General features: G+C 60.8%; 111 protein-coding genes (2 of these 111 only partly in view). 47 read left to right on the forward strand and 64 right to left on the reverse strand.

Annotated features, from left to right (window positions below):
- From lpxB to pyrH, 13 genes are all read right to left on the reverse strand, one after another.
- Positions 1-212: the beginning of a lipid-A-disaccharide synthase gene (lpxB, locus tag AKV04_RS00770; protein ID WP_054004573.1), read on the reverse strand. It extends 919 nt beyond the left edge of the window; only the first 212 of its 1,131 coding nucleotides appear in the window; it begins with the start codon at positions 210-212; its stop codon lies off the left edge, out of view.
- A complete protein-coding gene (locus tag AKV04_RS00775) occupies positions 200-994 on the reverse strand; it encodes an LpxI family protein (protein ID WP_054004574.1) in 795 nt (264 codons plus the stop codon). Before AKV04_RS00775 ends, lpxB begins: the two co-directional genes overlap by 13 nt.
- Positions 991-1,788: an acyl-ACP--UDP-N-acetylglucosamine O-acyltransferase gene (lpxA, locus tag AKV04_RS00780; protein ID WP_054004575.1), complete on the reverse strand. Its 798-nt coding sequence runs from the start codon at positions 1,786-1,788 to the stop codon at positions 991-993. Before lpxA ends, AKV04_RS00775 begins: the two co-directional genes overlap by 4 nt.
- 2 nt (positions 1,789-1,790) lie before the next feature.
- Positions 1,791-2,261: a 3-hydroxyacyl-ACP dehydratase FabZ gene (gene fabZ, locus AKV04_RS00785; RefSeq protein WP_054004576.1), complete on the reverse strand. Its 471-nt coding sequence runs from the start codon at positions 2,259-2,261 to the stop codon at positions 1,791-1,793.
- Positions 2,262-2,349: 88 nt separating this feature from the next.
- A complete protein-coding gene (locus tag AKV04_RS00790) occupies positions 2,350-2,937 on the reverse strand; it encodes an OmpH family outer membrane protein (RefSeq protein ID WP_054004577.1) in 588 nt (195 codons plus the stop codon).
- Positions 2,937-5,207, reverse strand: a complete 2,271-nt coding sequence (gene bamA / locus AKV04_RS00795) for an outer membrane protein assembly factor BamA (RefSeq protein WP_162232810.1) — start codon at positions 5,205-5,207, stop codon at positions 2,937-2,939. The genes AKV04_RS00790 and bamA overlap by 1 nt, the downstream gene beginning before the upstream one ends.
- 180 nt (positions 5,208-5,387) lie before the next feature.
- Positions 5,388-5,525 carry a hypothetical protein gene (locus AKV04_RS26600; RefSeq protein ID WP_202905541.1) on the reverse strand — a complete coding sequence of 46 codons (138 nt, stop codon included), beginning with the start codon at positions 5,523-5,525 and terminating at the stop codon, positions 5,388-5,390.
- A gap of 96 nt (positions 5,526-5,621) precedes the next feature.
- A complete protein-coding gene (rseP, locus tag AKV04_RS00800; RefSeq protein ID WP_054004579.1) occupies positions 5,622-6,971 on the reverse strand; it encodes an RIP metalloprotease RseP in 1,350 nt (449 codons plus the stop codon).
- 1 nt (position 6,972) lies between these two features.
- Entirely contained in the window at positions 6,973-8,154 is a 1,182-nt protein-coding gene (gene dxr / locus AKV04_RS25930) for a 1-deoxy-D-xylulose-5-phosphate reductoisomerase (RefSeq protein WP_054004580.1), read from the reverse strand.
- The gene (locus AKV04_RS25935; protein ID WP_054004581.1) at positions 8,155-8,952 is read right to left on the reverse strand and encodes a phosphatidate cytidylyltransferase; all 798 of its coding nucleotides are present in this window, start codon (positions 8,950-8,952) and stop codon (positions 8,155-8,157) included.
- Positions 8,949-9,626 (reverse strand): polyprenyl diphosphate synthase, encoded by a 678-nt coding sequence (uppS, locus tag AKV04_RS00815; protein ID WP_235815501.1) that lies wholly within the window; start codon positions 9,624-9,626, stop codon positions 8,949-8,951. The genes AKV04_RS25935 and uppS overlap by 4 nt, the downstream gene beginning before the upstream one ends.
- A 142-nt stretch (positions 9,627-9,768) precedes the next feature.
- Positions 9,769-10,332, reverse strand: coding sequence for a ribosome recycling factor (gene frr / locus AKV04_RS00820; protein WP_054004583.1), 564 nt, complete (start codon positions 10,330-10,332; stop codon positions 9,769-9,771).
- Positions 10,333-10,442: 110 nt separating this feature from the next.
- Positions 10,443-11,174 carry a UMP kinase gene (gene pyrH / locus AKV04_RS00825; protein ID WP_054004584.1) on the reverse strand — a complete coding sequence of 244 codons (732 nt, stop codon included), beginning with the start codon at positions 11,172-11,174 and terminating at the stop codon, positions 10,443-10,445.
- A gap of 197 nt (positions 11,175-11,371) precedes the next feature.
- On the opposite strand from pyrH, the gene miaA reads away from it, so the two are divergent.
- From miaA to AKV04_RS00855, 6 genes are all read left to right on the forward strand, one after another.
- Positions 11,372-12,232, forward strand: coding sequence for a tRNA (adenosine(37)-N6)-dimethylallyltransferase MiaA (gene miaA, locus AKV04_RS00830; protein ID WP_162232811.1), 861 nt, complete (start codon positions 11,372-11,374; stop codon positions 12,230-12,232).
- Between the two features lie 141 nt (positions 12,233-12,373).
- Entirely contained in the window at positions 12,374-13,222 is an 849-nt protein-coding gene (locus AKV04_RS00835) for an AraC family transcriptional regulator (protein WP_082351480.1), read from the forward strand.
- 371 nt (positions 13,223-13,593) lie between these two features.
- Positions 13,594-15,288, forward strand: coding sequence for an ABC transporter substrate-binding protein (locus AKV04_RS00840; protein WP_054004586.1), 1,695 nt, complete (start codon positions 13,594-13,596; stop codon positions 15,286-15,288).
- 136 nt (positions 15,289-15,424) lie between these two features.
- On the forward strand, positions 15,425-16,510 hold the full coding sequence (locus AKV04_RS00845) for an ABC transporter permease (protein WP_054004587.1): 1,086 nt from the start codon (positions 15,425-15,427) through the stop codon (positions 16,508-16,510).
- Between the two features lie 7 nt (positions 16,511-16,517).
- Positions 16,518-17,687, forward strand: coding sequence for an ABC transporter permease (locus tag AKV04_RS00850; protein WP_054004588.1), 1,170 nt, complete (start codon positions 16,518-16,520; stop codon positions 17,685-17,687).
- A gap of 87 nt (positions 17,688-17,774) precedes the next feature.
- The gene (locus AKV04_RS00855) at positions 17,775-19,862 is read left to right on the forward strand and encodes a dipeptide ABC transporter ATP-binding protein (protein WP_054004589.1); all 2,088 of its coding nucleotides are present in this window, start codon (positions 17,775-17,777) and stop codon (positions 19,860-19,862) included.
- 173 nt (positions 19,863-20,035) lie between these two features.
- On the opposite strand, the gene AKV04_RS00860 is transcribed toward AKV04_RS00855, so the two are convergent.
- Together AKV04_RS00860 and argE are read right to left on the reverse strand one after the other, a co-directional pair.
- Positions 20,036-21,379 (reverse strand): NAD(P)/FAD-dependent oxidoreductase, encoded by a 1,344-nt coding sequence (locus tag AKV04_RS00860; protein WP_054004590.1) that lies wholly within the window; start codon positions 21,377-21,379, stop codon positions 20,036-20,038.
- Positions 21,379-22,536: an acetylornithine deacetylase gene (argE, locus tag AKV04_RS00865; protein WP_054004716.1), complete on the reverse strand. Its 1,158-nt coding sequence runs from the start codon at positions 22,534-22,536 to the stop codon at positions 21,379-21,381. Before argE ends, AKV04_RS00860 begins: the two co-directional genes overlap by 1 nt.
- 228 nt (positions 22,537-22,764) lie before the next feature.
- On the opposite strand from argE, the gene AKV04_RS00870 reads away from it, so the two are divergent.
- From AKV04_RS00870 to AKV04_RS00895, 6 genes are all read left to right on the forward strand, one after another.
- The gene (locus AKV04_RS00870) at positions 22,765-23,790 is read left to right on the forward strand and encodes an ABC transporter ATP-binding protein (protein WP_054004591.1); all 1,026 of its coding nucleotides are present in this window, start codon (positions 22,765-22,767) and stop codon (positions 23,788-23,790) included.
- Positions 23,783-24,829: an ABC transporter ATP-binding protein gene (locus AKV04_RS00875; RefSeq protein WP_082351472.1), complete on the forward strand. Its 1,047-nt coding sequence runs from the start codon at positions 23,783-23,785 to the stop codon at positions 24,827-24,829. The genes AKV04_RS00870 and AKV04_RS00875 overlap by 8 nt, the downstream gene beginning before the upstream one ends.
- Positions 24,826-26,526, forward strand: a complete 1,701-nt coding sequence (locus AKV04_RS00880) for a peptide ABC transporter substrate-binding protein (protein ID WP_054004593.1) — start codon at positions 24,826-24,828, stop codon at positions 26,524-26,526. The genes AKV04_RS00875 and AKV04_RS00880 overlap by 4 nt, the downstream gene beginning before the upstream one ends.
- 232 nt (positions 26,527-26,758) lie before the next feature.
- Positions 26,759-27,766: an ABC transporter permease gene (locus tag AKV04_RS00885; RefSeq protein WP_054004594.1), complete on the forward strand. Its 1,008-nt coding sequence runs from the start codon at positions 26,759-26,761 to the stop codon at positions 27,764-27,766.
- Positions 27,759-28,670 (forward strand): ABC transporter permease, encoded by a 912-nt coding sequence (locus AKV04_RS00890; protein ID WP_054004595.1) that lies wholly within the window; start codon positions 27,759-27,761, stop codon positions 28,668-28,670. The genes AKV04_RS00885 and AKV04_RS00890 overlap by 8 nt, the downstream gene beginning before the upstream one ends.
- Positions 28,671-28,676: 6 nt before the next feature.
- A complete protein-coding gene (locus AKV04_RS00895; RefSeq protein ID WP_054004596.1) occupies positions 28,677-29,615 on the forward strand; it encodes an asparaginase in 939 nt (312 codons plus the stop codon).
- Here the strand turns inward: AKV04_RS00895 and AKV04_RS00900 are convergent.
- The 3 genes from AKV04_RS00900 to AKV04_RS00910 form a co-directional block, all read right to left on the reverse strand.
- On the reverse strand, positions 29,596-30,870 hold the full coding sequence (locus AKV04_RS00900; protein WP_054004597.1) for a DUF3422 family protein: 1,275 nt from the start codon (positions 30,868-30,870) through the stop codon (positions 29,596-29,598). The two genes, AKV04_RS00895 and AKV04_RS00900, sit on opposite strands and share 20 nt — an antisense overlap.
- A 168-nt stretch (positions 30,871-31,038) precedes the next feature.
- Positions 31,039-32,472 carry an NAD(P)(+) transhydrogenase (Re/Si-specific) subunit beta gene (locus AKV04_RS00905; protein ID WP_054004598.1) on the reverse strand — a complete coding sequence of 478 codons (1,434 nt, stop codon included), beginning with the start codon at positions 32,470-32,472 and terminating at the stop codon, positions 31,039-31,041.
- Between the two features lie 12 nt (positions 32,473-32,484).
- Positions 32,485-34,062, reverse strand: coding sequence for a Re/Si-specific NAD(P)(+) transhydrogenase subunit alpha (locus AKV04_RS00910; protein ID WP_054004599.1), 1,578 nt, complete (start codon positions 34,060-34,062; stop codon positions 32,485-32,487).
- A 393-nt stretch (positions 34,063-34,455) separates the two neighbouring features.
- On the opposite strand from AKV04_RS00910, the gene kynU reads away from it, so the two are divergent.
- The 4 genes from kynU (at position 34,456) to AKV04_RS00930 (ending at position 38,045) form a co-directional block, all read left to right on the forward strand.
- Positions 34,456-35,649, forward strand: a complete 1,194-nt coding sequence (kynU, locus tag AKV04_RS00915; RefSeq protein WP_054004600.1) for a kynureninase — start codon at positions 34,456-34,458, stop codon at positions 35,647-35,649.
- Between the two features lie 17 nt (positions 35,650-35,666).
- On the forward strand, positions 35,667-35,846 hold the full coding sequence (locus AKV04_RS00920; RefSeq protein WP_156317286.1) for a hypothetical protein: 180 nt from the start codon (positions 35,667-35,669) through the stop codon (positions 35,844-35,846).
- 144 nt (positions 35,847-35,990) lie between these two features.
- Complete coding sequence (kynA, locus tag AKV04_RS00925) at positions 35,991-36,788, forward strand: tryptophan 2,3-dioxygenase (protein ID WP_054004717.1); 798 nt, start codon at positions 35,991-35,993, stop codon at positions 36,786-36,788.
- Between the two features lie 177 nt (positions 36,789-36,965).
- The gene (locus AKV04_RS00930; protein ID WP_054004602.1) at positions 36,966-38,045 is read left to right on the forward strand and encodes a L,D-transpeptidase; all 1,080 of its coding nucleotides are present in this window, start codon (positions 36,966-36,968) and stop codon (positions 38,043-38,045) included.
- 75 nt (positions 38,046-38,120) lie between these two features.
- Here the strand turns inward: AKV04_RS00930 and AKV04_RS00935 are convergent, their stop codons facing one another.
- The 3 genes from AKV04_RS00935 to AKV04_RS00945 all read right to left on the reverse strand — a co-directional run bounded on the left by AKV04_RS00935 (position 38,121) and on the right by AKV04_RS00945 (position 39,954).
- On the reverse strand, positions 38,121-38,804 hold the full coding sequence (locus tag AKV04_RS00935; protein WP_054004603.1) for a D-lyxose/D-mannose family sugar isomerase: 684 nt from the start codon (positions 38,802-38,804) through the stop codon (positions 38,121-38,123).
- Between the two features lie 112 nt (positions 38,805-38,916).
- Positions 38,917-39,144 (reverse strand): hypothetical protein, encoded by a 228-nt coding sequence (locus AKV04_RS00940; RefSeq protein WP_054004604.1) that lies wholly within the window; start codon positions 39,142-39,144, stop codon positions 38,917-38,919.
- A 33-nt stretch (positions 39,145-39,177) separates the two neighbouring features.
- Entirely contained in the window at positions 39,178-39,954 is a 777-nt protein-coding gene (locus tag AKV04_RS00945) for a gamma-glutamyl-gamma-aminobutyrate hydrolase family protein (RefSeq protein ID WP_054004605.1), read from the reverse strand.
- A gap of 277 nt (positions 39,955-40,231) precedes the next feature.
- Here AKV04_RS00945 and AKV04_RS00950 point away from each other — a divergent pair, with 277 nt between their 5' ends.
- Both AKV04_RS00950 and AKV04_RS25940 read left to right on the forward strand, forming a co-directional pair.
- Complete coding sequence (locus tag AKV04_RS00950) at positions 40,232-40,909, forward strand: DMT family transporter (RefSeq protein ID WP_054004606.1); 678 nt, start codon at positions 40,232-40,234, stop codon at positions 40,907-40,909.
- A gap of 1 nt (position 40,910) precedes the next feature.
- Positions 40,911-41,063, forward strand: coding sequence for a hypothetical protein (locus AKV04_RS25940; protein ID WP_162232812.1), 153 nt, complete (start codon positions 40,911-40,913; stop codon positions 41,061-41,063).
- A gap of 172 nt (positions 41,064-41,235) precedes the next feature.
- Here AKV04_RS25940 and AKV04_RS00955 read toward each other — a convergent pair whose 3' ends face one another.
- From AKV04_RS00955 to AKV04_RS00965, 3 genes are all read right to left on the reverse strand, one after another.
- A complete protein-coding gene (locus AKV04_RS00955; RefSeq protein ID WP_235815493.1) occupies positions 41,236-41,991 on the reverse strand; it encodes a Stf0 family sulfotransferase in 756 nt (251 codons plus the stop codon).
- A 206-nt stretch (positions 41,992-42,197) separates the two neighbouring features.
- Positions 42,198-42,623, reverse strand: a complete 426-nt coding sequence (locus AKV04_RS00960; RefSeq protein WP_054004608.1) for a GFA family protein — start codon at positions 42,621-42,623, stop codon at positions 42,198-42,200.
- Between the two features lie 392 nt (positions 42,624-43,015).
- Positions 43,016-44,224, reverse strand: coding sequence for a pyridoxal-phosphate-dependent aminotransferase family protein (locus tag AKV04_RS00965; protein ID WP_054004718.1), 1,209 nt, complete (start codon positions 44,222-44,224; stop codon positions 43,016-43,018).
- Between the two features lie 155 nt (positions 44,225-44,379).
- Here AKV04_RS00965 and AKV04_RS00970 point away from each other — a divergent pair, with 155 nt between their 5' ends.
- Together AKV04_RS00970 and ygfZ are read left to right on the forward strand one after the other, a co-directional pair.
- Entirely contained in the window at positions 44,380-46,131 is a 1,752-nt protein-coding gene (locus AKV04_RS00970) for an ABC transporter ATP-binding protein (protein ID WP_054004609.1), read from the forward strand.
- Between the two features lie 3 nt (positions 46,132-46,134).
- Positions 46,135-46,884, forward strand: coding sequence for a CAF17-like 4Fe-4S cluster assembly/insertion protein YgfZ (gene ygfZ, locus AKV04_RS00975; RefSeq protein ID WP_054004610.1), 750 nt, complete (start codon positions 46,135-46,137; stop codon positions 46,882-46,884).
- A 77-nt stretch (positions 46,885-46,961) separates the two neighbouring features.
- On the opposite strand, the gene AKV04_RS00980 is transcribed toward ygfZ, so the two are convergent.
- Together AKV04_RS00980 and efp are read right to left on the reverse strand one after the other, a co-directional pair.
- A complete protein-coding gene (locus AKV04_RS00980; protein ID WP_054004719.1) occupies positions 46,962-47,777 on the reverse strand; it encodes an inositol monophosphatase family protein in 816 nt (271 codons plus the stop codon).
- 70 nt (positions 47,778-47,847) lie between these two features.
- The gene (gene efp / locus AKV04_RS00985; protein WP_054004611.1) at positions 47,848-48,411 is read right to left on the reverse strand and encodes an elongation factor P; all 564 of its coding nucleotides are present in this window, start codon (positions 48,409-48,411) and stop codon (positions 47,848-47,850) included.
- 216 nt (positions 48,412-48,627) lie between these two features.
- Between efp and AKV04_RS00990 the strand changes: the two genes are divergently transcribed.
- Positions 48,628-48,954: a DUF6280 family protein gene (locus AKV04_RS00990; RefSeq protein WP_054004612.1), complete on the forward strand. Its 327-nt coding sequence runs from the start codon at positions 48,628-48,630 to the stop codon at positions 48,952-48,954.
- Positions 48,955-49,066: 112 nt separating this feature from the next.
- On the opposite strand, the gene AKV04_RS00995 is transcribed toward AKV04_RS00990, so the two are convergent.
- The 5 genes from AKV04_RS00995 to AKV04_RS26830 form a co-directional block, all read right to left on the reverse strand.
- Positions 49,067-49,906, reverse strand: coding sequence for a hypothetical protein (locus AKV04_RS00995; protein ID WP_054004613.1), 840 nt, complete (start codon positions 49,904-49,906; stop codon positions 49,067-49,069).
- A gap of 189 nt (positions 49,907-50,095) precedes the next feature.
- Positions 50,096-51,487, reverse strand: a complete 1,392-nt coding sequence (locus tag AKV04_RS01000) for a TolC family outer membrane protein (protein ID WP_054004614.1) — start codon at positions 51,485-51,487, stop codon at positions 50,096-50,098.
- 76 nt (positions 51,488-51,563) lie between these two features.
- Entirely contained in the window at positions 51,564-52,202 is a 639-nt protein-coding gene (locus tag AKV04_RS01005; protein WP_054004615.1) for a protein-L-isoaspartate O-methyltransferase family protein, read from the reverse strand.
- 109 nt (positions 52,203-52,311) lie between these two features.
- Positions 52,312-52,659, reverse strand: a complete 348-nt coding sequence (locus AKV04_RS26825; protein WP_235815494.1) for a hypothetical protein — start codon at positions 52,657-52,659, stop codon at positions 52,312-52,314.
- A gap of 12 nt (positions 52,660-52,671) precedes the next feature.
- Positions 52,672-53,286, reverse strand: coding sequence for a hypothetical protein (locus AKV04_RS26830; RefSeq protein ID WP_235815495.1), 615 nt, complete (start codon positions 53,284-53,286; stop codon positions 52,672-52,674).
- A gap of 177 nt (positions 53,287-53,463) precedes the next feature.
- Here AKV04_RS26830 and AKV04_RS25945 point away from each other — a divergent pair, with 177 nt between their 5' ends.
- On the forward strand, positions 53,464-53,634 hold the full coding sequence (locus AKV04_RS25945; protein WP_156317288.1) for a hypothetical protein: 171 nt from the start codon (positions 53,464-53,466) through the stop codon (positions 53,632-53,634).
- Here AKV04_RS25945 and AKV04_RS01015 read toward each other — a convergent pair.
- From AKV04_RS01015 to AKV04_RS01050, 8 genes are all read right to left on the reverse strand, one after another.
- Positions 53,631-55,265: an AMP-binding protein gene (locus tag AKV04_RS01015; RefSeq protein WP_054004616.1), complete on the reverse strand. Its 1,635-nt coding sequence runs from the start codon at positions 55,263-55,265 to the stop codon at positions 53,631-53,633. The genes AKV04_RS25945 and AKV04_RS01015 overlap by 4 nt on opposite strands.
- Complete coding sequence (locus tag AKV04_RS01020; protein ID WP_054004617.1) at positions 55,265-55,669, reverse strand: RidA family protein; 405 nt, start codon at positions 55,667-55,669, stop codon at positions 55,265-55,267. Before AKV04_RS01020 ends, AKV04_RS01015 begins: the two co-directional genes overlap by 1 nt.
- Entirely contained in the window at positions 55,666-56,076 is a 411-nt protein-coding gene (locus AKV04_RS01025) for an acyl-CoA thioesterase (protein ID WP_054004618.1), read from the reverse strand. Before AKV04_RS01025 ends, AKV04_RS01020 begins: the two co-directional genes overlap by 4 nt.
- Positions 56,073-57,209 (reverse strand): acyl-CoA dehydrogenase family protein, encoded by a 1,137-nt coding sequence (locus AKV04_RS01030; RefSeq protein ID WP_054004619.1) that lies wholly within the window; start codon positions 57,207-57,209, stop codon positions 56,073-56,075. The genes AKV04_RS01025 and AKV04_RS01030 overlap by 4 nt, the downstream gene beginning before the upstream one ends.
- A 66-nt stretch (positions 57,210-57,275) precedes the next feature.
- On the reverse strand, positions 57,276-58,085 hold the full coding sequence (locus tag AKV04_RS01035) for an enoyl-CoA hydratase family protein (RefSeq protein ID WP_054004620.1): 810 nt from the start codon (positions 58,083-58,085) through the stop codon (positions 57,276-57,278).
- A complete protein-coding gene (locus AKV04_RS01040) occupies positions 58,082-58,513 on the reverse strand; it encodes a MarR family winged helix-turn-helix transcriptional regulator (RefSeq protein ID WP_328287131.1) in 432 nt (143 codons plus the stop codon). Before AKV04_RS01040 ends, AKV04_RS01035 begins: the two co-directional genes overlap by 4 nt.
- Positions 58,510-59,250 carry an SDR family NAD(P)-dependent oxidoreductase gene (locus AKV04_RS01045; RefSeq protein WP_054004621.1) on the reverse strand — a complete coding sequence of 247 codons (741 nt, stop codon included), beginning with the start codon at positions 59,248-59,250 and terminating at the stop codon, positions 58,510-58,512. The genes AKV04_RS01040 and AKV04_RS01045 overlap by 4 nt, the downstream gene beginning before the upstream one ends.
- Before the next feature lie 11 nt (positions 59,251-59,261).
- Positions 59,262-61,544, reverse strand: coding sequence for a bifunctional salicylyl-CoA 5-hydroxylase/oxidoreductase (locus tag AKV04_RS01050; RefSeq protein ID WP_054004622.1), 2,283 nt, complete (start codon positions 61,542-61,544; stop codon positions 59,262-59,264).
- A 105-nt stretch (positions 61,545-61,649) separates the two neighbouring features.
- On the opposite strand from AKV04_RS01050, the gene AKV04_RS01055 reads away from it, so the two are divergent.
- The 4 genes from AKV04_RS01055 to AKV04_RS01070 all read left to right on the forward strand — a co-directional run bounded on the left by AKV04_RS01055 (position 61,650) and on the right by AKV04_RS01070 (position 66,227).
- Positions 61,650-62,408, forward strand: coding sequence for an enoyl-CoA hydratase-related protein (locus AKV04_RS01055; RefSeq protein WP_054004623.1), 759 nt, complete (start codon positions 61,650-61,652; stop codon positions 62,406-62,408).
- Complete coding sequence (locus AKV04_RS01060) at positions 62,408-63,532, forward strand: 3-hydroxyacyl-CoA dehydrogenase (protein WP_054004721.1); 1,125 nt, start codon at positions 62,408-62,410, stop codon at positions 63,530-63,532. The genes AKV04_RS01055 and AKV04_RS01060 overlap by 1 nt, the downstream gene beginning before the upstream one ends.
- A gap of 5 nt (positions 63,533-63,537) precedes the next feature.
- A complete protein-coding gene (locus AKV04_RS01065; protein WP_054004624.1) occupies positions 63,538-64,662 on the forward strand; it encodes an aminotransferase class V-fold PLP-dependent enzyme in 1,125 nt (374 codons plus the stop codon).
- 278 nt (positions 64,663-64,940) lie between these two features.
- Complete coding sequence (locus AKV04_RS01070; protein ID WP_054004625.1) at positions 64,941-66,227, forward strand: O-acetylhomoserine aminocarboxypropyltransferase/cysteine synthase family protein; 1,287 nt, start codon at positions 64,941-64,943, stop codon at positions 66,225-66,227.
- Positions 66,228-66,353: 126 nt separating this feature from the next.
- Here the strand turns inward: AKV04_RS01070 and AKV04_RS01075 are convergent, their stop codons facing one another.
- Complete coding sequence (locus AKV04_RS01075; RefSeq protein ID WP_054004626.1) at positions 66,354-67,043, reverse strand: SIMPL domain-containing protein; 690 nt, start codon at positions 67,041-67,043, stop codon at positions 66,354-66,356.
- Between the two features lie 172 nt (positions 67,044-67,215).
- Here AKV04_RS01075 and AKV04_RS01080 point away from each other — a divergent pair, with 172 nt between their 5' ends.
- Positions 67,216-70,299 (forward strand): hypothetical protein, encoded by a 3,084-nt coding sequence (locus tag AKV04_RS01080; RefSeq protein WP_054004627.1) that lies wholly within the window; start codon positions 67,216-67,218, stop codon positions 70,297-70,299.
- Positions 70,300-70,390: 91 nt separating this feature from the next.
- On the opposite strand, the gene hppD is transcribed toward AKV04_RS01080, so the two are convergent.
- Complete coding sequence (gene hppD, locus AKV04_RS01085) at positions 70,391-71,476, reverse strand: 4-hydroxyphenylpyruvate dioxygenase (RefSeq protein WP_054004628.1); 1,086 nt, start codon at positions 71,474-71,476, stop codon at positions 70,391-70,393.
- A 132-nt stretch (positions 71,477-71,608) separates the two neighbouring features.
- On the opposite strand from hppD, the gene AKV04_RS01090 reads away from it, so the two are divergent.
- Positions 71,609-72,064 (forward strand): Lrp/AsnC family transcriptional regulator, encoded by a 456-nt coding sequence (locus AKV04_RS01090; RefSeq protein WP_054004722.1) that lies wholly within the window; start codon positions 71,609-71,611, stop codon positions 72,062-72,064.
- 60 nt (positions 72,065-72,124) lie between these two features.
- A complete protein-coding gene (locus AKV04_RS01095) occupies positions 72,125-74,086 on the forward strand; it encodes a cation:proton antiporter domain-containing protein (protein ID WP_054004629.1) in 1,962 nt (653 codons plus the stop codon).
- Positions 74,087-74,130: 44 nt separating this feature from the next.
- Here the strand turns inward: AKV04_RS01095 and AKV04_RS01100 are convergent, their stop codons facing one another.
- The 5 genes from AKV04_RS01100 to AKV04_RS01120 all read right to left on the reverse strand — a co-directional run bounded on the left by AKV04_RS01100 (position 74,131) and on the right by AKV04_RS01120 (position 79,102).
- Positions 74,131-74,640 (reverse strand): CarD family transcriptional regulator, encoded by a 510-nt coding sequence (locus AKV04_RS01100; RefSeq protein WP_054004630.1) that lies wholly within the window; start codon positions 74,638-74,640, stop codon positions 74,131-74,133.
- 290 nt (positions 74,641-74,930) lie between these two features.
- On the reverse strand, positions 74,931-75,269 hold the full coding sequence (fdxA, locus tag AKV04_RS01105) for a ferredoxin FdxA (protein WP_054004631.1): 339 nt from the start codon (positions 75,267-75,269) through the stop codon (positions 74,931-74,933).
- 48 nt (positions 75,270-75,317) lie between these two features.
- Positions 75,318-75,635 carry an RNA-binding S4 domain-containing protein gene (locus AKV04_RS01110; RefSeq protein WP_054004632.1) on the reverse strand — a complete coding sequence of 106 codons (318 nt, stop codon included), beginning with the start codon at positions 75,633-75,635 and terminating at the stop codon, positions 75,318-75,320.
- A gap of 14 nt (positions 75,636-75,649) precedes the next feature.
- The gene (locus AKV04_RS01115; RefSeq protein ID WP_054004633.1) at positions 75,650-78,571 is read right to left on the reverse strand and encodes a helicase-related protein; all 2,922 of its coding nucleotides are present in this window, start codon (positions 78,569-78,571) and stop codon (positions 75,650-75,652) included.
- 15 nt (positions 78,572-78,586) lie between these two features.
- The gene (locus AKV04_RS01120) at positions 78,587-79,102 is read right to left on the reverse strand and encodes a tetratricopeptide repeat protein (protein ID WP_235815496.1); all 516 of its coding nucleotides are present in this window, start codon (positions 79,100-79,102) and stop codon (positions 78,587-78,589) included.
- A gap of 108 nt (positions 79,103-79,210) precedes the next feature.
- On the opposite strand from AKV04_RS01120, the gene AKV04_RS01125 reads away from it, so the two are divergent.
- Together AKV04_RS01125 and AKV04_RS01130 are read left to right on the forward strand one after the other, a co-directional pair.
- Positions 79,211-79,498 carry an SCP2 sterol-binding domain-containing protein gene (locus tag AKV04_RS01125; protein ID WP_054004635.1) on the forward strand — a complete coding sequence of 96 codons (288 nt, stop codon included), beginning with the start codon at positions 79,211-79,213 and terminating at the stop codon, positions 79,496-79,498.
- Positions 79,495-80,427: an alpha/beta fold hydrolase gene (locus AKV04_RS01130; protein WP_054004636.1), complete on the forward strand. Its 933-nt coding sequence runs from the start codon at positions 79,495-79,497 to the stop codon at positions 80,425-80,427. The genes AKV04_RS01125 and AKV04_RS01130 overlap by 4 nt, the downstream gene beginning before the upstream one ends.
- A 41-nt stretch (positions 80,428-80,468) precedes the next feature.
- On the opposite strand, the gene AKV04_RS01135 is transcribed toward AKV04_RS01130, so the two are convergent.
- Genes AKV04_RS01135 through AKV04_RS01150 form a run of 4 tightly spaced genes read right to left on the reverse strand, consistent with a single transcriptional unit; the run spans position 80,469 to position 84,395 of the window.
- Positions 80,469-81,194 (reverse strand): proteasome-type protease, encoded by a 726-nt coding sequence (locus tag AKV04_RS01135; RefSeq protein WP_054004637.1) that lies wholly within the window; start codon positions 81,192-81,194, stop codon positions 80,469-80,471.
- 28 nt (positions 81,195-81,222) lie between these two features.
- Positions 81,223-82,032 carry a transglutaminase family protein gene (locus AKV04_RS01140; RefSeq protein WP_054004638.1) on the reverse strand — a complete coding sequence of 270 codons (810 nt, stop codon included), beginning with the start codon at positions 82,030-82,032 and terminating at the stop codon, positions 81,223-81,225.
- Complete coding sequence (locus AKV04_RS01145; RefSeq protein WP_054004639.1) at positions 82,032-82,979, reverse strand: alpha-E domain-containing protein; 948 nt, start codon at positions 82,977-82,979, stop codon at positions 82,032-82,034. The genes AKV04_RS01140 and AKV04_RS01145 overlap by 1 nt, the downstream gene beginning before the upstream one ends.
- Positions 82,980-82,982: 3 nt before the next feature.
- Entirely contained in the window at positions 82,983-84,395 is a 1,413-nt protein-coding gene (locus AKV04_RS01150) for a circularly permuted type 2 ATP-grasp protein (RefSeq protein ID WP_054004640.1), read from the reverse strand.
- Positions 84,396-84,617: 222 nt separating this feature from the next.
- Between AKV04_RS01150 and AKV04_RS01155 the strand changes: the two genes are divergently transcribed.
- A complete protein-coding gene (locus AKV04_RS01155) occupies positions 84,618-86,471 on the forward strand; it encodes a M3 family oligoendopeptidase (protein WP_054004641.1) in 1,854 nt (617 codons plus the stop codon).
- On the opposite strand, the gene AKV04_RS01160 is transcribed toward AKV04_RS01155, so the two are convergent.
- From AKV04_RS01160 to AKV04_RS01185, 6 genes are all read right to left on the reverse strand, one after another.
- Positions 86,468-87,424: a capsular polysaccharide export protein, LipB/KpsS family gene (locus AKV04_RS01160; RefSeq protein WP_156317290.1), complete on the reverse strand. Its 957-nt coding sequence runs from the start codon at positions 87,422-87,424 to the stop codon at positions 86,468-86,470. The genes AKV04_RS01155 and AKV04_RS01160 overlap by 4 nt on opposite strands.
- Complete coding sequence (locus AKV04_RS01165; protein ID WP_054004643.1) at positions 87,421-88,410, reverse strand: Gfo/Idh/MocA family protein; 990 nt, start codon at positions 88,408-88,410, stop codon at positions 87,421-87,423. The genes AKV04_RS01160 and AKV04_RS01165 overlap by 4 nt, the downstream gene beginning before the upstream one ends.
- 60 nt (positions 88,411-88,470) lie before the next feature.
- Positions 88,471-89,262: a CDP-diacylglycerol--serine O-phosphatidyltransferase gene (gene pssA, locus AKV04_RS01170; RefSeq protein WP_235815497.1), complete on the reverse strand. Its 792-nt coding sequence runs from the start codon at positions 89,260-89,262 to the stop codon at positions 88,471-88,473.
- Between the two features lie 2 nt (positions 89,263-89,264).
- Positions 89,265-89,957, reverse strand: a complete 693-nt coding sequence (locus AKV04_RS01175; RefSeq protein WP_054004644.1) for a phosphatidylserine decarboxylase — start codon at positions 89,955-89,957, stop codon at positions 89,265-89,267.
- 99 nt (positions 89,958-90,056) lie between these two features.
- The gene (rpoH, locus tag AKV04_RS01180) at positions 90,057-90,953 is read right to left on the reverse strand and encodes an RNA polymerase sigma factor RpoH (RefSeq protein ID WP_054004645.1); all 897 of its coding nucleotides are present in this window, start codon (positions 90,951-90,953) and stop codon (positions 90,057-90,059) included.
- 280 nt (positions 90,954-91,233) lie between these two features.
- On the reverse strand, positions 91,234-92,304 hold the full coding sequence (locus tag AKV04_RS01185) for an RluA family pseudouridine synthase (RefSeq protein ID WP_082351476.1): 1,071 nt from the start codon (positions 92,302-92,304) through the stop codon (positions 91,234-91,236).
- Between AKV04_RS01185 and AKV04_RS01190 the strand changes: the two genes are divergently transcribed.
- From AKV04_RS01190 to AKV04_RS01230, 9 genes are all read left to right on the forward strand, one after another.
- Positions 92,303-92,620, forward strand: a complete 318-nt coding sequence (locus tag AKV04_RS01190) for a DUF6476 family protein (RefSeq protein WP_054004646.1) — start codon at positions 92,303-92,305, stop codon at positions 92,618-92,620. The genes AKV04_RS01185 and AKV04_RS01190 overlap by 2 nt on opposite strands.
- 196 nt (positions 92,621-92,816) lie before the next feature.
- A complete protein-coding gene (locus AKV04_RS01195) occupies positions 92,817-94,442 on the forward strand; it encodes a response regulator (RefSeq protein ID WP_162232813.1) in 1,626 nt (541 codons plus the stop codon).
- Between the two features lie 114 nt (positions 94,443-94,556).
- Positions 94,557-95,990 (forward strand): amidase, encoded by a 1,434-nt coding sequence (locus tag AKV04_RS01200; RefSeq protein ID WP_054004648.1) that lies wholly within the window; start codon positions 94,557-94,559, stop codon positions 95,988-95,990.
- Between the two features lie 180 nt (positions 95,991-96,170).
- Positions 96,171-97,238, forward strand: a complete 1,068-nt coding sequence (locus AKV04_RS01205; protein WP_054004725.1) for an ABC transporter ATP-binding protein — start codon at positions 96,171-96,173, stop codon at positions 97,236-97,238.
- Positions 97,239-98,150 carry an ABC transporter permease gene (locus tag AKV04_RS01210; RefSeq protein WP_054004649.1) on the forward strand — a complete coding sequence of 304 codons (912 nt, stop codon included), beginning with the start codon at positions 97,239-97,241 and terminating at the stop codon, positions 98,148-98,150.
- Positions 98,140-98,943, forward strand: coding sequence for an ABC transporter permease (locus tag AKV04_RS01215; RefSeq protein ID WP_054004650.1), 804 nt, complete (start codon positions 98,140-98,142; stop codon positions 98,941-98,943). Before AKV04_RS01210 ends, AKV04_RS01215 begins: the two co-directional genes overlap by 11 nt.
- A gap of 25 nt (positions 98,944-98,968) precedes the next feature.
- Positions 98,969-99,994, forward strand: coding sequence for an extracellular solute-binding protein (locus AKV04_RS01220; RefSeq protein ID WP_054004651.1), 1,026 nt, complete (start codon positions 98,969-98,971; stop codon positions 99,992-99,994).
- 28 nt (positions 99,995-100,022) lie between these two features.
- Complete coding sequence (locus tag AKV04_RS01225; protein ID WP_054004652.1) at positions 100,023-101,066, forward strand: extracellular solute-binding protein; 1,044 nt, start codon at positions 100,023-100,025, stop codon at positions 101,064-101,066.
- Between the two features lie 148 nt (positions 101,067-101,214).
- The gene (locus AKV04_RS01230; RefSeq protein WP_054004726.1) at positions 101,215-102,624 is read left to right on the forward strand and encodes an amidase; all 1,410 of its coding nucleotides are present in this window, start codon (positions 101,215-101,217) and stop codon (positions 102,622-102,624) included.
- On the opposite strand, the gene AKV04_RS01235 is transcribed toward AKV04_RS01230, so the two are convergent.
- The 3 genes from AKV04_RS01235 to AKV04_RS01245 all read right to left on the reverse strand — a co-directional run bounded on the left by AKV04_RS01235 (position 102,619) and on the right by AKV04_RS01245 (position 105,659).
- Entirely contained in the window at positions 102,619-103,584 is a 966-nt protein-coding gene (locus tag AKV04_RS01235; protein WP_054004653.1) for a Stealth CR1 domain-containing protein, read from the reverse strand. The two genes, AKV04_RS01230 and AKV04_RS01235, sit on opposite strands and share 6 nt — an antisense overlap.
- A complete protein-coding gene (locus AKV04_RS01240; protein WP_054004654.1) occupies positions 103,581-104,474 on the reverse strand; it encodes a glycosyltransferase family 2 protein in 894 nt (297 codons plus the stop codon). Before AKV04_RS01240 ends, AKV04_RS01235 begins: the two co-directional genes overlap by 4 nt.
- 87 nt (positions 104,475-104,561) lie before the next feature.
- Positions 104,562-105,659, reverse strand: coding sequence for an acetoin utilization protein AcuC (locus AKV04_RS01245; protein WP_054004655.1), 1,098 nt, complete (start codon positions 105,657-105,659; stop codon positions 104,562-104,564).
- 167 nt (positions 105,660-105,826) lie between these two features.
- On the opposite strand from AKV04_RS01245, the gene AKV04_RS01250 reads away from it, so the two are divergent.
- The 3 genes from AKV04_RS01250 to AKV04_RS01260 are packed head-to-tail and all read left to right on the forward strand — an operon-like array spanning position 105,827 to position 107,451.
- Positions 105,827-106,327 carry an NUDIX hydrolase gene (locus tag AKV04_RS01250; RefSeq protein ID WP_235815498.1) on the forward strand — a complete coding sequence of 167 codons (501 nt, stop codon included), beginning with the start codon at positions 105,827-105,829 and terminating at the stop codon, positions 106,325-106,327.
- A 51-nt stretch (positions 106,328-106,378) separates the two neighbouring features.
- Positions 106,379-106,813 (forward strand): DUF1178 family protein, encoded by a 435-nt coding sequence (locus tag AKV04_RS01255; RefSeq protein WP_054004656.1) that lies wholly within the window; start codon positions 106,379-106,381, stop codon positions 106,811-106,813.
- Positions 106,813-107,451 carry an SDR family NAD(P)-dependent oxidoreductase gene (locus tag AKV04_RS01260; RefSeq protein WP_054004657.1) on the forward strand — a complete coding sequence of 213 codons (639 nt, stop codon included), beginning with the start codon at positions 106,813-106,815 and terminating at the stop codon, positions 107,449-107,451. The genes AKV04_RS01255 and AKV04_RS01260 overlap by 1 nt, the downstream gene beginning before the upstream one ends.
- 83 nt (positions 107,452-107,534) lie before the next feature.
- On the opposite strand, the gene AKV04_RS01265 is transcribed toward AKV04_RS01260, so the two are convergent.
- Positions 107,535-107,858, reverse strand: coding sequence for a 2Fe-2S iron-sulfur cluster-binding protein (locus AKV04_RS01265; protein WP_054004658.1), 324 nt, complete (start codon positions 107,856-107,858; stop codon positions 107,535-107,537).
- A 220-nt stretch (positions 107,859-108,078) separates the two neighbouring features.
- Between AKV04_RS01265 and AKV04_RS01270 the strand changes: the two genes are divergently transcribed.
- Genes AKV04_RS01270 through AKV04_RS01280 form a run of 3 tightly spaced genes read left to right on the forward strand, consistent with a single transcriptional unit; the run spans position 108,079 to position 109,700 of the window.
- Positions 108,079-108,612, forward strand: coding sequence for a peptidoglycan-binding domain-containing protein (locus tag AKV04_RS01270; RefSeq protein WP_054004659.1), 534 nt, complete (start codon positions 108,079-108,081; stop codon positions 108,610-108,612).
- Complete coding sequence (locus AKV04_RS01275; protein ID WP_054004660.1) at positions 108,609-109,250, forward strand: HD domain-containing protein; 642 nt, start codon at positions 108,609-108,611, stop codon at positions 109,248-109,250. The genes AKV04_RS01270 and AKV04_RS01275 overlap by 4 nt, the downstream gene beginning before the upstream one ends.
- A gap of 3 nt (positions 109,251-109,253) precedes the next feature.
- A complete protein-coding gene (locus AKV04_RS01280; protein WP_054004661.1) occupies positions 109,254-109,700 on the forward strand; it encodes a hypothetical protein in 447 nt (148 codons plus the stop codon).
- A gap of 47 nt (positions 109,701-109,747) precedes the next feature.
- Here the strand turns inward: AKV04_RS01280 and AKV04_RS01285 are convergent, their stop codons facing one another.
- The 4 genes from AKV04_RS01285 to gor all read right to left on the reverse strand — a co-directional run.
- Positions 109,748-111,172 carry a Do family serine endopeptidase gene (locus AKV04_RS01285; protein WP_235815504.1) on the reverse strand — a complete coding sequence of 475 codons (1,425 nt, stop codon included), beginning with the start codon at positions 111,170-111,172 and terminating at the stop codon, positions 109,748-109,750.
- A gap of 340 nt (positions 111,173-111,512) precedes the next feature.
- Positions 111,513-112,421, reverse strand: a complete 909-nt coding sequence (gene hflC, locus AKV04_RS01290; RefSeq protein ID WP_235815499.1) for a protease modulator HflC — start codon at positions 112,419-112,421, stop codon at positions 111,513-111,515.
- Positions 112,421-113,596 carry an FtsH protease activity modulator HflK gene (gene hflK / locus AKV04_RS01295; protein WP_054004663.1) on the reverse strand — a complete coding sequence of 392 codons (1,176 nt, stop codon included), beginning with the start codon at positions 113,594-113,596 and terminating at the stop codon, positions 112,421-112,423. The genes hflC and hflK overlap by 1 nt, the downstream gene beginning before the upstream one ends.
- Positions 113,597-113,682: 86 nt before the next feature.
- Positions 113,683-114,511, reverse strand: partial view of a glutathione-disulfide reductase gene (gene gor / locus AKV04_RS01300; protein ID WP_054004664.1) — the 3' portion only. It continues 527 nt past the right edge of the window; the window shows 829 of its 1,356 coding nt (coding positions 528-1,356); its start codon lies off the right edge, out of view; the stop codon is at positions 113,683-113,685.

Consider the following 114,511-nt stretch of genomic DNA (forward strand, 5'->3'; position numbering starts at 1 on the left):
TGGAAGTATTTCGGCAGCACTTCCGCGATGCCCATGATCGAGAGTTCTTCCATCGGGAACAGGCTGTTCAGCCCCTCGGCCTGCATCAACGGGCCGCCGACGCCTTGGAAGGACACCTCGGGATGCAGGGTTTTCAGACCCGCCATCAGCGCCGCCCCCAAGCGATCACCAGAGGGTTCGCCTGCGATCAGGAACAGATTTAGCGTGCCCATAGCAACAGGCCGTTTGCCTGCGCTGCCGTGATCATTTGCGGCAAATCAAGGCAGATCACCGAGCCTGCTTGGAAGGCTATGCCAGACAGGCCCGCCTCGGCTGCGAGACGGATGGTCTCGACGCCGATGGTGGGCAGATCAATGCGGCGGTCTTGGCCGGGTTTGGCGGCTTTATAGAACAGGCCGCCTTTCGGGCGCAGGCTGGCGGGGATTTGGCTGAGGCTGGTGAGCATGGCATCAGTGCCGGGCAGCGCCTCAACAGCGAGGCAGAGGCCAAGGGCCACGACGCAGCCTTGGCCTACATCGACGGCGCCGAGGGCTGCGGTGATGGTTTCGGCCCGGGCAGCGTCGGATTCGTGCTGCCGGGTGAGGGTTCCGGTGAGCACGCCTGCGGCGGGGAGGAGGGCGGGGGCGATGGCTTCGACGCCGACCACGTCAAAGCCCGCTTCCTCAAAGATCGCGATAACTGCGCGCAGGGTGGCGTCGTCGCCAGCCTGCATGGCGGCGAGCAGGCGCGGCACCATTTGCGCGGTTTGCGGATCGAACAGTGACGGGTCGAGGCGGGGACGTTGCACCGCGCCTGCAAAGATCACTTCGGTGATGCCTTGGTCTTCGAGCAGGCGCAGGAACAGAGCGAGGCGTTCGACGCGGAAGATTTGATCGACCTCTAGGCCCTCGGGCGCAAAACCGTCCAGCGCGCAGATCATCGGGCGATCCGGTAGGGCTGCGACCAAAGCCGCAGGCAGAGCGCCCTGCCCTGCGATGATCGCAAGTTTGCTCATTTTGGTGTCAGGAACGAGCGGTCAGTGGCGGACAGGATGAAATCGGTCATCTCACGCACGTAGTCGCTGTCGGTGTCTTCGGCCAGATGGCGGGCGCGGTCGAGGAAAGAGCCCTCGCCCTGCGCCAAAGCCTGATAGGCGACGCGCATGGCGGAGATGTCGCTGCGCTCGACACCCCGGCGTTTCAGGCCGACGAGGTTCAGGCCATCGAGCACGCCGCGCGGGCCTTGCACGAGGCCGTAGGGCAGCACATCATTCGTCACCATCGTGACAGCGCCGATGATGGCACCGCGCCCGATGCGGACCCATTGGTGGATGCCCGACAACCCACCGATGATCACATCATCGCCAATCTGGCAGTGCCCGGCGATGGCGACTTGGTTGGCGAGCACGATACGGTTTCCGAGTTGCGCGTCGTGGCCGATGTGGGAGCCCGTCATCAGCAGGCAATCATCGCCGATGCGGGTGATACCGCCGCCACCCGCCGTGCCGGTGTTCAGGGTAGCGCCTTCGCGGATTTTGCAGCGTGCGCCGACGATCAGCCGGGTGCGTTCACCGTTGAATTTCAGGTCTTGCGGCACCTCGCCGACGCAGGCGAAGGGGAAAATCGTGGTGTCTTCGCCGATCTCCGTCCAGCCGGTGACCACGGCATGGGATTTCACGGTGACGCCTTTGGCCAGAGTGACCTCGGCCCCGATCAGCGCGAAGGGGCCGATGAAGCAATCGGGGCCAATCGTGGCACCTTCCTCGACAAAGGCCGATGGGTGGACAAGGGCGGTTCCGTGGATGGCCATGATCAGGCTTTCTTCGGCACGTCAAACATCGCCATGAATTCGGCCTCGCAGGCGAGTTCACCATCGACCATAGCGCGACCGGCGAATTTCCACACCCGACCGCCGCCGCGCAGGGCGGTGACGTGGAGTTCCATCACATCGCCGGGCACGACTTTGCGGCGGAATTTCACCGCGTCGACGCCCATGAAGAACACGGTGGCGTTTTTATCGACCAGGTCCATCGACAGGCCGACGAGGATGCCGCTTGTTTGCGCCATCGCCTCGATGATCATCACGCCGGGGAAGATCGGCATGCCGGGGAAATGGCCTTGGAATTGCGGCTCATTAAAGGTGACGTTCTTGATGCCGACGCAGGATTTGTTGGGGTAAATGTCGCGCACCTTATCGACCAAGAGGAAGGGATAGCGGTGCGGAATGATGCGCTGGATCAGCGCGAGGTCGGCGGACAGCGGGGCTGCGGGTTGGTCGGTCATGGGATCTCCGAGGGTGCGGCCCTCTTGGCGGGGCATGTGATCTGACTAGCGAAAACCGCCGGGTAAAACAAGCCTGCGGCCGTAAGGCTTAGGGCGCGGGGGCCGGAGGATTGGGTGGCGGGGGATTGGGAGCCGCTGGTTTGCTGCCGTCACCCAGTCTTGTGTCGATGCGGGCGATCACCTCTTTGGTGATGTCGATCGAACCGAGGCTGACCACGATGGCGGATTTATCCAGGATGGCCACAGCGCCGCGTTCCACCATATAATCGCCCAAAATCGGGGCGACGGCCTGAAAGAACGCCTGCCTGTCCGCGTCACGTGACTTGGCAAGATCGGTGGATTTCAGGTCTTGAGCTTTGCGCAACTCATTGGCTTTATTGTCGAAAGCCTCTGCCAAGGGGCGGAAGTTTTGCGCGGTCATCGTGGCGCGTTTGGTGGTCAGGTCGCGTTCCTCAGCCTCAAGCGCCGCATCGATTTTGCGGTTTTCCGCGAGCAGAGCGGCGGATTCGGACTCGAATTTGGCCTGCAAAGCGCGGCCATATTGCGTGCCGAGATACAACTGATCCTGATCCAGCGTCACGATGGCGGTTTTTTGCACCACACTTTGCGCCGTTGAGGCCTGCGGGAACACGCCAAGCAGCAGCGCCAAAGCCAGCCCTGCCGCCTGCCGTTTCATCAGAATTTCGTCGCGATGGTCAGATCGAAGCTTTGCTCTTCGTCATAGCTTTCTTTCTTGATCGCATTCGAGAAGTTGAACCGCAGCGGGCCGATTGGCGTGGTCCACAGGATCGAAACACCTACGGCGGCGCGTAGATGGGCGCTGTCGTCTACTGCGTCGGGGTTGTTATCCAAGCCCCAGACCGAGCCCATGTCGTAGAACACGCCGCCGGTGATGCCATATTCTTCCGGCAGGCCCAGCGGGAACTCGGCCTCTAGCTTCATCGTGGCGTAGAAATTGCCGCCCAAGGCGTCGCCTGCCGCCGTGCGCGGGCCGATGCCGTTGGTGTCAAAACCACGCATTTTGCCGTTAGCGAAATAGCGGTCGGTGACGCGGGTGTCATAACCACCAAAGCTGTTGACCGCACCACCTTCAAACACCGCACGCAGCGTGACGTCTTCGTTGAAAACCTTGGTTTCAGCCACTGCCAGCGCCGTGGTCTCAACGTATTTCGCATCGCCGCCCAGACCGACAAAATCCTGCCCGAAGCGGAACAACAGGCTGCTTTTCGGGTTCAGACCGGTGACGCGGTTGTCGAACGTGTAGCTATAGCCCAGACCAGAGCCGAATTCAGCGCCACGCTCGCCCTCGGCGATCAGCAACGCTGAAGTCGAAGTCACATCCTTCACGGTATCCTGGAACGCCTTATACCGCAACTCCAGCCGCGATTGCTCGGACAACGGGAATTCAAGCCCGGTGGTGATCCCAACAGCGCGGGTATCATAGAGCGCGCTAGCGTTGTTGGTTTCATTATACGAAGCACCCAGTTTCAGCTTCAGATCGCGGCCCAGCAAAGCCGGTTCCACAAACGAGATGCCACTGTTTTTGGTATCCGAAGCGGTCGAGATATTGACCGCAAAAGCTTGCCCGCGCCCCAAGAAGTTGGTTTCCGAGAAGCCGAGGTTCAGACCAAGACCCGAGCTGGTGCCAAAGCTTGCGCCAAAGCTGATCGAGCCGGTGGGTTTTTCTTCGACATCGACGTTAACGACGATCTCATCCGGGTTGCTGCCGGGTTTGGCATCGACTTTGGCATCGGTGAAGAAACCAAGCGCGCGGATGCGCTCGGCGGCCTGACGGATTTCGCGCGGGTTGAAGGGGTCGCCTTCGACGGTGCGGAACTGACGGCGCACCACTTGGTCGAGGGTTGTGGTATTGCCTTCAATATCAATGCGTTCAACGAAGACCTTCTGACCGCGCTTGATGACGTATTCGACATCCAAAGTCTGGCCACGCTCATTGCGGATCAGACGCGGCTCGACGCTGACAAAGTTGAGGCCCTTGCGCAGAGCCAGATTTTCCATTCGGGCGATGTTGTTGTCGATGATCGAGGGCGAATAGGTGACGCCCGAGCGCATCTTTTGCACAGCGGCAAATTCGGCAGCATCGACGCCTTCAACCTCGGATACCGTGCTGACCTTGCCGATCTTCCAGCTTTGGCCTTCTTTGACGGTATAGGTCACAAAGGTCGCATCGCGTTCGCGTGATAACTGCCCGGTGGCATCCACCACTTGCACGTCGATATAACCACGCGACATATAGAAATCGCGCAGCATCTGCTTGTCGACTTCCAGCCGTTCCGGCACGAAAGTATCGGATTTGATCAACTGACGCAGGAAACCTGCTTGCTTGGTTTGCAGCACTTGCTTCAGGCGGCGATCGCTGAAAGAGCGGTTGCCGACAAAGGAAATACCTTCGTTTTCGACGACTTTGCCTTCGGTGATCTCGAACACCAGATCGACGCGGTTGTCCGAGCGGCGGATGATTTTTGGGTCAACCGTGGCGGCCAGACGGCCCTGCACCCGATAGGCTTCCGAGATTTGCGCCGCATCAGCCTCGGCCTGCGCCGGATTGTAGACCAGCCGCGATTTCGATTTGACCAGTTCGGTCAGCTTTTCGTCTTTGACCAGTTTATTGCCCTGAAAATCGACAACATTCAGCATCGGCAGCTCTTTGACCTTGATCAACAGGGTGCTGCCCTGTGGCACAAGATCAACAGTTTCAAACAATCCCGAGGCGAAAATCCGTTGGTAGGCGTCATTCAACTGCCCGGCTTGCAAAGTCTCACCGCGAGCGATTCCCGCATATTTCAGGATCGTGGCGGCATCGACGCGCGCGTTGCCTTCCACGGTGACGCTGCTGAAGCTGTAGCTTTCGGCATGGGCAAGCGTGAGGAACGGTTCAGAAACCATTGCGCTGGAAAGCAGAATTGCAACAAGGGTTGGGCGCATGAGGCCTCGGAGCATCCCCTTGCGCGTGATACCTGCGCTTGCTGTTTCCCGCATGAGCCGCTCCTGAATGCACTAAATCCTGTGCATCTGACTACCTGTAACCGCAAGCAATGTCAAAAGGATGGCCGGGAAAATCGTAAGCAATGCGAGGATAATCTGGGCCGCAGTTTTGCGCCAAGATCAGCGGTGAAACAGCGCCGTGCCCAGGAAGGCACCTGCCAGCAGACCGACAACCACGGTGCCGACGGTGAACAGGCGGTCCCAGTTCAGCCAGACCAGCAGCGACAGGCCTTTGTAGCTTTTCATGACTGCTTGCATGGTCTTGCCCTTTCCGCATCAGATGATGGGGAAAATCTACGCCGGGAATGTGGCAGTACTGTGGCTGGTGGGGGGGGCGGCGCTCTTTGCCCGGTCTTATTTGCAGGTGAAATCATTGCCCAAAGCGAAGAACATGAAGCTGAGCACCGCGACAAGGCCGATCAGCATCAGGATGTTCATCACGGCAGGTGCCGGCGGGCGGCGGAACACAGCTTCATAGGCGAAGAACACCAGATGGCCGCCGTCCAGCACCGGGATCGGGAACAGATTGAGCAGGCCAATGCCCAGCGACATCATGCCGAGATAGCCGACGAACTGCTCTAGCCCTTGGCGGGCGGCGTCGCCCATCACCTCGGCCATACCGACCGGACCAGAGAGGTTGCAGGTGCTGATCTGGCCGGTGACGATGTGCCACAGCCCGGAAAGCGAGGATTTCGCAGTGAAATAAGCCTGATCGACGGCAAGGGTGACAGTTTCCCAAGGCCCCGGCTGGCGGGTTTGCGGCTGGAACAACATCCCACCCGACAGGCCGATCATCCAACGGGTTTCAAAGCCGCCGCCGTCTTTCGGCAGATCGCGGCGGTTGGGGGACAGGGTAATGTCGATGATCTGGCCCCCCGCCTCACCATTGCGCCAGATTTTCAGCGCGATGGGTTGGCCTGCACTGGCTTCAACCAAAGCGGGAAGCTGGCTGAAGGCGGTCACATCTTGGCCAGCGGCTTGGATGATCACATCGCCAACTTGAATACCAGCATCGCCGCCCGCGTTGCGCGGCATCACCGCACCGACCATTGGCAGGAATGGATGCGCGCCTTGCACGTCGAGCGTTTTGCCGTCGCGTTCAATGCTGTAGGTGACGGCAGCTGCGGGGGGCAGCGCGTTGGCGGTATTGGCGAAGGTTTCGATATCGGGGGTGGCGGTACCGTTCAGCGCCAGAATTTTATCGCCGGGTTGGATGGTCTCCCCGACAAAGGGCGAGGCATTGACGTGGCCCACCACGGGGACTTCGGTGGCAACCCCAGTGTAGGTGATCAGGCCGATGAACACGATCAGGGCGAGGATGAAGTTGAAGACCGGGCCTGCGGCGACGGTCGCGGCGCGGGCCCAAAGCGGTGCGCCGAACATGGTGTGGCGTTTTTCTTCCGGCGTGAGACCCCCCAAAGCCGCCTGATCGGGGGCAGAGGCTGCGTCTTTGTCGCCGAGGAATTTCACATAGCCGCCAATCGGCAGCGCCGCGATCTGCCATCTGGTGCCGCGTTTATCGACCCGAGAATACACCACCGGGCCGAAGCCTAACGAGAACACCTCGGCATGGATGCCAGACCAGCGCCCGACGATGTAATGGCCGTATTCATGCACCGCGACGATCACCGCCACCGCGACGATGAAGAACAGGCCCGACCAAACCGCACCGCCAAATGACGCCGCAAAGCTGCTGAAATCCACGCTAGCTGCCCTTTACCATTTTCACCGCCTCGGCGGCCCTGATCCGTGCCAGATGATCCATTTGCAGCACATCCTCAAGGGTGAGGGCGGCGATTCCAAGGCTGCAATCTGACGAAACACGGTTAAGTGTAGCCTCAACTACGGCAGCCATCTGCATGAAGCCAAGCCCGCCTGCGATGAAATGATCCAAGGCGATCTCTTTGGCGGCGTTGAAGGCAGCGCCAGCAAGGCCACGGATCGTCATCACGTCGCGCGCCAAACGCAGCGCGGGAAAGCGGGTCTCATCGGGGGCGCGGAAGGTCAGACCGCCCAAAGCGGCAAGGTCAAGACGCGCCACGGGCAGGGTTTGGCGGTGGGGCCAGTGCAAGGCATAGCCGATGGGATGGCGCATATCGGGCGCACCTAGGTGGGCCATCACCGCGCCATCGCGGAAACCGACGAGGGAATGAATGATGGATTCGGGGTGAATGATCACCTCGATCTGCGCGGGATCAACCCCGAAAAACTCACGAGTTTCAATAACTTCCAGGGCTTTGTTAAACATCGAAGCCGAATCGATGGTGATGCGTGCGCCCATGCTCCAGTTCGGATGCGCCAAAGCTTCGGTCACGGTGGCATCGCAGAGGCGCTCCAGCGGCCAATCGCGCAACGCGCCACCCGAGGCGGTCAGGATGATGCGTTCTACCGCCGCCAGATCTTCGCCGACCAGCGCCTGAAAGATCGCGGAGTGCTCAGAATCCACCGGCAGCACCGTGGCTTCATTGGCCGCCGCCGTCGCCATCAGCAACTGACCAGCCGTCACCAAGCTTTCCTTATTCGCCAGCGCCAGCTTGCCGCCGTGACGCAAGGCGCGCATCCCCGGCACCAGACCAGCAGCACCCACAATCGCGCTCATCACCCAATCGGCGGGGCGGTCGGCGGCGTCATGCACGGCTTGGGTGCCAGCAGCGACGGCAATGCCAGTGCCTGCCAGAGCCTCACGCAGCGGGGCCAAGCAATCGTCAAAGGCCGTCACCGCGACTTCGGCGCGCAGGGCAATCGCCATCTGCGCCAGTCGCGCCACATTGCGCCCCCCTGTCAAAGCGACCGTGCGGTAGGCTTCCGCCCCGCCTTCGCGCATCAGCAGATCAAATGTGCTTTCCCCCACCGATCCGGTGGCACCAAAGACCGAAATCGAGCGCATCTAGCCCCCAATCGGCAGATCAAAGAAACGATTGCTGGTGAGGATCATCACCAGCACCATTGCCCCGGTCAACGCGTCAAAACGATCCAGCACGCCACCATGGCCGGGGATCAGGGCAGAGCTGTCCTTCGCGCCGACCCGGCGTTTCAGCCAGCTTTCCACAATATCCCCCATCTGGCCTGCGAAGGAAACAAAGGGAGACAACACAATCAGCCAGACGCTGCCGTGCCCGGCCAGAACGAAGCAAGCGCCCAAAACCGCAGCCCCGATCCAGCCCGCAATGGTGCCAGACCATGTTTTCTTCGGGCTGATCGCGGGCCAGAATTTCGGCCCGCCCAAGATGCGCCCAGCAAAATAGCCCATCACGTCGGACACGATCACCACGCCCAGCAGCCACAGAAAGGCGATAGTGCCCTGCTCGTCGCGCAGCACGAACAAGCCGTGGCCCGAGACCAGAACCGCCACCGAAATCGCCGCGACTGCTTTTTGTTGGCGGCGCGGTGTGGCCATGAAAGCCAAGGGCACGAGGGGAAATACGATCCACGCCGAAACCGAGGGCCAGCCCTCATCCGCGATCATGCAGAGGGCGGCAAGCGCGGCGATGGCCAGCGCGAGGCGGGGTTCAGCGGGCTGCGACAGCCGGGCGAGTTCCCAGATCATCACCGCCGTCAGCAGCGTGATCAGGATCAGGAACCACCAGCCACCCAGCCAAATCTCCACCGCACCCACCGCCAGCATCACCGCCGCCGACAGCACGCGTGGCTTCAGATCGCCCCATTGCGCGGATTGCAGGCTCATGCCGTTGCCACGCCGCCGAAACGGCGGTCCCGATGGCCAAAGCGGGCAAGGATGGCGACCAACTCATCAATGGTGAAATCCGGCCACAGGGTTTCGGTGAATTCGTATTCGGCATAGGCGGCCTGCCATGGCAGGAAATTCGAGGTGCGGGTTTCTCCGCTGGTGCGGATCACCAGATCAGGGTCGGGGATATTGGCGGTATCAAGGTGCTGGCTGATCGTCGCGTCGGTGATCTGGGCCGGGTCAATGCGGCCAGCAGCCGCCTCGGCAGCAAGCGCGCGGATGGTGCGGGTGATCTCATCGCGGCCCCCGTAATTGATCGCCACGGTGAGGTTCAGCCGGGTGAGGCCAGCGGTGCGCGCCTCAATCCCGGTCATCAGGCGTTGCAATTTGGCGTCAAGCTTGCTGCGGTCGCCAATGAAGCGCATCCGCACGCCGTCAGCCGCCAGACGATCGGCCTCACGTTCGATGTAACGGGCGAAGATCGACATCAGACCGAGGACTTCTTCGGTCGAGCGTTTCCAGTTCTCGGTGGAAAACGCGTAGATCGTCAGCCATTGGATGCCGATTTCGGGGGCGGCGCGGACGATTTGTTTGACCCGTTCGGCACCTTTGCGGTGACCGACCAGCCGGGGCCAGCCGCGATTGGTGGCCCAGCGGCCGTTGCCATCCATGATGATGGCGACATGCGCTGCCTCGCGGGTCTTTGTGTCGGATTTATCGCCCAAGGACCGCGCCCTACCTTGTGAAGTCGCCCGAATATGGGCCGGAAATTTGTACAGAATGTGGCGCGCAGTTGGCCTGCGCGCCAAGGCGTTAAACCTGCATGATCTCGGCTTGTTTGTGTTCCAGCGCACGATCCACGGCAAGGATGGCTTTGTCGGTGAGGTCTTGCACCTCATCCGACCACATCTTTTGGTCATCCTCGCCCATGCCAGCGGCTTTGGCCTTCTTGATCTGGTCCATGCCATCGCGGCGCACGTTGCGAATGGCGACTTTGGTGTTCTCGGCGTAGCCTGCGGCAACCTTGGTCAACTGCTTGCGGCGTTCTTCGTTCAGCTCCGGGATCGGCAGCCGGATCAGCGGGCCATCGGTCACCGGGTTGATGCCGATACCACTTTCGCGGATGGCTTTTTCGACCTTGGAAATCATCGCCTTATCCCAGACGTTGATCACCACCATGCGCGGTTCCGGCACGTTGACGGTGCCCAGCTGGTTGATCGGGGTCATTTGGCCATAAGCATCGACCATGATCGGCTCGACGATCGAGGCCGAAGCGCGGCCGGTGCGCAGCGAGGCAAATTCCACCTTCAGCGCGTTCATCGCACCGTCCATCCGGCGCTGGATGGCGTCGAGGTCAATTTCAAGATCGTCCGACATAGGGTCTTCCTTCGTGTCTTCGGCCCAAAGTGGTTGGGCTTTTGCCGTTCTATAACAGCAAGTGGTTTGGCAGGTATAGGGGTTTAGGCAGTGGCGGGGTGAACCCCGCCCTACCCGTGCACCCTTGTGTAGGTGCCCTGCCCCGCGAGGATGGTTTTGAAGCCACCGGGTTCGTCCAAGCTGAACACGATGATCGGCAGGTCGTTGTCGCGCGCCAAGGCGATGGCAGAAGCATCCATCACGCCGAGGTGTTTTTGCAGCACTTCGTCATAGGTCACGGTGTCGTAGCGCTTGGCGTCGGCGTGTTTTTTTGGGTCTTTGTCATAAACGCCATCGACCTTGGTGCCCTTGAAGATCGCCTGACAGGCCATTTCGTTGGCGCGCAGGGTGGCCGCGGTGTCGGTGGTGAAATACGGATTGCCGGTGCCTGCGGCAAAGATGCAGACGCGCTTTTTCTCAAGGTGGCGCACGGCGCGGCGGCGGATGTAGGGCTCGCAGACCTGATCCATCGGGATGGCCGAGATGACGCGGGTAAAGACGCCGATGGATTCGAGCGCCGATTGCATGGCGAGGGCGTTCATCACGGTGGCGAGCATGCCCATATAATCGGCGGTCGTCCGCTCCATGCCCTGAGCGCTGCCTGCCAGACCGCGGAAGATATTGCCGCCGCCGATCACCATGCAGATCTCAACACCCAGATCGCGCACGGATTTGACCTCTTCGGCGATGCGCTGCACGGTGGGCGGATGCAGGCCATAGCCCTGGTCGCCCATCAGCGCCTCACCGGAGATTTTCAGCATGACCCGGTTGTAGGTCACTTTTGGCTCGCCGGGGTGAGACATGGGGTATCCTTAGGTTTAAGAGCAGGAATGGATGGGCCGGATTGACTGGCGGCTAAAATGTCGCAAAACGGGGGCGGGTTCAACGGGGGAAGCGACATGGGGCGTCGCTTTGCTGCGCTAGCCGCTTGGGGGTTTCACACCCCCAAACCCCCGTGGGATATTTATGCCAATGTGAAAGGGCTGATGTGAGTTGTGATGTGAGCCGGATTTCGCGCGAGGCTCCGGTGTTGATTGCCGGACCTACGGCGAGTGGCAAATCCGCTTTGGCGCTGGAATTGGCGGCACGGGATGGCCGCATCATCGTCAATGCCGATGCGTTGCAGGTTTATGACTGCTGGCGGGTGTTGTCGGCGCGGCCATCGCGCGCGGATGAGGCGGTGGCGGAACACGCGCTTTATGGTCATGTCGGCCGCGATCAGGCTTATTCGGTGGGGCATTGGTTGCGGGAAGTGCAGGCGGTGCTGGATCGTCCGGTGGTGATTGTGGGCGGCACGGGCCTGTATTTCGGCGCTTTGACCGAAGGGTTGAGCGAGATACCCGCGACTCCGGTTGAAGTGCGCGCGCTGGCGGATCGGCGGTTGGCGGAGGAGGGGATTGCGGCGCTGCTGGCCGAGTTGGACCCAGGTACTTCGGCGCGGATTGATCCGTTGAACCCCGCGCGGGTGCAGCGGGCTTGGGAGGTGCAGGCGAGCACCGGGCGGGGTTTGGCCTCGTGGCAAGATGCAACCGGGCCTGCGGTGTTGCCGCTAGCCGGGGTGGAAGCGCTGGTGATCCGGCCTGATGTCGCTTGGCTCGATGCGCGAATCGCGCAGAGGTTCGCGGTGATGCTGGCCGAGGGCGCGCTGGACGAGGTGCGCGCAGCCCTGCCCCATTGGCAGCCCGCACAGGCTTGGGCGAAGGCGATTGGTGCGCCGGAGTTGGTGGCACATTTGCGCGGCCAGATCAGCTTGCGCGATGCCGCAGAGGCCGCGACTTTGGCCAGCCGTCAATACGCCAAGCGGCAGCGCACTTGGTTCCGGTCGCGGATGAAACACTGGCGCGAGATCGCCCTGCCCTGAGCACTTGATTTCCGCCCACAGAGTTCTCCACAGCTTTCCGCGCCCGCTGTGGATAACTTCCGCTGCCTGCCATCTTTTTGCTTGGGTTGTGTTGCAACCCTCGGTTACATGTTGGAAAAATACAAAAGCAGGCAGCGCATCATGAAGACCCCTCAACCCAAAACTGGCCCGAAAACTGATCTAAAAACCGGGCCGAAGTCTGGCCCCGATACCGATCAAATGCGGTTGATCGCGATTCCGCGTCTGGCGGCAGGTGGGCGTTGGCGGGTGGAAGCGATGCGGTCTTTGTCAGAGGGCTGTTTTCTGTGGTTCACCAAGGGTCAGGGCCGCATCACCATTGCAGGCCAGACCCGGGGCTATACCGCCAACAACGCGATCTACATTCCCCCCGGCGTGATGCATGGCTTTGAGGTTGGTCCGCAAGTGTTTGGCACAGCGGTATTTTTCGGCAAAAACTCCACCGTTACTTTGCCAGCGGAGCCGCAGCATCTGCGCATCCGTGAAGTGCATGCGCAGCAAGAGGTCAATGTCACGCTCGACATGATCCAGCGTGAGATGGACAGCGACACCCCTGCGCATGATCGCGCGACGCGGCATTATCTCGGGCTGCTCGGTGTCTGGATTGAGCGCCAAGCCAGCAAAGCCAGCGCTGAAACCCCGCGCCCGGATGCGGCCAAGCGCTTGGTCGGGCGCTTCACCGCGCTGCTGGAGAAAGAATTTCGTCGCGGCAAGGGCGTGGGCGAATTGGCCTGCGATCTGGGTGTCACGGCCACTCATCTGACGCGCTGCTGCCGCGAGACCTGCGGGCGCTCGGCAATTGATCTGTTGCAGGATCGCCGGATCTTTGAGGCCCGCCGTCTGCTGGCGGAAACCGACATGGCGGTGGGGCAGATCGGAGCCAGCCTTGGCTTTACTTCGCCCGCCTATTTCACCCGCGCGTTTCAGCATCTGACCGGGTCTTCCCCCAGCGCTTTTCGCCGCGCGATTTGACCCAATCGACGCCTTTGGCGCGAAAGCTGTCGTGACTGCAACGATTCGTCCGCGATGGCGGACAATGTTCCGCGTGGGGCGGAAGTCATGGCACACTATGGTATGCCGGGGCGATGCCGGTTTTTGCAGCGGTTTGGGCACCGATTCCGGCAGGGTAATGTCGCTAACGTTACATGCAAGGGCGAATCCAGCCGTTGACGGATTGGCGGAAAAGGTGCCGAATAGGGGCGTGAGACGCATCAATGCCGTTGCGGAAGTTTCGGGTGCCCGTCGTGGGGAAGGGCCACCGAAAGCCGCATCGGTTCAAGCGCATCGCCAGATTAGAAACGGCCAAAAAAACGTAAAGGCTTTAGCCTTACAGGGAGATACCGATGACCGATACCCGCACCACCGAGCGCGCCTTGCACCCGGCTGCTTACATGCACGCGCAGGAAGTTCAGGACGGCAAGCTGAGCCGTCGTGAGTTTCTGTCGCGCACCACCGCTTTGGGCGTTTCCGCCGCTGCGGCCTATGGCCTGCTGGGGCTGTCGGCTCCGGCCCGCGCACAAGACGCCAAGGTTGGCGGCATTCTGCGCTGCGCCATGGAAGTCAAAGCCCAGAAAGACCCGCGCACCGCGGATTGGCCGCAGATCGCCAACATCTATCGCGGCTGGCTGGAATATCTGATCCAGTATAACGCTGACGGCACCTTCGAGGGTCGCCTGCTGGACAGCTGGGAAGCCAATGCGGATGCGACCGAATACACGCTGAAAGTCCGTCAGGGCGTCAAATGGAACAACGGCGACGCATTCACGGCTGATGACGTGGTGCGGATGTTCACCCGCTGGACCGATGGTTCGGTGGATGGCAACGCGATGGCTTCGCGCTTTGCCGGTCTGGTCGAGTCGGTGGCTGCGAAGAATGCCGATGGCACCGATAAGAAAGACGAAGCCGGCGCTGCCGTGATGATCAACAAGCTGCGCGATGGCGCTTTGGTCAAAGTGGATGACGCCACAGTCAAGCTGGTGATGTCGCAGTCTGACATTGCCGTTGTGGCGAACCTTGCCGACTATCCGGCGGCTGTGGTGCATAGCTCCTATGTCGATGGATCGGACCCGTCCACCAATGCGATCGGCACCGGGCCTTACATCCCGCAAGAAGTCTCGGTTGGCCAAAAGGTCGTGTTGGTGCGCGCGCCGAACCACACTTGGTGGGGTGGCACTGCTCCGCTTGACGAAGTGCATTACATCGACTTCGGCACCGACCCGTCTGCCATGGTGCAGCTTGCCGGTTCGGATGAGATCGACACCAACTACGAGACCACCGGCGACTTCATCGAGCAGATGGATGGTCTGGGTTGGAAGAAAATCGAAGCCGTTACCGCTTCGACCATCGTGGTGCGGATGAACTCGGCCAACGGCGATCTCTACAAGGACAAAGCCGTTCGTCAGGCGATCCAGAAAGCGGTTGATCCGAAAGTTGTGCTGGAGCTTGGCTATAACGGCCTGGGCACCACCGCAGAAAACCACCACGCCTGCCCGATCCACCCGGAATACGCCAAGATCCCGGCGCAAGTCATTGATCCGGCTGGTCTGATGCCTGCACTGACCGCTGCTGGCCTTGACAAGACCGAGTTCGAAATCATCTCGCTGGACGACGGCTTTGAAGCCGCCACCACCGATGCGGTTGCAGCCCAGCTGCGCGACGCTGGTGCTACGGTGAAGCGCACCGTGATGCCGGGCTCGACCTTCTGGAACGACTGGCAGAAGTACCCGTTCTCCTCGACCACTTGGAACCACCGTCCGCTGGCCGTGCAGAACATGTCGCTGGCCTATACCTCGACCGGTTCGTGGAACGAATCCGGCATGGCGAACCCGGATTTCGACGCGGCAATGACCAAGGCTTTGGCGTTGGACAACGCTGACGCCCGCCGTGAAGTCATGGTGACACTGGAAACCATCCTGCAAGACGAAGGCTATATCATCCAGCCTTACTGGCGCTCGCTGTTCCGCCACGCCAAGGAAGGCGTCAACGTCGATATGCATCCGTCGTTCGAGCATCACCACTACAAGTGGTCGCTGTCCTAAGCTGATACTGGTCCGGGCGCCTCAGGTGCCCGGACCTTTTCGTCCCGACTACACTCGACCCGGACTTATAAAAGACTGAACGCAGGCAACAACGCACAGTCAGCGGCCCATCGTTTGGCGCATAGGGGAACCATTGATGTTGAAATTCGTGGCAAGGCGCTTAGGCGTCATGGTCTTGACTGCGCTGGCGCTGACCTTTGTCGTGTTCTACCTGACCAACCTGCCGCCGAATCTTGAGAAGCTGGCCCGCACCGAAGGCTCGGTTCGGATGACCGATCAGGCGGTGGCCTCTTGGATCGAAAACAACGGCCATGGTGGGTCGGTGTTTGGCCGCTATGCGCAGTGGCTTGGCGTCGCCCCCGGCTGGAAGCTAACCGATGGCAAGGGTGTCACGCGCGGCCGCTGCATCCAGAACAACGCGGACCCCGCCACCGCCGCCACATACTGTGGCGTGTTGCAGGGCGAATGGGGCTTTTCTACCGTGTTCAAGAAACCCGTGCTGGAATCTGTGCTGCAAAAGCTGGGCTCCACCGGTTGGCTGATGATGTGGGTGATGATCGTCATGGTCCCCGTCTCGCTGATCATGGGGGTGTTGTCGGGGATGCGCGAAGGCTCACGGCTTGACCGCAGCCTGTCGATTGTCGCCATCGCCACCACAGCCACACCGGAATATGTCTCGGGTGTGATCCTGGTGGCGATCTTCGCAAGCGCCACCGCAGGGATATCGCCGCTTCTGCATGAATGGGGCTGGATCAGCGGCAAAACGCTGTTCCTTGGCACCGCGACAAGCGCCATGGACAAGATCACCTTTTGGAACTTCGCTTTGCCGGTGCTGACCATCGCGCTTTATGGCATCGGCTATATCGCCCGGATGACCCGCGCCAGCATGACCGAGGTGATGACCCAGCAATACATCCGCACCGCGCGGCTGAAAGGTGTGCGGTTCCGCGATGTGGTGCTGAAGCACGCGTTGCGCAACGCTTTGATCGCGCCGTTCACTGTGATCATGCTGCAATTCCCGTGGCTGCTGAACGGCGTGGTGATCACCGAGGCTTTGTTCAACTACAAAGGCTTCGGCTGGACGCTTGTGCAAGCCGCTGGCAACAATGACATCGACCTGCTTCTCGGCTGTTCGGTGGTCGCGGTCCTCGTCGTTCTGGTCACACAGCTGATCTCCGACATTGGCTATGTATTCCTGAACCCCCGTATCCGGCTGGCATGAGGCAAGAATGAACACCGAACTGCTATCCTGGGGCCAGATCATTGCCCGCATCCTTCAGCAATTCCTGCCCGTCTGGATTGCGCTGATCATCACCTTCACCGTCTCGATCCGCTACAAACGCAAGCTGGGGCTTTACGGCAAATTGTTTGACAGCCCGGTGGGCATGGTTGGCTTTATGCTGGTGATGTTCTGGGTCTATACCGCGATCTTCGCCGATGTCATCGTCACGATGGACCCGATTGCGCAATTTGGCCGGGTGAAAAACCCGTTGCCCGGCACGCCGCTGATTGATCCCAAAGACGGCCAATACGCCTACTTCCTGCTGGGCGGCGATCATCTTGCCCGCGATGTGTTCTCTCGCGTGGTGATGGGCGCGCGCCGGGTGCTGACGATTGCGCCAGCCGCCACCACCTTCGCCTTCATCATGGGGGTGACGTTGGGCCTGCCTGCGGGCTATTTCGGCGGCAAGCTCGACATCGCTTTGTCGTTCCTCGCCAACCTCGTGCTGGCCTTCCCGGTGATCTTGCTGTTCTACCTGCTGGTCACGCCGGAAATCCGCAACACGGGCATTCCGGTGGTGCTGGCGGCGGTGCTGTTCATCTTCCCGGTGATCTTCTTTTGCACCCTGTTCAACTCGCGCTTCTTCACCAACCCGCCGAAACGCAACCTCTATGTCGGCGTCACACTGGTGATCGGGCTCTGGGCCTATTTCGGCCTCGCCTTCAACTTGGACCCGTTGGGTGTGTGGTCGATGGACCCGAACCTGCTGAACGTGTTCGTCTCGGTGGTGTTCGTGAACTCGCCCACGGTGTTCCGCATCGTGCGCGGCATCGTGATGGATCTGAAAGCCCGCGATTACGTCGCCGCTGGCCAGACGAGGGGCGAGTCTGCGTGGTACATCATGCTGTGGGAAATCCTGCCCAACGCGCGGGGCCCTTTGATCGTCGATTTCTGCCTGCGGATCGGGTATACTACGATCCTGCTCGGGACCCTGGGTTTCTTCGGTCTGGGTGTGTCGCCGGAAAGTCCGGATTGGGGTTCCACCATTGACGATGGCCGCAAACTGTTGTCGCTCTACCTGCATCCCGCCATCACCCCTGCGCTTGCACTGATGAGCCTCGTGCTGGGTCTGAACCTGCTGGCCGATGGTCTGCGCGAAGAAAGCCTAAAGGACTGACCTTTTTGGTCATCCTCTGTGCTCAAATATCCTGGGGGTCCGGGGGCTAGCCCCCGGTCCTATCCCTCCCGTCAAAGCGAGGCTGCCATGACTGACACCACCTGGGATCCATCGAAACCGATACTTGAGATCGAAAACCTCTCGATCAGCTTTTTCACCAGGATGCGCGAAATCCCGGCAGTGATGGATTTCTCCTGCTCAGTGATGGCGGGCGAGTCGATGGGCCTTGTCGGCGAGTCTGGGTGCGGCAAATCCACCGTCGCCTTGGCGGTGATGCGTGATCTGGGCAAGAATGGCCGCATCGTCGGCGGCACCATCAAGTTCAAAGGCCGCGATCTGACCCATATGGGCGACGAAGAGCTACGCCACATTCGCGGCTCTGAAATCGCGATGATCTACCAAGAGCCGATGGCCTCGCTGAACCCCGCGATGAAGATCGGCGCGCAACTGGCCGAAGTGCCGATGATCCATCAGGGCATGGCCAAGGACGAGGCGTGGAAACTCGCGCGTCAAATCGTCGCCGACGTGCGCCTGCCCGACCCCGACCGTATTCTGCAAGCCTATCCGCATCAGCTTTCGGGTGGCCAGCAACAGCGCATCGTTATCGCAATGGCGCTGATGTCGAAACCCGCCCTTCTGATCCTCGATGAGCCGACCACCGCCTTGGATGTGACTGTTGAGGCCGGCATCGTCGATCTGGTCAAGGACTTGGGCCATAAATACGGCACCTCGATGCTGTTTATCTCCCACAACCTTGGCCTGATCCTCGACGTTTGTGATCGCCTCTGCGTGATGTATTCCGGCGAGGCGGTGGAAACCGGCAACGTGATCGAAGTCTTCGACAAGATGCGCCACCCCTATACCCAAGCCCTGTTCCGCTCGATCCCGCTGCCGGGGGCTGACAAGAACAGCCACCCCCTCGTCGCCATTCCTGGCAACTTCCCGCTGCCGCATGAGCGGCCAAAGGGCTGCAATTTCGGCCCACGCTGCGACTACTTCCAAGACGGCCGCTGCAACGCCGCCGAAGTGCCGATGTTCCCGGTGCCGGGCGATGACCGTCACGCCACCCGCTGTATCAAATGGACCGAGATCGACTGGGACGCCCCCATGACCTTGAAGGCCAGCAAGCCCAAGACCCCGATCGGCAAAGTGGTGCTGAAGATGGAGGATCTGAAGAAATACTATTCCGTCTCCTCGGGCGGCTTTGGCAGCGGCACGACGAAAGTGGTGAAGGCCAATGAAACCCTGTCGTTTGAGGCCCGCGAAGGCGAAACCCTCGCCATCGTCGGCGAATCTGGTTGCGGCAAATCCACCTTCGCCAAGGTGCTGATGGGGCTGGAAACCGCGACGTCGGGCTCGATCCTACTGTTCGATGAAAACGTGCAATCTACCCCGATCCAGCAGCGCAACACCGATACAGTGTCCTCGGTGCAGATGGTGTTCCAGAACCCATTCGACACCCTGAACCCCTCGATGAATGTCGGCCGCCAGATCATCCGCGCCTTGGAGATTTTCAAGCAGGGCAAGTCGGACGAGGAACGCCACGCCCGGATGCTGGAACTGCTCGATCTGGTGAAACTCCCCCGCGCCTTTGCCGAGCGGATGCCGCGTCAGTTGTCGGGCGGGCAAAAGCAGCGCGTCGGCATCGCGCGGGCGTTTGCGGGCGGGGCCAAGGTTGTGGTCGCCGATGAACCTGTCAGCGCGCTTGATGTGTCGGTGCAAGCCGCCGTCACCGACCTTCTGATGGATATTCAGCGCGAGAACAAAACCACCCTCTTGTTCATCAGCCATGACCTTTCCATCGTGCGCTACCTGTCTGACCGGGTGATGGTGATGTATCTCGGCCATGTGGTGGAAATGGGCACCACCGATCAGGTGTTCCAGCCGCCCTACCACCCCTATACCGAGGCTTTGCTGTCCGCCGTGCCGATCGCCGACACCAAAGTGATTCGCAAGCGCATCGTGCTGGAAGGCGATATTCCGTCGGCGATGAACCCGCCCCCCGGCTGCCCGTTCCAGACCCGCTGCCGTTGGAAAAGCCAAGTGCCAGGTGGGCTGTGTGATATCGAGATGCCGCCGATGCGGACGCTGGCGGGCGGCCATCAGATCAAATGCCACCTGAGCGACGAATTGCTGGCCTCGATGGAGCCGGTGATCAAAATCGCGGCGGAGTGATTGAACGGAGCGGTGGGGTAAAACCCCACCTACGCTGCTTTGGATCGGCTTTCGCGCCTCACCACGCGTGGATGCCTCCGGCGGGGATATTTAAGCCAATGTGAAATGCTAAGCCATTCATCTTGGCTTAAATATCCCCTGCGGAGCGTTCTACGCGTAAACCAGCGCGGTGCTTACAAACTCGGCCCCGGCGCGATCTTGCTGCCGTCCGAGAATCGCGACAGCCGGAAGCGCGTCAGATCGTGCACCTCGGTCTTGCCTGCCACCAGATCAGCCACCACCCGCCCCATGCCGGGGCCGATGCCAAAGCCGTGGCCGCTCATCCCTGTGGCAATCACCAGACCGGGAATCGCTGCAACCCGGTCGATGACGGGGACCACGTCGGGCATAGTGTCGATCATCCCAGCCCAGACGGCTTTCAGTTTCGGGCGACCCAATTCCGGCAGCGCTTTGGCGAAATTGTCCTGCACATCCGACAGGGCTTTCATATTCGGGCTTGGGTTCAACACCCGGAGACGTTCAAACGGTGATACCTGATCGGCCTGCCATTTGCGCCTTGTTCCCCAAGCATCCGGGTAATCTTTCGGCGCCGCCGGGCGAAATTTGGTCGAGGTGAAATCCTTTTTCAGCACTGGTATATAGGCCCACATATGCCGGAAAGCATCCGGGCCGTTGAAGAAATCATGGCTGGCCCCCGGTGCAATCGTATAGCCGCCATCCAAACGGCGGCGGAAGGCAAAGCGGTCGTCGGCCACATCACCGGCATAGACTTCGGGCATCGTCTCGGTCGCGGCCACGCTTGCCAGCACCGCCAGTTGCGGAATGGTCACGCCCTCGGCGCGCAGGAACAGCGACGACCACGCGCCGCCCGCCACCACCACCTGATCGCAGGCGATGCGGCCCTTTTCGGTATAAACCCCGGTAATCCGCCCGCCAGCCCGGTCCAGACGCCGCACGGCGCAATCCTCGATCAGCACCGCGCCGCGCGCGACAGCACCTTCCGCCAGCATTGGCACCGCCACCCAAGGCTCGGCCCGCGCATCGGAGGGCGTCAGCAAGCCGCCAACCCATGGCGCTTCGGCACCTTTGATCGCCGCTTGCACCTGCCCCGGCGTCTGCATCATGGTGTCCAGACCGTGGGCTTTGGCATGAATAAGCCAATCGGCAAAGCCCTGCATTTCGGCCTCGGATCGGGCGAGATACATCACCCCTTCCTGTCGAAACCCCAAGCCCGCGCCGAACTCTTGCGACAGGGATTTCCAGATCCGCAGCGATTCGATCATGATCGGCAACTCGCCCAGATCGCGGCCTTGCTGCCTGATCCAACCCCAGTTGCGGCTGCTTTGCTCGCCGGCAATCCGGCCCTTTTCGCAGAGCACAACCTTCAATCCGGCCTCGGCCAGATGCCACGCCGTCATGACGCCAATCACACCACCGCCCAGCACCACCACATCGCAGGCGGCGGGTAACGCACTGGTGAAGCGCGGTTTATTGGCCTCGGAAATCGGAAATCGCATCAGGCGAGTTCCTTCAACAGGCCCTGCATAAAGCGCAATCCGGCGTCCCATTCCGACAGTTCCAGATATTCATCGACCTGATGCGCTTGCGCGATATCGCCGGGGCCGCAGACCACCGCCGAATAGCCCGCCTCTTGGAATTGCCCGGCCTCAGTGCCGTAAGATACCACGCCAGTGCTGTTATCACCCGTGAGTTGCCGCACCAGATGTTCGGCAGCGCCGTCGATTTCAGGTTTCAACCCCGGCACGCCGAAAAACTTTTCCAGATGCACGCCAGCTTCGGGCCGCACGGCTTTCAGCGCTGCGTCCAAGCGGGCGGCTTCGGTCTCAAACTCAGCCGCCAACGCGTCAATATCCTCACCAGGAACCACCCGCATCTCGACGGCAAATGTGCAATCGCCAGCCGTGATGTTATGCGCGGTGCCGCCTGCAATCATGCCGACATGCAACGTGGTGAACGGCGGATAGAAGGTCGCAGCTACGGCGGAGGCCGGGCGGGCCTGAATTTCAGCGTTCTTGGCATTGACCCAAGCGATCAGCCGCGCGCCCTCCATAATCGCCGAGACGCCGTAAGGCAGCAGCGAGGAATGCACCTCAAACCCCTTCACATGCACATGATAGCCAGTGCCGCCCTTGTGGCCGTGGATCAGCTTCATGCCGGAAGGCTCGCCGATCACCGCAGCTGAGGCTTGCGGCAACACGCCCTGCATCGCGGCGATCATCGGCGGAGCGCCGGTGCAGCCGAGTTCCTCGTCATAAGACAGCGCCAGTTGCAAAGGACGGCTGACCCCTTGCTTGTGCGCCCGCACCAAAGCCCAGACCGATTGCGCCACATAGCCCTTCATGTCGCAGGTGCCGCGCCCGTAAAGCCGCCCGCCGCGTTCCGTCACCACCCAAGGGTCCGACGACCACGCCTGACCATCCACCGGAACCACATCGGAATGGCCCGACAGTACCACGCCGCCCGCTTCCCACGGCCCGACATGCGCGAACAAGGCGGCTTTCGTGCGATCTTCATTCCAATGCCGATGCGAGGCGATGTCATGGCTGGCGAGATAGCCTTCCAGCCAATCAATCAGATCGAGATTGCTGCCGCGACTCACCGTCGGGAAGCCGACGAGGTGGTCCAGCACTTGACGCGGCGTCAGTTCGATCATTTCTAGCCCCCATATGTTGTGGGCGAAGGTGGCCTTGGCCACCGCCCCTGTCAATCCCAGCAAAATGCCGTCCAAACGCTACAAATCGCCGGAAAAACAATCTGTATCGCGGCGAAAATTCAGGATTGATAGCTAAGACGAAATCGTCAAGACTTGGCGTTACAACTGGGGCGGCAGCGACTGACCCCGGACAAAAATAAAGAATAACAACGACCTGGGGAGTTACATATGCCCGATAGGGCCGCGCCCGTCCTTGATGTGAAGGGGCTGAAAACCGTATTCCGCACCCGTGGAGGCGAGATTCACGCCGTCAATGATGTCAGCTTCCATTTGGAACGCGGTGAACTTTTGGGCGTTGTCGGCGAAAGTGGTTCTGGCAAGTCAGTGACCATGATGTCGCTGATCGGTTTGCTGCCCTCGCCGCCCGCAGAAATCCGCTCAGGCTCGGTGATGTTGGGCGATCTTGATCTGCTAAAGATCACGCCGGAGCAGCTGCGCAATGTGCGCGGCGACAAGGTGGGCTTTATCTTTCAAGACCCGATGACCAGCCTGAACCCGGTGTTCAACATCGGCTTTCAGATTGCCGAACCCCTGCGCCGCCACATGGGCATGAACAAAGCGCAGGCCAAGGCGCGGGCGGTGGAGCTGTTGGAACTGGTCGGTATCCCCGATGCCGCCAAGCGGTTGGGCGATTATCCGCATCAGTTTTCCGGTGGGATGCGGCAGCGGGTGATGATCGCGATTGCTTTGGCCTGCGATCCTGACGTTTTGATCGCGGATGAGCCGACCACAGCGCTGGATGTAACCATTCAGGCGCAGATCCTTGAATTGGTGAAGGAGTTGCGGGTTAAACTCGGCATGGCGATCATCTGGATCACCCATGATCTGGGGGTGATCGCCGCCATCGCTGATCGGGTGATGGTGATGTACGGCGGCCAGATCGTCGAGCAGGCCCCGGTGAAAGACCTGTTTGCCAACCCGCAGCACCCCTACACGCGGGCGCTTTTGAAAACCATTCCGTCGCTGACCGGCGTGCGCGAAAAGCGGTTGCAGGTGATCGAAGGCCAGCCGCCGATCATGACCACCGCCCCCAGTGCATGCGCTTTCCGTGCCCGCTGCACCCATGCCTTTGACCGCTGTGAGGTGGAAAACCCCAAGCGCCACGGCATTGACCGGCTGCCCTTGGGCCAAGGCCATGATGTCGCCTGCCATTGGGTCGCAGCACCCGTCTCAGCGGAGACTGCCCATGTTTGATGCCGCTACCGCACCGCTGGTTCAGGTTGACGGACTAAAGATGTATTTCCCGATCTATTCCGGCATCCTGCGCCGCCACACCGGCAATGTGAAAGCGGTGGATGGCGTGTCGTTCGACATTCAGGCCGGCGAGACGCTTGGCCTAGTGGGCGAATCTGGCTGCGGTAAATCTACCGTGGGCCGGGCGCTTTTGCGGCTCTATGAGCCAACCGCGGGCGCTGTGGTGATTGAGGGCGAGGATATTGCCAAGCTTACGCCGGAAGCTTTGCGCCGCAAACGGCCAACGATGCAGATGGTGTTTCAAGATCCCCAGGCCAGCCTGAACCCCCGGATGACTTTGGCCGATATTATCTCGGAACCCTTGATCGAGCATACCAATTGGAACGCCGACCGCCGCCTTGAACGGGTCTATGAGTTGATGGATGCCGTCGGGTTGAACCGCCGTTTCGCCAACCGCTTCCCGCATGAATTCTCCGGCGGGCAGCGTCAGCGCATCGGTATCGCCCGAGCTTTGGCCTTGAACCCGAAGTTTATCGTCTGCGATGAACCCATCGCCGCGCTGGATGTGTCGATCCAAGCGCAGGTGGTCAACCTGTTGGAAGATCTACAAGAAAAGCTTGGGCTGACCTATCTGTTCATCAGCCACGACCTTTCCATGGTCCGCCATATCGCCGACCGGGTGGCGGTGATGTATCTGGGCCGCATCGCCGAACTTAGCCCCCGCGATGCCTTGTTCGCCAAGCCGCTGCACCCCTATGCCGAGGCTTTGCTGTCAGCGGTGAATGAACCTGATCCTTCGCTGGCCCGCCGTCCCCGCATTATCCTCAAAGGTGATGTGCCCTCGCCAGCTCGGCCCCCGAAAGGCTGCAACTTTTCCACCCGTTGCCCAAAAGCCTTCGCGCGCTGCCATGAAGAAAAACCCGAATTGCAAGAGGTTGAACCGGGCCGCCACGTCGCCTGCTTCCTCTACGCCAGCCAAACCGGATCAACCGGAACACTTGAGGCCAAAGAGCACATTCAACAAGGAGAGTATAAATGAAGCTGAAAACAGCCCTTCTCGGGGCGGCCTGCGCGCTGTCTTTCGCGCCCGCCGCTTTCGCAGATCGTGGCACCGATGGCGAGGTGAAGTTCACCTTCCCGCAGGCGGTCTCGATCATGAACCCGTTCCTGTCCTCGGGCACCAAGGACGTCTATGCGGCCTCTCTGGTGCTGGAGCCGCTGGCGGGCTTTGACGCCGATGGCGTTATCATCCCGAAACTTGTTACCGAAATCCCAACACTGGAAAACGGCGGCATCTCGGCCGATCTGACCAGCATCACTTGGAAGCTGCTGCCCGATCTGAAATGGTCGGATGGCTCGCCCGTCACCGCCGATGACGCCGTGTTCACCGCGGCTTACTGCATGGACCCGGCAGGCGGCTGCGCGCAGCTTTCCAAGTTCGATGGCGTGGCGAAGGTTGAGGCTGTCGATGCCTCGACCGTGAAAGTTACCTTCACCGGGCCAAAACCGAACCCCTACACCGCTTTCGTGGGCGCGCTGTCGCCGATCCTGCAAAAGGCACAATTCGCGGCCTGCCAAGGTGCTGCTGCCCCGACCTGCACCGATCCGAACAACATGCCCATCGGCACCGGCCCGTTCAAAGTCACCGGCTTTACCGTCAATGACACCGTGACCTTGGCGATGAACGAAAACTACCGCGATCCGGCGAAACCGGCGTTTGCTTCCGCTGTGATCAAAGGCGGCGGCGATGCTGAAGGTTCGGCACGCGCCGTGATGGAAACCGGCGAGTTCGACTACGCCTGGAACACGCAAATTCCGCCCGACAGCCAAGCCTCGATGACCGCCGCTGGTAAAGGTGAGTTCGTGGTGGCCTTCGGCACGCTTGTCGAGCGCATCGAGATGAACATGACCGACCCCGATCCGGCATTGCCGGAGGGCGAGCGTGCGACCGCAAAGCACCCCCACCCGATCCTGTCCGATATCAAGGTGCGCACCGCTTTGTCGAAAGCCATCGACCGTCAGATCCTGTCGGATGTAGGCTATGGCGCAGGCGGCAAGCCGACCTGCAACGTGGTCCCCGCGCCGGACGCTTGGGCCTCGGACAACACCGGTTGCATCGCGCAGGATATGGAAGGCGCGAAGAAACTGCTGGATGAGGCAGGCTGGGTTCCCGGTGCCGATGGCATCCGTGAGAAAGACGGCAAGAAGCTGCACATCCTCTATCAATCCACCGTCAACCCGATCCGCCAAGACTTCCAAGCCTTGGTCAAAGACTGGTGGACCGAGCTGGGTGTGGATGTTGAGCTGAAAGCCATCGACCCGTCGGTGTTCTTCGGCGGTGATGCAGGCTCGCCCGACACGTTCCAGAAGTTCTATGCCGATGTTGAGATGTATGCCAACAACTCGGACGGCACCGATCCGGAAACCTATCTCTCGCAATACCAATGCGTGAACGCGCCTTCGCCTGAGAACCAATGGCAGGGTGAGAACATGAACCGCTACTGTGACCCGGCCTATGATGCCAAGGTCAAGGTTCTGACCACCACGGTTGATGTGGCCGAGCGTCAGAAAATCGCCAAGGAACTCAACGACATGGTGACGAAAGACTCGATGACCGTGATCCCGTTGGTGCACCGCGGCACCTTGTCGGCCCATTCCAACACCCTTGGCGGCGTGAAAATCAACGCTTGGGATTCGGAAATGTGGAACGTCGCAGACTGGTTCCGCGTGAAGTGATCTGAAATCGGCGGGGCCTGTGATTGGCCCCGTCCCCTTCGGGCATGTGCTGCGAACCCCGCTGCGTTCTCGATGGCCTCACCCCTTACCCCCTCTCCACCGCCCTCGCTGTCCTCCACCTGCTCGTTCCACCCCTCTCAGCGCTTTCCCTTTCGCGAGCACCCTCACCCCCTACCCCTCTCCTCCACCCTCACCCCCTCCCCCCAAGATCTGACCAAAGGCGTCGCCGCGTATGCTCACCTTCACGCTCCGCAGGTTATTACTGGCCATCCCGACGCTTTTCGTCATCTCTTTGGTGATCTTTCTGCTGGTCGATCTCGCCCCCGGCTCGCCGATGTCGGAAATCCCGCTGACCGTCCCGCCCGACGTGCGCCGCAAAATGATTGAGGCTTTGGGCGCAGATCAGCCCGTGTTCGTGCGCTATGTGCTGTGGCTGCGGCAGTTCTTTTGGGTGGAACCTGCCACTTTGTTCGACGGTTGGTTCGGCACCAACTGGGCGGGCGGTGAGCAGCGCATCCTGTCATGGCAATCGCGCGCGCCGGTGTTCACCATCATCGGTCAGCGTATCCCGCAGACCCTGACCGTGATCGGCACCGCTTATCTTGTCGGCATTCTGATCGCTCTGCCGATCGGCATCTATTCTGCCTACCGTCAATATTCGCTGTTCGACCAGTTGGGCACGCTGTTCGCGATGATTGGCTTTTCGGTGCCGACGTTCTTTTCCGGCACCCTGATCATCATCATCTTCGCCGTCACTTTGGGCTGGTTTCCGACCAAGTATGACACCAACCTGCATGTCACTGACTGGGCGAGTTTCGTCAAGCAACTGCAACAAATGGCGATGCCGGTGATGACTTTGGGTCTGGCGAATGCCGCCGTGATCAGCCGCTATATGCGATCATCTATGCTCGACAATATGGGGATGGATTACGTCCGCACTGCGCGGGCCAAGGGCATGTCTGAACGCGTCGTGGTGCTGAAACATGTGCTGCGCAACTCGATGATCCCGGTGGTCACGGTGATCGCTTTGGGCATCCCCTCGATTTTCGGCGGCGCGATTATCACCGAAAACCTATTCGGCGTGAATGGCATCGGCGCCGCGCTGATCGGCGCGATCCATGCCTCTGACCTGCCAATGGTGCAAACCCTCGCCTTCATCTTCGCCGTGCTGATCGTCAGCTTCAACCTGATTGCCGATGTGCTTTACGGCTTGCTCGACCCAAGGATTCGCTATGACTGAGGTGATCACCGCCATCGAGAAACCCGAAAGTGCGCTGCGCGCGATCTGGCACCAATTTCGCACCCACAAGGGCGCGGTGTTCGGCCTTATCGTGCTGTCCTTGCTGATCATCGCCGTGGTGATCGGCCCCTACCTGTGGCACCCCGAGAAGCTGACGGTGGTTGAGGCGCTGAAATCCAAGAACAAGGGCCCCAGCCTGCGCTTCCCGCTTGGCACCGATCAGTTAGGCCGCGACATGCTGCAACGGATGATTGCAGCGGGCAAAGTGTCGTTGGCCGTGGGCTTTGTCGCCATGATGATCGCCATCATTTTCGGCACCTTGATCGGCGTGCTGGCAGGCTACTACCGCCGCTTGGACGGCCCGCTGATGCGGCTGACGGATATGTTTCTGGCCCTGCCCTTGGTGCCGCTGCTACTGGTGATCATGATGCTGTTCCGCGACCGCACCGCGAGCATCCTTGGCCCGGAACTCGGCGCGTTTACCCTGATCGTGTTCGCCATCGGCATCACCTCATGGATGCAAGCCGCCCGCATCGTGCGCGGCGAGGTGTTGGCGCTGAAGGAACGCGAATATGTCCTCGCCGCGCGCTCCATCGGTTCGGCTTCAAGACGCATCATCACAAGGCACATCCTGCCCAACGTCGTCTCGCCGGTGATGGTCGCCGCCACCTTGGGCATTGCTGAGGCAATCATCACCGAATCCGTACTGTCCTTCCTTGGCCTTGGCTTCCCGCCAGATTTCCCAACATGGGGCCGGTTGCTGTTCGATGGGCTCAGCTACATGCAGGTCTACCCCGAGCGGGTGATCTGGCCCGGCCTTGCGATCTCGTTGACGGTGCTCTCGGTGAACTATATCGGAGACGGATTGCGCGACGCTTTGGACCCGCGCATCCGGGGGCGCTGATATTCTATGAAGTTACTGTTGATCCACACTGGCGGCACCATTGGCATGGTGGCGACGCCGACAGGTTTCGCGCCCGCTGAAGGCGTGATTGAGGCCGCCTTGGCCGATCTGGGCGCAAGCCATGTCACGCTGCTGCCCTTGCTGCCGCTGATTGATTCTTCGCAAGCGACGCCCGCCGATTGGAACCGCATCGCGGCAGCGATCTTCGACAATCACAGCGATTACAATGGCTTCATCGTCACCCATGGAACGGATACGCTTGCTTTCACCGCAAGCGCTTTGTGCTTTGCACTGGCAGGCCTGAAACGCCCGGTGATCCTGACCGGGGCGATGCGCCCGCTGACGGTGGAGAAATCGGACGGGGTGCAGAACCTGTCCGACGCGCTGAAAGCCGCCGAAACCGCCCCGCCCGGCATCTGGGTGCAGTTCTCAGGCCAACTGCTGCACGGCACGAGGGTACGCAAAGCCCATAGCTCTGCGCTGGATGCTTTCACCGCCAGCCGCAGCGCGGTCCCGCCGCTGCAACCCGGCAAAACCCCCAGCTTCACCGCCTACAAGCCCGCCGAGATCGGCATTCTCAGCATGGCCCCCGGCCAGTCCGAAGCGTACCTCGCCCATGCCCTAACCACCCTCGATGCCGTGGTGCTGCGGGTGTTCGGCGCGGGCACCATTCCCGAAACCCCCGCCCTGCGCGCAGGCCTACTCGCCGCGCAAGCCCGCAACACGCCCGTAATCGCGATCAGCCAATCCCCCAAGGGCGGCATCGCTTTGGGCACCTATGCCGCTGGAAATCTGCTGCTGGAGGCGGGTGTGATCGACGGCCGCGATATGACCCCCGAGGCCGCCTATACCAAACTTGCACATGTGCTGAGCCTGCCTGCAGACCAGCGCCAAGCCGCCCTCGCCCGCACGCTCTGCGGTGAGGTCAGTGCATCCCGGCCTTGATCCGCCGAAGCGCGCCCCACACGCCCAGCACCACCAAGGGCGTCAGCACCGCCATCGCGACGCCTTTGGACACTGCAAGCCCCTCGATCAGCGGATAGGCGACATAACCCGCCAAAGACACCGCGTAATAGCTGATCGCCACCACCGACAGCCCCTCGACGGTGTGCTGCAAGCGCAGGGCCAGATCCGCGCGCCTATCCATGCTTTCCAGCAGCTTCTGGTTCTGCGCCGAACGCTCGACATCGACCCGCGTGCGCAGCAATTCCGCCGCCCGTTGCGCCCGCTCCGCCATCGAGCCCAGCCGCGCCTCGGCAGATTTCACCGTCCGCATCGCCGGATCATAGCGCCGCATCATGAACTCGCCAAAGGTTTGCCGTCCCTGCACGCGCTCCTCACGCAGGGCCGAAATCCGCTGGTTCACAATCGCCTCATAGGCCCCGGTCGCGCCGAACCGGAAGCTATGCTGCACCGCCAGAGACTCCAATTCCGCCGAAATCGCCAGCAATTCATGCAAAGCCGCTTCCGCAGGCCGCGACACCCCGTCCAAGCCTGAAACCAAAGCTGACAGCCGTGGATCCAAAGCGTTCAGCCGCCCCGTCAGCCCGCGCGCCCGCATCAGCCCCAGCATCGACATGGCGCGATAGGTCTCAACCTCGCACAAACGCTGCACAATCCGGCCAATCCGCCGCGCACCTGCCTCGGGGCGCACGAACACCGCAAAGCGCATGTTGCCCGCCGGATCAATCCGAAAATCCCCGGCGATCAGCGCAGCACCATCCACCACCCGTGCCACCGCAAGGCTTTCGGGCACGAACCATTCCTCTAGCTTGGCGAGCATGGCGGCCTCGTCCTCCATTATCTCCACCCGGATCAGCACCGCCGCCACCCGCTTGCCGGGGGCCGCCTCAACCCAATCCTCAGGAAAAACCTCCATCTCGGCAGGGTCAAACGCCCGCGCCGACAGCACCGGCGTGAAGGCGGAATAGGTGACGAACTCGGTATGGCTCTCCCATTTCACATCCGCCCGCCCCAAAGGCCCCGAGAAATGCGTCGCATCGGGCTGCGGATGCGCCGATCCATTGCGGTCCAGCAGGGCGAGCAAATGCGCACGGTCTGCCCCCCGGTCGCGGTTTTGCGCCTCAACGGGTTCCTTGATCGCGATATAGGCCGCCACACAGGGGGCAGCCAATGCCGGGAAAGGACGCGCGTGCAACTCGTTGACCAAAGCATAGCGCAGGGGGTGATCGGTGGTCATAGTTAAGCCTTACGTCAGTAGAGGTGACCCATTTGGGCGCGTCCGCGCCACGAGGGCCAGCATTTTCGCAGAATACCGGGGTATGCACCCACGCTGTTGCAGAAAAGCAAAACCCCGGCACAAAGGCCGGGGCTTCATGGGTAGGGTGCGTGCTTGCACGCACCTTGCTCAATCAATCATCGGCAACAACGCGTCCAACGACTTCTTCGCATCACCATAGAACATCCGGGTGTTCTCTTTATAGAACAATGGGTTCTCGATCCCCGAATAGCCGGTGCCTTGGCCCCGCTTGCTGACAAACACCTGCTTTGCCTTCCAGCATTCCAACACCGGCATCCCGGCGATGGGGCTATTGGGATCTTCCTGCGCCGCCGGGTTAACGATGTCATTCGAGCCAATCACGATCGCCACATCCGTCGTCGGGAAATCCTCGTTGATCTCGTCCATCTCCATGACGATATCGTAAGGCACCTTCGCTTCGGCCAAGAGCACGTTCATATGCCCCGGCAAACGCCCCGCAACCGGGTGAATGGCAAAGCGCACGGTCTTGCCCGCCGCCCGCAGCTTCCGCGTCAACTCGCTGACCGATTGCTGCGCCTGCGCCACCGCCATGCCGTACCCCGGAATGATGATAATGCTGTCCGCATCGTTCAAAGCCGCCGCAACCCCTTCGGCATCAATCGCCACCTGTTCGCCGGTGACTTCCATCGCCGGGCCCGTGGTGCCGCCAAAGCCGCCCAAGATCACCGAAATGAACGAACGGTTCATCGCTTTACACATGATATAGCTTAGAATTGCACCAGATGAGCCCACCAGCGCGCCCACCACGATCAGCAAATCGTTCGACAGCGAGAACCCAATCGCCGCCGCCGCCCAACCTGAATAGCTGTTCAGCATCGACACCACGACCGGCATATCCGCGCCGCCGATGCCCATGATCAGATGATACCCGATGAACAGTGCCGCCACGGTCATGCCCAGCAGCGCCAAGGTCGATCCGGTTTGCAGATACACCACCAGCAGCACCAGCGACACAATCGCCGCCGTCGCATTCAGCAAATGCCCGCCCGGCAGCTTTTTCGCCTTGCCGTCAACCTTGCCCGCCAGCTTGCCAAAGGCGACCACCGAGCCGGTAAACGTCACCGCCCCGATGAACACGCCCAAGAACGTTTCCACCCGCAGGATCGACACCTCGACCCCGGATTTATGCGCGATGACCGCCGCAAAACCATCCAGCAACGCCCGTGCAGCCTCATCCAAGCCACCAACCCGCACCATCTCGATATGGGTGTTATAGCCGATGAACACCGCAGCCAAACCAACCAGCGAGTGCATCGCGGCGACCAACTGCGGCATCTCGGTCATCTGCACGCGCTGCGCGACAACCCAGCCAATTGCACCGCCTGCTGCAATCATAACCAGCGAAATCAACCAGTTACTCGCCCCCGGCCCATACAAAGTCGCTGCAACCGCCAGCGCCATGCCGACGATGCCGTACCAGACCGCGCGCTTCGCACTCTCCTGCCCCGACAACCCGCCGAGCGATTGAATGAACAAAACGGCTGCGACCACATAGGCCGCCGTGGTGAATCCATATTCCATATGCCCGCTCCCTTACGACTTCTGGAACATGGCAAGCATGCGCCGGGTGACCATAAAGCCACCGAAAATGTTGATCCCCGCCATGAACACCGCAAGCGCCGCCAGCACCATCACCAGCCAACTGCCTGAGCCGATCTGCATCAGCGCGCCCAAGATGATGATCGAGGAAATCGCATTGGTGATCGCCATCAGCGGCGTGTGCAAAGAATGGCTGACGTTCCAGATTACCTGTACGCCGACATAAACCGACAGCACGAACACGATAAAATGCGACATGAACGCCGCAGGCGCATAAAGCCCCGCGAGCAGGATCAACCCGCCGCCGATCACCAACATCCCAACCTGACTACGGGTCTGCGCCTTGAACGCCACCACCTCTGCGGCGCGCTTTTCGTCATGGGTCAATTCCTTGACCTTTTCCTTCGGCTTTTGCACCGCAATCGCCGCGATTTTCGGCGGCGGTGGCGGGAAGGTGATCTCGTGATCTTTGGCGACGGTCGCGCCCCGGATCACGTCATCACCCATATTGTGATCAATCACACCGTCTTTCTTTGGTGTAAGATCGGTCAGCATGTGCCTGATATTGGTGGAATAAAGCGTCGAGGCCTGTGCCGCCATCCGGCTGGGGAAATCGGTGTAGCCAACAATCGTCACACCGTTATCCGACACGATCTTCTGATCCATCACCGTCAGATCGCAGTTGCCGCCCCGCTCGGCGGCCAAATCCATCACGACCGAACCCGGCTTCATCATCGCCACCATATCGGCGGTCCACAGCTTCGGCGCGGGCCGTCCTGGGATCAGCGCGGTGGTGATCACGATGTCCATCTCGGGGGCCAACTCGCGGAACTTCGCCAGTTGCTTGGCCGCAAAGGCCGGGCTAGAGGGCGCCGCGTAACCGCCCGTCGCAGCCCCATCGGGCAATTCGCTGGCATCAAACTCCAGATACACAAAAGACGCGCCCATCGACTCGATCTGCTCGGCCACTTCTGGGCGCACGTCAAACGCATGCACAATCGCGCCCAAAGACACCGAGGTGCCAATCGCCGCCAACCCCGCCACGCCCGCGCCCACAACCAGCACCTTCGCCGGGGGAACCTTGCCCGCCGCCGTCACCTGCCCGGTGAAAAACCGCCCGAAGTTCGATCCCGCCTCAATCACCGCGCGATAACCCGCGATATTCGCCATCGACGACAAAGCGTCCATCTTCTGCGCGCGGCTGATCCGCGGCACCATATCCATCGCCACCACGGTCGCGCCGCGCGCCTTGACGATTTCCAGCAACTCCGGGTTCTGTGCAGGCCAGAACATCGAGATCAACGTCTGGCCTTCCCGCAAAGCCTGCGCCTCGGCAACTTCCGGCCCACGCACCTTCACCAGCACGTCGGCGGCGGCAACCACATCGGCAGCCGAGGCGAGCACCTCAACCCCTGCCTTGGCATAAAGCGCGTCGGAAAACCCCGCCTTCGTCCCCGCCCCGGCCTGAATGACGCAAGTATGCCCCAGTTTCACCAGTTGCAGCGCCGAATCCGGGGTCATCGCCACCCGGTTCTCGCCTGCAAAAATCTCGCTCAACGCACCTATTTTCACTGTGTTCCCCCGTAGTTTGCGCGGTTCAAGGAGCAACCGTGACCGCCAAATCCCCGCCGAGCCTTAACATTGAAGTTCAAGAGTTCAACGCCTGATTGCCGCTTCCGGCGAAAAACCTGTCGGCAATAAGCGATTGCGGCGCGAAAACCCACAGCGGCGACGGCGCAAAGGTCGATTTTTCCGCATCAAGACAGAAGCACAGACATTTTTCCCGAATGCGGTTATGTCGGCAATATCAACGGCATAGGCCTTAGAATCATTGATAGCGCAAACATGGACGTTTCCTCGTGCTGCGCATCTCCCCGCAAATCATTTCAAGCTTGAAATTTTAACCATCCTCGGCTATTGCCTCGCGCAAAGCAAACCTGCAACCTGCTCGAAACAGAGGCCGCCATGACCGATTTCGCCACCACCAAAGCCCAGTTCCAGCTGCCTGCGGGCATGATCTATCTGGACGGCAACTCGCTGGGCCCCCTGCCGCGCGCAACCGCCGCTCGGGTGGCGCAGACGGTCGAGGCTGAATGGGGCGATTTGCTGATCACCGCTTGGAACAAGGCGGCGTGGATGGACAAACCGATGCGCGTCGGCGACCGCATTGCGCGGCTGATCGGGGCCGAGGCTGGCCATGTGGTGATGGGCGACACTTTGTCGATCAAGGTCTATCAGGCGCTTGCCTCGTGTTTGGAGATGAACCCGACCCGGAAAGTGATCCTGTCCGACACCGGCAACTTCCCCTCTGATCTCTACATGGCCGAGGGGCTCTGCCGCACCTTGGGCAACGGCTACACGCTGAAAACCGTCGCCCCCGAGGACGTTCTGGACGCAATCGACGACAGCGTGGCCGTCACCATGATCACCGAAGTCGATTACCGCACCGGACGCCGTCACGACATGGCCGCGATCACCGCCCGCGCCCACCAGCATGGCGCGCTCACCATCTGGGATCTGGCGCACTCCGCAGGGGCCTTCCAAGTCGAACTGGCCAAATGCAACGCCGACTTCGCGGTCGGCTGCACCTATAAATACCTCAACTCCGGCCCCGGCGGCCCGGCGTTTATCTACGTCGCCCCCCGCCATGCCGATACCGCCCGCCCGGCGCTTTCGGGCTGGCAAGGCCACGCCGCGCCCTTCGCCTTCGATCTCGACTACCGCCCCGCAACCGGGGCCGAACGGATGCGCGTCGGCACCCCGCCGATCCTGCAACTGGCAGCGCTAGAGGCCTCGCTGGATATCTGGGACACGGTGGATATGCAGGACCTGCGGGCAGCCTCTCTCAAACTACAAGACCAATACATCGCAGGCATTGAAGCCGCCTGCCCCAGCCTGACCCTCGCCACGCCCCGCAACCACCAAGATCGCGGTAGCCAAGTCTCGTTCCGTCACCCCGAAGGCTACGCCATCATGCAAGCCATGATTGCCCGCGGCGTGATCGGCGATTTCCGCGCCCCCGACATCATCCGCTGCGGCTTCACACCCTTGTTCATTGACGCCGCCGACGTTGAAAAGGCGATCAAAATCATCGCCGACATCATGCAAAACAACCTCTGGGACCGCCCAGACTACAAAACCCGCGCGAAAGTCACCTGATGCCTTCGGCTTTCATCTTGGCAAAAATATCCCCGCCGGAGGCTCCTCGGCCCATCGCCGAAGCCTCCGGCGGGGATATTTTGACCAATGTGAAAGCCACAAGTGCAGCCCTCTGCCGCCCCGCTGGCTGGATCGCCCAGTGGCGCACCATTGGCAATCTTTCGGTGCTGAACTGCCAAACTCATTCCTGCGCCTGACGCCCCATTCGGGGAAAACCCAAATGACAGGAGAGAATGACCATGACCCCCAATCCAAAATCTGGCGATCCCAAATCCACCGACGAAAAATCCGGCTGCCCGATACACGCGGCCCCCTACAACCCGGCAACCGAAGGCGCGCAAATGTCGTTCGACGGCCGGATGTCCTACGGCGACTATCTGCACATCGACCAGATCCTATCCGCCCAGCGGCAACTCACCCCGGCGCATGACGAGATGTTGTTCATCATCCAGCACCAAACCTCCGAGCTCTGGATGAAGCTGGCGCTGCACGAGTTGAACGCCGCCCGCCAAACCATCGCCGCAGGCCGCGCGCCGGAAGCGTTCAAGATGCTCGCCCGGATTTCCCGGATTTTTGAGCAGTTGAACAACGCCTGGGACGTGCTGCGCACCATGACGCCGTCGGATTACACCACGTTCCGCGAAGGTTTGGGGCAGTCGTCGGGGTTTCAGAGCTGGCAATACCGCCTGATCGAATACGCCGTCGGCAACCGCAACCTGGCGATGCTGAAACCGCACGCCCACCGCGCCGACCTCACCGCCCTGTTGGAAGCCGAACTCGCCCGCCCCAGCCTGTACGACGAAGCCCTGCGCCACCTCGCTCGCGCGGGCCTGCCGGTGCCCGAAGACGTGCTGAACCGCGATCTGCGCCAGCCTTGGGTGGTGCATGAAGGTGTGCAGCGGGTGTGGGAAACCGTCTACCGCGATCCCACGCAATACTGGCAGGCCTATGAACTGGCCGAGAAACTGGTCGATTTCGAAGATTATTTCCGCCGCTGGCGCTTCAATCATGTGACCACGGTTGAACGCGTCATCGGGTTGAAACGCGGTACAGGTGGAACTGGCGGCGTGAGTTACCTGCGCCGGATGCTGGATGTAGAGCTGTTCCCCGAACTCTGGCATCTGCGCACGACTCTGTAACGGCGCACCATATGCTCGAGCCTGTGGCGCGGCCCTGATGCAAGCAATCCCACGACCTTGTGATTATACATATATTGGAAACAAGGGCTTTGACCTTGCTTTTCAGCTCCACTAGCGTCTTTACAAGAGAATCTGGGCGGCACCTCTCTGCCGCCCCATTTTGTGATAGGCTGACGGATGCGTTTTTTGACGGTTAAACTTCTGGCAGCGACAGCTTTGTCGCTGACACTCGCGGCCTGCGTGCCGGGCACAACCCTTCCCGGAGCGCCCGCCGCTGTCGCACAAGCCCCGGTGCCAACCGACAATGCGCTGCATTATGCGGGCGTCAGCGATGACGGCAAAACTGTGCCGACGGTGCCGGTCGAGAAAGTGCCGCCGGAATTCCAGGTGCAGCAGGTCGATTATACCAGCGCCGAAGCGGTCGGCACCATCATCATCGCGCCGTCAGAGCGCCACCTCTATTATGTCAACGGCAAGAACACCGCGCTGCGCTACGGCATCGCTGTCGGTCGGGCGGGCTTCCAATGGGCAGGCGTCGCCAATATCACCAGCCGCACGCATTGGCCGAAATGGACGCCGCCGCCAGAAATGATCGACCGTCACCCCGAGCTTGCGAAATGGGAAAAGGGCCAGCCCGGCGGGCCGACCAACCCGCTGGGCGCGCGGGCTTTGTATCTGACCACCAATGGGGTGGATTACGGCTACCGCATCCACGGCACACCCGAATGGTTTTCGATCGGCAAAAACGCCTCGTCCGGCTGTATCCGCATGATCAACCAAGACGTGATGGATCTCTACAACCGCGTGCAGGATGGCGCCAAGGTTGTGGTGCTGAACGCCGACGGCAGCTATCCCGACAAACTGAAACTGCCGCCGCCTGCGCCGAAGAAGAAAAAACCCGCACCCGCCCCGGTTGAGGCCGTGGCCCCCGTGCTGAGCGCGACCCCAACCATGCTACCGGGTGCCACGACCTTGCCCGCAGCACCTGCGGCGACAATTACCCCGGCTGAGGCATCGCCTGCCGCAACCGTGGCCCCGGATGCGACCATGGCTCCCGCCGCGACGATGGCCCCTGCGGCAGCGACCACCGCTCCGGCGGCAACTGCTCCAGTGGTTACAGCGCCCGATGCAACCGCTCCCGTGGCGACAACGCCAGCAGTGACCGCTCCGGCAGCGACAACAGCGCCTGCGGTGACGGCTCCAGCCCCTGCCGTCTGCGCCGTGCCCTTGGTCAACGGCCTCTGCCCACAGCCGTAAGCGGAACACCCCAGCCAACAAAAAAACCCGCCTCAGACTGAGGCGGGTTTTTTCATGCTTAGATTTCCGACAGGCTCACAACCACTTATCGTAATCGCTGACCAGCAGATGCGTCGGCGCGACGTCTTCCTCAATATCGGCAAAGCGCCCAATCGGTTCGCGGAACACGTTGTCAGTGACATCGTCGTTCACCGTCGAGACCTCGCCGATCAACACATCACCGCCCTCGCCCCAGAACGCATGCCAATCGCCCGGCATCAGCGTCACAGATTCCCCCGGCGCGAGTTTCAGCTTGTCGCCCGGCTTGTAAGGCCGCTCAATACCATCGCAATGCACCAGCCCACCGCGATCCGCCGCCCAGTTGCCTTTGTCGTCCGAACCATAAAGTTCAACCACCAAAGTCGCCCCGCCCCGGTTGATGATATCCTCGGCCTTAATGACATGGGTGTGCATCGGCGACAGCTGATCCTGCCGCGAAATCAATAGCTTCTCGGCATAGCACATGCCGCCGCCGCGTTGCAGATCAGCGAGTGAGCCGTTGCGCAAGGTGAACAAAAATAGCCCCATCTGATCAAAGCGGCCTTGGCCGTAATCGGTGATGTCCCAGCCACAACGGCCCTCAATCACCCGCGATGCAATCGGTTTATTCGCCTTGAACTCATTCGGCGACCAGTTGGCAAACGGCGGCAAGACAAAGCCATAATGGCGCACCATATCCTCTGCCCCAGCCATAATCTCATTAATACGCGACCGCTTCATCTTCACCCTCCCAAGAATCTGCCCGCAGTATACCGCCAATGTTTGCGCCAACAACGGCAAACCGGGCGCGGAATTCGCGCGAATTCCGGCACGATTTTCGCGCGAAAATCGCCTACGTTAAACGCCGGATCGGTTCATTGTTGCAGAAAATCACAAACTGCCCGGCATTTTCTACCACCGGAAATCCCCGCCGCTTGGCTTCGCTCAGAAATGCCTCACGTCCAATGTAACGCTCGACATCCCGAACCTTACGCCGGACAATCGCGCCACTCATCGCAGCTTGAGAGCCAAACAGCTCCAAGAAAAATTGCTGAGGACTGATCGGGGGCAAAGCGGACATGCAAACATCCTGCCGCGCTTTGGTTAAAAATCCCTAAACGCGCACCGCCCAAGCCCGCACCGCATCACCAAACGCGGTGAACAACGGCCGCGACACCGGATCATTCGCCGCATTCCACTCCGGGTGCCACTGCACCGACAGCGTAAACCCCGGCGCGCCCTGCACATACAAAGCCTCCGGCGTGCCATCCGGTGCCACGCCGTCAATCACAATCCGGCCGCCCACCCGCGCCACACCCTGCCCGTGCAGCGTATTGGTCATCACCTCAGACGCCCCCATCAGCCGCGCAAACACCCCGCCTTCGGTGAATTTCACCACATGGCGGTGCGCGAACACCTCCTCCATCGTGCCATCCGGCGGCATCCGGTGGTTCAACCGCCCCGGCAGATCGCGGATCTCGGGGTAAAGCGAGCCGCCCATCGCCACATTGACCTCTTGAAACCCCCGGCACACACCCAAAAACGGCTGGCCACTTTCCACACAAGCCCGGATCAGCGGCAACGTGATCGCATCACGCCCGCGGTCAAAGGCGCCATGCGCCGGGGTTTCCGGCTCGCCATATTCATCGGGATGCACATTGGGCCGCCCGCCGGTCAACAAAAATCCATCACAGACCGCCATCAGATCAGCGACCGAGACAAACCTAGGATCAGCCGGCACGATAAGCGGCACACAGCCCGCCACCTCCGCCACCGCTTCCGAGTTGATATGCCCGGCGGCATGCACCTCATAGCGCTCATTCATGGTATGGGCGTTGCCGATGATCCCGACAACGGGGCGGCGCGCGGCATTTGACGTAGCGGAGGGCATGACGGGCCTGCATTGCAATTTCACCCTATCATAGCAGCGCCCCCGGCAGGGTGAAGGCCGAAACTCCCCGCAACCGGGCTCCATCCGCAAATCCGCGTGATTTTTAAGCAGACCGCCCGAAACCGTAGCACAACAGCCATCCGCCACAACCGGAACCTATAGTCTCAACCCAAGCCCATCCCCGGCAGAATGTCGCAAACAGGCTGGACCGCCGCAGCCCGCGCCCCTAGACAGAACCAAACGCCCCTCCGGGCAATCCGCTGCAGGACGCCAGACCATGCCCCGCCCGCCCACCGCGCCGCTGATTGGCGTTGCCTTCATGCTGGGGGCGATGGCCAGCCTGCCTTTCATCGACGTGTTCGCCAAGTTCCTCGGCCAGCAAGGCGTGCCGGTGCTGCAAATAGTCTGGGCCCGGCTCAGCGTCGGCGCGCTGGTGGCCCTGCCCTTCGCGCTCAGCCATCGCGGCCCAAAAGGCCTGATCCCCGACCGCCCAGTCTATCACGGATTGCGCGCCACCTTCCTGATCCTCGCCACCTTCTGCTTCTTTCTATCGCTGAAATTCCTGCCGATCGCCGATGCGCTGGCGATCTTCTTCGTGCAGCCGCTGGTGGTTACGGTGCTGTCGGCACTGGTGCTGAAAGAAGCCGTGCCGCGCAACCGCTGGGCCGCCGTCGCCGTGGGCTTTGCGGGCACCTTGATCATCATCCGCCCCGGCTTTGTCGCCCTCAATCCCGGCAGCCTGTTGGCCCTCGCCGCAGGCACCTTCCTTGCGATCTATTTCGTGATGACCCGCCACATCTCGGGCCGCGCCCCCGCCATGGTCACCACCTTCCAAACCAATGCGGTGGGTGCGGTGTTTCTCAGCCTCGCGATGCCCTTCATCTGGCACACTCCAACGCCCGGCCAATGGCTGATGTGCGCAGGCCTCGCTGCTCGCCCCATTGGCTTATACTGAGATGGTGGTCGCCACCGTCGTCGGCTGGTATTTCTTCGGCGATTTCCCCGATTCCCTGACCTTCCTCGGCGTCGCCGTGCTGATCGCCTGCGCGCTTTACATCACGCTGACCGAGCGCAACCGCACCACACCCGATGCGATAGAGCAGCCGTGATTTCTTCATGTAATAGATGAGTTTCTGGCAACAAGATACTGATGTAGAACAACCATATCCGATCATCCAATGCACTTCCGGCTTTCACATTGGCTTAAATATCCCCGCCGGAGGCGCACATCTCCGCAAACACTGCATTAGAATACCATTCCCCCAGCACCATAAACCTGTGCTAGCCCTGCGCCGCCAGATCCAGCCGATACTGCCGCATCCAGTCCGTACTCACCGCATCCGCCAGTTTCGCTACCCCCGGTCGCAAACTGGCCGCGACAGGCTCCACCACGCCCAAAGCCGCACAAATCCGCGCCACCTCTGCCACCGGATCGGCAGCGAGGCTGTCATAGGAAATCCGCAACGGCGCAATGCCCTGCGCTGCAAACCAGTGCAACCAAGCCGCATCGAGCGCCTGCAACTCCGCCACCACCGCCCTGATCCGCGCGAAATCATACCGAGGCTTTTGCGGCGGCGACAGCCGCTCCGCCTCCGACCCATCCGGCCCGATATGCCACAACCCGCTCTGCTCGGCTTTGATCAAGGACACCGCCTGCGCCAGCTTGTCCGCACGGCTCAGATGCACAAACAGCACCTCGCCAAACGCCGCCCGCAGCCGTGCGCGGTCCGAAGCCAGCCCCGGATAAACCGCGCCAATCATCCGCGCCACGTCGCCCAGATTCTCCCGCATCAACCGCAAGCCAAACACTCCGGTCTGCCCCGAACCCGCCTTGATCGCAGCGGCCAAATACGCCGCACCATAAGCCGCGTCGCTCAGATCACTACGCTCCGGCAAGTCCCAAGCCCGTGCCCAAACCGGGTCCACATCGCGCATAAAAAACGAATCCGGCGCGCCCGCCGCTTTCGTCGCCGCCAACACATCACACAGCAACGTGCTGCCACTGCGCGGCGTGCCACAGATGATATAGCTTTTCACCAGAACTTGCCTCTCTCTGCAGGCTCCCAGATACGCCGCCAGCCTGACAGTTGAAGACCTGTATCGCTGCCCGGAAAAACCAACTCCAGGAGTTGCTCTCTTAGAAATACTCCCGCCGGAGGCTCCCCCATGACGTCAAAGCCCCTCGCTCCGCAGCCATCGCCCGGCAGCGCGGCCGAGGCCGCCCCGCCGTCTCAAACACCCGCTCAGGTCTTTGAGAACCGCAACACCCCCGCCACCCGGTCGCCGCCGCCAGCATCCGAAGGGTGCGCCACCCCGTTCATCACCAAAACCTCAGCGAAATCAAATAGCGACATCCCCGCAATGCAGGCCACATTGACGCCAAACTGTCCGGGGTCCGACCTGCGCTGATGATGGGTATAGATGCCGCAGGTCTTGCAGAAATAATGCCGCGCCACCTTGGTGTTGAACTGGTAAAGGCTCAAATTTTCCTCGCCCTGCACAAACACAATCTCGCCAACCTGCGCCGAGACCACAACCGCCCCGCGCATCCGACACAGCGAACAATCACAGCGCCGCGCGCTGGCAACCCCATCGCTCAGCCGCAGCCGAAACTGCACCGCCCCGCAATGGCAGGCCGCATCCAACATCCCGCCCGCTTCATGAGTCATCGCACCAACTGCCCTTGCGTGCCAACAGGTTAGAGCGGTTGAGGATTCTCAGAAATCGAAAAACGCGGCCCCGCACGCCCCGCGACCGCATTTTTCGACCCCTGTGCTTTCCGTGAAACCCAAAGCCGCCCAGCCCGACACAATAAAACCAAAGCCCTCAATCTCGCCAGCATTTGCTCTTTGTCAAATACTCCCCGCGGAGCGGCCTCCATCAATGCCAATCACAAGGCCGCAAACCCGCCCTCCGGCAGCGCGGTCGAGCGCCCCCTCGATGGGGGCCGAGACCGCCCCCGGTTCAGGCCACGCCCAGCAAAGGTTAAGACTATGTGAACGACCCAAGGCTAACCCCTTGAAATCCCATACGCACAAACCTGTCCACGCGCGGACAGCCCTCAAACCCCGGCCCCCGCCGCAACCACCCGCGCCGCTGCCGCCAAGGCCCCGCCCCCATGCGGGATATCCAAGGCGATCATCCCGGCCTCCATCACTGCCAGCGCCCCCAAAGTCATATGGGCGTTCACATGCCCCATATGCGCCACTCGCAGAAAACCGTGATAAGCTGGGTCCGAACTCGGAGCCATGCCAAGCCCGATCCCCAAAGTCACCCCGGCGCGGTGCTCGCACCATTCCCGCAGCCGCGTCGCATGGGGTGCGCCAAACCGCGCCGCCGTCACCGACCGCCCGCGATCCGCAGGATCGGCCACATTCATCCCGATCGCCGGATTTCCCGCCGCCCAACAGTCAAACGCCGCCCAAACCGTCCGCGCCAGACAATCATGCCGCGCCCAGACCGCAGGCAGCCCCTCCTCGCCAATCATCGTCAAAGCCTCGCGCAGCCCATAAAGATGATGCGTCGGCGCGGTGCCGTTCCAAAGCTGCCAGAACTCCTCACCATCAGCCCGAGGTTCCCAATTCCAATACGGCGTGCGCAAATCCGCCCCCACCGTCATCGCCCGCGCCTTGTCCGAGAACCAGATGAACCCCATCCCCGGCGGCGTCATCAGCCCCTTCTGGCTGGCCGCCACCGTGACATCGACACCCCAATCATCCATCCGATATTCATCGCACCCCAGAGACGCGATGCAGTCCACCGCCAGCAGAGCGCCATGCCCGGCAGCGTCCATCACCGCCCGCAACTCTGCCACATCCGTCCGAATGGTCGAGGCCGTATCCACTTGCGTCGTCAGCACCGCCTTGATCCGGCCCGCCTTATCCGCCCGCAGAACCGCCTCTACCCGCGCCATATCGACCGGTGTGGATTTGCCGAAGTCCAGCACTTCCACATCAATCCCCATCGCCCGCGCCGAATTCGCCCAGCTGAGCCCAAACTGCCCGGTCGCAAGCACCAACGCCTTCTCGCCGCGCGAAAACATATTGGCGTTCGCCGCCTCCCAGACCGCATGGCCATTGCCGATATAGGCCGCAACCGAAGCTTTGGTCCCCGCCAGCGCCTTCAGATCGGGCCAAAGCGAGGCCACCAGATCATACAAAGCCCCCTCATAGATGTTCGGCGCCGCCCGGTGCATCGCGGCCAACACCCGGTCGGGCATCACGGAAGGGCCCGGAATGGCAAGGTAAGGACGGCCGTTGGCTAGGGTCATGTCAGGCTCCAAATACAAACCTGACATGGCTACCCGGACCGATATGCCGCGTCAATCGCCAGCGGCAACGCCCCGCCCGCAGCCGCAGCTACGCTTGCCCTCACCGCCTGCGCAAGCTAGACCAAACCAGCCATTCGCAATCGAAAGTGCCTGTCTTGACCAAAACCAATCCCAGTCAGCATGGGCCCAGCCTGCTCCGGCGATTTTGGTCAAGCTATATCCATCAGCACACATGGGGCATCCTGCTGTGTCTCTTGCTGATGATCATCGAGGGCAGCGCGCTTGGCGGCCTATCTTACCTGCTGAAACCGCTGTTTGACGTGGTGTTCACCCCGGGGGGCGAGGCGGCGCTCTATGGCGTCGGCTTTGCGATTTTTGGCCTGTTTGCCACCCGCGCCTTCACCGTGGTGGTGTCGCGCACGCTGATCTGGTCGATCTCGCAGCGGGTTTCTGCGGCAATGCAATCCGACCTTTTGCGCCATATCCTGACACTGGATGCGCCGTTCTTTCAAACCAACCCGCCCGGCGTGCTGATCGAGCGCGTACAGGGCGACACAGGTGCGGTGCAAGGCATCTGGAGCGCCTTGGTCACCGGCATTGGCCGCGATCTTTTGGGGCTGATCACATTGCTGGCCGTGGCAGTCTCGATTGATCTGCGCTGGACACTGGCAGCGCTGATCGGCGCACCCTTGCTGATCCTGCCCGCCGCGATGTTGCAGCGCTATGTCCGGCGCAAATCAAATGAGTTGCGCGATCAGGCAGGCCAGCGCGCCACAAGGTTGGACGAGATTTTTCACGGCATCAATGCGGTCAAGCTGAACCGGATGGAAGATTACCAAACCGGGCGCTTCCGCACGGTGTTGAAGTCGATCCGCCGCGCCGAGGTACGCTCGATCTTCGCGCGCAGCCTGATGCCGGGGATGATTGATCTGGTCACGGGCCTTGGCTTTTTCGCTGTGCTGCTGATGGCGGGGGATGAGATTTCCTCGGGCCAGCGCACCACCGGCGATTTCATGTCGTTCTTCACCGCGATGTCGCTGACCTTCCAACCGCTGCGCCGCCTGGGTGAGATGTCTGGCACCTGGCAAGTCGCCTCCGCCAGTCTGGAGCGGATCTACGCGCTGTTTGACGCCCGCCCCGCCTATCCCCGCCCCGCAGTCAGCCTTGCGCTGCCCGCCCCCGGGGCGCCGGAAATCCGCTTCGAGGACGTCAGCTTCGCGCATGGCGACCAAGCCGTGCTGCGCGGTCTTTCGTTCACCGCCGAGGCGGGCAAGACCACAGCGCTGGTCGGCTCGTCTGGGGCAGGCAAGAGTACGGTGTTCCACCTGCTGACTGGCCTTTTGGAACCCGCCAGTGGCCTCATCCGCATCGGCGGTGTGGCCGCTTCTGGCCTCGCTTTGGCCGATCAACGCGCGCTGTTTGCCACCGTGACGCAAGACTCGGCGCTGTTTGATGAGACTTTGGCAGAGAACATCGCTTTGGGCCGCATAGTCGCGCCCGATGCGCTGGACGCCGCCCTGCGCGCCGCCCATGTCGCGGATTTTCTGGCCTTGCTGGCGCGCGGCGTTGATACCCCGGTCGGCCCGCGCGGCTCTGCCCTGTCGGGCGGCCAGCGTCAGCGCGTGGCGATTGCCCGCGCTTTGGTGCAGGATGCGCCGGTTCTGCTGCTGGATGAGGCCACCTCGGCCTTGGATGCGCAATCGGAATCCATCGTGGCCGAAGCCCTCGCGCTTGGCAGCCAAGGCCGCACCACTTTGGTGATCGCCCACCGCCTCGCCACCGTCCGAGATGCCGACAAAATCGTGGTGATGGACCATGGCAGGGTTGCGGAAACCGGCACACATGACCAACTTCTGGCACAGGGCGGGCTTTATGCCGGGCTCTACCGCTTGCAATTCAAGGACTAACCTATGTTGGGCGAAACCGCCGCCGACCGTCGCGTCTATACCGTCACCGGGGCGGATCGGCTGACCTTCCTGCAAGGCATGGTCAGCAATGACGTGCTGCCTTTGGCGCGCGGCGATGGCATGGTTTGGGCGGCGCTGTTGACACCGCAAGGCAAGTACCTCGCCGATTTCCTGCTGGTGGCGCAAAGCGACCGCCTGCTGTTGGACATCAAAGACAGCATTGCCGAGACCACAATTCGCCGCCTCTCGATGTACCGCCTGCGCGCCGATGTACAGTTTGCGGCCACCGAACTGAGTGTGACGCGCGGCTTGGGTGAGGCCCCAGCGGATGCCCTCCCCGACCCGCGCCACCCCGCCCTCGGCTGGCGTGCTTACGGGCCCTCAGGCAGCGCCCCCAGCATCGACTGGGACGCCATCCGCGTCGCCCATTGCATCCCCGAAACTGGCATCGAGCTGGTCCCCGACGACAGCTACCTGCTGGAATCCGGCTTTGAACGCCTGCACGGCGTCGATTTCCGCAAAGGCTGCTATGTCGGCCAAGAAGTCACCGCCCGGATGAAGCACAAGACCGAGCTGAAAAAGGGCCTGATCACCGTCAGCATTGAGGGCGAGGCCCAGGCAGGCACGCCGATCCTGCAAGGCGAGAAACCCGCAGGCACTTTGTTCACGCAAAGCCAAGGCCGCGCCATTGCCTACCTGCGCTTTGATCGCGCCGAAAACCTCACCGCAGGCAGCGCCAAAATCTCGCTATAAAATCCTGCCCTGAGGTCATCCTCTGTGCTCAAATATCCCCGCCGGAGGCACCTTAGGCCACAGCCAGCGTCCAAGCCTCAACCCGCCAACGCCGCATAATCCGTTGCCACCCGGCTCCAAGTCGCTTCCGAATTGGCCACCAGCAACACCCCAGCCCTGCGCGCCAGATCATACGCGGCGCCATCCAGAAACCGCGCCACGCCGCCCGCCGCCTGCACCGCCAGCACGCCTGCGGCATGGTCCCACGGATGCGGCTGGGGCCCCGAGATCACAAACTCGACATGCCCCTGCGCCATCAGCCGATACTCATGGCACGAACAGCGCAAACTGGTCACGCGGCCATAAGACAACCCCGCCAGCACCGCCGCCCGCTTTCGATCCGCCGCAAACAGCCCCACCGGAATGAAGCCGCACATCTGCGCCGGATCGCTGACCCCAGACACCGCCAACACCTGCGCCCGCCCATCCGCCTGTACGAACCGCGCAGGCCCGCCCGCCCTCACCTCAACCCAATCATCCAGCAAAGGATCATACAGCAGCCCATATTGCGCCACGCCGTCCTGCACCGCCACCGCGATCATGCCAAAGGTCGAGATGCCCTTGGCGAAATTCCAAGTGCCATCGACCGGATCGACGATCACCTGCCACCCCGCACCCGCCATCGCAGCGCGAAGGCTTGGATCAGCCGCAACCGCTTCTTCGCCCAGCACCCGCGCCTCTGGCCAAGTTTCTGCCAAAATCGCCCCAATCAAAGCCTCGGCTTCGGTATCCGCCACCGTCACCAGATCGGCAAAATCGGTTTTCTGAGAAATCTGATCCGCGCCCAAGGTCCGAAATCGCGGCAACACCGCCGCCTTGCCCGCCGCCCGCACCGCTTGCAAAATCACATCCATCGCAGCCCCCAAAACAAAAGGCCGCCCCAAAAGGACGGCCCCAAATCCTTCACCAAACAATCGCCAGACCTTACGCCCGCTCAGAATATTCCATCAACTCGGTATGCACGATGATATCTTCATCCGGGCCGATGAACGGCGGGATCATGATGCGCACGCCGTTGTCCAAGATCGCGGGCTTGAAGCTGTTCGCCGCGGTCTGGCCCTTTTGCACAGGCTCGGTATCGACCACCTTGCAGCGCACCTTCTGCGGCAGGCTGACGTTCAGCGGCTCTTCGCCGTAATAGTTCACCGTCGCCATCATGCCATCTTGCAAGAAGGGGCGACGGTCGCCCAGCAATTCGGCATCAATTTCAACTTGCTCGTAAGTCTCAGAGTCCATGAACACCAAGCGGCCGTCGGTCTCATACAGAAACTGCTGGTCCTTATTCTCCAACTCGACCCTTTCAACCTTGTCTTCCGAACGGAACCGCTCGTTCAACTTGCGGCCATCGCGCAGGTTTTTCAGCTCTACCTGAGCGAAAGCGCCACCCTTACCCGGTTTGACATGGTTGACCTTGACCGCAGCCCAAAGTCCGCCGTCATGCTCCATGATGAAGCCCGGTTTGATTTCGTTTCCGTTGATCTTCGGCATTTGTGGTAAAACCTTATCAAAAGGTTGAAGTTAAAGAAGCGCCCCCTATATAGCGTGTTACGTTTGCAAGCAAGACGACTAGATACGGTAGATACTCTCGACAGCCATGCTGTTAGCGCATGACAGATATGCGAAAGTTGACCCCCCGAATCGTTATCAAAACGTTACAAGCGCGGAAGTTACGGAAATACAAGAGCAAGAAAAAAGGACGATGTGATGTTGGATACGGTTGACAGCACAGCCTTCAACTTTGAGCAAGGCCAGCGGGCGCGCAAGCTTTTTGCGGCGGTGGTTTTGGCTGCTTTGGATGATGCCATTGCAGATGACAAGAAATATGGCAACGGCCCCGATCAAATCGCCCGTTGGGCACGTTCGCGCGATGGCCGCGAAGTGTTGTCCTGTTCTGGCATTGACCCGAACGAACGGGTGGTCAAAGGGCTGATGGAATTTGTCTCGAAGGGCGTGCGCACCTCGGTTGCGCTGTCGCGCGAAGAATCCGAGCGCCGTCATGCGCTGGAGCTGGAACATGCAGAAGCGGCGTAAGCCGTCTCTGCCTTAAGAATACAAAAACGCGCCTTTTGGCGCGTTTTTTATTTAGCATCATTGGGTTGCGGTCAGCCCCAGCCTATTCAAACTTGGCCTGCTCAACCTGAGCCTATTCAAACTCTTGCGCCGCCAGCGCCCGTGCGATTTCCGCCCGCACCAGCTTGCGAATATTCCGGGTGATCCGCCCGCCCATTTTGCCCGCAAGTTCTTCGCGCAGCATGTCGCGCACCAATTCGCGCAGCACATCTTCGTCAAACCGCATCGCCTGATCGAACGAGTCGTCGTCCGCCGCATCCGGCTCGGCGAGTGCCGCCAGCACGCTGGCTTCGGCAGCATCGGCCCAGACCGGATCAGGCTCTACCGTGCCGTGCAGCGGCGCGGCGGCGGCCTCAGCCTCATCGTCCTGCGCGATCTCATCTTCTTGCGCCCAAGCCGGAGTTTGCGCAGGGGCCGCCGTCTCAGCCGCGTGATACTCAAAGTGATCATTCAGCGCGGCGTCTTGCCTATCCGTCGCCAGAAGCGCCTCGGCATCATCCAAAGTGTCCTCAGCAGGCAACGACCATGGATTGGCTAAAGCCATATCCGGCTGTGGCGCAGAGTCGCCGATTTCCGCTTCCCAATCATCCGGGCTTGCGTCGACCGCAGCACCTACGCTGGCCACAACATCGCCCAAACCACTGCGGGGGGTATCAAGTGGGGCATTCATCAGGTTTGAGCGCGGCACCGCCACGAACATCGGCAGCGGGTCGGCCACAACGGCAGGCATCGGGGCTGCAACAGGATCGGGCAGCTCGGCCTCGGTCTGCACCACCCGCAACGCCGGGGTCAGGATCAGTTTATCCCCCGCAGCCACTGCCAGCTTTGGGGCGGGCCGCATGTCATCCGACACCAGCCTGCGGATAGAGGACAACACATCCTCAATCTCGGTCGAACTCAACGGCTCTGACATCAACGGCGCCCTACGCATTTCAAACTCAGCTATTCATCGTCAGTCTAGCGACAGAAGCCACGCATGACAAGGAATTGGCGCATTACCGAGAACGATCAAGCGGATAGACTGCCGACGAGTTTAACGAAAACGGCCCCCGCACCGCATCCGGGCAGGGGCCGCTTACACCTTAAGCAGATCTGAAACGGCTCAGTTGCCGATTTTCTCCAGAATCTTGTCCAGCCGCTTGCCGCGCGTCGAGGTCAGCGGGGCTTTCTTGACGGCGTTGTAATAGGCTTCTGGATCGTAGGTGGTGATGCCAAGGTTCAACTGATCCGCCGTCAACTGCCCCATGGTGGACAGCAGTTGATACACACCAACATAGCGGCTGGCTTCCGATTGTAGCTTGGCCGCCCGCGCGTTCAGCAATTCCTGTTCGGCGTTCAGCACGTCCAAAGTGGTACGCGCGCCCAAAGTGGCTTCCTCGCGCACGCCGTCAAACGCCTTTTGCGCCGCCGTCACCTGCAAGCCACCGGCTTGGATTGAGGCCTGCTGCACCATCACGTTCGACCATGCTTGGCCGACCCCTTCGGACACATCAACCACGGCCTGCAACTGCGCCGCAGCGGATGCTTCTTTGCCCGCCAGAGCCTGCCGATACAAAGCCGAGCGTTCGCCGCCCTGATAGATCGTGTCGCTGAACTTGACGCCCGCGACGGTATTGCCCGACCCCGACTGCCAGTCCTCGCTGACAGTGAGAGAGCTGCTGACCGTTGGCAGGAACGCAGCTTCGGCGATCTTGACCCGAATGTCCGAGATTTTCACCTCATGCCCGGCCTGTTTGATCACCGGATGGTTGCGCACCGCAATCGCGCGCGCGGCATCTTCCGATTTGGCGGCAAACGGTAGCTTCGGCAGGCCAGCCAGCTTGCCGGGATAATGACCAATCGCCGCCTTATAGCGCTCGCGCGCCACTTCCAGCGCGCCTTGCGCCGCAGCCAGACCCGATTGCGCCGCAGCCCGCCGCGCTTCGGCCAAAGACACATCGGTCAGCGTGACTTCGCCCACGTCAAAACGGTCTTTTGCCGCCTGCAATTCTTGGCTGATCAGCCGCACGTTGGATTCGCGCAATGCCACGATTTCCGCCTGCAAGCGCATGTCGACATAGGCCGAAACCGCGGCCAACAACACTTGTTGCTCGACATTCACCAAAGCTTCACGCGTCGACAGCACACTTTCCCGCGCCACATCGACCGCCATCTTGCCGCGCCCGCCCGCATAGATCAGGAACGTCGCACTCAGCTGCGCCGAAGCATCGGTGGATGCGGTATAAAACGGCCCGCGCGTGCCAAAGCGGTCGGTAGAAAAGGCGTAATCCAGCTTGGTCCATGTCGCCTGCGTCGCAAAGCTGATCACCGGACGCAGCTGCGCCAAGGCCACCGCAGCGCTTTCATCCGCAGCCCGCAGCACCGCCTGATTTTTATCCAGCAAATGCGAGGTTTTATAGGCCGAGATCAGCGCATCCGCCAAAGTCTCGGACCGTGCGGCGGGGGCCGCCATCATCGCCGCCGTCACCGCCACTGCTGCCCAGAACTTCTGCATCACGACCTCATATTTAGCTGCGCGTTTTGCGCTTGTTGTCAGCGGCCAGACCCGGTCCGGCCGCCACGTCTATTGTTCACAGCGCAAAGGCCGCAGCCTTGGCAAATCCCGGCAAGATCGGCGCCGTGGCGTTAAATGAAAACCGCCACGTCACCCGACCCTCAGCCTTATGGCCGATCTTCACCGATCCCAGCGCGCCCTGCATGAAGATCGCGGCAATCCGACCGCCTTCGGCGAGCTGCGCGAGCAGGGCCTCGGGCACATCCTGCACCCCGCCTTCGATCAGGATCACATCATACGACCCCGCCGAGCCCGCCTCCAGCGGTCCCGTGACGACCGAGACATTGCCCGCGCCCAAAGTCGCCTGCGCCGCACCCGCCAGCCCCGCATCGGCCTCAACCATCACCACCGAGGCCAGCATCCGCCCCAGCACCGCAGCGCCATAGCCCAAACCACCCGCGATATACAAAGCGCGATCGGTGGGTTGCACGTCCAGCGCGTCCAGCATCTTGGCCAAAGTGCGGGCTTCCACCATCACCCGACCCGCGCCAATCTCAAGGTTTTCCCCGACATACGCCGCCTCGGATTTTGAGTGCGGCACATAGGCCTCGCGCGGCACCGCAAGCATCGCTGCGATAATCGGAAATTTTGTGACATCGGAGGGGCGCACCTGAGTGTCGACCATCATCACGCGGCGGGCAGAAAAATCGCTCATATGGCTAAACTCACCAGTCTAGATTGCGTCTCTTTTGTCTTGCCACATCTGACCCGACAGAGCAACGCCCCATCGCATCCGCGCATAGATTGTGACGGGGTGTTGCCCGTTAGACTGCGGGTGTGCCGCTAAATTTGGCACCCGCCCAAGTTGCCGCCCGTGTGCCCAACTCTTTGAATTTCACAGTTGCAGCCTCCAATTTGCCCCGCCAAACCGGATCAGGCTGCTGGCCTTTGGTCACCTCGAAGAACACCTGCAACAGACACGCAATCGCAAACGGCTCAATCAGCGCCGCTTTCACCGCCCAAGCGAACAGAATGGCAAACACAAATCCGCCCGCCGACCATGATCCGGGGATCAGATAAACCACCACAGCCGCCGGGGCCAGCATCACCAGAAACACCACGAACGACAGCCCATAGCTGAACAGGGTCAGCCAAGCCGCATTGATCAACAAGGGCTTGGCGTTCTACGCGTAAAGCACCAAACCATCCTGCGCCGAGGCCCAAGGATCTTCGGCGCGCGTCTTGATCCCATGCGCCAAAATCACCTCATCGACCAGCCCGACCGAGACTTTCAGATAGGCGCGCACCACCCCCATCATCTGATCAACCCCGGGGATCGGTAGGATATTCAGGATGCCTTGGATCAGCCCGGTGATCACCCCGACCACGCCTTTGATCAGCCGATCCAGCGCAAAAAGCGCCGAGGCTTCGCCAAACCGCGCCTTCACCACCGCCGTCGCGTGTTCAATCTGCCCGCGCCCGCCCGGCACCTGCCCGCCCTGCATGATCTCGACCATCACCGCGATGTGGCCCGCCTTCACGATGTAAAGAATGTAGTCGCGCAGGAAAAACAGCACCCCCGCCGCCGCCGCAAAGCCAAACAACCCGCCGTAAAAGGTCGAATTGATCTGAAAATCGCCATCGCCAAACGCGCCGACACCCCAACCAATCCCCGCCCCCGTGCCCGTCGCCAGAATGAACGCTGCCGAGATGCCAAAATACACGATCACTCGGAACAGCACAAAAGGTGCTGTCTTGCGCATCAGGCCAAGCGCCTGCGTCATCGAAAAATCCCACATATCCGTCTCCAAATGAACTGCCTAAAACCGGGCCAGAATTTGCCGAGCAGGCCTGCAATGCAAGGAAATTTATCGACGGCTGTTTCAAAGAAATTTTTCCGGTAAGCCCGGATCGCAACCCATGATTAACCCATCCGCCTCCATCCTCTCCCTGCACAGCCGCAACAGGAGAATCCGATGCAAAACCTCAGCCCCGCCGATGAACTCTGCGAAATCCGCGCCGCCGTCGCGCGCCTGCAGGCGCGCGAGGCCAGCCTTTGCGCCGTGTTACAACAAGCTGCGCAAAACCCATCGCGGCCTATCCCGCGCCCCGGCTGGCCGATCCGGCGCGAAGCCGCCCTGCACTAAGCCCCGTCGCGCAGCCGGAACCGCTGGATTTTGCCAGTCTGCGTCTTCGGCAAAGCCTGCACGAACTGCACGGAACGCGGATATTTATACGGCGCAATCACTCGTTTGACGTGATCTTGCAACGTCTTCACCATCAAAGCATCGCCCAAACGGCCCTGCGCCAGCACCACATGCGCTTCGACAATTTGGCCGCGCTCTTCATCCGCCCGCCCGATCACCGCGCACTCCAGCACATCGGGATGCGACAGCAGTGCCGCCTCTACCTCTGGCCCGGCAATGTTATAGCCCGCCGAGATAATCATATCATCCGAGCGCGCCGCAAAATGAAACCGCCCGTCCTCGTCCTGCCAAAAGCTGTCCCCGGTCAGGTTCCAGCCGTCCTTCACGTATTTCGCCTGCCGATCATCCGCCAGATAGCGACACCCGGTCGGCCCGCGCACCGCCAGCCGCCCCACTTCGCCGCGCGGCAGTTCTGCCATATCGGGTCCCACAATCCGCGCTTCATAGCCGTTGACCGGACGCCCGGTGCAGCCCGGCCGATGATCCTCAAACCGATTGGTCAGGAAAATATGCAGCATCTCCGTGGCGCCAATGCCATCCAGCATCGGCTTACCGGTCTTCGCCATCCACTCCTCATACACCGGCGCTGGCAGCGTTTCCCCCGCGCTGACCGCCGCCCGCAGCGACGATAAATCCGCCCCCTCCGCCATCGCCTTCAGCATCACCCGATACGCCGTCGGAGCCGTAAAACACACCGTCGCCTTATGGGTCTGGATCAACTCAATCATATTGCCGGGCGTCGCCTGCTCCAACAACGCTGCCGCCGCGCCAAACCGCAACGGAAACACCGCGAGCCCCCCCAGACCAAAGGTGAACGCCAACGGCGGCGAGCCTACAAACACATCCTCGGGCACGACATTCAGCACTTCCTTCGCGTAGCCATCCGCAATAATCAGAATATCGCGGTGAAACGCCATCGCGCCCTTCGGCTCGCCAGTCGTTCCCGAGGTAAACCCGATCAGCGCCACATCATCGCGCCCCACCGGCGGCGGGTTAAACCGCACCGATTTCGACAAAGCCGCGCGATCCAGTTCCGCGTCATGGTTCGCCGTGCCATCAAACCCCACCACGGTTTTCAGAAAGCGCGAGGTCTTGGCGCAAGTCACCAATTCCTCCATCAACCGCGTGTCGCACAGGGCCAAAGCGATCTCAGCCTTATCGACAATCTGCGCAAGCTCCCCAGCTCGCAGCATCGGCATGGTGTTGACCACCACCGCCCCGGCCTTGGTCGCGGCCAACCAGCACGCCACCATCGCTGGGTTATTGGCAGATCGAATAAGCACACGATTACCGGGTCTTACGTCGTAATCCTCAACCAACACATGAGCCAGGCGGTTCGACCAATCGGTCAGTTCTTTATAGGTGCGTTGCCGCCCGTTGCCGATCAACGCCGTGTTGTCCCCAAAGCCCTTTTCGACCATTTTATCGGTCAACTCGACAGCAGCATTCAGATATTCGGGGTAGTCAAAACCTTCCAACAGAAACTCGGGCTGCTGATCGAGGCGCGGCAGACGATCCCGCGTGAACGTATCGCTATGTCCTGACGGCCCGAGTTTTGAGTGTTCGGACATCACATACCCTCCGGGATAACGGCGGTCGCCTCAATCTCAACTTTCGCGCGATCCTCGACCAAAGCCACCACCTGCACCAGCGCCATCGCCGGATAGTGCCGCCCGATCACGTCTTTATAGACCGCGCCCAAGCCCTTCAGGTTGCTGAGATATTCATTCTTGTCGGTGACATACCAGGTCAAACGTACAAGATGCTCTGGCTTGGCCCCGGCACAGGCCAGCACCTCAGCAATGCCCCGCAAAGCCGCTTCAACCTGGCCTACGAAATCATCGGTTTCAAACTCTTGATCCGCGTTCCAACCGATCAGCCCGCCAGTGAACACCATCCGCCCCGAGGCGGCCATGCCATTGGCATAGCCCCGCGCCGGCTTCCAGTTTTTCGGGTGCAACACCTCATGACTCATGCCGCGTCCTCCATATATGCCACCAGCCGCGCCCGCATCGCGTCGGGCCAAGTCGCCGATTTCATGCCGTCAATCCACACCAAAGTCAGCGCCACCCGCAGCCGCAATTCCGCGCCCATATGGCCCTCGATCATAAGGCTGATCGAAGATCGCCCCAACTTCTCAATCCCAAGCGAAAACAACACCTTATCGCCCAGACGCGAGGGTGCGACAAACTCCGCCGCAAGCGCCACAGTTGGCACGCCATTATCCGCCCCCCGATGCATCGAGGCAAAACTGCGCCCGACCACATCGTTGAAAAAGTTCTCAACGACCGAGTTGGTCATCTCAAAATAGCGCGGATAAAACACGATCCCGGCCGGGTCGCAGTGGTTGAACTCAATCTGAATTTCGCGGGTGTATGTCATCCCAAAATACTCCGCGCGATCACGATGCGCTGCACATCTGACGCGCCCTCATAAATCCGCAACGCCCTGATTTCGCGGTACAAAGCCTCCACCGCGAAACCATGCCGCACGCCGTCGCCACCATGCAGTTGCACCGCCATGTCGATGACTTTTTGCGCTGCTTCGGTGGCATACAGCTTGGCCATCGCGGCTTCCCTGCTGACCCGCGCCGCGCCCTGATCCTTCACCCAAGCCGCCCGGTAAATCAGCAAGGCACTGGCATCCACCTGCAACGCCATATCCGCCAAATGCCCCTGCACCATCTGCAACTCGCTCAAGGCGCTGCCCTGAATCCGCCGCGATTGCACCCGTGCCAAAGCCTCATCCAGCGCCCTGCGTGCAAAGCCCAAAGCCGCCGCGCCAACGGTGGAGCGGAACACATCGAGCACCGACATCGCGATCTTAAAGCCATCCCCCGCCCGCCCAATCAGCGCGGTTTCCGGCAACATCACATCGCGCAACGCCAGATGCGCCAAGGGATGCGGTGCGATCACCTCAATCCGCTCCACCACAGACAGCCCCGGCGTATCCGCAGGCAGCAAAAACGCCGATAACCCCTTCGCCCCCGGAGCCTCGCCCGTGCGCGCGATGATCACATAAACATCGGCAATCCCGCCGTTCGAGATATAGGTTTTCTCGCCGTTCAGCACCCAACCCTGCGGCCCCAGAACCGCAGTGGTGGAGGTCGCCGCCACATCCGACCCCGACGCAGGCTCGGTCAAAGCAAAGCCCGAAATCGCCGTCCCCGCCCGCGTCCGCACCAGCCATTCGCGCTGTAAGTCCGAGCCGAACAGCGACACCGCCCCCATGCCAAGTCCCTGCATCGCGAAGGTAAAATCTGCCAGCCCATCATGCCGCGCCAAAGTCTCGCGGATCAGGCACAGGCTCCGCACGTCCAGCTTTTCGCCTAGCGCAGCCCCCGAGTGCTGCAACCATCCGCCCGCCCCCAGCATCGCCACCAGCCCCCGGCAAGCCGCATCGACATCGCCATGATCGACGGGCAGATGCGCCCCTGCCCAAGCCTCCAAAGCCACCACCAACGCCCGGTGGCGGTCTTCAAAAAACGGCCAGCTTAGGAAACTCTGATCCGACATAGCTCATCCTCTGCGCTCAAATATCCCGGGGTCCGGGGCAGCGCCCCGGGGCTTGCAGCAAGCGCCTTAATTCCCCGCGAAAACCGGCTTTTCCTTAGCTACAAACGCTCGATAAGCGCGCTCAAAATCTTTCGTCTGCATACAGATCGCCTGCGCCTGCGCTTCCGCTTCTATCGCCGCCAGCAGCCCCATATCCCATTCCTGCAGCAGTTGCGTCTTGGTCACGCCATGCGCAAAGCACGGTCCCGCCGCCAAGCGCCGCGCCAGAACCAGCGCCTCGGCTTCCAACGCATCCGCCCCGTGCAAAGCGTTCCAGAACCCCCAGCGTTCACCCTCGGCAGCCGTCATCACCCGGCCAGTATAGAGCAATTCCGCCGCCCGCCCCTGCCCGATGATCCGTGGCAGCATCGCACAAGCCCCCATATCGCAGCCCGCCAGTCCCACCCGGGTGAACAGGAATGCGCATTTCGCTTCCGGCGTCGCCAGCCGCAGATCAGCCGCCATCGCAAGGATCGCCCCCGCTCCGACAGCCACGCCATCCACCGCCGCAATCACCGGTTTCCCGCAGGAAATCATCGCCTTAACCAGATCCCCGGTCATCCGGGTGAACGCCAGCAAGTCTTTCATCGGCAGCCCGATCAGCGGCCCGATGATGTCATGCACATCGCCGCCCGAGCAGAAATTGCCGCCATTGGACGCGAAAACCACCACATCGACATCCTCCGCATAAACCAGATCGCGGAACAGATCGCGCAACTCGGCATAGCTCTCAAACGTCAAAGGGTTCTTGCGCTCGGGCCGGTTCAGCCGCAGCACCGCCACCCGGTCGGTGACTTCCCACAGAAAATGCGCAGGCTTAAAATCCGCCAGTTTCATGCCTTAGCCATCCTTTTCAAAATCTCGGTCAGCGCGTCCAAATCCGCCTCGGTCAGCCCAGAAAACATCCGATCCACCGCGCGCTCATGATCCGCCGCCAACCCCTCAAAATCCGCCAAACCGCGTGGCGTCAGCGCCACAAACACCGTGCGGCGGTCCTGATCGCTTTGGGTCCGCAGAACGAGGCCGTCTTTTTCCAGCCGGTCCACCACCGCCGTCGCATTGCCATTCGAGACCAGCAGCATCCGCGACAATTCACTCATCGTCACACCATCGCGCCGCCGATACAGCGCCGCCAGCACGTCAAAACGCGGCAACGTGGTGTCGTGCTTCACCCGCAAAAACTCGCGCAGATGCGACTCCGAGGCCCGAGTCACCCCCAGCATCCGGATCCACATCTTCAGACGGCGTTTCGACAACTCGCTCACAATTCGCCCCCCGCAATGGTTAACGCCTGCCCGTTCACGCCCTCCGACCCCGCCCCACAGAGAAACAACGCCATCGCCGTGACTTCCGAGGGCGCAATCAGCCGCCCCTGCGGGTTCATTCCGGCCAAAACCGCCCGCGACTCGACCAAGGTTTTCCCGGTCTTCTCGGCAATCACCTCAACCGAGTGATCCGTCATCGGCGTATCCAGAAAACCCGGACAGATCGCATTCACCGTCACCGGGCGCTTGGCGATTTCCAAAGCCAAAGACCGCGTCAACCCAACCACCCCATGCTTTGCCGCCGCATAGGGCGCGACCTTGGCATAGCCCTTCAACCCTGCCGTTGAGGCCACCGAGATCAACCGCCCCCAGCCCGGCATCTGGTTCAAACCATCGCGCAGGGTCAAAAATACCCCCGTTAGATTGACCGCCAGCATCGCGTTCCACTGGGCAAGCGAGGTCTTCGCCATCACCGTCGAATCCGCGGCCCCGGCATTGGCGATCACCACATCACAAGGCCCAGCAGCGGCGAACATCGCCCGAACCGAGGCTTCATCCGTCACATCCGCCTGCACCGCGCGGATCCCCGGCACCTGTGCAACAACCGCCTGCAACGCCTCCAGCCTGCGCCCGGCGATCACCACCTCGGCCCCGGCTTGCGCAAAGCCCAAAGCAAGATTTTCCCCCGCACCGGAACCGCCGCCGGTGATCAGAACGCGTTTGCCTGCAAGAGTCATACCCGGCCCACTCATACCCGGATCACGCCTTCCGATTTCTGCACCAACCGCCGGGCCTGATCACGCCCGGCAAGGTAGGGCTTCGGCCATTCCGTGCCGCTATCGCCCAGCGCCACCGACTGATGCAGTGTCCAATAGGGGTCCGCCAGATGTGCCCGCGCGAGGCAGACCAAATCCGCCCGCCCTGCCAACAAGATCTGGTTCACCTGATCGGCCTCGGTGATATTGCCCACCGCCATCGTCGCCAATCCGGCCTCATTCTTGATCCGGTCCGAGAACGGCGTCTGGAACATCCGGCCATACACAGGCTTGGCATCCGTCGAGGTCTGCCCCGCCGATACGTCAATAATATCAGCGCCTTCCGCAGCAAACATCTGTGCAATCTGCACCGCCTCGACAGGCGTCACGCCGCCTTCCGCCCAGTCATGCGCAGAAATCCGCACCGACATCGGCTTATGCCCCGGCCAATAGCGTCGCATCTCGCGGAACACTTCCAGCGGATAACGCATCCGGTTTTCCAAGCTGCCGCCGTATTCATCTTCCCGCATATTCGACAATGGCGAGATGAAGGACGAGATCAAATACCCATGCGCTGCATGCAGCTCGATCATGTCGAAATCCGCGCCCTCGGCCATTTCCGTGGCCTTGATGAACTGACGCAACACCGCGTCCATATCGTCACGGTCCATCGCCTTCGGCACCTGATTGCCCGCCTGCCACGGGATCGCCGAAGCCGACAGCAGCGGCCAATTGCCCGACACCAACGGTGCATCCGCATCCGCCCAGCCAACTTGCGTCGAGCCTTTGCGGCCCGAATGGCCAATCTGGCAGCAGGTCTTGGCCTTCGTCTCGGCATGGATGAAATCGTTGATCTTCTTCCAAGCCAGTTCATGCTTCGGCGTATAAAGCCCGGTGCAGCCCGGCGTGATCCGGCCATGCGCCGACACACAGGTCATCTCGGTATAAACCAGCCCAGCGCCGCCCTTGGCGCGTTCGGCGTAATGGACAAAATGCCAATCGGTCGGAACACCTTCGACCGCGCGATACTGCGCCATCGGCGACACCACCACGCGGTTTTCCAGCGTCATGCCGCGCAACTGAAACGGCGTGAACATCGGCGTGCGCCCCGGCGCGCCACCATATTGCGCCGCAAACCAATCCTCGGCAGAACGCAGCCAAGCCGGATCGCGCATCCGCAGGTTCTCATGGCTGATCCGTTGCGAACGGGTCAGCAGCGAATAGGCAAACTGCGGCGCGGGCATGTCCAGGTAACGCTCGACCTCTTCAAACCACTCCAGCGAATTGCGCGCCGCCGATTGCAGCCGCAACACTTCCACGCGGCGCTCTGCCTGATAGCGCTCAAACGCCGCCTGCATCGTCGATTCCGAGTGCAGGTATTCCGCCAAAGCAATCGCACTATCAAACGCCAAACGGCTGCCGGATCCAATCGAGAAATGCCCCGTCGCCGCCGCATCCCCCATCAGCACCACGTTTTCATGATACCACTGCTGGCAAATCACCCGCGGGAACTGCATCCACACCGCCGAGCCGCGCAAATGCGCTGCATTCGACATCAGATCATGGCCGCCCAAATGCCGTTCAAAGATCTTGCGGCAAGTCTCAACGGTTTCCTCTTTGGTCATCGTCTCAAAGCCCCACAGCTCCCATGTGTCGGGATGGCATTCGACGATGAAGGTCGCGGTATCCTTGTCAAACTGGTAGACATGCGCCCAAACCCAGCCGTATTCGGTCTTCTCGAAGATGAAACTAAAGGCGTCGTCGAACTTGGCATGGGTGCCAAGCCAAACGAACTTGCACTTGCGCACATCAATATCCGGCTTGAACACATCCGCATATTCGCGGCGCACGAGACTGTTGATGCCATCCGTCGCCACCACCAGATCATAGTCTTTGCGGTATTCTTCGGCTGACTTGAACTCGGCCTCAAACCGCAGATCGACGCCCAACTCCCGCGCCCGCGCTTGCAGCAAGACCAGTAGCGCTTTCCGCCCGATCCCGGCAAAGCCATGCCCACCCGAAACCGTGCGCACGCCATTATGCACCACCGCAATGTCGTCCCAATAGGCGAACTGGCTGCGGATCGCTTCGGTGCTGACCGGATCATTCTTCGCCATCCGCCCCAGCGCGTCATCCGACAGCACCACGCCCCAACCGAAGGTGTCATTGGCCTTGTTGCGCTCCATCACCACAACCTCGTGGCTGGCATCGCGCAGCTTCATCGAGATCGCGAAATACAAGCCCGCCGGACCACCGCCCAAACACAGAACCTTCATGGCAACCCCTCCAATGCGTTTGGTTTAGCCTGCCACCAGACCAAAACAATTTCAAGCTTGAAATTTCTCGCTTGAAATTTTCCGCCCACCCCGCATAGTGCAGTGATGGAAAACCTGATCGTCACCCAGCACCCATTCTGGCTGCACATCGCGCTGAACCGCCCCGCGGCGAAGAACGCGCTGAACACCGCGACGCTTGCGGCTTTGGCCCACGCGCTGACCCAAGCCGCCACCGACCCCAATATCCGCGCCGTCCTCCTCTCCGGCACCGAAGGTAATTTCGCCGCAGGGGCAGATATCACCGAGATCGAATCCAAAACCACGCTTGAGGCCGCAACCGACCCCCGCAAAGCCCATTGGGCCACCATCCGCGCCTTCCCAAAACCGCTGATCGCCGCCATTGACGGCTTCGCCTTGGGCGGAGGCTTAGAACTCGCCCTGATGGCTGACCTAATCGTCCTCGGCGAGACCGCCAAACTCGGCCTGCCCGAAACCAACCTCGGCCTAATCCCCGGCGCAGGCGGCACCCAGCGCCTGCTCGCCCTGATAGGTCGCGCCCGCGCCTCCCGCATGATCCTGACGGGTGAGATCATCGACGCCCAAACCGCCCACCAATGGGGCATCGCCGCCTATCTCGCTACAGGTTCCGCCCTGCCGGATGCCACCACCCTCGCCAGCAAAATTGCCCTCCGCGCGCCCCTCGCGCTGCAAGCCGCCAAAGCCGCGCTCATAGCAGGCGACGAAGCCCCCCGCGCCTTCGCGCTGGAACGCGCCAACTTCGAGTCCCTAATGGATACCACCGACAAGGCCGAAGGCATCTGCGCCTTCCGCGACAAACGCAAACCCAGTTTCACAGGCGCATGATGCCCCCCAACACCAGCCCCAAAATCGGCATCATCGGTCTCGGCACAATGGGCTTAGGGATCGCGCAAATCTTTGTACAGGCTGGTTTTTTCACCGTCGCCACCGATGCCCAGCCGCCTGCCCGCGCCAGTGCACGTCAACGCATGTCCGACGCCCTGAACGCTCGCGTCACTGCCGGAAAGCTCACCCCAGAGGCCCGCGATGCGACGCTGTCCAATCTGCACATCACCGCAAGCCTCGCCGAGCTCGCGCCCTGCGATCTGGTGATCGAGGCCATCATCGAGCGCCTCGATGCCAAAGAGGTGCTGTTCAGCGAACTCGAAACCATCCTGGCGCCAAATGCCATCCTCGCCACCAACACCTCCTCGATTCCTGTCGCCGCCATAGCCAGCACCGCGCAACACCCAAACCGCATCCTCGCCCTACACTTCTTCAACCCGCCCACCGCGATGAAGCTGGTCGAACTCGCACCCCACGCGGGCACCTCGACAGCAGCCCTGACCCTCGCCCGCGAAATCACCGAGGCCGCAGGCAAAACCGTGATCCAATGCCCCGACCGCCCCGGATTCATCGTCAACCGCTGTGCGCGACCCTATTACGGCGAAGCCCTCGCCCTGCTGGAAGAAGGCCACCCTGCGGAAGAAATCGACGCCGCGATGATGGCCGCTGGATACCGTCTCGGCCCCTTCGCGTTGATTGATCTGATCGGCGCTGACATCAACCTTGCGGCCACCGAGGGCCTCAGCGCGGCTATGCAAAACCACCCCCGCTACCACGTCTTCGCAGCCCTCAAAGCCCAAGCCGCCAGCGGAAACTTAGGCCGCAAATCCGGCCAAGGCTTCCTATACCCCGCGCAAACCACTGCAAAAGCCAACCCCGAAATCGCCCTTCGCATTGAGGCAACTCTAATAAACGAAGCCGCATGGCTGCTCAATGAAGGCGGCACCACGCCCGAAGGCATCGACACCGCAATGAAATTGGGCCTCAACTTCCCGCGCGGCCCGTTCGTTGCCCTAGCCCTTCACACAACCCCAAAAGTCCTCACCACCCTACAATCCCTCGCAGCAAAAGCCCCCGAGGCCCTAAAATCCCGCTACGCCCCCGCCCCTTATCTCACCCGGTGATCCCCATGTCTGACGCCTATTTCCTCTACCACTCCATCGGCATGTATCCCGGCAAAACCGCCGATCTGGCCGCAGCGATGACCGAATTTGCCGGGGTCTGGGGCAAGCCAGATGACAGCCAATGGGCCTATGCGCTAGGCAAACGCCAGAATTTCATCGATCGCTGGCGTGCGATCCTGAACGCCCCGGCGCAGTCGATCACCGCCACCGAAAACGTCACCGCCGCCTTCCATGCGTTGCTGACCTCATTGCCTCAATCTCACCTTAAAGGTCGCAAAGTGCTGGTCGGAGCCGATTGCTTCCCCTCCAACCATTTCCTGTTGAATGGCATGGCCGAGAAATACGGTTTCACCCTGCACACCGTGCCCCTGCGCCAAGGCATGGGCTATGTCGAAGATGAAGACTTTATCGAAGCATGGACCCCAGACGTTGGCCTCGCCTTACTGACATGGGTGTCCTCACTTACCTCGCACCGTATTGATCTCAAACGCATGGTCGCCCACGGTCGCCGCATGGGCAGCCTGATCGGCACCGATATCACCCAAGCCGCAGGCCTGATCCCCTATGACGTGATGGCCCCCGAGGTTGATTTCACCGTCTCGACCAGCCTCAAATGGATGTGTGGCACCCCCGGCGCAGGTATCCTATATGTCAGCCCCCGCCTGACCCCGCATTGCCACCCCGAGCAGCGCGGCTGGTTCAGCCAATCCAACCCGTTCAACTGGGACATCACCGCGTTCCAATACGCCCCCGACATTCGGCGCTACGACAGTGGCACTCCCGGCACGATGGCCGCCCTCGCCAGCCTGCCCGCGTTGGACTGGCACGCCACCCAAGACCAAAGCGCGCTCCTAGCCCACAACCGCCAACTGACCGCCCGCCTCATTGAGGCCGCCGACGCGCTCAACCTCACCTTACTCACCCCCCGCGCGCCCGAAAAACGCGGCGGCTCGATCATGCTGCGCCTGCCCGACAGTCATAACGCCGCCGAAGTGGTCAACAAACTGCGCGCCCAAGGCATCACCACCGATGCCCGCAGCCAAACCCTGCGGCTCTCTCCCGGCAACCTGACCACGCTGGCAGGCACCGAAACCCTGATCGCGGCGCTTACGAACCTGCTGCGCCCTTAACCATTCGCCTTGGCAGAAATACTCCGCTGGATTGCGTTTCTATCGCTTTCATCTTGGCTCAAATATCCCCACCGGCGGCATCGGCCCTTCCCGCGAAAGCCCCCGGCGCAGAACAAACCGCATCCGCCAAAGCCTTAACAAACCCTAAACGTCTAAAACCACTCCATTGAAAAACAACAATTTTCCAAACGGTCCCAACGCGGGACCGCGTCATTCTTTCCCGTTGCCCGACTCTGCTGGCCAGCCTACCCTGCGCCCATTCATTCCCGGAGGACACCATGACCGCACCCCTAGGCTTCGACACCCTTGCCATCCACGCAGGCACCGCCCCCGACCCCGCGACGGGCGCGCGGCAGGTTCCGATCTATCAAACCACCGCTTACGTTTTCCGCGACGCCGAGCACGCCCGCAAACTTTTCGGCCTGCAGGAAGTCGGCTACATCTACTCCCGCCTGACCAACCCCACCGTCTCGGCGCTGGCCGACCGGGTCTGCGCCCTAGAAGGCGGCGCGGGAGCGATTTGCTGCTCCTCGGGCCATGCAGCCCAAATCATGGCGCTGTTTCCGCTGATGGGGCCGGGCCTGAACATCGTCGCCTCCTCGCGGCTCTATGGCGGCACGATCACCCAGTTCAGCCAGACCATCAAACGCTTCGGCTGGTCGGCAAAATTCGTTGACACCGAAGACCTGCTGGCCGTCGAACACGCCATCGACGCCAACACCCGCGCGATCTTTTGCGAGACTATCGCCAATCCCGGCGGCTATGTCTCTGACCTCGACGCCCTCGCCCGTATCGCGGATCAAGCTGGTATCCCCCTGATCGTCGACAACACAACCGCCACGCCTTACCTCTGCAAACCCATCGAGCATGGCGCCACCCTCGTGGTCCATTCGGCCACCAAATACCTGACCGGCAACGGCACGGTCACCGGCGGGGTCGTGGTGGATTCGGGCAAATTCGACTGGTCGGCGTCGGATAAATTCCCCAGCCTCAGCCAGCCCGAACCCGCTTATCACGGCCTCACCTTCCACGCCGCCTTGGGGTCGATGGCCTTCACCTTCCATTCCATCGCCGTCGGCTTGCGCGATCTGGGCATGACGATGAACCCGCAAGGCGCGCATTATACGCTGATGGGGATCGAAACCCTCGGCCTACGCATGCAGCGCCATGTTGAGAACGCCAAGATCGTCGCGGAATATCTGGAGCAAGATCCTCGGGTGGAGTTCGTGACCTATGCGGGCCTGCAGTCCTCGCCCTATCGCAAACGGGCCGAGTCGATCACCCCGAAAGGCGCGGGGGCCTTGTTCACCTTCGCGGTGAAGGGCGGCTATGATGCCTGCGTCAAGCTGGTGGACAGTGTGAAACTGTTCAGCCATGTCGCCAACCTTGGCGACACCCGCAGCCTGATCATCCATCCGGCCTCGACCACTCACAGCCAGTTGGACGATGAGGCAAAAATCCGCTCGGGCGCCGCGCCGAATGTGGTGCGGCTGTCGATCGGGATTGAGGATGTGAAAGATATCATCGCCGATCTGGATCAGGCCTTGGCGGCGGCTACGTCGTAAGAACCGGCAAGCCCAGACCGCTATCCAGTCCGGGCTTGCTCTTTTTGAAATACTCCCGCCGGAGGCTTCTGAGGCTAATGTCGGACGCCTCCGGCGGGAATATTTATGCCAATGTGAAACGCAAGATCACTCGATGATCTCGTAGGTGATCGTCACCGAAGCCGTCATGCCGATTTGACCCGAGGCCACGGGCACCGCCGAAGCCGCTTTAGCCTCGTCGCGGAACATCGGCATCGGCGCGCCATAGCCTGCGCTTTCGGTGATTGACTCGATCTTGCCCAGTTTCACCCCAGCAGCGACAGTCAGCAATTCAGCGCGGGCCTTCGCGTCAGCCACAGCGGCTTTGCGGGCTTCATCTTGCGCCGGGCGCGGGGCCGCGAGATCGAAGGTGATGCCGTTCAGCGTGTTCGCGCCATCGGTGATGCTGGCATCCAGCACGGTGCCCAAGGTGTCCAATGCGCGCACCCGCACGCTCAGCATGTTCGAGGCGACATAGCCCGCGATTTTCGGGGTTTGGCCTGCGTCATAGCCGACCCAGTTCGGGTTCAGTGACAGGTTTGAGGTTTGCAGATCGCGGTCTTCGATCCCCGCCGATTTCAGCCGATCCATCACAGTTTGCAACGCCTTGGAATTGGCGGCCATTGCCTCGGCTGCCGATGGGCCATCGGTCGTGACCCCAAGCGAAATTGTCGCCATGTCGGGCGTGACCTGAACGGTGCCCTCACCCGTGACAGTGATCACATTATCGGCAAGTGCTGGTGCCGCAATCGGCAAAACGAGGGCAGCAGACAGCAGCAGGGCATTAAGAACACGCATGGGAACCTCCAAATGTTATGCGTCTTAGGTGTAATGCTATGACGTTGACCGCAAGCCATTCCTTGGCGGCACGCCTGCCTTTTTCTTTCCTTCGGCAAAAAGCTGCTATAGGAAGGGCAAAACCAGCCGTAGAGCGTTTCCGGCGGTGCCCCCAATGTGCTAGACCCGTGAAATGAAACCAGCTTTTGCACTCGACTTCCGGGATGAAACCATCAGCTTGCTGCACCGCTCTGGCGGTGGTTGGCAGTTGGTGGGGGCTGTTCCGCTTGACACGCCCGATCTGACCGAGGCTTTGGGCTATCTGCGCGCCACAGCCCTTGGCCTGTCGCCACGCGGGATGACCACCAAGCTGGTGATCCCGAATGACCAGGTCCTGTACCTGACCGTCCATGCACCGGGGCCGGATGAGGCCACGCGCCACGCGCAGGTTGTGGCGGCGCTTGAAGGCCGCACGCCCTATGATGTCGCCGATCTGGCGTTTGATTACACCGGCTCCGGGCCAGAGGTGCAGGTGGCGGTGATCGCCAAAGAGACCTTGGCCGAGGCGGAAGGTTTTGCCGCCGAGCATCGCCTAAACCCGATTGCCTTCGTCGCGGCCCCCGAGCCGGACAGCTTTGCGGCAGAGCCTTGGTTTGGCCTGTCGTCGCTGGCCCCTTCGCTGATCCCGAAAGGCGCAAAGGTCGAGCGCGACAGTCGCCCGGTGATGATCGTGGCGCGCAGCTTTGGCGCTGCGGCGCAAGTGGTCGAAGCTGTTGTTGAGACGCCGGTTGAAGCGCTCGCACCGATACTGCGGGGTGCGCCAGAGTCTGAGGTTGTGAGTGAGCCTGAGGTTTTGGAGCCTGTGGTTGCGGAACCTGTGGCTGAGGTTGAGCCGGAAGTTGTGGTTGAGCCGGAAACTGTCATCACACCAGACGATCTGTCCGAGACGGAAATTAGCCCCGAGCCCGAAGATCTGCTTGCGGCGGAGGCTGTGTTAGCCCCCGAAGCCTATGTTGCAGCCGCCGATGATATCCCGCCTGCAGCGGTTGCGGCGGAAGAAACTTGGCTGCCTGCCGATTATGCGTCGCGCGCCGCCTATGAAGATGACGCGCCGCATATGCCATCGCTGCCCGCCTCGCCACTAGATGACGACAATGCATTGATTGCGGCCCTCGCCGATACGCTGTCGGCGCCGATCCCGCAGCCTGCGCCACCATCCCCCGCTCCGCCTGCGCCGCGCAAGCCGGTGGTCGAGGTGGAAGAAGCGCCGATGGCTTTGGATGTCTCTGATGATGCGGCTGAGGCTGATGAGGTCGAGCCGCAGGGCGCTGATGCGATCCGGGCCGCGATTTCGGCCAAGGCGGCACGGGTGATTGATCCGATCATCGCCGATGATTTGCCGCCGATGCCTGCGGCTGCGGCTTTGGGTGCGTTCTCCAGCCGCCGTCAGGGCAATGAGACGCTGCTGAACAAAGCCCCGGCGCTCGGGGCGGCAAAAGCTGGAGTGCCGCGCCCGACCGCTGCAAAGCCGCTGGCTGCGATTCAAGGCTTTGGGGCGCAAGGCTTGGAGACGCAAGGACCGGGGATCGCGCGCGCGCCAATCGCAAAACCGGATCTGGCGGCGAAACCGACAAAGCCCGGCAAACCCGGTTTGCGCGGTCTGTCGGCTTTGGTCTCGGGCTCAAGTGCCGCTGCGACCAAACCCCGCACCAAGGTCGCGATCCCTTCAGCCCTGCCGCCACTGAAATCCACCGATGCTGCGGGTGCAGGCCTGCCCAAGCCGCAAGTGACGCGCCCCGCCGCGGCTCGCGGCCCCGGTGGCTTTGCGGCCCGCGAACCGGTGCGCGGCAAACCGCGTTATCTTGGGCTGCTGCTGACGGTGGTCTTGCTGTTCCTGTTGGCGATGATTGCGGCTTGGTCTTCCTATTCGCTTGGCGCTTGGAACACCGGGGCAGAAGCGCCGGTGCAGGTTGGCGCGGACAATCCAGACGGCACGGACGTTCCTGCGGCAGAGATGCCGGATGCCAATGATGAGATGTTGGCCGATATGCAGGACCCGGCAGAGTTGTCGGATACCGCTTCGGCCAGCGATCCAGCCGTGCCTTCGGTTGAAGGCGCAGTGGCCTCGCCCGATGCGGCGGATTTGAGTGGCCCCAGCGCCGAGCCTGCGCCGGCGCTGGATGTCGCCGCTGAGACCACAGCCCCTGTGAACCCGACGGCTGGCACCGATGATGAGATTTTCCTCGCCTCGATGGATGCCGCACCCCTGCCGCCCGATCCGCTGTCGCTGGTGCAACCACTGGCGCAGGGCGACCAGATGCCCGCCGCACAGCCTGCGCCGCCGCCGTTTGGCACGGTGTATCAGTTTGAAGCCAATGGCGCGATCACGCCAACGCCCGAGGGGATCATCACGCCCGAGGGCGTTTTTCTACGGGCGGGCAAGCCGTCTCGGGTGCCAACCGCGCGCACCGAAGCGGTGATCGCGGCGGCGGCGGCGACAAACCCAACGGTTGCAGCAGCAGCCCAGCCCGATGCGGCGGCGCCCCCCGCAGCTGCGCCGCCTGTTTATGCTGATCCCGCCTTGGCGGGCAAAAAGCCAAAAACCCGGCCCGCGGGGCTGACGCCGCCCGCTGCAGCCGGTCAGGGCGCCTTGGCACCCGAGGTCGATAGCCGCCTTGCTGGGCTGCGCCCAACCGCCCGCCCCACCAGCATCCTGTCGGCGGGACGCCAAGCGCAGCAAGCCTCGGCTGCAGCGTCGCTGACCGCACAGGCCGAAGCGCTGAACCAAGAGGCGGCCTTAACCAGCGGGTCGAAGCTGGCAGTGGCGATCAGCCGCAAGCCTGCCGCGCGCCCGCGTGACCTGAGCCGCGCCGTGGAAGCCGCTGTCGCAGCCGTCGCCCGCGAACCGCAGCCGGAGCCAGAACCCGCCGCAGAACCGCAGCCGCGACTAGCGGCGATCCCCGACAAAAGCTCTAGCGCCGAAGCTGATGGTGAGCCTGATGTGGTTTCAGCAGCACCAAAGATCCCGACCAAGGCCACGGTGGCAAAGCAGGCAACATTCAAGAACGCCATCAACCTGTCAAAACTGAACTTGATCGGGGTTTATGGCACGCAATCAAAGCGTTACGCTTTGGTGCGCACGGCAGCGGGGCGCTATAAGAAAGTGCGTGTTGGCGATACGATTGACGGTGGCGGCCGCGTCGCTGCAATCACCGCGACCGAAGTACGTTACCAAAAAGGCGGTCGTTTGGTGGCCTTGGCGATGCCCAAGGGCTAGAACGGTCATGCGTTTATCTTGTACGATACTGCGCGCCAATATCTGCGCGCAGTGTGATGTTTCGACGTCAGATAGAACCAAACCGCTCTGATCATCCAGCCGTCAGCACGCCTCGATCAATCTGATCCTGCTCGATGCTTTCGAACAAGGCCCGAAAATTGCCCTCGCCAAAGCCATCATCGCCTTTGCGCTGAATGAACTCGAAGAATATCGGCCCGATCACGGTTTTTGAGAAGATTTGCAGCAAGATGCGGGTCTCACCGCCATCCACCACGCCCTCACCGTCAATCAGGATGCCATGCTTGGCCATCGCCTCCAGCGGTTCCTGATGGCCGACGACGCGGGTTTTCGACAGCTCATAATAGGCCATTGGCGGCTTCGGCATAAACTTCAACCCGCGCGCCGCGATTTCATCAGTCGCGGCGTAAATATCCTGCGCGCCGACCGCGATGTGCTGGATGCCCTCGCCATTGTAGCGCTTGAGATATTCGACAATCTGCCCAGTCTCACCGCGATCTTCATTGATCGGGATGCGAATGCGCCCGCAGGCCGAGGTCAGCGCACGGCTGAACAGCCCAGAGTGTTTGCCCGCGATGTCAAAGAAGCGGATCTGCTTAAAGCCGAAGATTCTGCCATAGAAATCAAACCATTTGTCCATATTGCCCTTGTGGACATTGTGGGTGAGGTGGTCGAGATAATAGAAACCGACGCCCTTGGGCTGATGGTCGGTGAAGGTGAAATCCTTGTAGGGGTTCGCCGCGCCATATTGATCGACGAAATAGATCAATGAGCCGCCGATACCAACAATCGCCGGAACCTCCAGCGTCTTCGCGCCCTCAAACGGCACGGCCCCATTGGCCACCGCATGGGCAGACGCCTGCTTCGCATCGACCACCCGCCAGCCCATCGAGGGCGCGCAGGGGCCATGCTGATCGACAAAATTGCGGCCATGGCTGCCGGGTTCATCGTTCAGAATATAGGTGATGTCGCCCTGCTGCCACAACTCGATCGCTTTGATGTTGTGCCGCGCAGTCAAGCTGTAGCCCATGCGGGTGAACAAATCGCGCAACTCTTGCGGATTTGGGTGGGCGAATTCGACAAACTCCATACCATCGGTGCCAGCCGGGTTAGCGGCGCTGATGCTGGCTTTTGCGGCGGAATGCGGAAACGGTCCCATGGCGTGCCTCTTTTGACTGCGTTTCGTCATAATAACGCATTAGTGACACGTTGTTTGCGCGTAGTTGGATTGTATTGTGGCAATCGGCGCGCGATACACGCGGCATATATGAATTTGACGCGAGAAACCCGCATGCTGGACGCTATCGACTCACGTCTGCTGGCCGAGATACAGGTCAATGCGATGCTGACGGCGCAAGAACTGGGCGAGCGGTTGAACCTGTCGCCCAGCCAAGCCGCGCGGCGCAGGCAGCGGTTGGAGGCCGAGGGTTTTGTGGTGGGTTATGCGGCGCGGCTGTCGCCCGCCAAGGTTGGGCTGACGGTCCAGGCCTTTGTGCAGGTGCAGATGGCAACCCATTCGCCCGATGCCGCGCGCAGTTTTGGTACACTGGTGTCCACCTGCCCCGAGATTGTCTCGGCTTGGACGCTGACCGGCGAGGCCGATTACCTGCTGCGGGTCTGGTGCGCCGATCTGCCGGATCTGAACCGAGTGATCCACACGCTTTTGCTGCCGCATCCAGCGGTGGCGCGGGTGCAAAGCCAGATTGTGATGGACCAATTCAAGGCCGATGCCCCGCTGCCAACTTAAAGCTGTCGCCGAGCTAAATGTGTTGCTGATGTAAAGCCCCTGCCAATCTGAAAGTGCGTGATGGAAAGTTTTCTGCTGCAAGCCTCAATCTACCTTGGTGCCGCCGTTTGCGTGGTGCCTTTGGCGGTGCGCTTGGGCTTGGGCTCGGTGCTGGGCTATCTGGCGGCCGGGATACTGATGGGTCCGATTCTGGGCATTGCAGGTGCCGAGACCGCCGATCTGCAGCATTTTGCCGAGTTCGGCGTGGTGCTGATGCTGTTTCTGATCGGGCTGGAGTTAGAGCCGAAATCCCTGTGGGAGATGCGGCATAAGCTGTTAGGCATGGGCGGCGCGCAGGTGGTTCTGACCACGGCCAGCGTGTCTGTCATTCTGATCTGGTTTGGGCTTTCGCCAGCAGTGGCTTTGGTTCTGGGCATGATGGCCTCGCTGTCGTCGACCGCTATCGTGCTGCAAACCCTGTCGGAAAAGAACCTGATGCGCACGCAAGGCGGGCGTTCGGCGTTCTCAGTTTTGTTAACGCAAGATATCGCGGTGATCCCGATGCTGGCGGTGATTCCGCTGCTGGCATTGCCCGATCTGGCGGGCCAAAGCGCCGAGGTTTACGGCGTCAGCAACGCGCAGGATGTGGTCGAGCAGGCGGCGACCTCGCAGTTGATCAGCACAGTGCAGTCGCTGCCGGGGTGGGGCGCAGGGCTGTTGACGCTGGCGATTGTCGCCGGCATCGTGCTGGCGGGCCACTACCTAAGTCGGCCAATTTTCCGCTTTGTCCATGCCGCCAAATTGCCCGAGATGAGCACCTTTATCAGCCTGCTGATGGTGTTGGGCATCGCGTTTCTGATGATGCTGGTGGGGCTTTCCCCGGCTTTGGGCACCTTTGTGGCGGGCGTGGTTCTGGCGAACTCCGAATTCCGGCATCAGCTGGAAGCTGATCTCAAACCGTTCAAAGGACTGCTGCTGGGGCTGTTCTTTATGACCGTCGGCGTCGGCATCAACTTCAAAATGCTGGCGCGCGAGCCGATGATGGTGCTGGGGCTAACCCTTGCGCTGATGCTGCTGAAGGCGCTGATTCTGGTGGCGATTTCGCTGGTGTTCAAGCTGAAGCGGCAAGACCGTTGGCTGTTTTCGCTCAGCTTGGCGCAGGGCGGCGAGTTCGGTTTTCTGATCGTCAGCTTTGCGCGCTCCGAAAGCGCATTGCCCTTGGCGGCTGGCCAAATGGGGCTGCTGGTGATCAGCCTGTCGATGCTGCTGACGCCCCTACTGTTCATCGGTTACGACTGGTTGACCGCGCGTTTTGCCCACCGCACGCCAGATCAAGCCCCCGATGAGATTGACGAAAAAGGTCAGGTGATTATCGCCGGGATCGGGCGGTTCGGCCAAGTGGTCAATCGGCTGGTGCGCACCTCTGGCATTCCAACGGTGGTGCTCGACAACGATATGACCACCATTGAAACCATGCGCAAATTCGGCGTGAAGGGCTTTTTCGGTGATCCAGCGCGGCCCGAATTGCTCGAAGCGGCGGGTCTGTCAGAGGCGCAGGTGATCGTCATCGCGGTGGATGATCACGATACCGCCACGCGGATCGTGCGCTATGCCAGATCACGTCGCCCCGATATTCACATCGTTGCGCGGGCGCGGGATCGTGTGCATGTCTATGAGCTGTATCAGGCGGGTGCCAATGACATCGTGCGCGAAACCTTCGACAGCTCAATCCGGGCCGGGCGCTATGTGCTGGAAAACATGGGATTTTCCGAATACGAGGCTGCGAAAGTCTCTCAGGCTTATTTCCGTGTCGATAGGGGGGCGATGCGCGATCTGGCCGAAGTCTGGGTGCCGGGTCAGCCCACCCATCTGAACGACGCCTATATCGCGCGTGCCAAACAGCTCGACCGCGATCTGGAAATCGCACTGATGGAGGAGCTACACGAGGTCAAACCGATGGCTGCAGAGGAACCCGCCGAGGTGATGGAGGCCATGCTGTTCCCCGATATGGACGAGCCGCGCGACAGGCAGGCAGAGCAATAAAAAAGGCGGCCTGAAGACCGCCTTTCCCGAAATTTCAAACCAGATCAGGCAGCGCGGCCAATCAGCACATCGCCGACCTTCTTCTGCGCACCAGCTTCATCAACGCCAGAGACGGCGGCAACTTCACGGGTCAAACGCTCCAGTGCCGCCTCATACAGCTGACGCTCAGAATAGGACTGCTCGCGCTGATCATCGCTGCGATGCAGGTCGCGCACGACTTCGGCAATCGCCATCAGATCGCCCGAGTTGATCTTCTGTTCATATTCCTGCGCCCGACGCGACCACATCGCACGTTTAACCCGGGCCTTGCCCTTCAAGGTATCCAGCGCTTTCGTGACCAGATCCGGCGAAGACAGCGAGCGCATGCCCACATCCGTGGCCTTATGGGTCGGAACCCGCAATGTCATCTTGTCTTTTTCAAAGGAAATCACGAACAGTTCCAACACGAACCCAGCGATCTCTTGTTCTTCAATCGAGATGATGCGGCCAACGCCATGGGCAGGATACACAACGAACTCATTCGGACGAAAATCAGGCTTCTTCGATTTGGTCATTCAGTCGCTTCCTCGAGCAGGAGTCTGTTCCGCAAAAAATATGACCGCTCCGGGAAATCACCCCGAACAACGGCTTCTATTTTCGGCTAGATTTTCACCCCAAGCGGGCAGCTTTGAGGCTTGTGCAGGCATCCGTGTTTATTTGTAACTTCTGTATAACACAAAAATGCACTGATTCCAACCACCGCAGCAGATCAACGCATGCGCTTTACCCGTTGGAATCACGGTATTTTCCGGGTTGTACCTGATTCGTGACGGCTGCTATACCGAATCAGCAATGCATCATTGGCTCAGTTGCCCTGCCCCGGCGCTTCCGAGAAATACTTCTCACGCTTATCCGTTTCGCCATCGCGGTCTTCGTATCCCGGCATCGGGTCTTTTTTGGTGACGATCACCGGCCACATTTCGGAATATTTACGATTGAAGGTGACCCAAGCGTCCATATCCGGCTCGGTATCCGGGCGGATTGCGTCGGCCGGGCATTCCGGCTCGCACACACCACAGTCGATGCACTCATCCGGGTGGATAACCAGCATGTTCTCGCCTTCATAGAAGCAATCCACCGGGCAAACTTCGACGCAATCGGTGTATTTGCACGCAATGCAGTTGTCGATCACAACGTAGGTCATGGGGCAGGCTCCTGTTTCAGCGTCGCCTTACTACGAAAGCTGGCGCGATCATTCAAGCGGTGCATCGGCGGTTGGTGCAAGATCGTGATAAAGCGCTTGGGCTTCTTGGGCTGGGCCCCGACGTTCCGACAGCGCCAGCACGCGGACCACCCGCAGACTGCGGCCCTGCGAAAAAGTCAGCGTATCACCTTCCATAACGCTATGCCCCGGCTTTTTGCAGCGCTGCCCGTTCAGCCGCAGATGGCCGCTTTCGATCACTTCAGCGGCAAGTTCCCTATTCTTGAAGAACCGTGCCGCGAAAAGCCATTTGTCCAGCCGAAGTTTCGGCTGAACATCTTTTTGTGGTTTTGCCCCCGGCCCGGCCAATCAGATCCCGAAGATCAGAGCTTGGCCTTCAACGCCATCAAAGCGGCGAAGGGATTGTCGGGATCAATCGGTTTCTCAGCGCGCGGTGGGCGCTGTTCGTAGGTTTTCGGCTTGGTATCGCGGTCGTTGGGCTTGCCGCCATGCGGTTTGTTGCCCTTATAGCCTTCACGCTTCTCACCCTCACGGCGCGGGCCACGATCAGACTGAGCAGGCTTGTCGCCTTCAACGCGCGGCGCGCGATCAGCACGGGGTCCACGCTCGCCAGCTGGCGCATCGCCTTCCTTCTTCGGGCCGCGATCAGGCCGAGGCCCACGATCCGGGCGCGGTCCACGCTCAGCCGCAGGCGCATCGCCTTCTTTGCGGGGGGCGCGCTCAGGACGCGCGGGGCGTTCCGGGCGGGGGCGTGGTTTTGGTGCCCAAGTGAAGGTATAGAACGACTCCATCTCTGGCACCGCTTCCGGGTCGGGCTGCACGAATGCCGATTCGCCTTCGGGGATCGGCTGCATGGGGGCGTCAGGATCAACTGCCACCGGGATCGGTGCCGCCTTGACCTTGGCGCGCTCGGCCTTTTCGCCCTTGTAGCCCAAACCGCCCATCAGATCGTTGAACTGCTCCAGCGTCATGCCGGTGATCGACAGCATATCCGGCGTGGCTTCAAACCCCGCGCGGCTGTCTTTGGTGCGCAGGATATCGGCCAAACGCTCCAGCATATCAATGCGGATCGCCCGCGCGCCTGCCGGGTGATAGCCCGCAAGCGTGTAGTGCATCTTCGGCACTGCCGGGATGTTCGGTATCGTCACCAGACCCGGAGGCGGGCTTTCGGGGAATTCATCCAAGCCGTTCCACAAAGACCACAGCACCAGCCGCAGCCGGGTCGGCGCGGGTTTCAGCAGTGCGGGCAGGAACACGGTGAACTGACCAAACCGCACGCCATGCTTGCGCAACGCGCCACGAGCTTCTTGGTCCAGCTCTTTGACTTCATTGGCGATATTCTCGCGCGGGATCACGCCCAAACCTTCGGCCAGGCGGAACGCAAAGCCGCGCGCGAGGCCCGTCAGGGTTTCATCGCGGCCCATCGCCAGCAAAGGCTCAAAGTTTGCCGCCACCTTGCGGTCGATGAAATGCTGCAAACGGCGGCGCACTTTATCGGCGACATCCGGGCCAGCTTCTTCATCGACAAACGCTTCCACACCGGGACGCGCGGGTTCGGCGCCCTTGATCAGCTTGCCCATCGCTTGGCTGCCCCACATCAGGCCCCCCTGCTCGGTGAAATCCAGCTCGGTGTCGGGTGCGTTATAAAAACGATCCGCCCGCAGATGGAATTCCGGCTTGAGCGCCGCGAAGGCCGCTTGCCGCAGCGTTGCCGCCTCTTCATTGGAAGTGGTCGCATCCTGACGGAATCGGAACCCCTCAAGACGGCCGACGAACTCGCCTGCAACCGTCACTTCGCCTTTGTCATTCACCTCGGCCACGAGGGTCTCCTTCTGCTTCAACCGCCGCAACAGCACGGACGTGCGCCGGTCAACAAATCGTTGCGTCAAAGCGCCATGCAGCGCATCCGACAATCGGTCTTCTACAGCGCGCGTCTCGGCGCGCCAATGGCTTTCGTTGTCTACCCAGCCCTTGCGCTGCGCAACATAGGTCCAGGTGCGGATATAGGCCAGTCGTTTCGAGATGGTATCAATATCTCCGCCCGCTTTATCTATCCGCGCGATGGCCTTTTCCAGCCAATCCGACGGGATGCGGGTTTGCGCGAGGCCCCGCCCAGTCAGGAAATCGAAAATCCGGGCCAGCAAAGTGAAATGCTCATTGCCCGCGGCATTGCGGAAATCGGGGATGCGACAGACCTCCCACAGCAGTTTGATGCGCTGCGGGGTGTTCAGCTTTTCGCGCACCTCGGGCAGTTCCGACAGATATTTCAGCGCCAGAACATCATCGGCATCGCGGGCGCGGGCCAGCCATTTGTTCTGCGTCGGGGCTTCCAGTGAGCGCACCAGCCGTTCAACGCTGCCGAACTCCAGATCATGATTGCGCCATTCCAGCTTGCGCACCGGGTCAAAGCGATGCTCTTGGATCGCCTCAACGGTTTCCTCGTCCATCGGGCGCACCTCGCCCGTCACCCCGAACGTGCCGTTCTCTTGATAGCGCCCCGCCCGCCCGGCAATCTGCGCGAGCTCCTGCGGATACAAAGCCCGCATCCGCCGCCCGTCAAACTTCGACGTTGCCGCAAAAGCGATATGCTTGATGTCCAGATTTAGCCCCATGCCAATCGCATCGGTCGCCACCAGATAATCGACATCGCCGTTCTGATACAATGCCACCTGCGCATTGCGGGTGCGCGGGCTCAGTGCGCCCATCACCACAGCACAACCGCCTTTGGTCCGCCGGATCAACTCAGCAATCGCATAGACGTTTTCTACAGAAAACCCAACGATTGCAGAACGTTCCGGCATCCGGCTGATCTTTTTCGACCCGGTATAGGTCAGTTCTGAAAACCGCTCGCGCTTGATAAACTGCACATTCTTGATCAGCCCCGCGATGGCCGGACGCATGGTTTCCGCGCCAAGAAACAGCGTCTCATGCAGCCCCCGCGCCCGCAGCAGACGGTCGGTGAACACATGGCCGCGCTCAGGGTCAGCACAGAGTTGAATCTCATCCACCGCCACGAAATCTGCGCCCAGATCCAGCGGCATCGCCTCAACCGTGCAGACCCAATACTGCGCGCGGTCGGGCACGATGCGTTCTTCGCCCGTCACCAGTGCCACCACTGATGGCCCGCGCGAGGCTACAATCCGGTCATAAACCTCGCGCGCCAGCAGACGCAGCGGCAGGCCGATGACCCCAGTGCGATGTCCCAGCATCCGCTCTATCGCGTAATGGGTTTTTCCGGTGTTGGTCGGCCCAAGCACCGCCGTCACCTGTCCGGCAGCCATCATCTCTTTGGCCCTGCCCTATAGGTCTTTGCCCTGAAGCTCGGTTTCAATCCGGCTTACAGCTTCCACCACCCCCGGCGCATGGGGGTCGATCTTCAGCACCGCCTGATAGACCTCCAACGCCTGCGTGGGCTTGCCGAGTTCCTCAAAGATCGAGCCCAAGCCCGAAAGAGCGCCAAAATGCCGAGGATTCAGCGTCAGCACATGGCCAATATCGGCAATCGCCGGACCAAACTGCCCCAGTTGATAATAGGCGGTTGCCCGCGCATTCCAACCTTCGGCGAAATCTGGCGCATGATCGACCAGCGCTGTCAAATGCTGCACTGCCACGTCAGGCTGACCGTTCGCCATCGCATCCTTGCCGCGCTGCAACAGCAAATCCATCGCCGGAGAGCCGGATTTCGACCACTCCATCCAGATATCAGATTCGATCTGCTCAGCCTCAGCCTCATCCGCCTTCTGCAGACGGGCGAAAAGATCATCCAATTTGGCAGTTTGCGCGACCACAGGCAGGCATGACAGAAAAACCAGCATAAATGCCGCAACGATACGATTGTGTAACGAATGATGCGCTTTCATAAGGGTATAGGTAACGCAACGGGCAGGGAATTCCAGCCCCGCCTGCACAGATCGGAGAATGTGATGAGCGATGTGATCTCGACCGCCGTAGAGGCATTGGCGAAAAAGCTGCCGAATGGCTTTGATGGCGTGGCAAAGTTCGTGCTGGTGGGCGAAGGTTCGATCATGGTCGATCCAAACGGCGCGCGTGCAGGCGATGAAGAATCCGACGTCACCCTGATTGCAGAGCCGGAAGTGTTCCAAGCTATGCTGGCAGGCGAGATGAACCCGACCACCGCCTTCATGACCGGCAAGCTGAAAGTCGAAGGCAGCATGGGGCTGGCCATGCAACTCGGCGCGGCGATGTCGTGAGCGACGCTCCGCTTTATGACGTTGCCGAAGGGCCTGCGGGCGGGCGCGGCTTTTGGTTGACCGCCGCGGATGGCGTGCGGTTGCGCGTGGGTCTGTGGACGCATGATGGCGCGCAAGGCACTGTGCTTTTGTTGCCGGGGCGGACCGAGTATGTCGAGAAGTATGGCCGCGCGGCGGGCGATCTGCGCGCGCGGGGCTTTGCGACTTTGGTGATCGACTGGCGTGGCCAGGGTCTGGCCGAGCGGGCTCTGGATGACCCGATGGGTGGCCATGTTACTGATTTCGCTGAATATCAGCTTGATTTTGACGAGATGGTTAGCTTCGCCCGCGCCCAGGGCCTGCCCGAACCTTATTATCTGATGGCCCATTCGATGGGCGGCTGCATTGGCCTGCGGTCGTTGATACGCGGCGCTCCGGTGAAGGCTGCCGCATTCTCGGCCCCAATGTGGGGGATTCTCATCGCTGCTTGGATGCGGCCGATGGCTGTGGCGCTGACCACCGCTTCACGCTGGTTCAAGTTTGACGACCGCTATGCACCCGGCACTGGGGCGAAAACGTATGTGTTGACCGCACCCTTCACCGGCAATTCGCTGACCACCGATGCCGAGATGTGGGATTACATGCGCCGACAAGCGCTGGCGCATCCCGAACTGAGCCTCGGCGGCCCAAGCCTTGGCTGGTTGAAAGCGGCGCTGACCGAGTGTCACGCACTGACCCTGCTGCCTTCGCCGAAAGTGCCAACCATCACCGCGCTTGGTGCACAAGAAAAGATTGTCGATACCGCGCCGATTCACGCCCGGATGGCAATCTGGCCAGACGGGAGGTTGGATATTTACCCCGGCAGTGAACATGAAGTTCTGATGGAACGCGCAGCATCGCGCAGCCGATTTTTCGATACTTCAACGGCGCTTTATCTGAAACATCGCTGATCCAATACCCGGATTTCGTCAAAGTAATCGTGGTCTTAGCCTCACAGGGTAATCTGCGTGAACCCATCGCGCAGGGCTTTGGACCACGCTTCGGACATCGCGCGGAAACTTTCGTCCCCCGCTTCAATCCGGCGCTTGCGGCTAACCCGGCAAGCGTCTTTCTCGATCACGCACAGATCCAGCGGCATCCCAACGGAAAGGTTCGAGCGCAGGGTTGAATCCATCGACAGCAGCACGGCCTTTTCGGCATCCGCCAGCGAGGTTGCAGGCTTCACCACCCGGTCCAGAATCGGTTTGCCATATTTATGCTCACCGATTTGCAGGAACGGCGTGTCTTCGGTGGCTTCGATGAAATTGCCCTCCGGGTAGATCAGGAACAGCCGCATCGCCCCGCCCCGACGCTGTGCGGCGACGATCATGCTGGCCGAAGCGCTTTGCTTCATCGTCGCCATCTTCTCATCAATCTCTTGCCGCACGCTGGACAGCGTATTGCCGATGATCAACGCGACCTTCAGCATGGTCGGCGCTTTCATGATTGAGGTGGTCTCAGACGCGTCCGGATCGTCAATCGCCTCACGCAGGCGTGCGAGGGTGGTTTGCGTCACCGACAGCGACCCGGCAGTGACGATGGAGATCACCCGTTCACCCGGTTCTTCAAAATGGAACATCTTGCGATAGGTCGCGATGTTGTCCAAGCCCGCGTTGGTGCGGGTATCCGACAGCAACACCATGCCCGCATTCAACAAAAGTCCGACGCAATAGGTCATGGCACACTCCGATTCAAGTCGGGGGAACCTATTGCTCTTGCGTCTGGACCGCAACCGTCACTGACAAGATTTCCGAACCCGAGCCGCGTGAAATCCCCCGAATCGGCGCTGCATTTTGTGCGTCTAAGCCCGATCCCAGCCGGATATAGCGATCATCCGGGCAGCAGCGGTTCGCTGGATCAAAACCGATCCAGCCGATGCCTGCGATATATAACTCACCCCAAGCATGCGCCGCTTCGTGATCCATGCCGTCTTGCCCCGATTGCAGATAGCCCGAGACGTAGCGCGCCGGAATTCCCGCCGCTCTGGCTGCAGAAATCAACGCCTGCGCGTGATCCTGACACACGCCTTCGCCTTGCGCCAAAGCCTCTGCCGCCGTGGTCCGCGCGCGGGTAGAGCCGGGTTTGTAGGCGATTGCATCCGAAATCGCATCGGTCAGATCGTGGCAGCCCGACAGCGGCGTATCGGCGGTCACAATAATCTGCGCCAGTTCCGTCAAGGCTGCATCAGCGAAGGTCGCTTCAGTTCCGCGCAGATAGGCCTCTGGTGGCACCAGTTCTTTATGACCGCGCAAAATCCCGGCCAAATCGGTGGTCAACACCCGCCCCGACACCCGCACCTCGATCTCATCCACCGGGCCCGCCACCGTCCAGCCCTGCACCCAATCGCCCGCGCCATCGCGAAACGCACTGCCCAACTCGCCGCCGGTCATCGTCACCGACCAATCCAGCACCTTTTGGCCGTCAAATTTCGACGGCATCAAGCGATGGCTTTGCACCACGCCGCGCACCGGGCGGTCATAGCGATACACCGTGACATGTTCGACGCTGAGCAACATTATTGCATATCCCCCGAGAGATAAGAATTGTGGATGATCGCGCCCAAGCCCGCCGCCTCACCGATAAAGCGGGTCAGAAACTCGTGCAGACCTTCTTCAAAAATCTGCTCGGTCGACTGATTCTCCAGATCATGCAGCAGCCGCGCCGCCACCGATTGCGCCTCGGTTTCGCGGCCATAAAGTTTCGCCAGACGGGTCAAATGGTTGTTCACCCCCGCCATACAGGTGATCAAACTGCGCGGGCATTGCGGGTTCAAAATCAGGAAATGCGCGATCTTGCCAGAGGTGATCTCACCGCCGTAAGCCCAATGAAACGCCCGATTGGCCGACATTGCGCGCAACAGCATCGACCATTGATCATTGTCGAGGCCGCTTCCGACGTAATCGGCGCGTGGCAGCAGAACGTAATACTTCACATCCATCAGGCGCGCGGTGCTATCGCCACGTTCCAGATAATAGCCGATATTCAATACGTTATAGCCATCGTTGCGCAGCTGGGTTGCATCAATCGCGCCGCGCACCATCGCCGTATGCCGCGTCACCCAATCGGTCAGACGCGAGAGTTCATGCGGCGTGGTCTGCGCCGAAAGCTGGCGCAGTTCCTGAAACGCGGTGTTCAGCGCATCCCAGACTTGCGTGGTCAAAGCCGTGCGGATGATGCGGGCATTCTCGCGCGCATTGGTGATGCAGGACGCGACCGAGTTCGGGTTGTCGCGGTCGAAAAACAGATAGCTCTCGATCTGCGACTGCATAGGCGCGCCGTATTTCGCGGCATAGCCGTTGGCGTTACCCGAGGCCCGCAGCAAACTGTCCCAATCGTTGCGATATCCCTGCGCGGTGGGCAGCAGGGATATCCGCGCGCCCACTTCCAGCAGACGCGCGGCGGTTTCAGCCCGTTCCATATTGCGGGCGATCCAATAAAGGTTGTCAGCGGTTCTTGAAAGCATGATCTACTCCGCCAATACCCAAGTGTCTTTGACGCCGCCGCCTTGGGAGGAATTCACCACCAGCGAGCCTTCGCGCAAAGCCACCCGCGTCAGCCCCCCCGGCACCAGTTCAATGCGTTCGCCGACGAGGCAATAGGGGCGCAGATCGACGTGACGCGGCGCGATGCCTTCTTCAACAAAGGTGGGCGTGGTAGACAGCGCCAAGGTCGGCTGGGCGATATAGTTCCCCGGATTGGCAAGGATCAAACCACGGAAATCCTCGACCTGCTGCTTAGTCGATTTCGGCCCCACCAACATGCCATAGCCGCCCGAGCCGTGAACTTCCTTCACCACCAACTCATGCAGGTTCTCGGTGACATATTTCAGATCCGACGCCTCGCCGCATTTCCATGTCGGTACGTTGCTCAGGATCGGTTCTTCACCCAGATAAAACCTAATCATCTCTGGCACATAGGTGTAGACCGCCTTGTCATCGGCCACCCCCGCCCCCGGTGCCGAGCAAATCGACACCCCGCCAGAGCGATACACATCCATCAGCCCTGGCACGCCCAGCATGGAATCGGGGCGGAAGCACAGAGGGTCGATGTAGTCATCATCCAAGCGGCGGTAGATCACATCAACGCGCTTTGGGCCTTCGGTGGTGCGCATATAGACAAACGCGCCGTCAACGAACAAATCCTGGCCCTCGACCAGTTCAACGCCCATCAGATCGGCGAGGAAGCTGTGCTCGTAATAGGCCGAATTGAAATGCCCCGGCGTCAGGATCACCACGGTCGGCTCGCGATCACATTTGGCGGGCGCGACGGAGGCAAGCGTGCGGCGCAGTTTATCGGGGTAGCTGTCGATCGGCTCAATGCGGTTTTCACGGAACAGGTCGGGGAACATCCGCATCATCATTTCGCGGCTCTCCAGCATATAGCTGACCCCGGACGGTGTGCGGCAGTTGTCCTCCAAGACATAAAACTCGCCCGGTCCGGTCCGCACGATGTCGATGCCAACGATATGGGAATACACGCCTTTTGGCGGGATAAAGCCGCAGACGGCCTTCTCATAGGCCGCATTTTGATAGACCAGCTTGCGCGGAATGCGGCCCGCTCGCACGATCTCACCGCGGCCATAGACATCGACCAGAAACGCGTTCAAAGCCCGCGCGCGTTGCTTGATACCGCGTTCCAGCTTGGCCCATTCATTGGCGGTGAACACGCGGGGGAACATATCAAACGGGATCAAGCGATCCGGGTCGCCGCCCTCTCCATACACCGCAAAAGTGATACCGATGCGGCGAAACAAAGCCTCAGCTTCCGCCTGCTTGGCCAACCGGATATCGGCCGGCATATCCGCACTCCAGCCTTCCAAACCGGCATAAGGCGGGCGCACCGCGTTATTCTGGAACATTTCGTTGAAATAAGGGGTCATGCCGTGCCGCCTTTTCGTGCTGATTAACCCAAGTAAAGGCTGCCGCGTTTGCGCCGTAAAGGGCAGAAGATTGAAAGCGCTTCGATTTTCACATATCCGCCCGAAATTGCCGCAAAACGCCGCCTAAATTATAGGCAAACCGCTTTGGTCACCTTTCCGCGCGCCGCCTTGCACAACGCCCCCTTTGCCCCCTAGATACATCCAACAAGCAAAGAGGTTCCCATGTCGCTTCCCCAAATGCTCCCCTTGGCCCGCCCCGGCCAACAACGCCCGGTTTTTGACGCCCGCAGTGGTTCAAACACATTCGGCGATCTGCCTGATTGGGATCTCAGCGACCTTTACCCTGCCCCCGATGCGCCGGAATTGACGCGCGATATGGCGTGGCTGGACAAGGCTTGCGCTGATTTTGCCGCCAAGTATGAGGGCAAACTGGCGGGTCTGAGCGCCGCCGAACTGCTGGCCTGTGTGACGGCGTATGAGGCGATTGACGTGATCGCGGGCCGGATCGGGTCTTATGCGGGGCTGCGCTATTATCAGAATACGATGGATTCTGAGCGCGCCAAATTCATGGCCGATGTGCAGGACAACATCACCAATTTCACCACGCCTTTGGTGTTTTTCAGCCTTGAGTTCAACCGCTTGGACGACGATCTTCTGGCAAAACTCACCACCGAAAACGACGCTCTTGCCCGCTACAATCCGGTGTTTGCGCGGATGCGTGCGATGCGTCCGCACCAGTTGTCGGATGAGATGGAAAAATACCTGCACGACGCCTCGGTTGTCGGTGCCTCAGCTTGGAATAAGCTGTTCGATGAAACCATGGCAGGCCTGATGTTCACCGTGGCAGGTGAGGAAGAGGACCTCAACCTTGAAGCCACGCTGAACCTGCTGACCGACGCAGACCGCGCCAAGCGTGAGGCTGCCAGCCATGCTTTAGCCGAGGTTTTTGATAAACATATCAAGCTGTTCGCGCGGGTTCATAACACCCTTGCCAAAGAGAAAGAGATTGAAGATCGCTGGCGCAAGATGCCAAGCCCGCAATATTCGCGCCACCTTGCCAACCATGTCGAACCCGAAGTGGTTGAGGCTTTGCGCAATGCGGTTGTCGCCGCCTACCCCAAGCTCAGCCACCGCTATTACAAGCTGAAAGCCAAGTGGATGGGCCTTGACCGTCTGCAAACCTGGGACCGTAACGCACCACTGCTGACCGAACCGCCGCGTTTGGTGAACTGGGCCGAGGCCACGGAAACCGTGCTCTCCGCCTATGCCGCTTTCGATCCCCGCATGGCCGAAATCGCCAAGCCGTTCTTTACCGATGGCTGGATTGATGCAGGCGTCAAACCCGGCAAGGCTCCGGGGGCGTTTGCGCATCCGACCGTCACCACCGTGCATCCTTACGTTATGCTGAACTACCTCGGCAAACCGCGCGATGTGATGACGCTGGCGCATGAATTGGGCCACGGGGTACATCAGGTGCTGGCAGCGGGTCAGGGCGAACTGCTCTCCTCGACCCCCCTCACCCTTGCAGAAACCGCATCGGTGTTCGGCGAGATGCTAACCTTCCGCAAACTACTCGACGGCGCGAAAACGCCTTCCGAGCGCAAAACCCTGCTCGCGGGCAAGGTGGAAGACATGATCAACACCGTGGTGCGCCAGATCGCGTTCTACGATTTCGAATGTAAACTCCACGCCGCACGGGCGGAAGGCGAACTCACCCCCGACGACATCAACGCACTCTGGATGTCAGTGCAGGCGCAGTCTTTGGGCGAAGTGTTTGATTTCGCAGATGGATATGAAACCTTCTGGGCCTATATCCCGCATTTTGTCCACTCGCCGTTCTACGTCTATGCCTATGCATTCGGCGACGGCTTGGTGAATGCGCTGTATGCCGCCTATGCCGATGGCCTGCCGGACTTCCAAGAGAAATACTTCGAGATGCTGAAAGCTGGCGGCTCGAAACACCACAAGGAACTGCTGGCGCCGTTTGGTCTGGACGCCTCTGATCCGAAGTTCTGGGACAAGGGACTGTCGATGATCGCGGGCTTTATTGATGAATTGGAAGCGATGGAAGACTAACGCTGTGCAAAGTAGCCTGTTGCTGCAATCTTGGCCAAAACGTCTTCGCCAAGGCTTGGGGATTTCAGCGACAGGCAGTTTTGCTTGTAAAACCAATAGAGAAATTCTGCATATGGCCAGTCACGGGCCTCGGCACGGGCGATAGCGGCATCAAAATCATGCCTGCTGCGCACAACTTCGGTGCAATGGTGAAAATCCGCCTGCCCGCAGGTGATCACTGGGCGGTCATGCACCATGGCCTCAATCCCGACGGCAGAGTTGATCGTGACCACAAGCGCACAGGCATCCAGAATATCGTGGACATTGGCATAGCTGATCTGAAGCCGCGCGTCTTTTTGGCTTTGACGTACCAGCCATCCAAATGTATCAAAATTAATGTCCATCGGATGCGGTTTCACGATGATTGGACGCGGATCCGCGCGAGATAACAAGGCTTTGATCATCCGTCGCATCGTGACGTAAAGCGCCTCAGTGACGCCGCGATGGCTTTCGGTTTGCAGAAATACGGCGATGCAGCCATGCGGCAAAGGCAGCTTTTCAACAGGCTGATCATAGCGCGATTTGCGCTTCGCGGCGGTGGTGGCATAGAGGTCTGCCTGAAATTGTTTCGCCGCGAAACGATCAATCACCGCCGCGTCAAACGGTTCAGCTGCAATCGACGACAGATAGCGGGTGCCGACCGGATCAAGATAGTAATAAGGCGCGATATAGGCGGAGCCGAAGTTCAGCGCCCTTGGGTGCTGGATTTCGCCGCGATCAAAAATGTGAAATGCCTGATCCGCCTCGATTTGCGCCAATGCGGTGTCGCGGTTGTGGGGGCGCAATTCACAGACAGCACCCAACGGCGTCAGCGCCTGCATAAGCGGGCCATAAGCCTGCCTGCGCTCCCAAGCAGAGTCCAGCAGCCGTTTTGGCACATGGAAGCTGAGTGGGAACGCGGTGGGTATGCTCACAGGGTGATCTCAACCCCAACCTTGAACACGGTGTCGATCATCGCTTGGGTGCCGCGGATGAATTCCAGAGGGCAGGGATAGGCGACGCCTTCGCGCACCGAGCGGCCAAACGCCTCGACTTGCAGCACATAATGGTTCGCGGTTGGGAAGCGTTCGGTGATCACCTTGTTGCCGTTCTGGTGCAATTCAATCTCGGCAATATCGTTGTAATTGGCGTTGAACGGGCCGCCGTCCAGCCGGATCATGCCTTTGTCGCCTTGGAAGGTCACCACTTGCCGATTGTAAAGCCGCATCGAGGTGATCGACTCGTAGGTGAAGCGGCCATGCGGGCCGTCCATGATGCCCGAAACTTGCGCGAAGGTATCGACGCCATTCTCAAGGATCAGCCGCGCTGCAATATCAACGGGTTCTGATGCGGTGACAAAGCGCGCCGAGCCAAAGGTATAGACGCCGATATCACGCAACGACCCTCCGCCCGCCTCGGGACGGTTGCGGATGTTTTCCATATCGGTCAGGCAATAGGTGAAGGCGGCATCAACATGGCGCAGGGTGCCGATCTCGCCGGCCTCAAGCCATTTTTTCGCCAACTGCCACTGCGGATGATGCACGATCATATAGGCTTCTGCCGCAAGCAAGCCCGAGGCATCGCGCGCGGCGATGATCTGATCAATTTCGGAGGCCTGCAACGCGATCGGCTTTTCGGTCAGCACATGCTTGCCCGCCGTCAGCGCCTTCAGCGTCCATTCGACATGCAAATGGTTCGGTAGCGGCACATAAACCGCGTCAATCGTGGGATCGGCGAGCAGTGCCTCGTAAGTCGAGTGGATCTTCAAACCGGGGCAAAACGCCAGAAACCCGGCAGCTTTTTCTGGGCTAGAGGTTGCCAAAGCCGCCAGCTCCGCGCCTTTTGCCGCATGAATCGCCGGAGCCATCTGCTCTTTGGCAAAATTCGCCGCCCCCAAAATACCCCAACGCACTGGCTTCATCTCATCAATCCCTTATGCTTCGCGGCGAAACTAGCGGGCCTGACATGTTAGCGCAATCGCTTAGGCCTCGGGGGTGGCGTCTTCCACAGCTTTGCGCGGTTTTTTGATGAACGTATAGCCGAGTGCCGCAAGATAGGCGCAATCGACCAAGGCCAGCGTGATCCAAGGATAGGTTAGCAAGGCCGCAACAAGCGCGACAAAGGTCAGCAGCACAAAGCTGACATTCTCAGCATAAATCGTGGCACGCTTGAACGACGGGGTGCGAAACCGCCCCACCATCAGCGCGCCCACCAAGGCCATCCAGAGGGCGACCAACCCGGTGGCATGGGGGGCACCGTCGCCCAGCGCGAAGGCCAGAAACATCGGCAGCATCACCAATAGCGCTCCAGCCGGAGAAGGAACACCTTGGAAGCTGTTGGAATCGTTGTCAGGCTGGCGATTGCCGATATTGAAGCGGGCAAGCCGCAAAAGGCAGGCCACGGCGTAAATCAGACAGGCGATCCAGCCCTCGGCACGCATGCCCTGCAAGGCCCAAAGATAAGTGATCAGCGCCGGAGCCACTCCGAAATTCACCAAATCGCAGAGGCTGTCGAGTTCAGCCCCCATATCGGATTCGCTTTTCAAAAACCGCGCAAGGCGGCCATCAAGCCCGTCCATCACCGCCGCCGCGATGATCAGGGCGACGGCCAGACCAAACCGCCCCTCAATCGCAAAGCGCACCGCCGTTAGCCCCGCACACAGCGCCGCCACGGTCATAAAATTTGGGATCAACTGCACGATATGCAGTTTTTTGCGCGGACGTCGCCCGGTTTTTGCCGACTGCGGTTCGGCTGACTGCGGTTCGGCGGGCACCTTCATTCCCGCACTGCCGCGCGGCGCAGCATATCGCGGTCCAATTCGGCCAGCACGGTTTCGCCGCCGACCATGGTTTGCCCCAAAGCCACCAGCGGCTCGACCCCATCCGGCAAATAGACATCCAGGCGAGAGCCAAAACGGATCAGGCCAAACCGCTCACCCGTGCGCAAGGACTGGCCTTCCGACACAAACGGCACGATCCGCCGCGCCACAAGGCCTGCAATCTGCACCACGATCAGCTGGCGGCCATCGGGAAGCTCCAACAGCAGGCTATTCCGCTCATTGTCTTCTGACGCTTTATCCAGCGATGCATTGAGGAACTTACCCGGACGATACGCCATTTTGGCGATGCGTGCGGCAATCGGTGCGCGGTTCACATGGCAATTGAACACCGACATGAACACCGAAACCCGCGTCAAAGCATCATTGCCCGCGCCCAGCTCCGGCGGCGGCACTGCGCGTTCAATCAAGCTGACAACGCCATCTGCAGGCGAAACGATCAGGCCGCGCCCTTGCGGCACCGAGCGCTTGGGGTCGCGGAAAAAGTAATAGCACCAGACGGTTGCGCCAACGCCGAGCCAACCCAACGGATCCCATATCCAAAACAGCACCAGCGTGATGACGGCGAAGATGCCGACAAACTTATAGCCCTCGCGGTGCATCGGTTTCAGAAAGGTTTCCAGCATGGTCATAGGGTGGCCCTTTTATGGCGCATCAGTTTGATCCAGCTGTTTAGCCTTTGCGCAAGCGTGGCGCAACCTTTGGGCGCAAGATGCGCCCAAAGGAATATCTTAGGCCGGTATCACCATGCCCTTGCCAACGGCCAAAGACCGCATCCGCTCCTGCAGCTTTTCAAACGCACGCACTTCGATCTGGCGAATACGCTCGCGGCTGACACTATAGATTTCCGACAGCTCTTCCAGCGTGATCGGGGTTTCCGACAACCGGCGCTTCATCAGCACGTCTTTTTCACGATCATTCAGCGCCGACATCGCCTGATGCAGCAGGTCCATCCGAATGTCGAATTCGTCGCGCGCCTCGTAATCGCCGGCCTGATCGCTGTCTTCATCTTCCAGCCAATCCTGCCACTGCGTCGTGCCTTCACCATCCGAACCAACCGTTGCGTTCAGCGAAGCATCACCGCCGGACAGACGCCGATTCATATCGACGACTTCATGCTCCGACACGTTCAGATCGGTGGCAATGCGGGTGACGTTTTCAGGCCGCAGATCGCCTTCTTCCAGCGCGCCGACCTTGGCTTTGGCTTTGCGCAGGTTGAAAAACAGCTTTTTCTGCGCGGAGGTAGTGCCCAGCTTCACCAAAGACCACGAGCGCAGGATATATTCTTGGATGCTGGCCCGGATCCACCACATCGCATAGGTCGCAAGCCGAAAGCCTTTTTCCGGGTCAAACCGCTTCACCGCCTGCATCAGACCGACATTGGCTTCGGAAATCACTTCCGCCTGTGGCAAACCATAGCCGCGATAGCCCATGGCAATTTTGGCCGCCAAACGCAGGTGGCTGGTGACCATGCGGTGCGCGGCCGGGCTGTCTTGGTGATCGACCCAGCGCTTGGCCAGCATGTATTCTTCTTCGGGTTCCAGCAGCGGAAACTTGCGGATCTCCTGCATATAACGGTTCAGCCCCTGTTCCGGGCTGGGGGCTGGCAGATTTGCATAGGTGCTCACGTTTGACGCTCCCTCATTGGCCCGGTGCAGTTTCGCCCCCGGGGCAGTCGAATTTATGTATGCCAGATGCAGGCTTCAAGCATCTTAGACATAACTTCTTTAACGAAAGATGGTTCCATTTCCGTCGCAGGGGAAGGTTTGTAACATTCCGGTCACGGGAATGTTAGATCAGATGCACTTTGGTCATCCTCTGTGCTCAAATATCCCCGCCGGAGGCATACTCGGCACGCGAAGGAAGCCTCCGGCGGGGATATTTGAGCCAATGTGAACGGATCAGAGTTCAGACTTGCCCTTTGCGGAGCGCCGCCAGCAGCCCCTCTAGATCATCAGGCAAGGGCGAGGTGAATTCCAGCATCTCGCCTGTCACCGGATGCGCGAAGCCCAAAGTCGCCGCGTGCAGGGCTTGGCGGGGGAAGCTGTTGCCCATTTCCGCGACCTCGGCCCCGAACAGTTTGGGCGAGACTTTTTTCTTGCCGCCATAGGTCTGATCGCCCACCAAACCATGGCCCGCATAGGCCATATGCACGCGGATCTGATGGGTGCGCCCAGTTTCCAGCCAGCACTCCATCAGCGCAGCCCCGCCCTTAAAATCCTCCATCACCCGTGCGCGGGTCACCGCATGGCGACCCGAGTTCCATACCACGGCTTGGCGTTGGCGGTCGGTTTTATGACGCTCCAGATGGGTGGCGATTTTCAGGATGCCACCGGCCTCGAACGTGATGCCCTTCAGGCCGCGGATGCGCGGATCATAGGCCGAGGGCACCCCATTCACCACCGCCAGATAACGGCGGTTCACCGTATGGGCCTCAAACTGCGCCGCCAGACCATGATGCGCGCGGTCGGATTTGGCGACCACCAGCAGGCCCGTGGTGTCTTTGTCGATGCGATGCACGATGCCGGGGCGACGCTCGCCACCGATGCCCGACAGCGTGTCGCCACAATGATGCAGCAGCGCGTTGACCAAGGTGCCCGAAGGCGTGCCGGGTGCCGGATGCACCACCATGCCCGCGGGCTTGTCGATCACGATCAGATCGCCATCCTCCCAGATCACCGACAGCGGAATATCTTCCGGCAAGGTCGCCACATCCACCGCAGGCGCAAGGATCAGCGTATAGACCTCGCCCTCTTTTACCTTGGTCTTGGGGTTGGTCACTGCCACGCCATTCCGCAAAACATCGCCTTCGTCGATCATCTTCATCAAACGCGAGCGGGATAGGGCAGCTTCCTCTGGCACCGCCGCCGCAAGCGCCTTATCAAGACGAGGGGCCGCGTCTTCGCCAATCACGATGATCAGACGGTTGCCCGCCACATCGCCATCCACAGCGTCTTCGTCTTCATAAGGGCTCGCCATGTCTGACACTCCGATCGAGCCGGGCTTGCCGCCCTCGCTCCGCTTGTTGAAAGTTCTGGTGATCGTGCTGATGATCACCATGATTGGCGGTGTCATAACCGTGGTCGGCCTGCTTGTCACCCGTATGCCGAACGCAAACAGCCTGAGCCCTGCCCTGCCGGCAAGCTTGCAAATGCCCGCCGGGGCCACGGCGCAGGCGATCACCATGGCCCCCGGTTGGATCGGCGTTGTCACCACCGACAACCGCATCCTGATTTTCACGCCGCAAGGCACGTTGCAGCAAGAGATCGCCGTAGCGCCAATTCCCACGCCATAAACCATGCTTTGTCTTGACCAGATACAGTCCGTGATCTTTGCTGAACCAGACCGAGTTTGAGGATGCCCGCGCGATGAAGATGTTGCGGTTTTTAATGCCGGGCCCCGATGCAGCTGCGCAAATCAGCACTCAATTACAGATGCTTACGGCGGTCGAACCCACACGTCTGCTTAGTACCTCAATAGCGTTTGCGCTGATGGCACTGTTTCTGCCGCCGTGGCTGGTGCTGGCGGCGCTGGGGGCGGATATGGCGCTAGAGGGGCTGAACCTTCAACTGATGCGCGCGCTTGATCCAAGCAGCCAGCCGCGCCGCTATCTCGCCGCCGTGACCACTGTGTTTCTGACCGAGACATTTTACGTTTTGGGTTGCGTGTTGATCTGGCAGCAAGATACCGAATTTGCCAAAGCGGCGGCTGCGGGCCTGCTCAGCATGACGTTGTTTCAACTCAGCACGGTGCGCGCGATTCATATGCCCTTCGGCATCGCAGGTTTGACTGCGGCAACCCTCACCGCCCTCATTGGTAACGGATTTTACTGGCTGGAGAAACAGGATTGGCTGGGCTTTGCCGTCTCTTCGATAGCTCTGCTTGCTGCAATTTATTATGGCTTGGGGGCGATGCGCTCCAATCATGCGCTGCATGTGGAAATCAGCAGTCGCGGCATCAGGGCGGATGCCGCCAACCGCGCCAAGGGCCGGTTTCTGGCGCAGATGAGCCACGAATTGCGCACGCCGCTCAACGCCATTGTTGGTATGGGCGAGGCGGAACTGCTGCACACGCCCAGTCCTGCCACGCAGGCGCGGATGCACACTCTGGTCAGCTCAGCGCTGGATCTGGCGGCGATCCTTGATGACATTTTGCAAATGGCTGCGATTGAGGAAAATCAACTGCCGCTCCGCCCCGTCACCGCCAGACCGAAAGAGGTGATCGAGGCAACGGTGGCGCTGTTCCAGCCGGTCTTTGCCAAAGCCGGACTTTGGCTGCGGCTAGAGTTTACCGCCCCTCGCCTGCCCGATGGCCGCCTTACCCCTGATCTGCCAGAGACCGCCGAGTTTGATCCGCAGCGCTTGCGGCAATGCCTGTCAAACCTTTTGTCGAATGCGTTGAAGTTCACCGAAACCGGCGGTGCGACGTTGCGGGTCTGCTACCGCGCACAACTTTTGCCCCACGCGAGCCAAGCCATTGCTGGTCAGTTGCAGATTGATGTTTCGGACACTGGCAAGGGCATTCCCGCGCATGAACGCGACCTCGTGTTTCAACCCTTCCAACGTGGTGCGGGCGCGCATAGCGGCACCGGCCTAGGGCTGGCGATCAGTCGCAGCATCGCCCAGCAAATGCAGGGCGATCTGGTGCATTTGCCCAGCCAGATCGGCGCACTGTTCCGGCTCAGCGTGATGATCCGCCCGGTCACGACTCCCACGCAGCTGTCTGCGTATGCGGCCAATCTGTCTGGGCATCGAATTTTAGTGGTGGATGACATCGCCACCAACCGCTTGGTTGCCGCGACCTATCTGCGCGGGATGGCGGTCAACGTCGATGAGGTTGCAAGCGGTGCCGCAGCCCTGCAAGCCATCGCAACACAGCGCCCAGATCTGGTGCTGCTGGATCTGCACATGCCCGGTCTGTCCGGGATCGAGACTTTGGCCGCCATCCGCGCCTTGCCGGGGCCGCATTTGCCGGTGGTGGCGATGACGGCGGATGCCTCCGCCTTCGACTGCGCGCTCTATCTCTCTGCAGGCTTGGACGGCTATCTGACCAAACCGCTGACCATGGAGGCGCTGCGGCTCGGCCTTGCCAAACACCTGACAAGCCCAAACATCTGACAAGCGTAGCGCGCTTGCCATAGCCGTCGGCTGTTTGCGACATCGCTGGTCATACCGGACGGGACGCAACCGCTTTGTCGGCATCAACTGCGCCAAACAAGTAGGAGAATCGACATGATGGGTGATCTGGGCGCACGCGACGCCACCGAATTGGCGGGGATGGTGGCATCGGGGCAGGTCACGCCGACCGAATTGCTCGAGGCGGCGCTGGCGGCGGTCGAGGCCCGCAACCCCGCGATCAACGCCGTGGTGCTGGTGCAGGAAGCCGCCGCCCGTCGCGCAATTGCCGAAGGCCTGCCGCGCGGGCCGTTCCGGGGCGTGCCGTTCCTGCTGAAAGACCTCGGCTGCGAGGCGGTGGATTTTCCCGGCCACAACGGCTCTCGCCTGCTGGCTAACACCACCTACGCCCGCGATTCCGCAATATGGCAGCGTATCCGCGCCACCGGCGTGGTGAACTTTGGCCGCACCACCAGTCCTGAAGGTGGCGTTGGCACCGTCACCGAAGCCGCCGTCTATGGCGGCCCTACCCGCAACCCGTGGAATTTGGATCATACGTCGGGCGGTTCGTCAGGCGGCGCAGGCGCTGCAGTGGCGGCGGGGATCGTGGCGTTTGCGCATGGCTCGGATGGCGGCGGCTCGGTGCGGATCCCGGCCTCGAGCTGCGGTTTGTTCGGCTTCAAATCCACCCGCGCCCGGCTGCCCGATGGCCCCTATTCCGGCGAAGGCTGGGCTGGCATGGCGATTGATGGCTTTCTGACCCGCTCGGTGCGCGATACCGCAATCATGCTGGACGCCTGCGAAGGCCCTGACCTTGGCGCGCCCTATGTCGCCCCACCGCTTGCCCACGGCCATGCCGCCGCCGTCAGCCGCCCGCCGCGCCGCCTGCGCATCGCACTCTGCGACACCACCTTCACAGGCGAGGCGATTGATCCAGAAGTGGCGCAAGCTGTACGCGACACCGCGAAACTGCTGGAAAGCCTCGGCCATCATGTTGAACCCGGTCGCCCCAGCGCCGATGTCGAGATGATGATGCGGGCTTGGACCGATATTGTCGGTGTCGGCACCGCTTTGTCGATCCAGAAGGCGCTGAACGGGCGTGATCTGACGCCCGATCTGGTCGAAGGTATCGGTCGTTCCGCCTGCGCCTATGCCGCCACCCTGCCCCCCACCCGCTATCTGGAGGCCGTCGGCGAGATTCACAGCTTCGGCCGCCAGATGGCCTCATACTTTGCCAGTGGCCCCGACATTCTACTGTCCGCCACCCTTGCCGAGCCGCCCGCCCGCGTCGGCCGCTATCATCACAACCGCGACGACTATGTGAATTACCGCGTAGGCCCCGGCGGCATCTTCTCCTATTCGCCGTTTTGCGCGGTGTTCAACGCCAGCGGTCAGCCTGCGGCTTCACTGCCTTTGGCACAGTCGGCCAGCGGTTTGCCAATCGGCATCCACCTCGCGGCTTCCTACGGCAATGATGAAGAACTAATCGCACTCTGTGCCGAAATCGAATCTGCCGCACCTTGGACAGCCCGCCGCGCGGCAATGGCTTAAGCCGCGCCTAAGCGTTGCCAAGCCTAAGCCTTTGCGCGCGTTATCATCCTGCCGTGCGCTTAGGCAGTTGCACAACCTAAGCGGCAACTGCCTAGTCTTTCGGCACCTCGAGCGAAGTTTATGTTGCGCCCGCGCGTCCCGGCTGCACAATATGATCAAAACCAACGGGAGCGAGTCACCTTGAGCCAAACCAACGCCGTCGAGGCCCGCAATGCCGTCAAAGCCTTCGGAGAAGGCGATAACTCCGTCCGCGCACTGAACGATGTGTCTGTCGAAATCCGCAAGGGTGAGTTTTTCACCCTGCTCGGGCCGTCCGGCTGCGGCAAAACCACCCTTCTGCGCCTGATCGCCGGGTTTGAGATGCCGACCTCCGGCACCATCCTGCTCGATGGCCAAGACATCACCTACCTGCCTCCAAACAAGCGCCCGGTGAACACGGTGTTTCAAAGCTACGCTTTGTTCCCGCATCTAACCGTGGCGCAGAACGTCGGCTTCGGTCTGCAAATGCAGGGCCGCCCCGCCGCCGAGGTGAAAGAAACCACGGCGCGGATGCTGGCTTTGGTCAAACTAGAGTCGATGGCCAACCGCAAAACCAGCCAGCTTTCCGGCGGCCAGCAACAGCGCGTTGCCCTCGCCCGCGCGCTGGCACCGCAGCCGAAAGTGCTGCTGCTGGACGAACCCCTGTCGGCGCTTGACCTTAAACTGCGCAAGGAAATGCAGATTGAGTTAAAGCGGCTGCAAACCGAGACCGGCATCACCTTTGTGTTTGTGACGCATGATCAGGAAGAAGCCCTGACAATGTCCGACCGAGTCGGCGTGATGTCGGCGGGCAAATTGCAGCAGGTCGGCGCGCCGAAAGACATCTATACCCGCCCGGTCAACCGCTTTGTCGCAAGCTTCATCGGTGAGACCAACTTCCTCAGCGCCACCGCGGAACCCGGTGCAGCACGTCTGGCCACCGGTGCTGTGGTCGAGATGCCGGGGCTTGCCCGCTCTGGCCCGGTCACCGTAACCGTCCGCCCTGAACAAGTCCGGCTTGTCGATGCGTCCGAACCCGGAGCCATCGCCGCCACCGTCAAAACCCTCGTCTATTTTGGCACCGACACCCATTGCTACCTTGCGCTGCAAGACGGATCAGAGTTGGTCGCCCGCCTGCAAAGCCCAGCCACCGGTGAGGTTGGCTTGCAACAGGGCCAACAGGTCGGTGTGCGCTTTACCCCCGGTGCCGCCCAGATCGTGGAGGATTGAATGAGCGCCGCTGAAAAAGCCCAAGCCGCGCAATCCACCCGCAATGGCTGGCTGCTCTCAACCCCGGCGCTGGTGATCCTGACGCTGTTCGCAGTGGGCCCCTTGATGATCGTGGCGGTGTATTCCTTCCTCGCCCCCGGCCAATACGGCAATGTCGAATGGCAGTTCTCGTTGGACGGCTGGCGCGGCATCCTGTGGACCAAGGACATCTTTGACGACACTTACGGGCTGGCCGATGCCAATGTGACGATCTTCTGGCGCTCGATCAGACTGTCGGTGCTGACCACACTGCTGACCTTCGCGGTGGGCTTTCCAACGGCTTGGTTCATCGCCACCCGTCCCGCCAAATCGCGGGCTTTGTGGTTATTTCTGATCACCATTCCGTTTTGGACCAACCTGTTGATCCGCACCTATGCGATCAATGAGGTGATCCGCAATGAAGGCCTGCTGAACACTCTGCTGCTGAAACTCGGCGTGATCTCGGCGCCGATCCAGCTGCTGTACACCGATACCGCCGTGTTCATAGGCATGGCCTATGTCTATCTGCCGCTGATGGTGCTGCCCTTGTTCGCGGCCATCGACCGCTTTGACATGAAACTGCTGGAAGCAGCCTATGACCTTTACGCCAGCCGGATGCAGGTGCTGCGCCGGGTGATCTTGCCGATTGTGAAACCGGGGATCATCGCGGGCTCGATTCTGGTGTTCGTGCCATCTTTGGGCGCTTACGTAACTCCCCGCGTACTCGGCGGTGGCAAGCAGATGATGATCGGCAACTTTATTGATTTGCAATTCGGTCAGGGCCGCAACTGGCCACTGGGTGCTGCGCTGTCCCTGACGTTGCTGGTGATCGTGACAGCCGCCCTGCTGATCTATGTGAAATACGCAAACCGGGATACCGCTCATGGCCACTAAAACCTTCTCAGTCGCCAAACTGCCCGGCTTCACCACCACCGCCGTGCTGGTGTTCATAGCGCTTTACCTGCCAATCTTCACGCTGGTGGCCTATTCCTTCAACGCCAGCCAATCGGTTGCGGTCTGGGGCGGGTTTTCCTTGGATTGGTATGCCAAGGCCTGGAACAATGATCAGGTCAAGGACGCCACCATGCGCTCTTTGATCATCGCGGTTTCTGCCGCCGTGATGTCCACCGCCGTCGCCACGATGGCGGCTTTGGGCACCACCCGGCGCAAGGCCTTCAAGGGCCAAACCTTCATCTATGTGATGATCAACCAGCCGCTGATGGTGCCGGAAATCGTCACCGCTGTTTCCCTGCTGATCTTTTTCGGCATGATCAAGCAGGCGACGGGTATTCAAGGCATTGGCTATGTGATCTTCGCCCATGCCGCCTTCTGCATCCCCTTCGCCTATCTGCCGATCCGCGCCCGGCTTGAGGGCATGGATCTGACGCTGGAAACCGCAGCCGCCGACCTTTACGCCTCGCCTTGGCAGATCTTCCGCCATGTCACCCTGCCCCTGCTGCTGCCCGGCGTGATTGCCGGTGCGATGCTCGCCTTCGTGATCAGCCTTGATGATGTGGTGATCACCGAATTCGTCAAATCCGGCGGCCAAGATACCCTGCCGACCTACATGCTTGGCCAAATGCGCCGTCAGCTGACCCCTGAAATCAACGCGATTTCCTCGATGCTGCTGGCGCTGACCGTCGTGCTGCTGACCGCGTTCTTCTTGCTAACCCGCAAAAACGATTGACCCCAACCATCGGAGCCTCCCCCGTATGAAAAAGTCCGCTCTTGCCCTCACTTTGCTGCTGACCACCGCGCTGCCGGCCCTCGCAGAAGGCCAGTTGAACCTGTTCAACTGGGGTGATTACACCTCGCCGGAACTGCTGGAAAAGTTTGAAAAAGAGACCGGTATCAAGGTCACCGTCACCGATTACGACAGCAATGACACAGCACTTGCGAAAGTCTCGGCAGGTGGCAGCGGTTTTGACCTTGTGGTCCCCTCGGCGCATTTCGTGCAGATTTATGTCGAAAAAGGCCTGATCCAAAAGCTTGACCTGACCCGCCTGCCGCACCACGGCAACATCGCGCCGGAATGGATGGATGTGGAATGGGACAAGGGCCGCAACTATACGATTCCGTGGCAATGGGGCACCACCGGGATTTCGGTCGATACCTCGGTTTACAAGGGCGATCCCAACACCTCAGAGCTGTTCCTGAACCCGCCAGATGAGCTGAAGGGCAAGATCAACGTCGTGCCAGAGATGAACGAAGTCGTCGGCCTCGCGGTGATGTGGGCGGGTGGCAAACCCTGCACCGAGGACGTCGCCGTGCTGAAAAAGGCGCATGACGCGCTGATGAACGGCAAGCAATACTGGACCTCGATGGATTACGGCACCACCGAACATATGGCCAATGGCGATTGGGCGGCATCGGTGAACTGGTCGGGTGAAACCTTCCGCTCGCGACTGAAAAACCCCAATGTGGTCTACGGTTATCCGAAAGAAGGCTACCCTTTGTGGATGGACTCGGTGGCACTTTTGACGGACGCTCAGAATGTCGATGAGGCCTATAAATTCCTCGACTTCATCAGCCTGCCGGAAAATGCCGCCCTGATCTCGGCCTTCGCGCGCTACCCCAATGGCATCACCGGCTCGCAAGAGTTCATGCCCGCAGACATGGCAACCGCGCCCGAGGTCAATATCCCGGCCGAGTTCAAAGCGGCGGGGCATTTCATGCCAGCCTGCTCTGGCAAGGCGCTGGAATACATGACGGCGATCTGGACCGATTTGCAGAAATAACACGAGACTGAAACCAAGGGAGACGACAATGACAAAAACAAGCGTGGCGAAAAAACTTTTCTCAGCCACCCTTCTGTTGCTCGCCAGCACCTCGCTGGCCTCGGCTGAAGGCACATTGCAACTATTCAACTGGGGCGATTACACCAGCCCCGAACTGCTGGCGAAGTTTGAAAAAGAAACCGGCATCAAGGTGACGGTCACCGATTACGACAGCAACGACACTGCACTGGCCAAGATTGAGGCCGGCGCTTCGGGCTTCGATCTGGTGGTGCCTTCGGCCAACTATGTGCCTATTTTCGCCGAAAAGGGCCTGATCCAAGAGCTTGATCTGACCAAGATACCGCATCACAGCAATATCGCGCCGGAATGGATGGACGTGCCTTACGATCCGGGCCGCAAATTCACCATTCCGTGGCAGTGGGGCACCACCGGCATGGCGGTGAACCAGAAAGCCTATTCCGGCGATGTGAACACCAGCGCGATCTTCCTGGATCCGCCGCCCGAACTGATCGGCAAGGTCAACGTGACGCCCGAGATGAACGACGTGCTGGCGCTGGCGACGATGTATATGGGCGGCGAGCCCTGTTCTGAAGACGCTGAGCTGATGAAAAAGGTCCGCGACAAGCTGCTGGAGGCCAAGCCGAAATGGGGCTCGATGGACTATGGCATGACCGAGAAAATGTCAAGCAATGACGTGATGGCGTCGGAATACTGGAACGGCGCGATCTTCCGCGTGCGTCTGGCTAACCCGGACGTGAAATATGGTTACCCGAAAGAGGGCTATATCAAGTGGATGGATCAGGTGGCGCTGCTGACAGACGCAAAGAACGTCGAGGAGGCCTATAAGTTCCTTGATTTCATCAGCTTGCCGGAAAATGCCGCGCTGATTTCCAGCTATGCCCGCTATGCCAACGGCATAACAGGGTCTGAGGCTTTCATGCCAGAAGACATGAAAACCGCACCGGAAATCTTGATCCCAGCCGAGTTCCAGGCGGCGGGGCATTTCCTGCCCGCCTGCACCGGCAAGGCACAAGACTATATCACTGCAATTTGGACCGAACTTCAGAAGTAACCCGCGTGATCTGAGAGTGATGCGGGGGTGCACAACCCCCGCATTCCTATTTCAAGCGCTTGCGCGCAAGAATGGAGAGGGCTTTCCGCCCCCTCCAAACCTCCCCCCGCATATCGCCTTGGGGTAGTTGAGCCAGAGGATGACCAAATTGGCATTGCATGAGTTGTCAGCCTCCGAGCTGTCGCGGATGATCGCTGCCCGCAAGGTGGCCCCCTCTGAAGTGATGGCAGCACACCTCGACCAAATCGCAGCGGTTAATCCTGAGGTGAACGCGGTGATTTCGCTGCGGGACCGCGATGAATTGCTGGCTGAGGCAAAGCGCGCCGATGATGCCATGCCCGCAGGCTGGCTGCACGGCCTGCCGCTGGCGGTGAAAGATCTCTGCGCCACCAAGGGCTTGCGCACCACCTATGGCTCACCGCTGTTTGCCGATTTCATCCCGGCAAAGGACGATCTACTAGCCGCCCGGATGCGCAGCGCGGGCGCGATCTTCATCGGTAAAACCAACACGCCGGAATGGGGCCATGGCAGCCACTCCTTCAACCCGGTGCATGGCGTCACCCGAAATCCCTATGACCTGGCCGTCACGGCTGGCGGTTCTTCGGGCGGTGCTGCCGCAGCACTGGCCGCGCGGATGGTGCCAGTGGCGGATGGCTCGGACATGATGGGATCTTTGCGTAACCCGGCGGCGTTCTGCAATGTCTACGGTTTCCGCCCGACGTGGGGTCTCGTGCCCGGAGACGCCGAGGGCGACACGCATCTGGCCACATTGGCCACCGAAGGCCCGATGGCGCGCACGGTTGAAGACGTGGCAAATCTGCTGACGGTGCAGGCCGGGGTTAACCCGGAAGTGCCGTTTGGCCGTGAGGGCATGGATTTCGCGCGCCATCTTACCACCGACCTGAAAGGCAAACGCATCGCTTGGGCGGGCGATTGGGGTGGTGCCTATCAGTTCGAGCCGGGGATTTTAGAGCTGTGTGAGACGGCTTTGAAGGTGTTCACCGAACAGGGTGCCAAGGTGGAAGCCATCGCCGCCCCATTCCCGGCTGAGAAGCTGTGGCAGGCGTGGACCACCCTGCGCGCCATGCTGAACGCAGGCGGCATGAAGCCACTATACGACGATCCCGCCAAGCGCCTGCAACTGAAACCCGAAACCATCTGGGAAATCGAACAGGGCCGCGGCCTGACTGCCCAAGCGGTGTATGAAGCCAGCACGATCCGCAGCCGCTACTACGCCCATATGGCCCGCCTGTTCAGCAAATATGACGCCGTTATTCTGCCGACCGCGCAAGTCTGGCCGTTCCCGGTCGAGGGACGCTGGCCGCAAAGCATCAATGGCGTCGCGATGGACACCTATCACCGCTGGATGGAGGTGGTGATCCCGGTCAGCCTGATCGGCTTGCCCGCGCTGAACGTGCCGGTCGGGTTTGGCGCCAATGGCCTGCCGATGGGGATGACGATTGCGGGTCCCGTTGGCGCGGATGCCAAGATCCTCGCGATGGGCCAAGCCTATCATCTGGCCACCGATTGGCCCGACAAGCGTCCGCCTGAGCTATAGAATCCGACCCCGTAGGAAGCCCAGAATATCCGCCTGCACCTGCGGCGATGCCTGATCCAGACTGTTGACGCAGATGAACAAAGCATCCTGCCGCGCCTCTGCTTCGGCGATCTTCTCGCGCACGCGCTGCGGTTTGTCGACATCAGCGCGGAAATAGACGGTGTTATCGGAAGCGGCAATCGTGGCCGTTCTCGCTGCGAGTTCCAGATGATTGGCCAAACTCGCCGGGTTAAACTGGCTGCCATGCCGGAAGCGCGGCACCATATTCGCCTCAATCACACCCGGATGTGCCGCCTCAAACCCCTGGAAGGTCGAGCGACGCAAGGGATGCGGAGTGTGGCCGATGCTGAAAAACCGCAAACCCCACCCGACCAGCCGCGCCGCGCGCAACTGTTGCAGCTTAAATCCCACCGGCTGCCAATTCTTGCCCCTGCCTTTCAGCCGCCCCACCGCCAGCTGCAGCCATGGCACCAAACCATAGGCCCGCGTCATCCAATGGCCGCGCAGCACAGGCCCGATTTCGGTAAAGAAATCCGCAGGCTGCACCGCGCGGATCAAGAAGAAATCATCGTTCAGGTAGATATACCGTTCCGCCAGATCGGGGATGCGATAGAGCGCCGTCTCAATCGTGCGGCCCGAGAAGATCGGCAACAAAGCCTCATGCCCGCGATAGATCACCTTATGGTCAACGATCTTGATCCGTTCCCGCATCACCGGGTCAGCCCACAATTCTTGCACCACGCGCGGCACTTGCCCGTCGGTGACGATATGAATTTGGCGCAGCCACGGCGCAAACTTCAGCAAAGCGCTCAGACTAAACCGGATTTCATCGCGGCTCGCAAAACGCGTCGCCTCCACGCCCGCCGCTCCAAACCCCGGATCATAGGCGCGGCGCTTGGCGACATGGGCGGGGTCTTCGCCATCGACCCATGTCAGCACTGCATCAATCGGCTGGCTCACAGCACCGCCCTCAGCCGCTCCGGAATAATCACCACCGGAGGCCCCGGCAGTTTCGCGGGCTTATTCCACGCCAAAGGCCTGCGCACCCAAGTCATCCGCCGCCGGGCACTGTCAAACAAAGGCTCGCCCTCCACCGGAGTCGCCGCCTCGACCATGCGAAACAGCACCTCACGCCGCTGCATATGCGGGCCCCAACCCGCCGCGATCAGGTTCGGATCATTCGCCCGCCCCATCGCGGTCTCATAATCAATCATACCGAAATGGAACATGAACAGGTCCGGATGAATGTGGAAATTCCGCCGCTTCACCCGATGCAGACCCGCGCCCCATGTCACGGGCTTGAACGCCAACACCGGCTTGGTATAGGCGTTTGAGACCACCGCCACCCGCCTTTGCGCCAGAAACGGCTGCGCAGGGTCAATCGCAGGCTCGGATTTCAAATCCTGCACCACATCCAAGCCCAAGCCGGAAAGCGTCGAGGTCCGCGCCTGATGGCCCTGAATGAACGCGTTCAAACTGGCGTGCCGCGCCGGGTCAGCCACCAGAAACTCATCGACATCTGTGGCGATCACCGCATCGTAATCATAGCGCCACAGCGTGCGCGCAAGATCGGAAATCGCGCGCGAACGGTTATGCTCCATCACCACCCGCCGCATCGGAGTGTTGCTGATTTCTGCCGCCCAATCGCGGTGGCGCAGGTGCAGAAAGTTCACGCCCTCAAAGCCTTGCGGGATTGTCTCATCCAAGCCGTCGATGATCACAAACAGCGATTGCCGCCCGAAATTGCCGCCGTAATAGTCGATCCATTTGCGCAGAAAGATCCGGTCATTGCGCACCGTGGTGATGCAGGCGACCTTCACGCGCGGGGCTGGCACAACATTTTCTGACACGGGTTTCTCCAGCTTGAGGTAGGCTCGGCTTTACCGCAAGGCTGCACAAACCGCAACTTGACCCGCCCCAGCGGCGCGAAACCCAGCCTAGGCCCGCGCCAAAACCGCCACCCGCGCGCGCAACTCATCTCTGATCGGCCCTTCGCGCGGCGCGTCCCGCAAAGTGGTCAGCAGCGCGGGCGCAGGCAAAGGCCGCCCCCCGCCGCCCCAATTTAAAGCCCGCAACACCGCCTGCGCCGCCTCGGGCAACCGATCTGGCACCTCTTGCCCAGACAACTCCGCCCACAGCAAAGTCCAGCACCGCCCCACCGACCACGGATTATAGCCGCCGCCGCCCAGCAACATCAGCCGAGGCGCCAGTCCCTTGATCGCCCGAAGCGCCTCGACATAGGCATTGTTCGACAAAGCCAGCCGCGACAACGGATCCTCCAGCAACGCATCCGCACCCGCCTGCAGCACGATCACCTGCGGCGCAAACCATTGCAAACGTGGTAAAATCATCTCCTGCAAAACCATGCGCGCCTCGCTGTCGTTATACTGCGCAGGCACCGGCAGATTGACGCAATTTCCCGCTGCCACCCCCAAGGCCCCGGTAAATGGCCAACGCGCGTCCTCATGCACCGAGATCAGCAGCACCTCGGGCACGCCCGCAAAGGCAAATTCAACCCCATCGCAATGATGCGCGTCCAGATCAACATAAGCCACCCGCAACCCCATCCGGCGCAACGCCACAATCGCCAGCACGGGATCATTCAGATAGCAAAAGCCATTGGCGCGGTCGGGCAGCCCATGATGCGTGCCGCCGCCCGGCACATGTACGGCACCGCCCCCCGCCAATAATTTCGACGCCAGCAACACCCCACCTGCGCCCGTCGCCGGACGGCGGTAAATCTGCGGAAAGATCGGATTGGACAGAGTGCCAAGGTGATGCCGCGCCATTGCCGCCGCGTCGATCTCCCCCGCCTCTGCCGCCTGCAAGGCCGCGATATATTCCGCCGTGTGAAACGCCAAAAGCGCCGCAGGTTTGGCGCGCGGGCTGGTCCGATAGCAGCCCTCCAGCCAGCCCAAAGCCCGCGCCAGATCCATCACAGTGGACACCCTCGGCACTCGCAAGGGATGCGCGCCACCATAGCTGGACCCGCGATAAATCTCTGATCCGATGAACACTGCAGCAGTCACTGCCATTCCCGCCTTTTTGACTGCCGTTACTGAATTGTAACGCTTTTGTAACAGGTTTTGACTGAGGAAGCCCTTGCAATGCTATGCAAATCTTAAACAATATGCGATAGATGCTCTTGAATGCGGCTCTGAAGAACCGCAACTTTATAACGTACGAGTGAAGGCCGATGCAGATGAACCAAACCCTTGCCATAACGCCTCTGGACGAGGTCATACCGTCGCCGTTGCAATATGGCGCGATTTGCTGGCGGATGCACCGTGGCAAGGTAGAGGTGCTGTTGATCAGCAGCCGCGACACCGGCCGCTGGGTTGTCCCCAAGGGCTGGCCGATGGACAAACGTTCCCCGGCTGAGGCTGCGCAGCAAGAGGCGTGGGAAGAAGCCGGGGTGCTCGGTGAGATTGCCGAGACCACGATCGGTCAGTTCAACTACGTCAAATTGCTGTCCCCCAACCGCAGTTGCGAATGTGTCGTGCAGGTGTTTGCGTTGCGCGTCTCCGAAATGGTCGACAAATTTCCCGAGCGCAAAGAGCGTCGCCGCAAGTGGTTTGCCGCCGAAAAAGCCGCCCGCAGGGTGAATGAGCCGCAACTGCGTCGGTTGCTGATGGGCCTCAGCGCCAATTTCTCTGTCGAACCGCCAGAGCTTATGGTCGAGCAAGCGCTTGCAACGGCTTGAAAAGCGGCGCAGCCTGCTTAGGTAAAGACCCTCTCCCGTTTTGGCCAAGGCATGATCCACTATTCCCTTCGTTGCAGCAATGCCCACAGTTTTGACAGCTGGTTTCAGTCTGCTGGGGCCTATGAAAGCTTGCTTGGTGCGGGGCGGATCAGTTGCCCAATCTGCGGCGATAGCGCGGTCGAGAAAACCCTGATGGCCCCCGCCGTGCGCCCTGCCCGCAAAGCAGGCGAGGCTCCGGCCAAACCCAAACTCAGCGAACCCGCAACCGAACTGGAAGCCGCCATGGCCGAGTTGCGCCGTCAGGTTGAGGCCAACTCGGAATATGTCGGGCTGAACTTCGCCGCTGAAGCCCGCCGCATGCATGACGGCGATATCGACCAGCGCGCGATTTATGGTGAGGCCAAACCCGCCGAGGCCCGCGCTTTGATCGAAGACGGCGTGCCCGTGGCCCCCTTGCCCTTCATGCCGCCCCGAAAGGCCAACTGATGACCACCCTGATCACCGGAGCAACCCGAGGCATCGGTCGCGCCCTGATGCAGCACTATCAAGCGACCGGTGCGGTGGTGATCGGCACCGCCCGCACGCCTGCGCCGGGGCTGACAACGCTGGATGTGACCGACCCCGCAGGCCAGCGCGCCTTGGGACAAAGCATTGAGACGCTTGATCTTTTGATCTGCAATGCCGGGGTCTACCCTGATCGCGGCCAAAGGCTGGACGACGGCTTTGCACCCGAACTTTGGGCCGAGGGGTTTAACACCAATGTCGTCGGCGTGTTTCTAACCATCCAATCCCTGCTGCCCGCCTTGCGGCGCGCAAGCGGCAAAATCGCAATCATCTCGTCGCAAATGGCCTCGGACACCACGGCCCCCGGTGGCAGTTATATCTATCGTGCGTCAAAAGCCGCAGCGCTGAACCTTGGCCGCAACCTTGCCAGTGATCTGAAATCGCAAGGCATCGCGGTGGGCATCTATCACCCCGGCTGGGTGCAGACCGATATGGGTGGTGCGAGCGCCGATATCACCGAAGCCCAATCCGCACTAGGCCTCGCCGCCCGGTTTGCCGCCCTATCGCTGGCGACAACCGGATGTTTTGAGACTTGGGACGGTCGGGCGCATCCGTTCTGAGCAGAAGACGAAATTCATAGAAAGACGAATTTCATTGGGGGCTAGCCCCCAAACCCCCAGAGTATTTTGAAAAGAGCAAATGCTCAGATCTGCTTCTGCGGCATTTGCACGCGCAAACCGTCCAGCGCATCACTGACCTTGATCTGGCAGGTCAGACGCGACGTTACCGGATCGGGATTCCATGCGAAATCCAGCATATCCTCTTCCATCGCATCCTTCTTCGGCAGTTTGTCCACCCAAGCCGGATCGATATAAACATGGCAGGTCGAACAAGCGCAGGCCCCGCCGCAATCGGCTTCGATGCCCGGAATGCCGTTGTCACGCGCACCTTCCATCACCGTCAGGCCGTTCGAGACATTGACCACATGTTCCTTGCCACCAAATTCGACGTAAACGATTTTCGCCATGCTGCTTTCCCTGTTTCTCGTGCCCAACGGCTCTGCCGCCGACATAGGCCAAAGCCAGGGCATTTGCCAGTGCAGCACCGTCACAGTTCGGTGCAATTCCGTCACCACCCCCGATCACCCGTAGCCCCCCTCGCCCCAAGCCGCTTTGCACAGCCCCAATTTGCGGTTAAGCTTCGCCGCAACACGACCCGGAGCAACCGGGGGACAATACGGGCATGGCATGATTTTTCGTCTGATTTTTGGCTGTGCTGTGATTTTGGCTGGCTGTACCCAGCAGGTCTCGGTGACCGCTCCCGTCGTCGGCAATCTTGGCATTGACCTTGTGCGGCTGAAGGAAGGTGAGCGTCCGCCGCACACCGAAGGCGCGTGCTGGGCGAAAGACACCACCCCCGCCGTGATTGAAACCACCACGGAGCAGCTTGTCGTTACTGATGAGCAGCGCGATGCGCTGGGCAAAGTGACCTCGCCCGCCACCTATCAGACCAAAACCCATCAGCGCCTGCTGCAAGACCATGAAGAGGTCTGGTTCCGCGCGCCATGCCCGCAGGATATGACGGTGAATTTCGTGGCCACCCTGCAACGTGCGCTGAAAGCGCGCGGGCTCTATATGGCCCCAGTGACGGGCGTGATGGACGCGACCACCGCCGAGGCGATCCGGCAATTTCAAGCCGATCGTGGCCTCGACAGCCCAGAACTTTCGCTTTCCGCCGCCAAAGAGCTTGGCATCATCGCAACGGATGTCTCAAAAATATGACGCTTTCAGCCACCCAATCCCGCTACGAGGCCGAAGTAGTACGGCAATGGTCTGCGCATCCTGCCGATGGCGCGCATGATCTGGGCCATCTGCGCCGCGTCTGGGCGCGCGCCAAATTGATCGCGATGGATGAGCCGTGTGATCTGGAGATCCTACTAGCAGCCTGCATCTTCCACGATCTGGTCAACCTGCCGAAATCCCATCCCGAGCGCGCCCGTGCCTCAACGCTATCTGCCGAGGCCGCCTGCCATTTCCTGCGCTTGGATGCTTTCCCCGAGGCCAAACTCTCGGCCGTCGGCCACGCCATTGCCGCACATAGCTTTTCCGCCGCCATCACCCCGATGACCACCGAGGCCCGCGTGCTGCAAGACGCGGATCGGCTGGAGGCTTTGGGCGCCATCGGCATTGCCCGGATGTTTCATGTTTCGGGGGCTATGGGCGGCGGTTTGTTTGATGCCGAAGACCCGATGGCGCTGCAGCGTCCACGCGATGACCGTGCCTATGCGCTCGATCATATTGAGACCAAACTGCTGAAACTGGTCGATACCATGCAAACTGCCCCCGGCCGCGCCATGGCCATAGAGCGCGCCGATTGGATGCTGTCGTTCCGCACCCGGCTGCTGTTTGAGATCGGCTAGACCATGCGGACCCAGCTCTCGCTGCGCTTCGTGTTGATCTTGGTGCTCACCGCCGCCGCCACCATCGCCTTGCTGACCATGTTCGAGGCGATGATCCGTGCCCAACTCAGTTTTGGCACGGCCCTTGTCGTCGTGCTGCCGCTGCTGGTCGCCGCGCGGTCTTGTGGCAGCACTTGGGTCACTCACCACCAAACACCCGCCGGGATCAAACCAATGCTGGCCTATGGCGCGTGGCTTGCCCTGCTCGCCCTGATTGTCTTCCTGCTGCACGGCATTGCCCTGCGGCTCTGGATCGGGCAAGACCCTGCCGAGACGGCGCGGATGCTGGCCCATAGCCCGCCGACGATCCTCACTGTCGCAGCCCTTGCCTATGCCACCTGCGCTTTGATCACCTGCACCGGTTTTGCCTTAGGCGCACGCGCCCAAGCCCGGCTGCTGCCGCGCAGATAAAAAGGCGGCAGGTTTCCCCGCCGCCCCTCATCGCAAAGTCTAAGCGCTTACTCGACCGACAGCGCCACGAACCGCGGATCACCCTCGCGCCGCACCAAGAGCAGGATCGACTTGCGCCCCGCCGCTTTCGCCTCGGACAAACGGTCTTGCAGATCGCTGATGCTGATCACCTTCTGCTGCCCTGCCTCAACAATCACATCTCCCGACGTAACGCCTTTCTCAGACGCCTCAGACGCACCATCGACATGCGTCACCGCAAGCCCGGTCGCCCCAGCAGGCAGCTTCAGATCCTTGGCCACCTGATCATCCACTGGCACCAAGGTCAGCCCCAGCACTTCGGCCTTTTGCGGCTCTACCGGAGTGTCCTTCTGCGCCGCAGGTACAGGCTTGCCGGCCTCATCGGTTTCACGACGCCCCAGCTTGATCTGCAAGGTCTGCTGCTTGCCATCGCGCAGCACCACGGCAGGCACTTCCTCGCCAATCGGGCTATCCGCCACCGTCCGCGTCAGGCTGCGCACATCGGTGATTTCCTTGCCGTTGAAGCTCAAGATCACATCGCCCGCCAGCATCCCGCTGGCTTTCGCTGGGCCCTCCGGCACATCGGTGATCAAAGCACCCTTGGCCTCGGTCAGCCCCATCGCTTCGGCCACATCCGGCGTGACATCTTGGATGCGCACGCCCAACCAGCCGCGCCGGGTCTCGCCATACTGCTTCAACTGATCCACAACATGCGACACCACATTGGAGCCCATCGAGAAGCCAATGCCAATCGAGCCACCCGTCGGCGACAGAATGGCTGTGTTCACACCAATCACCTGACCGTCCATATTAAACAGCGGCCCGCCCGAGTTGCCCTTGTTGATCGCCGCATCGGTCTGGATGAAATCGTCATAAGCGCCGTTCAACTCGCGCCCGCGTGCCGAGACGATCCCGGCCGAGACCGAGAACCCCTGCCCCAGCGGGTTGCCCATCGCCATCACCCAGTCACCGACCCGCATCGCATCCGAATTGCCAAAGGCCACAAACGGCAGCGGCTCGGGGCTTTCAACCTTCAGCACCGCGATGTCGGTTTTCAAATCGGTGCCAACCAGCTTGGCTTTCAGCTTCTTGCCCGAGAAGAACTCAATCTCAATGTCATCCGCGCCCTCAATGACGTGGTTGTTGGTCACGATATAGCCGTCAGCCGAGATCACAAAACCCGAACCCAAGGCCTCCGAGCGTTGCGGCTCGTTCCCACCTTGGCCGTTCTGGTCCATGAAATCTTTGAAGAAATCCTCAAACGGTGAACCCGGCGGCACCATCGGCCCGCCATCTGTGGCCGAAGCCACCATCGATGAGGTGGTGATGTTGACGACCGAAGGGCTGATCTGTTGCGCCAGATCGGCGAAGCTATCCGGCGCGCCAAACGCCAGCGCCTGATGCGCAGGCCCAGCGGCCAGTGCCAGTGAGAGGCCCAGCCCAAGGGCCAGCATCAACCGGGGACGCTTGGGGGTGGCGATGGCTGGAACCGTCAGCGCACGCCCAGTCAAAACATTACGGGCATTGGAAAGTTGAAGCACGTCCGAACTCCTTTTCGTAGTGCGGGGCGCGATCCACATCGCCCGCCGCATCGGATCACATCCGCATATTCATTTACGGGCCAAAATGCGCAATGCAAACCAGATCGCGCCGCCTCAACCCTGCGTGAATGAATTTGTCACCTGCGTGAGCCCGAGTGCAAGCGCCATCGGCACATTGCGCCAATCCTCGCCACAACGCAAAAGGGCCAGCGCAGACGCCAGCCCTTTCAAGTCGATCTGTCGCAGGCCGCGCTTACGGTTGTGCCGCAGGCGCAGCCGGGGCGGCAGGAGCCGCAACCGGCGGCTTCTCGCTGCGCAGATATTCAAAGAACTCGCTGTCCGGCTGCATCACCATCGACGAATTGCCCGCCTGCAACGCCCGTTCATACGAGGTCAAAGACCGGGTAAACGCGAAGAACTCCGGGTCTTTGCCAAAGGCTTCAGCATAGATCGCGTTGCGCTTTGCATCTGCCTCACCGCGGATCACTTCGGCCTCTTTGCTGGCCTGCGAGACGATCTCAACCTTCGAGCGTTCCGCGGCAGCCCGCACGCGCTGTGCCGCCTCGTTACCACGACCAATCTCGTCTGCCGCTTCGCGATCCCGCTCGGCCCGCATCCGCGCAAAGGTGGCTTCAAGGTTCTGTTCCGGCAGATCGGTGCGCGTCAGCCGCACGTCGATCACATCGACCCCAAGCCCTGCCGCTTTGGCGCGCGAATTGTCACGGATCTGGTTCATCAGCGAGGTGCGGTCTTCGGACAGCACCTTCTGGCTGTTCACCCCACCCAAAACCTCACGGATTTCGGCGTTGATGATCTTGTCAAGGTTACTGCGCGCAGCCTCAATACCGCCCGAGCCAACGGCCCGCCGGAACGCTTCCAGATCAACGATCCGCCAGCGCGCAAACGCATCCACCACCAAGCGGCGATCGTCCAGCGGCGTCACTTCCAAAGGCTGCGTCGGCAGACCAAGGATGCGGTCGTCGTAGCGGTAAACCTCCTGCACGAAGGGGATTTTGAAGCCCAGACCGGGCTTGTCCACCACTTGCTTCACTTCACCAAACTGCAAAACCAGCACTTTTTCACGCTCGTCGACGATGAACACCGACGACAACAGCAAGGCCCCTGCAAGGATCAGGCCGGGAAGAATATAGATCGCACGCATCAGTTCGACCCTCCGGTTGGGGTTGCAGGTTTGGTCAGACCCTCCAGCGGCAGATAGGGCAACACACCCTGCCCGTCTTTGCCCGAGACGCCATCCAGGATCACCTTGTTCATCCCGCCCAGCACTTTCTCCATCGTTTCCAGATACATCCGCTTGCGGGTGACTTCCGGGGCCTTGATATATTCGGCGTAGATCGACGAGAAGCGGCTGGCTTCCCCTTCGGCGTTGTTCACCACCTGCGCCTGATAACCACGCGCGTCTTCCAACAACTGCGCCGCTTGCCCGCGTGAGGCCGCGCCAATGGTGTTGGCATAAGCGTCGGCTTCTTTTTCCAGACGGTCGCGCTCTTGCTGCGCCGCCTGCACTTTGCGGAAGCTGTCGATGACTTCGCGCGGCGGGTCGGCCTTGTCAAAGTTCACCCGGATCACGTTGATCCCGGCATCATAGCTGTTCAGCGTGCCTTGAATCGCCGTCATCACTTCCGAGGCGATCACGCCCCGGTCGCGGTTCAACACCGGCGACAGTTCCGAGCGCGCAATGATATCGCGCATCGCAGATTCGGAAACCGCGCGGATGGTGTCCTCAGGATCGGCGAGGTTGAACAGGAACTTCGACGGATCAGCGATGTTCCAGACCACCTGAAACTCGATATCGACGATGTTCTGATCGCGGGTCAGCATCAGACCGTTATCCAACTCGCCCGCCACGCCATTGCCAATATCAGTGGTGCGCTGCTTGCGCGCCTCAACGATTTCCGCCGTCATCACTGGCCAAGGCGCAAAGTGCAGGCCTTCCTCGGTCACGCCACTGAACTTGCCCAGCATCAACGTCACCGCTTGTTCTTCCGGCTTCACCGAATAGGCCGAGGCATAAACCCAGACGCCCAGCGCCACAATCGCGCCCAAAGCCAAGCCTTGCTTGGTGAACATCGCCCCACCCGGCCCGCCCGCGCCCGCAGGCCCACGACCATTGCCGCCACCGCGCCCGCCCATCAGCACGCGCAGATGTTCCTGGCCTTTCTTCATCAGTTCATCAATTTCGGGCATCTGCGGGCCCTCGCCCGGTTTGCGCCCACCCGGACGCTGCCCCGGACGATCGCCCTCTGGCCGCTGGCCATTCCGGTCATCCCCACCAGAACCGCCATTTCCGCCCCAAGGGCCGCCACTACCCGCCATTGATCAACCTTTCGTTTTTTACGTTGCTGCTGAATTGGGCATGAATGACGCGGAAATCAAGCAGATAGACCGCGCAAATTGCCGCATCAGACCACTCTTACCGGCTTTCGCATCGTCACAAGTTCTTCCGACACCGTCGGATGCACCGCCACCGTGCGATCAAAATCCGCCTTCGAAGCACCCATCTTGATCGCAATCGCCGCCAGCTGGATCATCTCCCCCGCGCCCGCGCCCACGATATGGCAGCCCAAAACCCGCTGCGACGCCTGATCCACCACCAGCTTCATCAACACCCGATCCTGCCGACCCGCGAACAGGCTTTTCATCGGCCGGAAGCTGGCTGAAAAAATCTCAATCGGCCCATTCCCCTTGGCGGCTTCTTCCGAAAGCCCCACGGTGCCCAGTTCCGGCTGGGTAAACACCGCCGAGGCCACCAGTTCGTGATCTGCCTTGGTCGGCACACCCCTGAAAACCGTGTCGGCAAAAGCATGGCCCTCGCGGATCGCCACTGGCGTCAGGTTAATCCGGTCCGTGACATCGCCCACCGCATAGATCGACGGCACAGCGGTCTGCGACCACTCATCGACCGAAATCTGCCCGCGCGCGCCAAGGTCAACGCCCGAAGCCTCCAGCCCCATACCGCCCGAATTAGGCTTCCGCCCGGTAGCATACATCACCAGATCAACCTCGCGCGCCTTGCCATCGGTGCCCTGCGCGACGATGCCGTCCGCCCCCTGCTCCAGCCGCGCCACATCGACACCGCATTGAATATCAATCCCGCGCGCGCCCATCGCCGCCGCCACCAATCCCCGCGCCTCATCATCAAAGCCGCGCAAAATCGACGCCCCGCGATACATCATCGTCACCTTTACGCCCAAGCCATGCAGGATACAGGCAAACTCGCTGGCAATATAA

Source organism: Cypionkella psychrotolerans (assembly GCF_001294535.1).
Lineage (GTDB): Bacteria > Pseudomonadota > Alphaproteobacteria > Rhodobacterales > Rhodobacteraceae > Cypionkella > Cypionkella psychrotolerans.

Coding starts and splice junctions, on each gene's coding strand:
- AKV04_RS00775 (WP_054004574.1), bottom strand. CDS start 994: ATGAGCAAACTTGCGATCATCGCAGGGCAGGGCGCTCTGCCTGCGGCT.
- lpxA (WP_054004575.1), bottom strand. CDS start 1,788: ATGGCCATCCACGGAACCGCCCTTGTCCACCCATCGGCCTTTGTCGAG.
- fabZ (WP_054004576.1), bottom strand. CDS start 2,261: ATGACCGACCAACCCGCAGCCCCGCTGTCCGCCGACCTCGCGCTGATC.
- AKV04_RS00790 (WP_054004577.1), bottom strand. CDS start 2,937: ATGAAACGGCAGGCGGCAGGGCTGGCTTTGGCGCTGCTGCTTGGCGTG.
- bamA (WP_162232810.1), bottom strand. CDS start 5,207: ATGCGCCCAACCCTTGTTGCAATTCTGCTTTCCAGCGCAATGGTTTCT.
- AKV04_RS26600 (WP_202905541.1), bottom strand. CDS start 5,525: ATGCAAGCAGTCATGAAAAGCTACAAAGGCCTGTCGCTGCTGGTCTGG.
- dxr (WP_054004580.1), bottom strand. CDS start 8,154: ATGCGCTCGATTTCGGTCTTTGGTGCCACCGGATCGGTGGGGGAAAGC.
- AKV04_RS25935 (WP_054004581.1), bottom strand. CDS start 8,952: ATGAGCCTGCAATCCGCGCAATGGGGCGATCTGAAGCCACGCGTGCTG.
- uppS (WP_235815501.1), bottom strand. CDS start 9,626: ATGGATGGCAACGGCCGCTGGGCCACCAATCGCGGCTGGCCCCGGCTG.
- frr (WP_054004583.1), bottom strand. CDS start 10,332: ATGTCGGACGATCTTGAAATTGACCTCGACGCCATCCAGCGCCGGATG.
- pyrH (WP_054004584.1), bottom strand. CDS start 11,174: ATGTCTCACCCCGGCGAGCCAAAAGTGACCTACAACCGGGTCATGCTG.
- AKV04_RS00835 (WP_082351480.1), top strand. CDS start 12,374: ATGAAGACCCCTCAACCCAAAACTGGCCCGAAAACTGATCTAAAAACC.
- AKV04_RS00840 (WP_054004586.1), top strand. CDS start 13,594: ATGACCGATACCCGCACCACCGAGCGCGCCTTGCACCCGGCTGCTTAC.
- AKV04_RS00845 (WP_054004587.1), top strand. CDS start 15,425: ATGTTGAAATTCGTGGCAAGGCGCTTAGGCGTCATGGTCTTGACTGCG.
- AKV04_RS00850 (WP_054004588.1), top strand. CDS start 16,518: ATGAACACCGAACTGCTATCCTGGGGCCAGATCATTGCCCGCATCCTT.
- AKV04_RS00855 (WP_054004589.1), top strand. CDS start 17,775: ATGACTGACACCACCTGGGATCCATCGAAACCGATACTTGAGATCGAA.
- AKV04_RS00860 (WP_054004590.1), bottom strand. CDS start 21,379: ATGCGATTTCCGATTTCCGAGGCCAATAAACCGCGCTTCACCAGTGCG.
- argE (WP_054004716.1), bottom strand. CDS start 22,536: ATGATCGAACTGACGCCGCGTCAAGTGCTGGACCACCTCGTCGGCTTC.
- AKV04_RS00870 (WP_054004591.1), top strand. CDS start 22,765: ATGCCCGATAGGGCCGCGCCCGTCCTTGATGTGAAGGGGCTGAAAACC.
- AKV04_RS00875 (WP_082351472.1), top strand. CDS start 23,783: ATGTTTGATGCCGCTACCGCACCGCTGGTTCAGGTTGACGGACTAAAG.
- AKV04_RS00880 (WP_054004593.1), top strand. CDS start 24,826: ATGAAGCTGAAAACAGCCCTTCTCGGGGCGGCCTGCGCGCTGTCTTTC.
- AKV04_RS00885 (WP_054004594.1), top strand. CDS start 26,759: ATGCTCACCTTCACGCTCCGCAGGTTATTACTGGCCATCCCGACGCTT.
- AKV04_RS00890 (WP_054004595.1), top strand. CDS start 27,759: ATGACTGAGGTGATCACCGCCATCGAGAAACCCGAAAGTGCGCTGCGC.
- AKV04_RS00895 (WP_054004596.1), top strand. CDS start 28,677: ATGAAGTTACTGTTGATCCACACTGGCGGCACCATTGGCATGGTGGCG.
- AKV04_RS00900 (WP_054004597.1), bottom strand. CDS start 30,870: ATGACCACCGATCACCCCCTGCGCTATGCTTTGGTCAACGAGTTGCAC.
- AKV04_RS00905 (WP_054004598.1), bottom strand. CDS start 32,472: ATGGAATATGGATTCACCACGGCGGCCTATGTGGTCGCAGCCGTTTTG.
- kynU (WP_054004600.1), top strand. CDS start 34,456: ATGACCGATTTCGCCACCACCAAAGCCCAGTTCCAGCTGCCTGCGGGC.
- kynA (WP_054004717.1), top strand. CDS start 35,991: ATGTCGTTCGACGGCCGGATGTCCTACGGCGACTATCTGCACATCGAC.
- AKV04_RS00930 (WP_054004602.1), top strand. CDS start 36,966: ATGCGTTTTTTGACGGTTAAACTTCTGGCAGCGACAGCTTTGTCGCTG.
- AKV04_RS00935 (WP_054004603.1), bottom strand. CDS start 38,804: ATGAAGCGGTCGCGTATTAATGAGATTATGGCTGGGGCAGAGGATATG.
- AKV04_RS00940 (WP_054004604.1), bottom strand. CDS start 39,144: ATGTCCGCTTTGCCCCCGATCAGTCCTCAGCAATTTTTCTTGGAGCTG.
- AKV04_RS00945 (WP_054004605.1), bottom strand. CDS start 39,954: ATGCCCTCCGCTACGTCAAATGCCGCGCGCCGCCCCGTTGTCGGGATC.
- AKV04_RS00950 (WP_054004606.1), top strand. CDS start 40,232: ATGCCCCGCCCGCCCACCGCGCCGCTGATTGGCGTTGCCTTCATGCTG.
- AKV04_RS25940 (WP_162232812.1), top strand. CDS start 40,911: ATGGTGGTCGCCACCGTCGTCGGCTGGTATTTCTTCGGCGATTTCCCC.
- AKV04_RS00960 (WP_054004608.1), bottom strand. CDS start 42,623: ATGACTCATGAAGCGGGCGGGATGTTGGATGCGGCCTGCCATTGCGGG.
- AKV04_RS00965 (WP_054004718.1), bottom strand. CDS start 44,224: ATGACCCTAGCCAACGGCCGTCCTTACCTTGCCATTCCGGGCCCTTCC.
- ygfZ (WP_054004610.1), top strand. CDS start 46,135: ATGTTGGGCGAAACCGCCGCCGACCGTCGCGTCTATACCGTCACCGGG.
- AKV04_RS00980 (WP_054004719.1), bottom strand. CDS start 47,777: ATGGATGTGATTTTGCAAGCGGTGCGGGCGGCGGGCAAGGCGGCGGTG.
- efp (WP_054004611.1), bottom strand. CDS start 48,411: ATGCCGAAGATCAACGGAAACGAAATCAAACCGGGCTTCATCATGGAG.
- AKV04_RS00990 (WP_054004612.1), top strand. CDS start 48,628: ATGTTGGATACGGTTGACAGCACAGCCTTCAACTTTGAGCAAGGCCAG.
- AKV04_RS00995 (WP_054004613.1), bottom strand. CDS start 49,906: ATGTCAGAGCCGTTGAGTTCGACCGAGATTGAGGATGTGTTGTCCTCT.
- AKV04_RS01000 (WP_054004614.1), bottom strand. CDS start 51,487: ATGCAGAAGTTCTGGGCAGCAGTGGCGGTGACGGCGGCGATGATGGCG.
- AKV04_RS01005 (WP_054004615.1), bottom strand. CDS start 52,202: ATGAGCGATTTTTCTGCCCGCCGCGTGATGATGGTCGACACTCAGGTG.
- AKV04_RS26830 (WP_235815495.1), bottom strand. CDS start 53,286: ATGTGGGATTTTTCGATGACGCAGGCGCTTGGCCTGATGCGCAAGACA.
- AKV04_RS25945 (WP_156317288.1), top strand. CDS start 53,464: ATGCAAAACCTCAGCCCCGCCGATGAACTCTGCGAAATCCGCGCCGCC.
- AKV04_RS01015 (WP_054004616.1), bottom strand. CDS start 55,265: ATGTCCGAACACTCAAAACTCGGGCCGTCAGGACATAGCGATACGTTC.
- AKV04_RS01020 (WP_054004617.1), bottom strand. CDS start 55,669: ATGAGTCATGAGGTGTTGCACCCGAAAAACTGGAAGCCGGCGCGGGGC.
- AKV04_RS01025 (WP_054004618.1), bottom strand. CDS start 56,076: ATGACATACACCCGCGAAATTCAGATTGAGTTCAACCACTGCGACCCG.
- AKV04_RS01030 (WP_054004619.1), bottom strand. CDS start 57,209: ATGTCGGATCAGAGTTTCCTAAGCTGGCCGTTTTTTGAAGACCGCCAC.
- AKV04_RS01035 (WP_054004620.1), bottom strand. CDS start 58,085: ATGAAACTGGCGGATTTTAAGCCTGCGCATTTTCTGTGGGAAGTCACC.
- AKV04_RS01045 (WP_054004621.1), bottom strand. CDS start 59,250: ATGACTCTTGCAGGCAAACGCGTTCTGATCACCGGCGGCGGTTCCGGT.
- AKV04_RS01050 (WP_054004622.1), bottom strand. CDS start 61,544: ATGAAGGTTCTGTGTTTGGGCGGTGGTCCGGCGGGCTTGTATTTCGCG.
- AKV04_RS01055 (WP_054004623.1), top strand. CDS start 61,650: ATGGAAAACCTGATCGTCACCCAGCACCCATTCTGGCTGCACATCGCG.
- AKV04_RS01060 (WP_054004721.1), top strand. CDS start 62,408: ATGCCCCCCAACACCAGCCCCAAAATCGGCATCATCGGTCTCGGCACA.
- AKV04_RS01065 (WP_054004624.1), top strand. CDS start 63,538: ATGTCTGACGCCTATTTCCTCTACCACTCCATCGGCATGTATCCCGGC.
- AKV04_RS01070 (WP_054004625.1), top strand. CDS start 64,941: ATGACCGCACCCCTAGGCTTCGACACCCTTGCCATCCACGCAGGCACC.
- AKV04_RS01075 (WP_054004626.1), bottom strand. CDS start 67,043: ATGCGTGTTCTTAATGCCCTGCTGCTGTCTGCTGCCCTCGTTTTGCCG.
- AKV04_RS01080 (WP_054004627.1), top strand. CDS start 67,216: ATGAAACCAGCTTTTGCACTCGACTTCCGGGATGAAACCATCAGCTTG.
- hppD (WP_054004628.1), bottom strand. CDS start 71,476: ATGGGACCGTTTCCGCATTCCGCCGCAAAAGCCAGCATCAGCGCCGCT.
- AKV04_RS01090 (WP_054004722.1), top strand. CDS start 71,609: ATGCTGGACGCTATCGACTCACGTCTGCTGGCCGAGATACAGGTCAAT.
- AKV04_RS01095 (WP_054004629.1), top strand. CDS start 72,125: ATGGAAAGTTTTCTGCTGCAAGCCTCAATCTACCTTGGTGCCGCCGTT.
- AKV04_RS01100 (WP_054004630.1), bottom strand. CDS start 74,640: ATGACCAAATCGAAGAAGCCTGATTTTCGTCCGAATGAGTTCGTTGTG.
- fdxA (WP_054004631.1), bottom strand. CDS start 75,269: ATGACCTACGTTGTGATCGACAACTGCATTGCGTGCAAATACACCGAT.
- AKV04_RS01115 (WP_054004633.1), bottom strand. CDS start 78,571: ATGATGGCTGCCGGACAGGTGACGGCGGTGCTTGGGCCGACCAACACC.
- AKV04_RS01120 (WP_235815496.1), bottom strand. CDS start 79,102: ATGCTGGTTTTTCTGTCATGCCTGCCTGTGGTCGCGCAAACTGCCAAA.
- AKV04_RS01125 (WP_054004635.1), top strand. CDS start 79,211: ATGAGCGATGTGATCTCGACCGCCGTAGAGGCATTGGCGAAAAAGCTG.
- AKV04_RS01135 (WP_054004637.1), bottom strand. CDS start 81,194: ATGACCTATTGCGTCGGACTTTTGTTGAATGCGGGCATGGTGTTGCTG.
- AKV04_RS01140 (WP_054004638.1), bottom strand. CDS start 82,032: ATGTTGCTCAGCGTCGAACATGTCACGGTGTATCGCTATGACCGCCCG.
- AKV04_RS01145 (WP_054004639.1), bottom strand. CDS start 82,979: ATGCTTTCAAGAACCGCTGACAACCTTTATTGGATCGCCCGCAATATG.
- AKV04_RS01150 (WP_054004640.1), bottom strand. CDS start 84,395: ATGACCCCTTATTTCAACGAAATGTTCCAGAATAACGCGGTGCGCCCG.
- AKV04_RS01155 (WP_054004641.1), top strand. CDS start 84,618: ATGTCGCTTCCCCAAATGCTCCCCTTGGCCCGCCCCGGCCAACAACGC.
- AKV04_RS01165 (WP_054004643.1), bottom strand. CDS start 88,410: ATGAAGCCAGTGCGTTGGGGTATTTTGGGGGCGGCGAATTTTGCCAAA.
- AKV04_RS01175 (WP_054004644.1), bottom strand. CDS start 89,957: ATGACCATGCTGGAAACCTTTCTGAAACCGATGCACCGCGAGGGCTAT.
- AKV04_RS01190 (WP_054004646.1), top strand. CDS start 92,303: ATGTCTGACACTCCGATCGAGCCGGGCTTGCCGCCCTCGCTCCGCTTG.
- AKV04_RS01185 (WP_082351476.1), bottom strand. CDS start 92,304: ATGGCGAGCCCTTATGAAGACGAAGACGCTGTGGATGGCGATGTGGCG.
- AKV04_RS01195 (WP_162232813.1), top strand. CDS start 92,817: ATGGCACTGTTTCTGCCGCCGTGGCTGGTGCTGGCGGCGCTGGGGGCG.
- AKV04_RS01200 (WP_054004648.1), top strand. CDS start 94,557: ATGATGGGTGATCTGGGCGCACGCGACGCCACCGAATTGGCGGGGATG.
- AKV04_RS01210 (WP_054004649.1), top strand. CDS start 97,239: ATGAGCGCCGCTGAAAAAGCCCAAGCCGCGCAATCCACCCGCAATGGC.
- AKV04_RS01215 (WP_054004650.1), top strand. CDS start 98,140: ATGGCCACTAAAACCTTCTCAGTCGCCAAACTGCCCGGCTTCACCACC.
- AKV04_RS01220 (WP_054004651.1), top strand. CDS start 98,969: ATGAAAAAGTCCGCTCTTGCCCTCACTTTGCTGCTGACCACCGCGCTG.
- AKV04_RS01225 (WP_054004652.1), top strand. CDS start 100,023: ATGACAAAAACAAGCGTGGCGAAAAAACTTTTCTCAGCCACCCTTCTG.
- AKV04_RS01245 (WP_054004655.1), bottom strand. CDS start 105,659: ATGGCAGTGACTGCTGCAGTGTTCATCGGATCAGAGATTTATCGCGGG.
- AKV04_RS01250 (WP_235815498.1), top strand. CDS start 105,827: ATGAACCAAACCCTTGCCATAACGCCTCTGGACGAGGTCATACCGTCG.
- AKV04_RS01255 (WP_054004656.1), top strand. CDS start 106,379: ATGATCCACTATTCCCTTCGTTGCAGCAATGCCCACAGTTTTGACAGC.
- AKV04_RS01260 (WP_054004657.1), top strand. CDS start 106,813: ATGACCACCCTGATCACCGGAGCAACCCGAGGCATCGGTCGCGCCCTG.
- AKV04_RS01265 (WP_054004658.1), bottom strand. CDS start 107,858: ATGGCGAAAATCGTTTACGTCGAATTTGGTGGCAAGGAACATGTGGTC.
- AKV04_RS01270 (WP_054004659.1), top strand. CDS start 108,079: ATGATTTTTCGTCTGATTTTTGGCTGTGCTGTGATTTTGGCTGGCTGT.
- AKV04_RS01275 (WP_054004660.1), top strand. CDS start 108,609: ATGACGCTTTCAGCCACCCAATCCCGCTACGAGGCCGAAGTAGTACGG.
- AKV04_RS01280 (WP_054004661.1), top strand. CDS start 109,254: ATGCGGACCCAGCTCTCGCTGCGCTTCGTGTTGATCTTGGTGCTCACC.
- AKV04_RS01285 (WP_235815504.1), bottom strand. CDS start 111,172: ATGCTGGCCCTTGGGCTGGGCCTCTCACTGGCACTGGCCGCTGGGCCT.
- hflC (WP_235815499.1), bottom strand. CDS start 112,421: ATGCGTGCGATCTATATTCTTCCCGGCCTGATCCTTGCAGGGGCCTTG.
- hflK (WP_054004663.1), bottom strand. CDS start 113,596: ATGGCGGGTAGTGGCGGCCCTTGGGGCGGAAATGGCGGTTCTGGTGGG.